The sequence below is a fragment of the Pseudomonas saponiphila genome, from assembly GCF_900105185.1.
In the GTDB taxonomy this organism is placed as follows: Bacteria; Pseudomonadota; Gammaproteobacteria; order Pseudomonadales; family Pseudomonadaceae; genus Aquipseudomonas; species Aquipseudomonas saponiphila.
Genome location: NZ_FNTJ01000001.1, coordinates 1,942,501 through 2,057,843, shown reverse-complemented (window position 1 = coordinate 2,057,843; position 115,343 = coordinate 1,942,501). Strand labels below are relative to the sequence as shown.

The 115,343-nt window shown below is 64.6% G+C and carries 73 protein-coding genes, 2 rRNA genes and 3 pseudogenes (2 of these 78 only partly in view); 30 read left to right on the top strand and 48 right to left on the bottom strand.

All coding sequences use genetic code 11. The features are described 5' to 3' along the window. Positions 1-438, bottom strand: partial view of a sulfite exporter TauE/SafE family protein gene (locus BLV47_RS09610; RefSeq protein ID WP_092312615.1) — the 5' portion only. The gene continues 345 nt to the left of window position 1, outside the view; the window shows 438 of its 783 coding nt (coding positions 1-438); the start codon lies at positions 436-438; its stop codon lies beyond the left edge, outside the window. Positions 439-761: 323 nt separating this feature from the next. Between BLV47_RS09610 and BLV47_RS09605 the strand changes: the two genes are divergently transcribed. Continuing rightward, positions 762-3,389 (top strand): patatin-like phospholipase domain-containing protein, encoded by a 2,628-nt coding sequence (locus BLV47_RS09605; RefSeq protein ID WP_092312612.1) that lies wholly within the window; start codon positions 762-764, stop codon positions 3,387-3,389. A 105-nt stretch (positions 3,390-3,494) separates the two neighbouring features. Here the strand turns inward: BLV47_RS09605 and BLV47_RS09600 are convergent, their stop codons facing one another. The 13 genes and pseudogenes from BLV47_RS09600 to BLV47_RS09555 form a co-directional block, all read right to left on the bottom strand. Beyond that, on the bottom strand, positions 3,495-4,025 hold the full coding sequence (locus tag BLV47_RS09600; protein ID WP_092312609.1) for a DUF3087 domain-containing protein: 531 nt from the start codon (positions 4,023-4,025) through the stop codon (positions 3,495-3,497). 565 nt (positions 4,026-4,590) lie between these two features. Beyond that, positions 4,591-5,124: a hypothetical protein gene (locus tag BLV47_RS35315; RefSeq protein ID WP_143038253.1), complete on the bottom strand. Its 534-nt coding sequence runs from the start codon at positions 5,122-5,124 to the stop codon at positions 4,591-4,593. Between the two features lie 13 nt (positions 5,125-5,137). Continuing rightward, positions 5,138-5,512: a hypothetical protein gene (locus BLV47_RS35310; RefSeq protein ID WP_143038252.1), complete on the bottom strand. Its 375-nt coding sequence runs from the start codon at positions 5,510-5,512 to the stop codon at positions 5,138-5,140. A 94-nt stretch (positions 5,513-5,606) separates the two neighbouring features. Further along, the gene (locus tag BLV47_RS35305) at positions 5,607-6,110 is read right to left on the bottom strand and encodes a hypothetical protein (RefSeq protein ID WP_143038251.1); all 504 of its coding nucleotides are present in this window, start codon (positions 6,108-6,110) and stop codon (positions 5,607-5,609) included. A 1-nt stretch (position 6,111) separates the two neighbouring features. Continuing rightward, positions 6,112-8,748: an N-acetylmuramidase domain-containing protein gene (locus BLV47_RS36390; protein ID WP_208605251.1), complete on the bottom strand. Its 2,637-nt coding sequence runs from the start codon at positions 8,746-8,748 to the stop codon at positions 6,112-6,114. A gap of 37 nt (positions 8,749-8,785) precedes the next feature. Continuing rightward, positions 8,786-10,825, bottom strand: a complete 2,040-nt coding sequence (locus tag BLV47_RS09585; protein ID WP_092312603.1) for a type VI secretion system Vgr family protein — start codon at positions 10,823-10,825, stop codon at positions 8,786-8,788. A 193-nt stretch (positions 10,826-11,018) separates the two neighbouring features. Then, positions 11,019-12,503, bottom strand: coding sequence for a PepSY domain-containing protein (locus BLV47_RS09580; RefSeq protein ID WP_092312600.1), 1,485 nt, complete (start codon positions 12,501-12,503; stop codon positions 11,019-11,021). Positions 12,504-12,589: 86 nt separating this feature from the next. Beyond that, positions 12,590-14,758: a TonB-dependent receptor gene (locus tag BLV47_RS09575; protein ID WP_092312597.1), complete on the bottom strand. Its 2,169-nt coding sequence runs from the start codon at positions 14,756-14,758 to the stop codon at positions 12,590-12,592. A gap of 117 nt (positions 14,759-14,875) precedes the next feature. Beyond that, positions 14,876-15,262, bottom strand: a complete 387-nt coding sequence (locus BLV47_RS09570) for a DUF2946 domain-containing protein (protein WP_092312594.1) — start codon at positions 15,260-15,262, stop codon at positions 14,876-14,878. Positions 15,263-15,963: 701 nt separating this feature from the next. Further along, positions 15,964-16,143: pseudogene (locus tag BLV47_RS36115) on the bottom strand (hypothetical protein); the annotation flags it as partial. A 4-nt stretch (positions 16,144-16,147) separates the two neighbouring features. Beyond that, positions 16,148-17,059 carry a universal stress protein gene (locus BLV47_RS09565; protein WP_092312591.1) on the bottom strand — a complete coding sequence of 304 codons (912 nt, stop codon included), beginning with the start codon at positions 17,057-17,059 and terminating at the stop codon, positions 16,148-16,150. 89 nt (positions 17,060-17,148) lie between these two features. Continuing rightward, positions 17,149-18,222 (bottom strand): NAD(P)-dependent alcohol dehydrogenase, encoded by a 1,074-nt coding sequence (locus BLV47_RS09560; RefSeq protein WP_092312588.1) that lies wholly within the window; start codon positions 18,220-18,222, stop codon positions 17,149-17,151. A gap of 142 nt (positions 18,223-18,364) precedes the next feature. Further along, positions 18,365-19,498, bottom strand: coding sequence for an MFS transporter (locus BLV47_RS09555; protein WP_092312585.1), 1,134 nt, complete (start codon positions 19,496-19,498; stop codon positions 18,365-18,367). Between the two features lie 97 nt (positions 19,499-19,595). Between BLV47_RS09555 and BLV47_RS09550 the strand changes: the two genes are divergently transcribed. Beyond that, complete coding sequence (locus tag BLV47_RS09550) at positions 19,596-20,360, top strand: AraC family transcriptional regulator (RefSeq protein ID WP_092312582.1); 765 nt, start codon at positions 19,596-19,598, stop codon at positions 20,358-20,360. 190 nt (positions 20,361-20,550) lie between these two features. On the opposite strand, the gene BLV47_RS09545 is transcribed toward BLV47_RS09550, so the two are convergent. From BLV47_RS09545 to BLV47_RS09535, 3 genes are all read right to left on the bottom strand, one after another. After that, entirely contained in the window at positions 20,551-21,993 is a 1,443-nt protein-coding gene (locus tag BLV47_RS09545) for a mechanosensitive ion channel family protein (protein WP_092312579.1), read from the bottom strand. Between the two features lie 200 nt (positions 21,994-22,193). After that, the gene (gene ycaC, locus BLV47_RS09540) at positions 22,194-22,820 is read right to left on the bottom strand and encodes an isochorismate family cysteine hydrolase YcaC (RefSeq protein WP_092312576.1); all 627 of its coding nucleotides are present in this window, start codon (positions 22,818-22,820) and stop codon (positions 22,194-22,196) included. Positions 22,821-22,966: 146 nt separating this feature from the next. After that, positions 22,967-23,842 (bottom strand): pirin family protein, encoded by an 876-nt coding sequence (locus tag BLV47_RS09535; RefSeq protein ID WP_092312573.1) that lies wholly within the window; start codon positions 23,840-23,842, stop codon positions 22,967-22,969. Positions 23,843-23,939: 97 nt separating this feature from the next. Here BLV47_RS09535 and BLV47_RS09530 point away from each other — a divergent pair, with 97 nt between their 5' ends. Beyond that, complete coding sequence (locus BLV47_RS09530) at positions 23,940-24,848, top strand: LysR family transcriptional regulator (RefSeq protein WP_092312570.1); 909 nt, start codon at positions 23,940-23,942, stop codon at positions 24,846-24,848. 91 nt (positions 24,849-24,939) lie between these two features. Here the strand turns inward: BLV47_RS09530 and BLV47_RS09525 are convergent, their stop codons facing one another. From BLV47_RS09525 to BLV47_RS36710, 3 genes are all read right to left on the bottom strand, one after another. After that, positions 24,940-25,392: an ANTAR domain-containing protein gene (locus tag BLV47_RS09525; RefSeq protein ID WP_092312567.1), complete on the bottom strand. Its 453-nt coding sequence runs from the start codon at positions 25,390-25,392 to the stop codon at positions 24,940-24,942. Between the two features lie 327 nt (positions 25,393-25,719). Continuing rightward, positions 25,720-26,436: an MgtC/SapB family protein gene (locus BLV47_RS09520; protein WP_092312564.1), complete on the bottom strand. Its 717-nt coding sequence runs from the start codon at positions 26,434-26,436 to the stop codon at positions 25,720-25,722. A 109-nt stretch (positions 26,437-26,545) separates the two neighbouring features. After that, a complete protein-coding gene (locus BLV47_RS36710) occupies positions 26,546-26,677 on the bottom strand; it encodes a hypothetical protein (RefSeq protein WP_279626571.1) in 132 nt (43 codons plus the stop codon). Between the two features lie 119 nt (positions 26,678-26,796). Here BLV47_RS36710 and istA point away from each other — a divergent pair, with 119 nt between their 5' ends. Both istA and istB read left to right on the top strand, forming a co-directional pair. Continuing rightward, positions 26,797-28,296: an IS21 family transposase gene (gene istA, locus BLV47_RS09515; RefSeq protein WP_126543471.1), complete on the top strand. Its 1,500-nt coding sequence runs from the start codon at positions 26,797-26,799 to the stop codon at positions 28,294-28,296. Beyond that, complete coding sequence (istB, locus tag BLV47_RS09510) at positions 28,289-29,092, top strand: IS21-like element ISPst3 family helper ATPase IstB (RefSeq protein ID WP_003117254.1); 804 nt, start codon at positions 28,289-28,291, stop codon at positions 29,090-29,092. The genes istA and istB overlap by 8 nt, the downstream gene beginning before the upstream one ends. A gap of 183 nt (positions 29,093-29,275) precedes the next feature. On the opposite strand, the gene mgtA is transcribed toward istB, so the two are convergent. From mgtA to BLV47_RS09495, 3 genes are all read right to left on the bottom strand, one after another. Then, positions 29,276-31,927: a magnesium-translocating P-type ATPase gene (mgtA, locus tag BLV47_RS09505; protein ID WP_425272144.1), complete on the bottom strand. Its 2,652-nt coding sequence runs from the start codon at positions 31,925-31,927 to the stop codon at positions 29,276-29,278. A 681-nt stretch (positions 31,928-32,608) separates the two neighbouring features. After that, positions 32,609-33,946, bottom strand: a complete 1,338-nt coding sequence (locus BLV47_RS09500) for a lysine N(6)-hydroxylase/L-ornithine N(5)-oxygenase family protein (protein WP_092312561.1) — start codon at positions 33,944-33,946, stop codon at positions 32,609-32,611. Positions 33,947-34,095: 149 nt separating this feature from the next. Further along, positions 34,096-34,575, bottom strand: coding sequence for a sigma-70 family RNA polymerase sigma factor (locus tag BLV47_RS09495; RefSeq protein WP_092312558.1), 480 nt, complete (start codon positions 34,573-34,575; stop codon positions 34,096-34,098). A gap of 317 nt (positions 34,576-34,892) precedes the next feature. Between BLV47_RS09495 and BLV47_RS09490 the strand changes: the two genes are divergently transcribed. From BLV47_RS09490 to BLV47_RS09480, 3 genes are read left to right on the top strand one after another with little or no spacing between them, the layout of a single operon-like run. Next, complete coding sequence (locus BLV47_RS09490; RefSeq protein ID WP_092312555.1) at positions 34,893-36,065, top strand: efflux RND transporter periplasmic adaptor subunit; 1,173 nt, start codon at positions 34,893-34,895, stop codon at positions 36,063-36,065. Beyond that, a complete protein-coding gene (locus tag BLV47_RS09485; protein WP_092312552.1) occupies positions 36,066-38,039 on the top strand; it encodes a MacB family efflux pump subunit in 1,974 nt (657 codons plus the stop codon). Between the two features lie 7 nt (positions 38,040-38,046). Next, entirely contained in the window at positions 38,047-39,456 is a 1,410-nt protein-coding gene (locus tag BLV47_RS09480; RefSeq protein ID WP_092312549.1) for an efflux transporter outer membrane subunit, read from the top strand. Between the two features lie 64 nt (positions 39,457-39,520). Here the strand turns inward: BLV47_RS09480 and BLV47_RS09475 are convergent. Together BLV47_RS09475 and pvdP are read right to left on the bottom strand one after the other, a co-directional pair. Beyond that, positions 39,521-39,781: pseudogene (locus BLV47_RS09475) on the bottom strand (hypothetical protein). 153 nt (positions 39,782-39,934) lie between these two features. Continuing rightward, entirely contained in the window at positions 39,935-41,566 is a 1,632-nt protein-coding gene (pvdP, locus tag BLV47_RS09470; protein WP_092312546.1) for a pyoverdine maturation tyrosinase PvdP, read from the bottom strand. A 173-nt stretch (positions 41,567-41,739) separates the two neighbouring features. Here pvdP and pvdM point away from each other — a divergent pair, with 173 nt between their 5' ends. From pvdM to BLV47_RS09440, 6 genes are all read left to right on the top strand, one after another. Continuing rightward, on the top strand, positions 41,740-43,089 hold the full coding sequence (gene pvdM / locus BLV47_RS09465) for a pyoverdine-tailoring dipeptidase-like protein PvdM (protein ID WP_092312543.1): 1,350 nt from the start codon (positions 41,740-41,742) through the stop codon (positions 43,087-43,089). A 33-nt stretch (positions 43,090-43,122) separates the two neighbouring features. Beyond that, the gene (pvdN, locus tag BLV47_RS09460) at positions 43,123-44,409 is read left to right on the top strand and encodes a pyoverdine-tailoring periplasmic protein PvdN (protein ID WP_092312540.1); all 1,287 of its coding nucleotides are present in this window, start codon (positions 43,123-43,125) and stop codon (positions 44,407-44,409) included. Between the two features lie 47 nt (positions 44,410-44,456). After that, on the top strand, positions 44,457-45,347 hold the full coding sequence (gene pvdO, locus BLV47_RS09455; protein WP_092312537.1) for a dihydropyoverdine dehydrogenase: 891 nt from the start codon (positions 44,457-44,459) through the stop codon (positions 45,345-45,347). Positions 45,348-45,379: 32 nt separating this feature from the next. Further along, entirely contained in the window at positions 45,380-46,399 is a 1,020-nt protein-coding gene (locus tag BLV47_RS09450; RefSeq protein ID WP_092312534.1) for a GNAT family N-acetyltransferase, read from the top strand. 312 nt (positions 46,400-46,711) lie between these two features. Then, complete coding sequence (locus tag BLV47_RS09445) at positions 46,712-48,367, top strand: cyclic peptide export ABC transporter (RefSeq protein ID WP_092312531.1); 1,656 nt, start codon at positions 46,712-46,714, stop codon at positions 48,365-48,367. A 112-nt stretch (positions 48,368-48,479) separates the two neighbouring features. Continuing rightward, the gene (locus tag BLV47_RS09440; protein ID WP_167365632.1) at positions 48,480-50,957 is read left to right on the top strand and encodes a TonB-dependent siderophore receptor; all 2,478 of its coding nucleotides are present in this window, start codon (positions 48,480-48,482) and stop codon (positions 50,955-50,957) included. An 813-nt stretch (positions 50,958-51,770) separates the two neighbouring features. Here BLV47_RS09440 and BLV47_RS09435 read toward each other — a convergent pair. The 4 genes from BLV47_RS09435 to BLV47_RS09420 form a co-directional block, all read right to left on the bottom strand. After that, on the bottom strand, positions 51,771-62,333 hold the full coding sequence (locus tag BLV47_RS09435; protein ID WP_092312526.1) for a non-ribosomal peptide synthetase: 10,563 nt from the start codon (positions 62,331-62,333) through the stop codon (positions 51,771-51,773). Beyond that, positions 62,333-65,404 (bottom strand): non-ribosomal peptide synthetase, encoded by a 3,072-nt coding sequence (locus BLV47_RS09430; protein ID WP_092312523.1) that lies wholly within the window; start codon positions 65,402-65,404, stop codon positions 62,333-62,335. Before BLV47_RS09430 ends, BLV47_RS09435 begins: the two co-directional genes overlap by 1 nt. A gap of 10 nt (positions 65,405-65,414) precedes the next feature. After that, positions 65,415-66,473, bottom strand: coding sequence for a TauD/TfdA family dioxygenase (locus BLV47_RS09425; protein ID WP_092312520.1), 1,059 nt, complete (start codon positions 66,471-66,473; stop codon positions 65,415-65,417). A gap of 69 nt (positions 66,474-66,542) precedes the next feature. Then, positions 66,543-75,830, bottom strand: a complete 9,288-nt coding sequence (locus tag BLV47_RS09420; protein WP_092312517.1) for a non-ribosomal peptide synthetase — start codon at positions 75,828-75,830, stop codon at positions 66,543-66,545. A 175-nt stretch (positions 75,831-76,005) separates the two neighbouring features. Here BLV47_RS09420 and BLV47_RS09415 point away from each other — a divergent pair, with 175 nt between their 5' ends. Next, positions 76,006-76,974 (top strand): siderophore-interacting protein, encoded by a 969-nt coding sequence (locus tag BLV47_RS09415; protein ID WP_092312514.1) that lies wholly within the window; start codon positions 76,006-76,008, stop codon positions 76,972-76,974. A gap of 152 nt (positions 76,975-77,126) precedes the next feature. On the opposite strand, the gene BLV47_RS09410 is transcribed toward BLV47_RS09415, so the two are convergent. Together BLV47_RS09410 and BLV47_RS09405 are read right to left on the bottom strand one after the other, a co-directional pair. Next, a complete protein-coding gene (locus tag BLV47_RS09410; RefSeq protein ID WP_092312511.1) occupies positions 77,127-77,867 on the bottom strand; it encodes a thioesterase II family protein in 741 nt (246 codons plus the stop codon). Positions 77,868-77,938: 71 nt separating this feature from the next. Continuing rightward, positions 77,939-79,111 (bottom strand): MFS transporter, encoded by a 1,173-nt coding sequence (locus BLV47_RS09405; RefSeq protein ID WP_092312508.1) that lies wholly within the window; start codon positions 79,109-79,111, stop codon positions 77,939-77,941. A gap of 132 nt (positions 79,112-79,243) precedes the next feature. Here BLV47_RS09405 and BLV47_RS09400 point away from each other — a divergent pair, with 132 nt between their 5' ends. The 5 genes from BLV47_RS09400 (at position 79,244) to BLV47_RS09380 (ending at position 84,900) form a co-directional block, all read left to right on the top strand. Continuing rightward, positions 79,244-79,849, top strand: a complete 606-nt coding sequence (locus tag BLV47_RS09400) for a TetR/AcrR family transcriptional regulator (protein ID WP_092312505.1) — start codon at positions 79,244-79,246, stop codon at positions 79,847-79,849. Positions 79,850-79,903: 54 nt separating this feature from the next. Then, a complete protein-coding gene (locus BLV47_RS09395; protein ID WP_092312501.1) occupies positions 79,904-80,365 on the top strand; it encodes a cysteine hydrolase family protein in 462 nt (153 codons plus the stop codon). A 150-nt stretch (positions 80,366-80,515) separates the two neighbouring features. Beyond that, positions 80,516-80,989, top strand: coding sequence for a hypothetical protein (locus tag BLV47_RS09390; protein WP_092312498.1), 474 nt, complete (start codon positions 80,516-80,518; stop codon positions 80,987-80,989). 15 nt (positions 80,990-81,004) lie between these two features. Next, positions 81,005-82,447, top strand: a complete 1,443-nt coding sequence (locus BLV47_RS09385) for a TIGR01777 family oxidoreductase (protein WP_092312495.1) — start codon at positions 81,005-81,007, stop codon at positions 82,445-82,447. 14 nt (positions 82,448-82,461) lie between these two features. Beyond that, positions 82,462-84,900: an alpha/beta fold hydrolase gene (locus BLV47_RS09380; protein ID WP_092312492.1), complete on the top strand. Its 2,439-nt coding sequence runs from the start codon at positions 82,462-82,464 to the stop codon at positions 84,898-84,900. 16 nt (positions 84,901-84,916) lie between these two features. Here BLV47_RS09380 and BLV47_RS09375 read toward each other — a convergent pair whose 3' ends face one another. Next, a complete protein-coding gene (locus BLV47_RS09375; protein WP_092312489.1) occupies positions 84,917-85,900 on the bottom strand; it encodes a GlxA family transcriptional regulator in 984 nt (327 codons plus the stop codon). 92 nt (positions 85,901-85,992) lie between these two features. On the opposite strand from BLV47_RS09375, the gene inhA reads away from it, so the two are divergent. Beyond that, the gene (gene inhA / locus BLV47_RS09370) at positions 85,993-86,682 is read left to right on the top strand and encodes an isonitrile hydratase (protein WP_092312486.1); all 690 of its coding nucleotides are present in this window, start codon (positions 85,993-85,995) and stop codon (positions 86,680-86,682) included. Between the two features lies 1 nt (position 86,683). Here the strand turns inward: inhA and BLV47_RS09365 are convergent, their stop codons facing one another. Further along, entirely contained in the window at positions 86,684-87,028 is a 345-nt protein-coding gene (locus tag BLV47_RS09365; protein WP_092312483.1) for an antibiotic biosynthesis monooxygenase family protein, read from the bottom strand. 26 nt (positions 87,029-87,054) lie between these two features. Next, the gene (locus BLV47_RS09360) at positions 87,055-87,687 is read right to left on the bottom strand and encodes a LysE family translocator (RefSeq protein WP_092312480.1); all 633 of its coding nucleotides are present in this window, start codon (positions 87,685-87,687) and stop codon (positions 87,055-87,057) included. 89 nt (positions 87,688-87,776) lie between these two features. Here BLV47_RS09360 and BLV47_RS09355 point away from each other — a divergent pair, with 89 nt between their 5' ends. Beyond that, a complete protein-coding gene (locus BLV47_RS09355; protein ID WP_092312477.1) occupies positions 87,777-89,102 on the top strand; it encodes an aminotransferase-like domain-containing protein in 1,326 nt (441 codons plus the stop codon). Positions 89,103-89,140: 38 nt separating this feature from the next. Here BLV47_RS09355 and BLV47_RS09350 read toward each other — a convergent pair whose 3' ends face one another. The 3 genes from BLV47_RS09350 to BLV47_RS09340 form a co-directional block, all read right to left on the bottom strand. Further along, complete coding sequence (locus BLV47_RS09350; protein ID WP_092312474.1) at positions 89,141-89,458, bottom strand: hypothetical protein; 318 nt, start codon at positions 89,456-89,458, stop codon at positions 89,141-89,143. Between the two features lie 272 nt (positions 89,459-89,730). Further along, complete coding sequence (locus BLV47_RS09345; RefSeq protein WP_092312471.1) at positions 89,731-90,537, bottom strand: aminoglycoside phosphotransferase family protein; 807 nt, start codon at positions 90,535-90,537, stop codon at positions 89,731-89,733. A gap of 119 nt (positions 90,538-90,656) precedes the next feature. Further along, on the bottom strand, positions 90,657-91,118 hold the full coding sequence (locus tag BLV47_RS09340; protein WP_092312468.1) for an SRPBCC family protein: 462 nt from the start codon (positions 91,116-91,118) through the stop codon (positions 90,657-90,659). Between the two features lie 139 nt (positions 91,119-91,257). Here BLV47_RS09340 and BLV47_RS09335 point away from each other — a divergent pair. The 3 genes and pseudogenes from BLV47_RS09335 to BLV47_RS09330 all read left to right on the top strand — a co-directional run. Then, positions 91,258-92,079, top strand: a pseudogene (locus tag BLV47_RS09335) (ADP-ribosylglycohydrolase family protein); the annotation flags it as partial. A 51-nt stretch (positions 92,080-92,130) separates the two neighbouring features. After that, a complete protein-coding gene (locus tag BLV47_RS36495; RefSeq protein WP_341865637.1) occupies positions 92,131-92,580 on the top strand; it encodes a GFA family protein in 450 nt (149 codons plus the stop codon). Between the two features lie 39 nt (positions 92,581-92,619). Further along, entirely contained in the window at positions 92,620-93,021 is a 402-nt protein-coding gene (locus BLV47_RS09330; RefSeq protein WP_092312463.1) for a lysozyme inhibitor LprI family protein, read from the top strand. 108 nt (positions 93,022-93,129) lie between these two features. On the opposite strand, the gene peaD is transcribed toward BLV47_RS09330, so the two are convergent. The 4 genes from peaD to peaA all read right to left on the bottom strand — a co-directional run bounded on the left by peaD (position 93,130) and on the right by peaA (position 97,690). Beyond that, a complete protein-coding gene (gene peaD, locus BLV47_RS09325) occupies positions 93,130-94,248 on the bottom strand; it encodes a quinohemoprotein amine dehydrogenase subunit beta (RefSeq protein ID WP_092317125.1) in 1,119 nt (372 codons plus the stop codon). A 23-nt stretch (positions 94,249-94,271) separates the two neighbouring features. Continuing rightward, positions 94,272-94,595 carry a quinohemoprotein amine dehydrogenase subunit gamma gene (gene qhpC, locus BLV47_RS09320; protein ID WP_060840310.1) on the bottom strand — a complete coding sequence of 108 codons (324 nt, stop codon included), beginning with the start codon at positions 94,593-94,595 and terminating at the stop codon, positions 94,272-94,274. A 1-nt stretch (position 94,596) separates the two neighbouring features. After that, a complete protein-coding gene (gene peaB, locus BLV47_RS09315; RefSeq protein ID WP_092312460.1) occupies positions 94,597-96,030 on the bottom strand; it encodes a quinohemoprotein amine dehydrogenase maturation protein in 1,434 nt (477 codons plus the stop codon). Positions 96,031-96,109: 79 nt separating this feature from the next. Then, positions 96,110-97,690 (bottom strand): quinohemoprotein amine dehydrogenase subunit alpha, encoded by a 1,581-nt coding sequence (peaA, locus tag BLV47_RS09310; protein WP_092312457.1) that lies wholly within the window; start codon positions 97,688-97,690, stop codon positions 96,110-96,112. A gap of 413 nt (positions 97,691-98,103) precedes the next feature. On the opposite strand from peaA, the gene BLV47_RS09305 reads away from it, so the two are divergent. The 5 genes from BLV47_RS09305 to BLV47_RS09285 all read left to right on the top strand — a co-directional run bounded on the left by BLV47_RS09305 (position 98,104) and on the right by BLV47_RS09285 (position 104,506). Further along, positions 98,104-99,756: a WG repeat-containing protein gene (locus tag BLV47_RS09305; RefSeq protein ID WP_092312454.1), complete on the top strand. Its 1,653-nt coding sequence runs from the start codon at positions 98,104-98,106 to the stop codon at positions 99,754-99,756. 102 nt (positions 99,757-99,858) lie between these two features. Further along, positions 99,859-100,524: an HAD family hydrolase gene (locus tag BLV47_RS09300; RefSeq protein WP_092312451.1), complete on the top strand. Its 666-nt coding sequence runs from the start codon at positions 99,859-99,861 to the stop codon at positions 100,522-100,524. A 528-nt stretch (positions 100,525-101,052) separates the two neighbouring features. After that, on the top strand, positions 101,053-101,631 hold the full coding sequence (locus BLV47_RS09295; RefSeq protein ID WP_092312448.1) for a DUF4337 domain-containing protein: 579 nt from the start codon (positions 101,053-101,055) through the stop codon (positions 101,629-101,631). A gap of 200 nt (positions 101,632-101,831) precedes the next feature. Beyond that, complete coding sequence (locus BLV47_RS09290) at positions 101,832-103,322, top strand: aldehyde dehydrogenase family protein (RefSeq protein WP_092312445.1); 1,491 nt, start codon at positions 101,832-101,834, stop codon at positions 103,320-103,322. Between the two features lie 170 nt (positions 103,323-103,492). Then, positions 103,493-104,506 (top strand): amidohydrolase family protein, encoded by a 1,014-nt coding sequence (locus tag BLV47_RS09285; protein WP_244168850.1) that lies wholly within the window; start codon positions 103,493-103,495, stop codon positions 104,504-104,506. Between the two features lie 143 nt (positions 104,507-104,649). On the opposite strand, the gene qhpG is transcribed toward BLV47_RS09285, so the two are convergent. From qhpG to BLV47_RS09250, 7 genes are all read right to left on the bottom strand, one after another. After that, a complete protein-coding gene (qhpG, locus tag BLV47_RS09280; RefSeq protein ID WP_092312439.1) occupies positions 104,650-105,969 on the bottom strand; it encodes a flavin-dependent monooxygenase QhpG in 1,320 nt (439 codons plus the stop codon). Then, entirely contained in the window at positions 105,966-106,637 is a 672-nt protein-coding gene (gene qhpE / locus BLV47_RS09275) for a subtilisin-like serine protease QhpE (RefSeq protein WP_092312436.1), read from the bottom strand. The genes qhpG and qhpE overlap by 4 nt, the downstream gene beginning before the upstream one ends. Beyond that, a complete protein-coding gene (locus BLV47_RS09270; RefSeq protein ID WP_092312433.1) occupies positions 106,627-108,345 on the bottom strand; it encodes an ABC transporter ATP-binding protein in 1,719 nt (572 codons plus the stop codon). The genes qhpE and BLV47_RS09270 overlap by 11 nt, the downstream gene beginning before the upstream one ends. Further along, the gene (locus BLV47_RS09265) at positions 108,345-110,249 is read right to left on the bottom strand and encodes a sigma-54-dependent Fis family transcriptional regulator (RefSeq protein ID WP_092312430.1); all 1,905 of its coding nucleotides are present in this window, start codon (positions 110,247-110,249) and stop codon (positions 108,345-108,347) included. Before BLV47_RS09265 ends, BLV47_RS09270 begins: the two co-directional genes overlap by 1 nt. Before the next feature lie 372 nt (positions 110,250-110,621). Continuing rightward, positions 110,622-112,514, bottom strand: a complete 1,893-nt coding sequence (gene mrdA / locus BLV47_RS09260) for a penicillin-binding protein 2 (protein WP_092312427.1) — start codon at positions 112,512-112,514, stop codon at positions 110,622-110,624. Positions 112,515-112,828: 314 nt separating this feature from the next. Beyond that, positions 112,829-112,944: ribosomal RNA gene (rrf, locus tag BLV47_RS09255) — 5S ribosomal RNA — on the bottom strand. 153 nt (positions 112,945-113,097) lie between these two features. Continuing rightward, a 23S ribosomal RNA gene (locus BLV47_RS09250) occupies positions 113,098-115,343 on the bottom strand; it runs 646 nt beyond the window's last position.

The window sequence follows — 115,343 nt, the reverse complement described above, 5'->3', positions numbered from 1 at the left end:
ATTGAGGCCGCCGGGGCTGGGCTGGTAATCGCTGCCGTGGCGCTGGGCGAAGGCCATGAGCTTCTTCTTGAAGACGATGGCCAGGGCCGTGAGCAACAGGACAAAACCCAGCCCCTGCTTGATCACCGCGTTCAACGCATGGGGATCGGAGTCCAGGTTCTTCAAAAACCACAGGGTGGCCAGCACCGCCGGAACACTGCCCAGGGTCAGCCAGCCGGTGATGCGCCAGTCGATGTTGCGGTTCTTCTGGTGCACCAGCACCCCACCGGATTTGGTGATGGCGGCGTACAGCAGGTCAGTGCCCACCGCCGTGGCCGGATTGATGCCGAACCAAAGCAGGATCGGGGTCATCAGCGAGCCGCCTCCGACCCCGGTCATACCCACGATAAATCCCACTACCAGGCCTGCGATTACAAAACCGAAATTACCCACATCCATCGATAAACAACCCTACAGATCACGCGGCCAGGTCAAAAACTGGCGGCAGCATAGCGGCTAAAGCTTATGTCCATTTATATAAATAAAATCTAACGTTATAACCAATGTCGTTTTTTCCATGCATCCGGCGCATCAAGCGCCCTTTCCACTTGCGACCAGCACAAGCCCGATGCCCCTGGCACCCCGAAGCCGAGCCCCGCGCTGTCGCGCCCGCCCCGAGGCACCCGGCGCTTGCACAGCGGCCCCCGGCATCCGCTATCCTGCCGTGCGCTTGCCGGGGCGCGGCCCGGACCGCAGCCCCTCCGTCCCCCCAAGGAAGGTCCATGACACCCGACGAGAACCCGTACCAGATCGAGCACCAACGCATCCGCTTTCGACGCCTTAGCCTGGGCCAGGAAGCCCCCGGGCAAACCGCAGCCGCCCGTGGCAACTGGGGCCTGGCCCTGTCCGGTGGCGGCATCCGCAGCGCAACCTTCTGCCTGGGCGTGCTGCAAGCCATGGCCCGGGCCCCGGCGCCCAGCGTCAGCAGCCGGCCAGTGCCACCGGCCGACGCCGACGCCGACGCCGACGCCGACGCCGAACACAGCCTGCTGTCGCGCATCGACTACCTGTCCACGGTCAGTGGCGGCGGCTACATCGGCAGCTTCTTTTCCAGCCTGTTTCTCCCCGGGCGCTTGCGCCAGCCAGCGCCCCAAGACCCAGTGGGCCAGGCCGCCCGCGATGCCTACCAGGCCCTGCGCTTCGAACCGCCAGGACGCATCAGCACCGGCATCAACTACAGCACCCGGCCACCGGGCCAGGGCCCCGCGGCCTGGCTGCGGGAAAACGGCCGCTACCTGACGCCCACCGGCTCTGGCGACATGCTCTATGCCCTGGCCATGACCTGGCGCAACTGGCTGTCGCTGCAAGTCATGATCGGTTTGCCGATCGTGCTGCTGCTCAGCCTCTTGAGCCTGTTCCAGGTGCTGAGCCAGGCCAGCCTGCTGCTCTGGCCGCTGATGGCTGGCGTACTCTTCGCCCTGCCCTGCGCCGTGGCGTACTGGCTGATCATTCCCCAGGGCGATCTGGACCAGCCACCGAGCATGGGCAATGCGGCCTACCGCAGCATGCTCGGTGTGGTCGGCGGCCTCTGGCTCAGTGGCGCCCTGGCCTACTGGCTGATGCAGTGGCAAGCGGTGGGCGCCCTGACCCTGGCCGCGGCCCTGGTGGGCACTTGCGCCTTGCTGATCACCCGGCAACTGGTGACCCGCCTGGCCGACAACCGCGACCCGGCCAAGGACAACGCCTGTGCCAACAGCGTGCGCAACTATCGGGTACAGATCACCCGGGCCCTGGGACGGGCCATGGCCGCGGTAGCCGTGCTGGGATTTCTCGCCCTGCTGGTGACCGCCGCCCAGGCGCTGTACCGCTACCTGCATGACCTGCGGGCCCTGGGCAGCCTGCTGTTGCTGATCGGCGCGGTCTGGCTGGTGCGGCGCCTGGCCCTGCTCAAGGATGAAAAGAGCCTGCCGGGCTGGATGCGCAAGCTACCACTCCAGGTGCTCGCGCTGATTGCCGGCGGCCTGCTGCTGAGCCTGCTGTGCCTGTGCTGGGGCTTGCTGGTGCAATGGATCGCCTACGACGGCGGGGTGATTTCCGGCGATCGCGCCGTGGCCTGGCGGCTGGCGGCACTGAGCCTGGTGGCGGCCGTGCTGACCCACCTCAGCGGGCGCTTCATCGGCTTTCTCAATACCTCGTCGCTGCAGGCCTTCTATTCGGCGCGCCTGACCCGCGCCTACCTCGGCGCCTCCAATGGCCGGCGCTTCAACGGCCCGCCGCAGCAGCGCCGCACCTACATGAGCGTGGCCGAGCCCATGTCCAGCGACGACCTGTCGCTGCAGCAGTACTACGCCACCCCCAGCGCCGGCCCGGTGCACCTGATCAACGTCACCATGAACCTCACCGTCGACCCGGCGGAACAGCTGGTGCAGCGCGACCGCAAGGGCAAGCCGCTGTGCATCGCGCCGAACTGGGCGCCCGAGCGCCCGGCTCCAACCAAAGACTGCCCAGCGGAGCGCTACCTCCTCGACGGCCAGGCCTACAGCCGCGACCTCGACCATGGCCCGGCCTCGGAGATCATGAGCCCGCTGACCCTGGGCCAGTGGATCGGCGTTTCCGGTGCCGCCTTCAGCACCGGCCTGGGTCGCGCCAGCAGCCTTGGCATGTCGCTGGTCCTGGGGCTGGCCAACGTGCGCCTGGGCATCTGGTGGCCCAGCCACTTCCTCGACCCTGGGCAAGCACAGTGGGTGCCCCGGGATCTCAAACCCTGGACCCGCTACAGCACCCAGGCCTACCTGTTCTATGAACTGACTGCGCGCTTTCACGGCTACCGCCGCGACTACCAGTACCTGTCCGACGGCGGGCACTTCGAAAACACCGGCGCCTACGAACTGCTGCGCCGCGGGCGCCAGGTGGAATTGATCATCACCTGCGACGCCGGCTGCGACCCCGACTACCAGTTCGACGACCTGGCCAACCTGGTACGCCTGGCGCGCATCGACCAGGCCCTGGAGATTCGCCAAGACCCGGGGGTACTGGAGCACCCGCAGCTGAAGACGGTATTTGCCAGCCTGGAAGAGTTCCGCCAGCCACCGAGCGCCGACAACCGGAAGTGCGCCCTGCTGCTCAATGTCCATGCCCACTCCCCGGGCAGTGACGATGACCTGTGCCAGACACCCCACTGCCGGATCCTGGTGCTCAAGCCGCGGCTGATCGCCGGGCTGACCCCGGACCTGCTGAACTACGCCCGGGCCAACCCGAGCTTTCCCAACCAGAGCACCGTGGACCAGTTCTTCGACGAAGCGCAGTTCGAGAGTTACCGGCAACTGGGCCTGAGCATTGGCCAGCAACTGTTCGGCACCCAGTGCCAGCCCAGCGCGATGGCCCAGGCGTTGTGGCGGTATCTGCAATAGCGCCGAATGGGGCAGCTACGCAGCCCGGCGCGAGCACGCCCGCCACAGGCTACCGGTCGCTCGGGCTATCGCTGAACTTTGCCGCATGAGGTTGCCAAACGGCGCTCAAGGGGTCTTGTGCCGCTTCACCGCTTCCAGCCATGACGCCTCAAGGCGCTCCTGCCGCGGGTCGATACCCTGTTCGGCCAGCAGCGCCAGATGCCGCTCCACCTCGCCCAGCATCTGCCCGTGGGCGCTGGAGTTGGCGTCCAGCTGGTGCATCTGGATCAACCCCAAGTGATAGAAACGCAGCAGCTTGAGCGCCGCCGGATCACCGGCCGCGACCCCGGCGGTGACCTGATGCATGACATTGGTCACTCGCATCAGGCTGCGCTTGAGGCGCCAGCCGTAGACCGCCGCGGCCATCCACGGCTGGGTCCAGAACACACTGCGCAGCAGCGCCGCGCAGATCACCAGGCCGGTGAACACCCCCGCCGCGTTCCACACCAGGTTGTCGCCACCGGGCTGACCGAACAGCGCCACCGCGGCGCTGGAAAACAGCATGGCCAGGGCGACGAACACCAGCGCGATGATCAAAGTGCTGCGACGGGTTTGCCGCCGGTAAGTCTCGGGGTCCTGCGAGGTGATGACGAACATGGGCGCGACGGGCTCCGTTGGCAGTGGGTCAATTTTCAGGCGGGCATTATCACCGCTGGGGGCGGTGCCGGTGGGTAAATTTGCCCTTAGGAAGCAAAAGCATGATCCGGGTCATGGCTCTGGGGGTGAATGAAGTCAGAAAGCATACTGAACGTTAGCAAGACACTGGGTGTTTCTTGTAATACAGGCAAATGTTGACTAGCTGTTGGCCGCGTTCGGTGAAAGCGTGGTAACGCACTGCTTTGGAATGTTGTCTTCATAGCGAGTACTGTTCGGGCTTTTATTTATCAATTATGAGATTGGTAAATTCATCACCACAGCTTGGAAAATCCTCTATGAACACTCCACTTTTAGCGTCATAAATGAATACTCTAAAAATCGCGCAAACTCCTCTCGCCAAGTCTCGCCAGCTCGGCATTCGGTGCGACCAGTCCCAGTTCCGAGTCGGTGTGCATGCTGCGCGTATTGATATTAGCCAAGCTCAGCAAGCTGAACACATTGTCCACCACCACTAGCCTGTGGCTTGATCACATACAACGCCGACAAGGAACGGGCTAGAGTATTTTTACTTGCCGACTGAACCCATAATACCCTGCAGCTCTGATATATCGCCCTCATAGAAAGAGCTGCACTGTGAGACGGCTAAAAATACGCCACCTGAATTACTTATAGAAGTACTACAAACCAAACCCGCCCCTTCCGTCCCATCTGCTTTCCCGTATATGAAATCTTTCATATCCACCAACCGCCATCCTTCTCTAAGCAACTTAAGCCTTGCGTCTTTGGATGCCTCAGCAACGCGAACAATTGAATTGGGATAAGGAAGCTTTATCAGATCGTTATAAGGTAGATGTACTCCTTTGCCGAGCACGCGCAGGACCTCATCAAGCTCTTTTCCCACCACAATAAATGTCGGCAAGTTTTCCAGGTTTGTGTCATAAGCCGGTTGATCCTTAGGAGCCAGCTTGAGTATGGTTATATTACCCTCCTGAAAACAGCCGAAAACCTCAAGCTTGGTCTTTGGCATATTGGGTAAGCATTGCTGTTCGCTAGAGCAAGCCAGCAACGAACAAAAAGCAGCATAAATCAGCGCTAACAATCTAAGTAAAAAATTACACCTCATCATTTAATACACTCCAGATGACTTCAAACGCCTGCCGCCTTTCATTCTCATGACTAGGAATACCATTTGGATTCCCCCTATTAATTATCGCACCCACAACTCTAGAGGTTGCTTGGGTCGAACCTTCATCCGCACGCCTATTGATTCTCTCTCTGACCCAATAGAATCCAGATGCATCACAAGCATTATAATCATCTATAGCAAGCAGGTTCGGATTAGGATCCAGTGTGAAATTTCGAGACCTATACTTTTCATAATTTTTATAGTTTCGTCGCCCAGTAATTTGCAGAAAACCTCGACCGTGAAACCTATCCCCATCTCCTGCCATCCCCCCGGCCAATGAGTTGGCAGCGCCGTTGTCCATGCCAGCAGCCTTTGCTGCTGTTTGATTTGGGCGACTCGCCACAATAGAGTTTTCATATTTTTTATTATGGATTTTTAAAAATGATTATAAAAAATCATCTCTCACACCCTAACGCATCACCTTTATCACAGGCCACATATGGAGCAACCTTTTTAAGATTGTCTATATATATTTTTACACATGACATCTGCACATCTTTCATCTCGGGAGCTTTGGATACAACAACCCCAGCATTTTCTCTGCCTTCCCCAAACGCCTCACCATCGTAGTTGCTATAAATTTCGTACTTGTAATTCCCCACAGAAAAACTCAACTTCGCGTAAGAAACCTGATAACGAAAATAGTGATTAAATGTAAATCCTTCAAAACCAAAACCATTGCTAGGAAAAATCATTTCCTTGTTGTTTTTTTTGCCGAAGCGGTATTGAATTCCCGACAGGTCACCATCAACATATTCAGGGCATAGCGCTAGATTTTTTCCTCCTCGCATCTCGCATTGAAAAATGGCCACTGCGCTTTCGCACATTTTCTCTTGAGCGCCCCATGAACAGAAACTCCAAAGCAATAAAAACATACAAGCACTGATTCGGATCAACATCTCAAATACCCTTAAGCAAATTATAGTTATTCATCATTCTGACATCATATCCATCTTGAGCAGGGCCATTGTATCTAAGTGCAAAACTCAACCAATCCTTTTGCACAATTGCAGAAGACAAGACCGAATCAGCCTTAACGAAATTTACAAATGCTTTCAGATGATTTTTTTCTGAACGACTAAGGTCCTGTACAAACTCCTCAACCGATAAATACCCAGCACTAGAAAAATTCTTGCCCATAATCTGGAAACGCCCCCACGATGCTGATTTCAGAGCTGCGCTTGCACTCAATCGATATGCCCTGATTAATTTCCCATATTGCGCTGAGTACGTACCATATCCGCCCCTACTACTAGACGATATATCAGGATCCGACGAGTCGAACTGACCATTAGTCAACCGATGAAAATAATGCCTTTCAAAAAGTATGGCTGTAACTTCATCATCCCCGGCCTTTGTGAAATAGCTACCTGATGACGCTGTTTCTGTAATGGCGACAGCCTTTACTGCTTCAACTTCACACCCAAGAGCATCCGCTGCTGCAATATAATCATCCTCTTCAATTATCGAGCCGTCATACAATTCTAAAAACTCAAGCTCTACTTTCGCGCCGCCAATAAATATTTCAGGGTGCTGCTTCAAGCTGCGTGCGTTAGAAAAAAGACCTACTGGATGAATATACCAACATCTACCACTCTCACAGCCTCCTTCTCCCCCCATTAACGGCGACCACCAACTCAAACTCTGAATCCGTTTCTTCTCTTCAGCCCAACCTTTATTGGACTCTGACTCACTGTGCCTCATTAGTTTATCCAAGGAGTCCCAGCTTTCCTTTTTGTAGTGCCACTCGCTTTGATACGTCGTAAGCATCTGCGAAACCGGTTGGGAGAACCAAGGTTTGCTGAGTACCTCCCTTACTTCCTTGGGAGGTAGCTTTTTATCACCATCCTTATCAAGAATTTTGTACAGGGACTGTGTGACGGGGCCTGCTCCAGCCTTCACAACTTCAGGCTGATAAGTCGCAAGCTCTTCTTCCGTAAGTTCTTTCTGTGCCTCCAGAAAGGCAGCGTAGTGCTCAACATGGCTGACTGTTTCTTCAATGAAAGTAAAACCCTCCCATTCAAAAGACGAATGTCGCGATAGCCCGATATCCGGTTCAGCAAACCAGCCACTGATGGCGTTACCCGAGGTATCAGCTAGTACGCCCTCAAGGTGCCACCAGTATGTGTAAGTGGTCAGGCCGCCCATGACCACCGGCGCCTTGATCTTCCTCTCAGAGGGTAAAGCCTCCAACACCTGCAACGGGATCACCAGGTCATAACCAATCTGCTGACCTGGGTCGGATGCCTTGGGTGGGGTTGTTGCATTCATACCCGCCACATGGCTGATCAGCTTTGCGCCCTTTGAGACCTTGACCAGGGTCCTGTCCTTTGCAGGCAAGTTGGCCGCTCTGGATCGACTCTGTTGGATAAACGTCTTGACGTCTTCACAGCTAAACACTTCCAGATGCAGCAGATTCTTCGGCGCGGAGTCCGATTGATTCTGATACTTGCCCACATGCCCAAGAAGTTCGCCCGCCTTGACTTCATAAGCCGTTTTCAAAGGGACAACCTTGTCCATATCCTCCGGTGTGCTAGTTGCGTCCAGAAGATCAAGAGAGACATATCCCGAAATCACTCCATCAACATCTGGAACAAGAAGAGGTATGGACTGGCCATTGATAATTTCGAGCAACTTACGGTATTTGCCAGCGTTCTTTTCGTCACTGATTGTGATTTGCGTGCCTACCGGCAGAAAGCCTATTGGCCTTCCCTGGGCAAAAGCATCACGCACAATTGCTCCATTTTTCTGCTCCCGTGGAAGATCCCGGGCCTTGTCCCCCACAAAGTATTGATCTGCAGAAATACGCTGCATTTCTTCCTTGTATACCCAGCCAGTCTGCTCTGCCAGTTCGGCTACCGCCGGTATGACGTCGAGCACTTCCAGCCATTTCTGAGTATCGGGTGCAGGTTTGGTGAACACCGTCGTTCCGCGAGGCAATACCGTCAATATTGGCGTGTTACCACCAGAGGTGCTGCTACGAACCCTAAGCCCGAGCAGTTTGTCGGATGCTGCCGTTTTGACCTTATAGGTGGTTTTCCAGAAGCTGGGGCGCTTGAGTTCTGGACTGGTTTGATAGCCCTGCCAATCCAGCAAATGCATGTACAGACTAAAGAAAATCAGGCTGGGGCCCGCTACCGAGGAAGAAGCTGAGGCCTCTTCTGCAGTGGCAGCTGGCGCGGGCGGTGCAGGGAGCTCAAGGCGGTGTCTGACCAGCACAAAGCCTGTGGAAAATGGCGCTCTCTTCGAACCGTACTCGGATACCGGATAAGTCTTGTCAATTCGATACGCCACCACCTCGCCGTCAGCGATGCAACGAACTTCAGTCTTGTCTGAAACCAGTCCGCTGGCGTCATCGAAATGCACACCACCATGCCAAAGGCCGTTGGCACCTATGGGGTAGAAACCATCTTCGGCCTTGGCCAAGGCCTTGTAATACTGCTGTGGATCTAGCGACCGGGTCGTTCCCACTTTCAGTGGAAATACCCAGTTCTCTACTCTATTGATTGTCTTCTGGTTGCCCGATGCCTCTGTCATGACTTCGTCCTTGCCCCCTGTACCTGGGGAGTCTTCATCAGCCGGAGAAATTGATCAGCCGTTGCAGTTGAGGCTTGATCGGCTCTTGTAATGGATTCACCAAGGCCTTCTCCATCAAGCCCCCCGCCTTATCCTTATCCGCCACGCCGGGCAGCACCGGCGGCTGGACTCCAATGCCCGAGCCAGCACCCGCAGCGCCCCCCGCATTCACCTTGAGCAGCGCCCCATTCACGCTGATGCCGCTGGCGTCGAGCTTGATAAAGCTGCCCCCGGCTTGCACCGTCAGTTCACTGTCCGCTTCGATCACCAGCTTCTGGCCCGCTTGCAGGTGGATCTCGCGGCCGGCCTCTAGCAGTTGTGCGGTGCCTAGCTTGATGTGCTGGTCGTGCGCCACGTTCAAGTGATCGTCGGCCTTGACCTCGACTTTGCGTTCGCCGTGGGTGGTGCGGTGTTCTTCAGCCTTGAATTCGCTGTAACTGTTTTGCTCGACGCTGTCGTGGCGCTCGTGGCCAACGCGAATCTTCTGGTCGTTCTGGATGTTTTCATCCCAGTCGCGCTGGGCGTGGACGAAGATCTGTTCGGCGCCTTGCTTGTCTTCGATGCGCACTTCGTTGAAGCCCGCGCCGCCCGGTGAACTCAGGGTCTTGAAGGTGCTGCGGGTGTTGCTGGCCGGCAGTTCGTAGGGGACGGGGTGTTCCTGGTGATAGAGACAACCGCTGATCAGCGGCTGGTCGGGGTCGCCTTCGAGGAAGTCCACCAGCACTTCCATGCCGATGCGCGGGATGGCGATGGCGCCGTAGCGGTCGCCGGCCCAACTGGAGGCTACCCGCAGCCAGCAACTGGTGCGGTCGTCGCCTTGGCCTTCGCGGTCCCAGTGGAACTGCACCTTGACCCGGCCGTACCGGTCGGTGTGGATCTCCTCTCCTGCCGGGCCGGTGACCACCGCGGTCTGGCTGCCCAGGACCCGTGGTTTGGGATGGTCCAGCGGCGGGCGGAAGAACACGTCCCAGGGGGTGGCGAAAAAGCGGTTGCGGTAGCCCTGCTGGAAGCCGTCTTCAGCCTCGCTGTCGCTGGTGATCGACTCCTCCAGCACCTGGGGCTGCTGGCCTTCGTGGGTGACCTGGGTCAGCAGCCAGAGGTCGTTCCACTCCTGGCGCGGGTGATCGGACAGTTCCAGGAAATGCCCGCTGGCCAGTCGAGGTTCATCGCCCCAGCCTGCGGCTTGCAGGTAGTCGGCGCGATGGCGTTCCAGGGCCCGCTGGCTGAGCAACTTGCCACGCTCACGGTCGGTGAAGCGGCCAGGGTAGTCGTAGTCTTCCAGGTCCGGCTCTGCGCTTTTGGCTTCGGGCTTGTAGGCGGATTCCATTTGCAGACGCGGCTTTTCGAAGTCGTAGTCGCGCCGGGTCACACGGCTGGTGCGCGATTCCAGGCGCACGTTGAAGCCCTTGATCACCGGTTCATCGGCCACCAGCCCGCTGCCGCGCACATAGGCGATGGGCCGGCCAAGCTTGCGGAACACGCTCTGGTTGTCGCTGAACACCAGCAAATGTGCTTCGCGGCTGTGCTGGAAGTGGTAGTGCAGGCCTTCCTCTTCGCACAGGCGCTGGATGAAGTGCAGGTCGCTCTCGTCGTACTGCACGCAGTAGTCGCGCGCAGGGCACAGCTGCTGGATCTGGAACTGGTAGGCATCGCCGAGGATGCCGTGCTCTTCGAGGATCAGGGCGATGATCTGCGGCGCCGAGAGCTGCTGGAAGATCCGCTGGTTGCTGCGATGGCGCAGGTAATCCAGCTGCGGCAGCAGCGACAGGCTGTAGCGGCTCAGACGCTTGCCGGCGTCGCCCTGAGCGATGCGCTGGATCAGCCCGTGGACGCCGTGGCCCTGGGGATCGAAGGCGAGAAAGGCCGGTTGGTGCAGCAGCGGTTCAAGGTCGATGAAGGGGCGTTCGCTGACCAGTTGCAGGTCGAAGCGAAACGGCTGGCTGATGGCTTCGGTGCCCCTGAACGCAAGCACCTGGAAGTCGTGCTGGATGCCTTGGATGTCCAGGCTGAAGTGGGTCTGGTCGGCCGGGCTGAACATGGGTCGCTCCTTGACGTGTTGCGGCTGATTCCATCAACCGAAACGCTCCAAGGCGACGAGAAAATCGTCGACTGTGGAGCGATTGCGCAAAATGGGCCCTGCAACTTAACAAGCAGCGACACATGAGGCTCATAGGACCTATCTGAAATTCCGCTCAGATACATGACCCCCATCAGGCTCCGGGGCCGAGCACTTACCTCCTGCCCCACTTTAGCGAGCGTCCCAATCGCCGCCAGCCCAGCACCATCCCGGTGCCGCTGATCAGCAGGCCACCAGCGCTGAACAGGATCATCCACAGATCCCACAACGGCCGGTTGGCCAGCAGGGGCAGCCAGTCCCAGCTGTGCAGCAGACCGAACAACCAGCGCGAGGCGCGGCGCGGTTGATCCAGTTGGCTGACCACCGCGCCGGTGTGCAGGTCCAGGTGCAGCCAGGTCCGGGCCGGGTCGTCGAAGCGCACCCGCAGCACCGGCAGGCGCTGCTCCAGGTGGCCCATCATGCTGTGGGGTTCGCGGGCGTAGTAATAGAAGTCGTAGGCCGCCAGTTGCTGGACGATCATCGGCCGCTCGGGGCGGATGGCCCAGGCCGCTTGTTGCAGAGTGCCCGGGTTGAACTGGAGCAGTACCCGCCCATCGGCCATGGACAGAATCCGCGTGCGCCCGGCGCTGTCGTAACCGATGACATAGCCCTTGCCGCCGATCATCCGCCACTCCAGTTCCCGGACCCGCAGGCCATCCTCGGCAAAGCGCCGCAGGGCTTCATCGGCCCCGAGGGGAAAGGCCGCCGCGTTCAGCGGGCCGCCCTGGTAGGCCGCCACCGACAGGGGCTGGGCGCTGCTGAAGAGCTTCCACGGGTTCATCGACATCAGGCCGCTGAAGATCCAGGTAATCAGCAGCACGCCGAACAACAGGCCTCCCACATGATGCCAACGGGCAACGCCCTGGTAAGGCGAGTGCGAGCCGCTGCGGTAAGTGCGCGTGAAGCGCCAGCGCAGCAGGCCCACGGCCAGGCCGAGCACGGCCATCAGGGTCGCGGCCAGGGACAGATAGGTCACGATCGGCCCCCAGGCGCCGTCGATGCCGATGCCCCGCAGCGGGTACAGCCAGTGCAGCCAGGCCCCGATCCAGTTCCAGCCGCGCTCGGTGGCGGTGGCGTCGCGCACCACCTCGCCGGTGCTGCCGGAGACATACAACAGGCGCCGCTCGGCATCGGCGATGGCCACCCGGTACAAGGGCCGGTCGGCGTCCAGGGCCCGGGACTGGCTCCACATGTCGCCCTGCACCGCGCCACGATCGCGCACCGCCACACCCGGGGCGAACTGCCGGGCCGCGGCCAGGGCCTCGACCTGATCAGTAGGCAGCGCCTGCAGGCCGCTGTCGGCCTCGATCGCCACCTTGCGCAGCCCCGGGTATTCGAGGATGTAACGCGGCGCACCGGCCACCGTGGTCAGGCGGATGCTCGTCGGCGCCTGTTCGGGATCGGCGGCGTGCAGCACCTGCTCCAGGTCGACGCTCCCCTTCTCCAGGGCCAGCACCGGCAAATGCGCCAGACGCTCGGCGGGGGTCAGCTTGGGGTAGCCGACATACAGCATCACCACCCCGGAAATAAACCACAGGGCCATGAACAGGCAGGCAACAATGCCCAGCCAGCGATGCCAGAGGTACAGATAACGCTTCATCGCAGGCATCTCACAAAAACAGGCATCTCACGGAACAGGCCTCTCACAGAGGCGCGGGGCGCTGTCGGGCGCCCCGCTGGCTCAGGTTAAAAGCGCGTTTGCAGCGCCAGCTCGAAGGTCCGTGGCGCCCCCAGGTACAGCTGGGTTTGCCCCGTGGTGCGGGCGTAGACCTGATCGGTGAGGTTGCGCACCCGGCCGGTGATCCGCGTATCGGCGTTGAGCTGGTAGCCGACGAATGCGCCGAAGATCGTGTAGGCCGGCGCATAGCGGGTGTTGGCCGCATTGGCATACATCGACGACACGTAGCGCGCATCGCCGCCCACCTGCCAGGACGGGGCAATGTCGTAGCTCAGCCACAGGTTGGCCACTTTGTCCGGGGTATTGGTGGGGCTGTTGCCCTTGCGCGACACCGGTCGGCCGCCGACGTTTTCATAGAACTCGTCGTACTGGGCATCGACATAGGCCAGGTTGCCCTCGGCCAACAGCTTGGGCGTGACCCGCAACGAAGCCGCCAGCTCCACACCGCGGGACGATTGCTGGCCCACCGGCTGGCTACTGCCGGGGTTGCTCGGGTCGGCGGTGGACAGGTTCTTGCGTTCGATGCGGTAGGCGGCCAGGGTCGCCGAGCCACGGCCCTCGAGGAAATCCAGCTTGCTGCCGATCTCCCACTGGTTGCCGGTGCTGAGGTCAAAGTCGCGCACCTGACCGTAGCTGGCGGTGGTCAGGATGCCCGACGGCGGGTCGGCGGCGGTGCTGTATTGCACGTAGACGTTGGCCGCCGGAGTCAGCTCGTAGACCAGCCCCAGGCGCCCGGTGGTGGGCCGGTACTTGCGCTGGAAGAACGCCGGGTTGGCCTCGGTGACGGCGCGGTAGTTGGTCACTTGCAGGTCGATCTGGTCATGGCGCAGGCCGCTGAGCAGGGACAGGCGATCGGTCAGTTGCAGGCGGTTTTCCAGGAACATGGCCCAGGTGTCCACCTGGTTGCGGCGGTTCTTCTCGAAACCGCGTTGCATGCCCGGCAAGTCCCAGAAACTGCCCGGATCGAAGTCGCCCGGCGCAACGCCAGGCAGCGTGCCCGATACCGAGCGCGGGTAGTTGCTCATCACGTTGTGGCTGTAGTCGATGCCCGCCGACCACTGGCTGTCGAGGCCGAACAGGCTGTTGTGATGCATCAGCTCGAAACGGTTGCCGTTGAGTTCCTGGGCGTGGCGCTGAAGCAGGATGCCGGAACGCACCACCTGGCTGTTGTCACTCTTGTAGGCGTAGTTTTCCAGGTTGCGGTATTCGCGATCGGCGTTGTAGTGGTACAGGGTGTTGCGCAGCGACGTGCGCTCATCGAGCTGATAATCGATGATCGAGCGCAGCCACTGCACCCGCTGTTCATAGCGGCCGTCGCTGACGTTGTAGTTCTCGAAACGCCGGCTCTTGTCCACCTCCATCTTGCCGCCCAGCGGATTCAGCGCCGGGGTGCCCCAGTAAGGGCTGTCGACGCGTTCGTCCTGGTACTCGTAGGCCAGGGTGTGGGACAGCTGGTCGTTGAAATCCGTCAACAGGGAAAACGCCGTGGTCCAGGCATCGCGCTGCTCGCGGTCGACATAACCGTTGCTGCTGGTGTGGCTGACATCGAAGCGCGCGTAGTGCCGCGGCCCGGCGCCGTCGTTCAGCGCATGGTTGAAGCCAAAGGCGGTTTCGCGGCTGTCGAAGGAGCCATAGCTGACCCGCCCTTCATTGAACGACTCGGTGCGCGATGGCAGCTTGGTGATGTAGTTGATCGAACCGCCCACCGCGCCGGTGCCATAGAGAAAGCTCGACGGCCCGCCCACCGCCTCGACCCGGTCGTAGATCCAGCTGTCCACGGGACGCGCGGCGATGGAGTCGTATTGCACGCTGATGCCGTTGAACAGCTGGGTGATCTGCGGCCCGGAAAACCCGCGATAGGAAACGAACCCCGGAATGCCCGGCGATGAAGCCGCGTTCATCCCCGGCACGCTGGCCAGGATGTCCTGGGTGTTGGCGGCGCCACGCTGCTCGATCTGCTGGCGGTTGACCACATTGACCGTCGCTGGGGTTTCCCGCGGGGTCAGGCCCAGGCGCGAGCCGGTGCTGGTCTGGGTATCGAGTTGCAGGCCGGGTTGCGGCAGCTCGTCGGCGCTGATGCGCATCTGCGGCAATTGCAGCGGAGCATCGGCCAGGACATTGAACGACAGGACGCAGCACAGCGCCGCGCAACTGGAGGAGCGATAGGAGTACTTCATGGACTCGGACTCGAAAAAATCATCGAACAGCCCCCGGCCGCCATCGCCAGCGCGACGGCGGATTCAGGATCGGGAGCAGAAAAAAGGCGCGGCACCCAGGGCCGTCGCCAAGCAGCGCTAGGCGCTCAGAGGGGGAGCTCGAGGATTGAGCGGAGGCCAGGAACAACGCGGCGGCGCCTTGCTGCGCCGCTCGATCTTGAGCCGCGTCCGGCGCCGGTCCAGCAGCAGCCAGGCCAGGCAGAACAACAGCCCCAGGCCCAGGCTCACCGCCGAACACAGGGGACAGACAAAAGCCCCCATGGTGCTGGGGGCGGTCTGGTCGCTGGAGTCGTCACCCAGGGTCGATGCCGATTCGCCCAAGGCGTGACAGAACTGCCCGCCTACACCCGTGATTTCCAGCGCGGCCATCTGTCCATGACCCAGACCGCAGACGAACACGTTGAACAGCACGCAGAAATACAGCGTCCAGGCAATGTGAGGGCGGTGAGTGATGGCAGGGGTCATGGCGGCAAGGTTAACAGTGAAAAAAGCACTGGAAAATCACCAAGGCATGGCGAGCAACATTCAGGGAACCGCCAGCGGTGGGTTGTGGCGAACTTTATAGCCGAGGCCCGAAAGGCGGAGGATCGGACCAGAACTAAAGTGCGGGTGCACACAGATCACGCGCAACGGCGGCCTTGCGGCCGGCCTGCCCCGTAGGAGCTGGCTTGCCAGCGAAGGCGTCAGCCCAGGCGATGCATGCCTTGCGGGCCTCTTCGCCGGCAAGCCGGCTCCTACAGCGAGTGTGTGGCAGTTGGTCCTCCGTAGGAGCTGGCTTGCCAGCGAAGGCGTCAGCCCAGGCGATGCAAGCCTTGCGGACCTCTTCGCCGGCAAGCCGGCTCCTACAGCGAGTGTGTGGCTGTTGGTCCTCCGTAGGAGCTGGCTCGCCAGCGAAGGCGTCAGCCCAGGCGACGCATGCCTTGCGGGCCTCTTCGCCGGCAAGCCGGCTCCTACAGCGAGTGTGTGGCTGTTGGTCCTCCGTAGGAGCTGGCTTGCCAGCGAAGGCGTCAGCCCAGGCGATGCATGCCTTGCGGGCCTCTTCGCCGGCAAGCCGGCTCCTACAGCGAGTGTGTGGCAGTTGGCCCTCCGTAGGAGCTGGCTTGCCAGCGAAGGCGTCGGCCCAGGCGACGCATGCCTTGCGGGCCTCTTCGCCGGCAAGCCGGCTCCTACAACCGGCCGGTCTCCTCCAGCACCGCACGGGCCATCTCCACCGAATGCGCCATGGGCCAGATCAGCCCGCGCTCCAGGCCGCTGCCCTGCTGGGTGATGTCATCGCAGACCTCTTCGGCGCATTTGAGCAGCAGCGCCACATGCACCAATGCCTCTTCGGCGCAGCCACCTCCCCTCTGTTCAGCAAGCTGCGCCGCCTTTCACCGCCAAAATGCTGCCCGGCATCGAGTACAAGGCACGCTCGGTGGTGCTGCCGATCAGCCGGCCAAAACCCGTGCGGTGCACGGTGCCCATGACCACCACGTCCACCAGGTATTCGTCGACGAACTGGGCGATGCCCGGCACCGGCGGGCCCATGATGAAGTGGCGAAATTCCTGGGGCACGTTGTATTCATCGCCCAGGCGTTCGAACTCCTTGTGCAGGGATTCGCGCAGCTCGTCCAGGCAATTGACGCTCCAGGCGGTGGAGGCCACCGGCGCCACGCCGTCGAGCATCGGCATCAGGTCGTAGGCATACAGCAGGTGCAGTTGGGCATCGCATTGCAGGGCCAGGGCGTTGGCGGCCCGGATGATCAGGCCGTTGAGGCCGCTGATCTGGGTGTCGGACTGAGCCGGGTCGACGGCGGCGACGATGCGCCGGGGCAGTTTGTGCGGAGCGTCGTTGACCAGGTGCACCGGCACCGGCGCCTCGCGCAGCAGGTGGCAGTCCAGCGGGGTGACGAAGACCCGCTTGAGGGCCGACTCCAGGGTCACGTCCTTGATCAGCAGGTCGGGCTGGAACTCGTCGATGTAGGCCAGCATGTCCTTGAGCACCTGGGTGCTCCAGATCACCTGGGTGGTGACCTCAACGCCCTGCTCGCGCATCCACTCGGCTTCCACCTGCAACCAGCGCTCATGGCGCTGCAGGTAGGCCTGGCGTTCGCTGTCTTCCAGGTGCTCTTCCCACAGGTAGGTGCGCGCCGGCGGTTCGACGAACACCAGGGCATGCAGCGCGGCGCCACTGGCCTGGGCCAGGGCGGCGGCGCGGCGGGCTGCGGGAGATTGGTGCTGCTGGGGGTCGGCAATCAGCAACAGGCGCTGGTACTGGCTCATGGTGAACCTCCTTGGACGGTAATGAGCAGAGTGTCGAGGCTGACGCGACCGGGCGCCTTGATATGCATCAAGGCCACCCGGTGCGCGGGTCATGGCGTGATGGCGATCTTCATCACGCCGTCGCGCTGGCTGGCGAACAGCTCATAGGCGGCTTCGATGTCATCGAGCTTGAAGCGGTGAGTGACCAGCGGCTTGAGGTCGACCTGGCCGCTGGCGACCACCGCCATCAGCCGGCGCATGCGCTCCTTGCCACCGGGGCACAGGGTGCTGAGGATGCTCAGGTCGCCAAGCCCGGCGGCGTAGGCATCGACGGGGATGCGCAGGTCGCTGGAGTAGACCCCCAGGCTCGACAGCTTGCCCCCCGGACGCAGCACCCGCAGCGCCGATTCGAAGGTGCCCTGGGTGCCCAGGGCCTCGATCGCCACATCAACCCCGCGACCGTCGGTAAGGTCCATGATCTGCTTGACCACGTCGCCCTGCTTGAAGTCCACCACGTGGGTCGCACCCAACCCGCGCGCCACGCTCAGGCGCGCGGCCACGGTGTCGACGCCAATGATGGTGGTGGCGCCCTTGAGCCGGGCCCCGGCCACCGCGCACAGGCCGATGGGCCCCAGGGCGAACACCGCCACGCTGTCGCCGATATTGACCTCGGCGCGCTCGGCCCCGGAGAAACCGGTGGACATGATGTCCGGGCACATCAGCACTGCTTCGTCGCTCAGGCCGTCGGGGATCGGGCACAGGTTGGCCAGGGCGTCCGGCACCCGCACGTATTCGGCCTGGCAACCGTCGATGGTGTTGCCGAACTTCCAGCCGCCGGTGGCACGGAAGCCGTGGCGGGTGTCCGGACCGTCCTGGGAGCCGCAGCCACACAGGCAGGCATAGCTCTGGCCGCTGGGGGTGATGGCCCCGGCGATCACCCGCTGGCCCTCATGGAAACCGCGGACCTGGGAGCCCAGGCGCTCGATCACGCCGACCGGCTCGTGACCGATGGTCAGGCCCTTGGCCACCGGGTATTCACCGCGCAGGATGTGCACGTCGGTGCCGCAGATCGTGGTGGTGGTGATGCGCACCAGGGCGTCCAGCGGGCCGATTTCGGGGATGTCCTTGTCGTCCAGCACGATGCGGTTCTTTTCGACGAAAATCGCTGCTTTCATCTTGGCCATGTTCAAGTCCTCCAGTACCGGGAAAGGTTCTGCGTGGCGGCGCAAATCTTCCGACAGGCTGCGCGGATTGCGCCAACGGAGGCTTGATCATGATCAAGCAATCGGCCATTGACCCGTTCGCGTCCTGCCCTGCCCGACCCTGTCAGCCACGCCCGGCGACGCGCCACAGCACCAGCATCAAGGCCGCGGCACCACATATCGCCAGGCTCGCAGCCAGGGCCTGGGCCCAGGCCACCAGCAGCAGGCCAGCGCCGATCAGCAGGTAGTAAAGCAGTCCGAACCAGGCCCCGGCGCTGCCCAGCCGATCACCGTAGGCGGCCAGCGCCGAACCGAGGATATTCGGTATCGCCAGGCCGAAGCCGAGCACCACGCCGAACATCGGCAACACCAGCCACAGGCTGTGCTGCAAGGCCTGGACCCCGCCCGCGCCCAGCAAAACGCTGAGCGCCGCCACCACCAGCAAGCGCCGCGCGGACCAGCCCCGAGCCAGCAGGCGCCGATTGAGCCAGGCCCCCAGGCCCGCCCCCAGGGCCAGCAGCGCGCCGCTGTAGCCGAACCACTGCACGCCCTGCCCCAGCTCGCGGAACAGGAACGGCCCGAGGCTGTAGTAGCTGAGCAAGGCAATGTTGAACAGCGCCACCAGCAGCGCCGAACGCCAGATGCCCGGGTCGCCGAGCATTTGCCACAGGGTCGCGAACAGGGGCGCCAGGGGCTGGGTCGGCGGGCGGGTTTCCGGCAAGGCCCGGGCGCACCAGCCAAGCAAGGCCAGGGCCAGCAGCAACAAAGCGCCCAGGGCGCCCCGATAACCCCAGGCCTGCACCAGGGCGGAACCACTGAACAGGCCAATGGCCGGGCTCGCCGCCAGCAACATGCCCACCAGGGAAAACACCCGCACCAGCTCGCTGCCGCGAAGCAGGTCGCGCAGCAGGGTCTGGGTCACCACCGAGCCCGCCGCCGCGCCCAGGGCCGCCAGGGCCTGGCACAGCAACAGCGCGCTGAAACTCCGCACCTGCAGCTCCAGCACCAGAGCCAGGGCATACAGCGCCAGCCCCCCCAGCAAGGCCGGGCGCCGGCCCCAGCGATCACTCAGGCGGCCCCACAGCAGCACCCCCGGGGCAAAGCCCAGGACAAACAATGAAAGGCTCTGGGCCGCTTGCCCGGGTGCCACGCCAAAGGCCTGGCCGATATCGCTCAGGGCCGGGCTGTAGAGGGTCTGGGCGATCTGCGGGAACATCAGCAGGGCCAGGGCCAGGGGCAACAGGAAACGGTTATTCATCAGGCAGGGCTCGGCAAAAAAACTGCCGACGATTCTAGGCAGCGACGCCTGGCGTATTATCGCAACCCTGCCAATAACTATCGGAAATGCGTCAACCATGGCCTGGCTAGAACCACAGGCACAGTTCGACCCGGATCGCTTCAGCGCGCCGCTGATCGGCATCGCCGCGACCCTCGGCGATCACGACTCCGGCCTGCACCGGCACCGCCGCGGGCAACTGCTGTACACCCGCCAGGGCTGCACCCGGATCACCCTGGCCGACCGCGTGTGCCTGCTACCGCCGTCGCGGGCGGCGTGGATTCCCGCCGGGGTGACGCACCGTGCACAAATGCAGCAGAGCGTGGATTACCGCTCGCTGTACTTCTGCCCCGAGTTGAGCCCGCAACTGCCCGGGGAGGTGGCGGTGATCGAGGTCAGCCCGCTGCTTCGGGCGGTGCTGGAACCCATGGCCCAGGCCGCCTTCGACTGCGACTGGAGCCAGGGCCGCTACCCGCACCTGCTAGGCCTGTGCATCGAGGAAATCCGCCTGGCCCTGCGCCAGCCGCTGTCGTTGCCCCTGCCCCGGGACAAGCGCCTGCAACCCTTGCTGGCGGACCTGCAGTCACTGCCGCCGCCATTGCACGTGCTGGCCACCCGGGTCGGCGCCAGCAGCCGCACCATCGGCCGAATCTTCCAGCGCGAAACCGGCCTGAGCTATCAGCAATGGCGCCAGCAGTGGCGCCTGATGCGGGCCATCGAGCTGCTCGCCACTGGCCGCAGCATCGGCTACACCGCCTTCGAGCTGGGCTTTGCCAGCGACAGCATTTTCATCGCCTTCTTCAAGGCCATGACCGGCACCACGCCGCGGGCGTATTTGCGCTAGGACCGGGGCGCCTCACTCCGGGGGCGGCTCGATCAGCCTCGGTTGCAAGGGCCATTGGACGATACGACGGCGCGGGCGCCCATGCTTTGCCGGCACCGCGCAAACGCTGAAGCAATCGAAGGCGTTGCGTTCGGCGGTTGTCACGCGGCCTCGGCGGCCCGGCAGCGGATCGCCGAGCGCCGCCAGGGCCTCAGGCGCGGCTGCGCAACCATTGCAGGAAGCCTTTCTTGGCCACCGGCTTGGGGCTCGCCTGGGCCAGGCTCTGCGCGATGTGCCGACGAAAATCCAGAAGGTTCTTCATCGCCTCGTTGATGTCGTGGCGCGCGTCCAGGCAAGGCTTGAGGAACTCATTGTCGATGCGGTACAGGCTGCAGAAGGTCTTGGCGGAAAACTGCGCCACCGTGGCCTGTTCGGCCACCACTCCGGCTTCGCCAATCACTTCGCCCGGGCCCATGCGCCCGGCCTCGAAGGGCTTGCCGTCACGTTGCATGGTCACCGTCACCACGCCGGACTCGATGATGAACAGGTGGTCGCTGACGGCGCCGGTGGCGAGGATGATTTCACCCGCGCGGAAGGTCTGCAGGTGCATGTTCTGGCTGAAGGTGTCCTTTTCTTCCGGGCGCAGGGTGGAAAAGATGCTCGACGCGTCCAGCAGTGCCCGGGGCCGCGACAAGGCCGGCGCCTGGCTGCTCTCGCCCGTGGACAGCAGGCTGATGCCACTGGCCTGCAAATGCCGGAACGCCAGGTCGAACAGCTGGTTACGCACTTCGCGCTTCTGGCCCATGGTGGCGACAAAACCGCTGATCTCGTATTCTGCGCCATCGCTGCCGGAGCTTTTCAAGGCCACGCCGGGGGCCGGGGTGCCGAGCAGGAAACGGCAGCCGAGCATGGCTCGCTCCAGGGCCTCGATGACTTTCTGCGGGCGGGCATGGGGGCTGACCTGGACGCTGATGGATAAACCGTAGATATCGCTGGGGCGGCTGAAGTTGGTGATCTTGGCCTTGGAGGCCAGGGAGTTGGGAATCACCACCATGCTGCCCTGGGAGGTCTGCAGCCGGGTGGCGCGCCAATCGATATCCAGCACCCGCCCCTCGGTGCCGTCGATGGCGATCCAGTCATCGATCTGATAGGGCTTGGTGGTGTTGAGGACAATTCCGGAAAACAGATCGCTGAGGGTGCTCTGCAACGCCAGGCCGACGATGATCGCCAGGGCGCCGGAGGTGGCCAGCACGCCCTTGACCGGCAAGTCCAGGACATAGGCCAGGGCGGCGATGATGGCAATCAGGAAGATCACCGCGCCCATCAGGTCCTGCAACAGCCGCCCGCTATGCCCGACCCGCTGCATCATCAGGGTGCCGAGCAACACCGTCAGGGTCCGGGCGCCGAACAGCCACCAACCGATTTGCAGGCCGGTGGCGGCCAGGTGCAGGGGCACGTCGTCGGGCCAGGGCGCGACCTGCATCGGGTTCATGCTCTGGTTGAACAGCATCAGGCTGTAGAGGGAAAAGATCAGCACCCGCACCGCCAGCTTCCAGTAATCGCCGCGGCTGCCGATCAGGCGCCAGAGCACTACATCCAGCAACAGCAGGAACAGCGCGGCCAACAACGGGTGATCGCTGAACAGGGAAGACATCGGGATACTCCGGCAAGACGGGAACGGCAAGGTCGCACGAATTTGACAGGAGCCAGTATAGGGGGGCGCTTGCGGACGCTGAAGGCCCTGGCCACAAACCTGTCGCCGTTGCCGGTGGCTGCGAAGCGATAGCAGGCACGCAACGCGCACAACGACGCCAAGGCCCCTTCGGGCCTTGGCGCCTGCTGCGGACCGCTCGGTTACTTGCCCTGGGTCAGGGTGTTGTAGCTGGTCATCAGGTTGCGGTAGTCGGGGATGTGGTTGGAGAACAGGGTCGCCAGGCCCTCGACGTCGTTGCGCCAGTCGCGATGCAGCTCGCAGGCCAGGCCGAACCAGGTCATCAGTTGCGCGCCGGCATTGGACATGCGGTTCCAGGCCGAGTCACGGGTCAGGGCATTGAAAGTGCCGGAAGCGTCGGTGACCACAAAGACCTCAAAACCTTCTTCCAGGGCCGAGAGCGCCGGGAATGCCACGCACACCTCGGTCACCACCCCGGCAATGATCAGTTGCTTCTTGCCGGTGGCCTTGATTGCCTTGACGAAGTCTTCGTTGTCCCAGGCATTGATCTGACCAGGGCGGGCAATGTACGGCGCCTCGGGAAACAGCGCCTTGAGCTCCGGCACCAGCGGGCCGTTGGGGCCGGTTTCGAAACTGGTGGTGAGGATGGTCGGCAGCTTGAAGTACTTGGCCAGGTCGGCCAGGGCCAGCACGTTGTTCTTGAAACGATCGGGCTCGATATCGCGGACCAGCGACAGCAGGCCGGCCTGGTGGTCTACCAGCAGAACGGCGGCGTTATCCTTGTCCAGACGCTTGTATGCAGTGGTCATGTGAACTCCTCGCTAATGATCGATGCCGGAAGACCCGGCTTGAATGAAACCCGTGGCACGCCCCACCGGGGTAACGGTGGGCGTCGGGGTGTTGCGCGCAACTGACAAAGCCTAGTTAGCGTTGCCAGCCGCGCCAGCGCAGCCGGTCATTGACCGTTTGCGTCCATCCGGCCGAAGCGTCCGGATTGAAAATCGACGAAGGCCTGATGAATCTCCTCCTCGCTGTTCATCACGAACGGGCCGTGGCCGACGATGGGTTCGTCGATGGGCTCGCCGCTGAGCAACAGCACAATGGCGTCGTTGCCGGCCTCCAGGCTGATCAGGTCGCCGTCGCGCTCCAGCAGCGCCAGTTGTCCTTGCTCCACCCGCTCCCGGCCATTGACCTGCAAGGTGCCGCGCAACACTACCAAGGCCGTGTTACGTCCCGAATGCAGGGGCAGTTCCAGGTGCTTGCCGGCTTGCAGGCGGATGTCCCAGACGTCGATCGGGGTGAAGGTCCGGGCCGGGCCGCGCTGGCCGTCGAACTCGCCAGCGATCAGGCGCAGGCTGCCGGCATTGCCCGGTAGCGGGATCTGCGCAATATCCGCCGCGACGATGGTCTGGTAACCGGGGGCCGCGAGCTTGTCCTTGGCCGGCAGGTTGACCCACAGCTGGACCATTTCCAGGTTGCCGCCACGCCGGGCGAAGTCGGCGGAATGGAACTCTTCGTGGAGGATCCCCGAGGCCGCGGTCATCCACTGCACGTCGCCGGGACCGATCTTGCCGCCGCTGCCGGTGGAGTCGCGGTGTTCCACTTCACCGTCGTAGACGATGGTCACGGTTTCGAAACCGCGATGAGGGTGCTCGCCGACACCACGGCGGGCGCTGGTAGGGCTGAACTGCGCCGGCCCGGCGTGATCCAGCAGCAGGAACGGGCTGATGTGCTGGCCCAGGTTGTCGTAGGAAAACAGGGTGCGAACCGGGAAGCCGTCACCGACCCAATGGGGCCGGGGAGCGGTGTAGATGCCAATGATGTTTTTCATGTCGCCCTCCAGAACTTTCTGATGGGCACACCTTAAAACTCAGACCTTTGCCGCGCTAGACTGCGAAAATCGCCCTTAGCGTTCTATCTGGAGAACGATCTTGGAAGACCTGAACACCCTCTACTACTTCACCCAGGTGGTGGAGCACCGCGGATTCGCCGCCGCCGGACGGGCCCTGGACATGCCCAAGTCCAAGCTCAGCCGGCGGATCGCCCAGTTGGAGGAGCGCCTGGGCGTGCGCCTGATCCAACGCACCAGCCGCCACTGTTCGCTGACCGAAATCGGCCAGGAGTACTACCAGCGCTGCCTGGCCATGCGGGTGGAAGCCGAGGGCGCGGCGGAGGTCATTGAGCGCAACCGCTCCGAACCCCAGGGGCTGGTGCGGGTGGCCTGCCCCACGGCCCTGCTCAATTCCTGGGTCGGGCCGATGCTCACCCGCTTCATGCTCAAGTACCCCCTGGTGGAGCTGTTCATCGAGAGCACCAACCGCCGGGTCGACTTGATCCACGAAGGTTTCGACATTGCCCTGCGGGTGCGTTTCCCGCCCCTGGAAAATACCGACCTGGTGATGAAGGTACTGGGCAACAGCACCCAGTGCCTGGTGGGGCATCCGGATTTTCTCCAGCGTCTGCCGAGCCCGACGACACCGGCCGATCTCAGCGGCCTGCCCAGCCTGCACTGGGGAGCGGCACAACGGGATTACCAATGGCAACTGCTGGGGCCCAACGGCGCCGAGGCGTTGATTCGCCACCGGCCGCGGATGGTCACCGACGATCTGCTGGCGTTGCGGCATGCGGTGCTGGCGGGCATCGGTATCGTCCACCTGCCCAAGGTGGTGGTCCGTGAAGACCTGGACGCCGGACGCCTGCAGGAACTGGTGCCCGGCTGGGCGCCGCGCTGCGGGATCGTGCATGCGATCTTCCCCTCGCGCCGCGGCCTGCTGCCTTCGGTGCGCAGCCTGATCGACTTTCTCGGCGAGGAGTTCAGCCACAGCGACATGGCCTGAACCGACGCCGGCTCCATCGGCGACGCCTTGCCCGCAGCGCAACGTAAAACGGCATCCCTGGGGATGCCGTTTTGCATAGAGCGCGATTCAATCAATTGGCGCTAGCGCGCCAGCCACCGTGCTGCAGTTCCGGCAGCCACTGAATGCCCGACCTGGGGCTCCTGAACACCGGCGGATCGATCTGCTGCATCAGCCGCCGGATCGCCTCGCTGTCCGGCAACTCGGCGCGGCTGGCCTGGATCCGGTGCCGCAGGCTGCTGGGGATGGGTGGAAAGCGCTGGCTGTCATAGATCAGGGCGTGACCGAGCTGGGGATTGTCCAGGCAGAAGTCCAGCAGATCGAAACCGCTGTGGGTCGCCAGGGTGCCGTTGATGATCAGCAGATCAAACGGATCGCAGGAGTACTCCACCAGCGAAAGCAGCTCCTCCAGTGTGTGCACGGGGGCAATGCGGTAGTAATTGAGTTGATTCAAGGTTCGTTCGATCTGCATCCGATGAAAATGTTGATCATCGGCAATGAGTATGCGCAGCGCTCTATTGGACATTTCTGGATCCTGCTTTTGAGACTACGACCGGCGACTGCCGGCCTTTCCTCCTAGATCGGTGGAAGGCTAAGGAAGTGTCGGAGGGTTTTCTCTAGGATTAATCTGAAAACCACACCCAGAATGCGCTTGCCGCCATATTTTTCGGACAAGTCAGCTGTCACACAGATCCGATCGCCATCTCTGAAAAAAGTCGTCCACCACCTTAGATCGCCACCCGTTTTTTTGCAGACGGGCACAGTCTTGTTTTGATGTAAGGCTTTTCCTGGAAACCTGCACACCTCTCTGAGAACCGAGCAAGACCACCCAATCGCCATCAGCGGGCCACGCTCACTCGGTGGTGCTCGGGCTCCAGAACGCCTGCTGCACCAGGGCCGAGGTGGACAGCCGCGCCACCAGCGCATCCAGCTCCTCACCGTCCACCGAGGTGGTGGCCAGGGTCGCCTCGATCTCCACTTCATCGTTGCCAAAAGCGTGCACGTCGACATCGCTGGCCGGGTAGTTGCTGCGTTCCAGCTCGGCTTCCAGCAGGGCGAACACCGCCTTCTGCTTCGAACGCTGGGCAATCACATAGACGATGTTGGTGACCTCGGCGGAGATCACGTCCAGCGGCTGGCGGTTGATGTTGTTGACGATGGGCCGCAGCAGGGTATTGGCGGCCAGCACGAACAGGGTGCCCAACAACGCTTCGAGGATCAGGTCGGCACCGGCGCAGGCACCCACCGCCGCCGAAGCCCAGAGGGTGGCGGCGGTGTTCAGACCGCGGACGTTGCCCTCCTCGCGCATGATCACCCCGGCCCCGAGAAAGCCGATGCCCGACACCACGTAGGCCACCACCCGCACCGCGCCGTCGGCTCCCCCCAGGCGGTTGGCCATGTCGACGAAAATCGCCGCGCCCACCGCCACCAGCACATTGGTGCGCAAGCCCGCAGTGCGCTGGCGGTACTGGCGTTCGAAACCGATCAGGCCACCGAGGATGAAGGCCGCGCTGAGGCTGACCAGGGTGTCGATCAGCGAGTCCAGGTTGATGTTGTGCAGGGCCTGCATGGAAAAGATCCTCTTGGTGACTAGCGGCAAGCTACAAGCAACAAGTTACAAGCAATACGCCGCACACTCGAAACTTGCCGCTTGCCGCTCAAAGCTTGCCACTACTCCGCTATTGCCAGCCGAAGCGGCGCACGTAGAAGCCCTTCACCGCCTGGGTCAGGATCATGTAGGCCAGCAGGATCAACGGCAGGAACACGAAGTACAGCGACGGCAGCGCCTGTAGCTTGAAGTAGTGCGCCAAAGGGTGTTGCCGCTGACCGAAAACTGACCCAGTAGAGGCTGTTCTGCCGATCGAAAACTGACCCAGGTGCTCAACTGCTCCTGCTCAATTTATGAGCAGGAGAACACAGGGTGATCAGTATGGAAATGATGGGCAAAATTCGGCGGATGTATTTCCGCGACAAGCTGTCGTTGCATGAGATAGCCAAGCGCACCGGATTGGCGCGCAACACCATTCGCAAGTGGGTCAGAGCGCCGGAAGCCAAGCAGCCGGTGTACCTGCGCCGGGCCATTTTCAACAAGCTGAGTCCGTTTCACGGCACGCTGGAGCAGGCGCTTAAAGCCGACTCGCTGCGTCCCAAGCAACAACGGCGCAGTGCCAAGGCGCTGCTGGCACAAATCAAAGCCGAGGGTTATGACGGTGGCTACAGCCAGCTCACCGCGTTTGTCCGTGCCTGGCGCGGGGATCAGGGCAAGGCAGCGCACGCCTTTGTGCCGTTGACCTTTGCCCTTGGCGAGGCGTTTCAGTTTGACTGGAGCGAGGAAGGCTTGCTGATCGGCGGCATTTACCGGCGCATGCAGGTGTCGCACCTGAAGCTGTGCGCGAGCCGTGCCTTCTGGCTGGTGGCTTATCCGAGCCAAGGTCACGAGATGCTGTTCGACGCGCATACGCGCTCGTTCAGCGCCTTAGGCGGCGTGCCACGCCGAGGCATTTACGACAACATGAAGACGGCCGTCGACAAGGTCAACAAGGGCAAAGGCCGCACGGTGAATGCGCGCTTCGCGGTGATGTGCGCGCACTACCTGTTCGATCCGGATTTCTGCAACGTTGCCTCAGGTTGGGAAAAGGGCATCGTCGAAAAGAACGTGCAGGACAGTCGCAGGCGTATCTGGCTGGACGCCCAAGACCGTCAATTCCACTCCTTCGAGGAACTCAATGCCTGGCTCGGGCAGCGCTGCCGCGCACTCTGGAGCGAGCTTCCGCACCCGCAATACAGCGGGCTGAGCGTGGCTGAGGTGTTGGAGTTGGAGCGGGCCGAAATGATGCCCATGCCCGCGCCCTTCGACGGTTACGTCGAGCGTGCGGCGCGGGTTTCCAGCACCTGCCTGGTCAGCATGGGACGAAACCGCTACTCGGTACCCTGTGAGTACGCCGGCAAGTGGCTCAGTTGCCGCCTGTATCCGACGCGGATCGAGGTGGTAGCTGATGACGTATTGATTGCCAGCCACGCGCGCTTGCTGGATCGCGACCAGGTCAACTATGACTGGCAGCACTACATCCCGCTGATCGAGCGCAAGCCGGGCGCACTGCGCAATGGCGCTCCTTTTGCGGATCTACCAACACCACTGCGGCAACTCAAACACGGCCTGACACGTCATGCCGGCGGTGACCGGATCATGGCGCAAGTCCTGGCTGCCGTACCCGTCGCCGGACTCGATGCCGTATTGGTGGCCGTTGAACTGGTACTCGAAGCCGGCACCCTGAGCGCCGAACACGTCTTGAATGTCGTGGCGCGGCTGACAGCGACCGAGCCACCGCCCTCCGTCGAGACTCACTTGCAGCTCAAGGAAGCGCCTGTCGCGAACACGGCGCGCTACGACCGTTTACGCGGCAGCGTCGAGGAGATCCGTCATGCGTGATCTCATGGCAGAACTCAAAGAGCTGCGCCTGCACGGCATGGCCAATGCTTGGGCGGACTTGACGGCGCAGGGTGAGTCGGCCCTAGCCTCCTCGAAATGGTTGCTCGAACACCTGCTGCAACAGGAGCATGCGGATCGCGCCATGCGCTCGGTGAGCCATCAAATGAACATGGCCAAGCTGCCCATGCACCGTGACCTGGCTGGCTTCGACTTCAGCGCCTCCAGCGCCGACGCACGGCTGATCAGGGAACTGGCCAGCCTGGCCTTCACCGACACGGCACAGAACGTGGTACTCATCGGCGGGCCGGGCACCGGCAAGACCCACCTGGCCACCGCGCTAGCCGTGTCCGGCATCACTCTGCACGGCAAGCGCGTGCGCTTCTACTCCACGGTTGACCTGGTCAATCTGCTGGAGCGCGAGAAGCATGACGGTAAAGCCGGGCGCATCGCCCAAGCACTGCTGCGCATGGACTTGGTCATCCTCGATGAGCTGGGTTACTTGCCATTCAGTCAGGCTGGCGGTGCTCTGCTTTTTCACCTGCTGTCCAAGCTGTACGAGCACACCAGCGTCGTGATCACGACCAACCTGAGCTTCGCAGAATGGTCGCGCGTGCTCGGCGACGCCAAGATGACCACCGCCCTGCTGGATCGGCTTACGCACCACTGCCACATCGTCGAAACGGGCAACGAGTCCTACCGCCTGCAACACAGCAGCTTGGCGGCTCAGGCAAAGATCAAATCACGGGAGCGAAAACGCAAGGACGATCAGAAGCCGGTGGACGACGAACCGTTTTGATTTTAGGGAAAGGATGGCCTGCTGCATGACGACATGTGGCAGGTCTTCAGTCGCCACTTGGGGCGATCGAAAGGAAGGGATTTTAAAGCAGCTGCGCTGATAGACTTATCCACAGTTGCTGATATAGAAATCAGCAATCCGCCCTGGGTCAAATTTCAATCGGCAGGGTGGGTCAATTTTCCATCAGCACCAACACGCCAAAGGGCCCATCGGCAGGAAAATCCCCACCGCCATGATGATCCCGGTCATCACCAGCAACGGCGTGGCCGCGCGGCTCTGCAGGAACGGAATCTTCGGCGTGCGGATCATGTGCACGATCAGGGTCTGGGTCAGCAGCCCCACCACGAACCAGCCGGACTGGAACAGGGTCTGGTGGTCCGGGGTGTTGGCGTCGAACACGTACCACATCAAGGCAAAGGTGGTGATGTCGAAGATCGAGCTGATCGGCCCGAAGAACACCATGAAGCGCCCGACATCCGCCGGCTGCCAGCGCTGGGGTTGCTTGAGCATGTCCTCGTCGACGTTGTCGAAAGGGATGGCGATCTGCGAAATGTCATAGAGCAGGTTCTGTACCAGCAGGTGCATGGGCAGCATCGGCAGGAACGGGATGAAGGCGCTGGCCACCAGTACCGAGAACACGTTGCCGAAGTTCGAGCTGGCGGTCATCTTGATGTACTTGAGCATGTTGGCGAAGGTGCGGCGCCCTTCCAGCACGCCCTCTTCCAGTACCATCAGGCTCTTTTCCAGCAGGATGATGTCCGCCGCTTCCTTGGCGATGTCCACCGCGCTGTCCACCGAAATGCCGATGTCGGCGGTGCGCAGCGCCGGCGCGTCGTTGATCCCGTCGCCCATGAAGCCCACCACGTGGCCGTTGGCCTTGAGCAGGCGGACAATCCGCTCCTTGTGGGTCGGGGTCAGCTTGGCGAAGACGTTGGTGGTTTCCACCGCCTTGGCCAGTTGCTCGTCGCTCATGCGCTCGATGTCGTTGCCCATCAGCAGGCCCTGCTGCTCCAGGCCCACTTCGCGGCAGATCTTGGCCGTCACCAGCTCGTTGTCGCCGGTCAGCACCTTGACCGCCACGCCATGCTCGGCCAGGGCCTTGAGGGCCGGCGCGGTGCTTTCCTTGGGCGGATCGAGGAACGCCACGTAGCCGATCAGGGTCAGCTCGCGCTCGTCCGCCAGGCTGTAGGTGTCGCGCCCTTCGAGCATTGGCCGGGCCGCCACCGCCACCACCCGCAGGCCCTCCTCGTTGAGGTCGGCGGTGACCTGGCGAATCCGCGCCAGCAGGCTGTCGGTCAAGGCTTCCTCAGCCTCGCCATGACGCACGTTGCGGCATACCGCCAGCACTTCTTCCACCGCCCCCTTGCAGATCAGCAGGTGCGGCCGATCCTGTTCCGCCACCACCACCGACATGCGCCGCCGGGTGAAGTCGAAGGGAATTTCATCGACCTTCTGGAACGCCGTCGCCACCTTGAGTTCGCGGTGCACCTCGACGTGCTCCAGCACCGCCACGTCCAGCAGGTTCTTCAGCCCGGTCTGGTAGTAGCTGTTGAGGTAGGCCATTTCCAGCACGTCGTCGGAGTCCTCGCCCCAGACGTCCACGTGCCGCGAGAGGAAGATCTTGTCCTGGGTCAGGGTGCCGGTCTTGTCGGTGCACAGCACGTCCATGGCACCGAAGTTCTGGATCGCGTCCAGGCGCTTGACGATGACCTTCTTGCGCGAGAGGAACACCGCGCCCTTGGCCAGGGTCGAGGTGACGATCATCGGCAGCATTTCCGGGGTCAGGCCGACGGCGATCGACAGCGCGAACAGCAGCGCCTCCATCCAGTCGCCCTTGGTGAAGCCGTTGATGAACAGCACCAGCGGCGCCATGACGAACATGAAGCGGATCAGCAGCCAGCTGACCTTGTTGACCCCGTTCTGGAACGAAGTCGGGGCGCGGTCGGTGGCGCTGACCCGCAGGGCCAGGGCACCGAAATAGGTGCTGTTGCCGGTGGTCAGGATCACCGCGGTGGCCGAGCCCGAGACTACGTTGGTGCCCATGAACAGGATGTTGTCCAGATCCAGGGGGTTGCTGGTGTCGGCGTCCTGCTGGCGCGGGAACTTCTCCACCGGCATGGATTCACCGGTCATCGCCGCCTGGCTGACGAACAGGTCCTTGGCGCTGAGCACCCGGCAGTCGGCAGGAATCATGTCGCCGGCCGAGAGCACGATCAGGTCGCCGGGCACCAGTTGCTTGATCGGCAATTCGATGCGCTGGGCACCCGTGGCCTCGGCAGCGGCCCCCAGCAAACGCCCGAGCATCGGCGCCGCCTGGGGCGCCGAGCCGGGACGCATCACCGTGGCGGTGTTGCTGACCATGGCCTTGAGGGCATCGGCGGCCTTGTTCGACTTGGCCTCCTGCCAGAAACGCAGCAGGGTCGAGAGCACCACCATGGAGAAAATCACCGTGGCCGCCTTCATGTCCTCGGTCAGCCAGGAGATCACCGCCAGCAGGGTCAGCAGCAGGTTGAAGGGGTTCTTGTAGCAGTGCCACAGGTGGGTCCACCAGGGCAGCGCCTGCTCGTGCTCCACCTCGTTGAGGCCATAGCGCTCACGCTGGGCTTCGGCCTCCTCGGTGCTCAGGCCATCGGTGTGGCTGCCAAGCTGGTCCAGCAGTTGCGCGGCGTCGCTGTTGGCCGCGGCCACCAGGGTCTGCCCCAGGGTCGGCGGCACCTCGCGGCTGACGCTGGCGTCGCGGATACTGTCGAGCAGCGCCAGGCGGCGAAAATGCCGGGAAAAGTGCCGGGTACGGAGAAATCCGGCGAAAAATTCTTTCAACAGGCTGAGCTTCATGGTGATGACTCCTGCACAGACGTCCGGCCAGCGGCACGGGGGCGTCAGTGATGCAACTGAACAGTCAGGGTAGTAGGCAAAGGCACGGGACAGGGCTCACGCCCGGGGCAATCGCACCGAGAGTGAAGGACGATGTTGCTGGCGATGTTGACGCTGGCTGATGTAACCCATGACGGCTCCCCCGCAAGGACGACACAGGACAACCACAGGCAGGTACGGCCGGACCTGGCGGAGCGCTTCGAGCACCCACGCACAGCTGGCCCGCAGGTCGCAGGACCCACGCGTCGATGCCACCACCCTGCGGCGCAAGGCCGGGCCGGGGGCAAAACAGAGTCATCAGGAAGGGACGTCGGGAAGCGAGCCACAAAGGGACCGCAATCGGGATGCCGCTTCTCGCTGTACGGCGAGACAGCGGCAGGAAAAAGGCTGCGCGCTATCTTGCCGGGACTGCGCCGGCACTCAAGACCGGCCGACTCCTGTCACTCGAACAAGTACCCACACTGGGCCTCCAATGGTTGAAAACGCGCGCAGCTTACGCCGCGCCCTATGCAGAGTAAACCGGGGAAAAACCCTGGCTCGGGGAATTGAAAAGTTCTTCAGCCAAGGTTCAGGAACAGGCAGAAAATGACGTTTTTGTGACCGCGGCCGCCACTGCCGCAACGCGGCGGCAGTGGCGCGCCATCAGCTGGCGGTAGCCAGCAGCATGTCCCGTAGCGAACGGCTGTGGCCGCGGCTCTTGCCGTGTTCGTACAGCGAGTCGGCGATCTCCTGGGCACGGATCGGCAGCACCGACAGCAGGGTATCGCTCAGGCCGTGGCTGGCCTGGCTGAAGCCCTGCATATAGATGCCGGCCTGGCAGCGTTCGTCGGTGATCAGTCGATAGTTGCGGTCCACTTCGAAGTCGCCCAGGTATTCCTGCAGCGGTGCCAGCAGTTGGCGATGCATCTGCCGCTCGTAGCCGGTCGCCAGGACCACGGCATCGTAATGCCGCACTTCGCGCTCGCCGGTGGCGTTGTTGCGCAGGATCAGCTCGATGCCCAGGTCCGTGGCCGTGGCCTTCTCCACCGTGGTCATGGTGCGCAAGCTGTGGCGCGCAACGCCGGAGACTTTCTGCCGGTAGAAAATGCCGTAGATGCGCTCGATCAGGTCGATGTCCACCACCGAGTAATTGGTGTTGTGGTACTCGTTGACCAGACGCTCGCGCTCGTCGCGAGTCTGCTGGAATACCAGGTCGGTGAAGGCCGGGGCGAACACTTCGTTGACGAACGGACTGTCATCTGCCGGCTTGAGGGCCGAGCCACGCATGATGATGTCGGCCTGCGCCGAGGGAAAACTGTCATTGAGGTCGATGAAGGCTTCCGCCGCGCTCTGCCCGCCGCCAATGATCGCGATGCTCATCGGCTGGCCATTGACACAGGGCTGGCTGGCCATGCGCTGCAGATACTGGGAATGGTGGAACACCCGCGCGTCGTCCTTGAGCCCCTTGAAGGTTTCTGGAACCCGCGCCGTGCCGCCAGCGCTGACCACTACCGAACGACTGGTGCGCACCAGCTCGGCGCCCTGGGCATCCCGGGAGATCACCCGCAACGCCTCGACCTGCTGGTTGTGCAACACCGGCTCGATGGCCAGCACCTCTTCACCGTAGCGGCTGTGCTCCTGGAAGTGGCCGGCGACCCAGCGCAGGTAGTCGTTGAACTCCATGCGGCACGGATAGAAGGTGCCCAGGTTGATGAAGTCCACCAGGCGCCCGTGATGCTTGAGGTAGTTGACGAAGGAATAGGGGCTGGTGGGATTGCGCAGGGTCACCAGGTCCTTGAGGAAGGAAATCTGCAGTTCGCTCTGGGTCACCAGGGTGTTGCCATGCCAGCGATAGTCCGCCTGCTTGTCGAGAAACAGCGCATCCAGCGGACCGTGCTCCTGCCCGCGCTCTTCCAGCGCAATGGCCAGCGCCAGGTTCGAGGGGCCGAAACCGATACCGATCAAATCATGAACGTGGGCCGATGCAATTGCCTGTGTCATTTCCAGTGTCCTCTGGATAAACCGCCTCAACGCGGGAGATAAAGTGTCACGGTGACCCGACTGGCCCATGCAGGACAGCGGATCGTCTGTTGAGTAGGGACGAGGACAATGAAAAAAAATTTAACTAAATGCGTCTCAGCGGCAACGCCTCAATGGCCATCCCACTGCCGCAACCGCACCCGGCAATGCTTCATGGCATTGACGATGTGCTTCTCCACCAGACTGCGGGAAATCCCCAACTGCTCGGCGATCTGCGGATGGGACAAGCCTTCGAGCTTGCGCAACAGAAAACTCTCGCGACACAGCCGCGGCAGTTCCGCCAGGGCTCGCTGCAGCATCTCCAGGCGCTGGCCGTGGTCGAGGCTGGTCTGCGGTGAAGGGTTGAAATAGCGCTCCTCGTTGTCCAGCACTTCCAGGGGCTCGGACTGGCGCAGGGCATTGCGCCGATGGCCGTCGATCACCAGGTTCAGCGCCGTGCGATAGAGAAACGCCCGCGGCTGCTCGATGGGCGTATCGCTGGAGCGCTCCAGGACCCGCACATAAGCGTCGTGCACCACGTCCTCGGCCACCTGGCGATTGCCCAGCTTGGCGTTGAGGAAGCACATCAGCTCGCGATAGTAGTTTTCCAACTGGGCTCCCGACCGCCCACGGGGGCGATTCTGTCCTTGAACAAGGCCGGCAATGGCCACTTGCACCCGGGCATGGGTGATGGCTGTTTAGCGGCAGCGTAATTTATAGTAATTCTCATATAGATTTAAAGTGGCGCGCGCCACAGCGGTTCATTTATCAGCCTGGCATCAGCTGTAACTCCATGTGTCGGCAGTTAAATTCACCCTGTGGCCGCTCGTTTACCTGACAGCTCCCCGTCTTCGCCGTTCCCGCGGTGGTCGCCAGCCCCGCGGCCGGCTGCTGTGACGGGCCGATTCCCCCCTGGCCGGAACCCTGCATGAAACGTCCCCGACATACCCGGCGCGCCCTGCTGGCAGCGCTGTGCTTGATTCCCGTTGTCGCCATCAGCGCCTGGAGCTTCATTCCCCCCGGACGCGACCAGCTCGCCACGGTGCAAGTCAGCCGGGGCGACATAGAGAGCAGCGTCACCGCCCTGGGCACCCTGCAACCGCGGCGCTATGTGGATGTCGGCGCCCAGGCCTCCGGGCAGATCCGCAAGATCCACGTCGAAGCCGGCGACACGGTCAAGGAAGGCCAGTTGCTGGTGGAGATCGACCCCGCCACCCAGCAGGCCAAGCTCGACGCCAGCCGTTTTTCCATCGAGAACCTGCAGGCGCAGTTGCAGGAGCAATACGCGCAGAACCAGTTGGCCCGACAGAAATACCAGCGCCAGCAGCATCTCAACGCCGGTGGCGCCACCCGCGAAGAAGACGTGCAGACCGCCCAGGCCGAACTCAAGGCCACCCAGGCGCGGATCGACATGTACAAGGCGCAGATCCGCCAGGCCCAGGCCAGCCTGCGCAGCGACCAAGCCGAGCTGGGCTATACGCGCATCTACGCACCGATGTCCGGCACCGTGGTGGCGGTGGACGCCCGCGAAGGCCAGACCCTCAACGCCCAGCAGCAGACGCCGCTGATCCTGCGCATCGCCAAGCTCTCGCCGATGACCGTCTGGGCCGAAGTCTCGGAGGCCGACATCGGCCACGTCAAACCCGGCATGCAGGCCTACTTCACCACCTTGAGCGGCGGCAACCGGCGCTGGACCAGCACCGTGCGCCAGATCCTGCCGATCCCGCCCAAGCCGCTCAACGAAACCAGCCAGGGCGGTGGCAGCCCCGCCAGCACCAGCAAGAGCGGCAGCGGCCGGGTGGTGCTGTACACCGTGCTGCTGGACGTGGACAACGCCGACAACGCGCTGATGGCGGAAATGACCACCCAAGTGTTCTTCGTCGCCAGCCAGGCAAAAAATGTCCTCACCGCGCCCATCGCCGCCCTGCAGGGCAGCAGCGAGCCGGACCGGCAGATTGCCCGGGTGGTGGCCAAGAACGGCTCGATCGACGAGCGCAAGGTCCGGGTCGGCATCAGCGACCGCCTGCGCATCCAGGTCCTGGATGGCTTGAACGAGGGCGAGCACCTGCTGATCGGCCCGGCCAACAGCAGCGGGGGTTGAATGCAAACGCCGCTGATCGACCTCAGAGACATCCGCAAATCCTACGGTGGCGGCGACAGCCCGCAAGTCGACGTGCTGCGCGGCATCGACCTGTCGATCCACGCCGGGGAATTCGTCGCCATCGTCGGCGCCTCGGGCTCCGGCAAATCGACCCTGATGAACATCCTCGGCTGCCTGGACCGCCCCACCTCCGGCGAGTACCGGTTCGCCGGCGAGAACGTCGCCCAGCTCGACAGCGACGAACTGGCCTGGCTGCGCCGCGAAGCCTTTGGCTTCGTGTTCCAGGGCTACCACCTGATCCCCTCGGCCTCAGCCCAGGAAAACGTCGAGATGCCGGCCATCTATGCCGGCACCCCGGGCGCCGCACGCCACACCCGCGCCGCCGCCCTGCTGCAGCGCCTGGGCCTGGCCAGCCGCAGCGGCAACCGCCCGCATCAATTGTCCGGCGGCCAGCAGCAACGGGTGTCCATCGCCCGCGCACTGATGAACGGTGGGCACATCATCCTCGCCGACGAACCCACCGGCGCCCTGGACAGCCACAGTGGCGCCGAAGTCATGACCCTGCTGGACGAACTGGCCAGCCAGGGTCACGTGGTGATCCTCATCACCCACGACCGCGAAGTGGCGGCCCGGGCCAAGCGCATCATCGAAATCCGCGACGGCGAAATCATCAGCGACACCGCCCAGCAGGACCCGTCGGTACAGACCAGCACCAACCCCGGCGCCCTGCAAGCGGTGGACCTGCGCCAGCGCCTGGCCGACGGCGGCGACGCCAGCGGCGCCTGGAAAGGCGAACTGCTGGATGCGGTGCAGGCCGCCTGGCGCGTGATGTGGATCAACCGCTTCCGCACCGCCCTGACCCTGCTGGGGATCGTCATCGGCGTAGCCTCGGTGGTGGTGATGCTGGCCGTGGGTGAAGGCAGCAAGCGCCAGGTGATGGCGCAGATGGGAGCGTTCGGGTCGAACATCATTTACCTCAGTGGCCGCACCCCCAACCCCCGCGCGCCCCTGGGCGTCATCACCCTGGATGACGTGGCCGCCCTGGCCACCCTGCCCCAGGTCAAGCGCATCATGGCGGTCAATGGCGCCGAAGCCGGGGTGCGCTTCGGCAACGTCGACCACATGAGCTATGTGGGCGGCAACGACACCAACTTCCCGCACATCTTCAACTGGCCGGTGGTCGAAGGCAGCTATTTCAGTGAAGCGGACGAGCATGCCGGCGCGGCCGTCGCAGTGATCGGCAAGAAGGTCCGGGAAAAGCTGCTCAAGGACGTGGCCAACCCTATCGGCCAATACATCCTGATCGAGAACGTGCCCTTCCAGGTGGTCGGGGTACTGGCCGGCAAGGGTGCGCCCTCCGGGGACCAGGACAGCGACGACCGTATCGCCATACCCTACTCCGCCGCCAGCACCCGCCTGTTCGGCAGTCGCAACCCGGAATACGTGGCGATTGCCGCCGCCGATGCGCGCAAGGTCAAGGAGGCCGAACAAGCCATCAACGAGCTGATGCTGCGCCTGCACCACGGCAAGCACGATTTCGAACTGACCAACAACGCTGCGATGATCCAGGCCGAGGCCCGCACCCAGAACACCCTGTCATTGATGCTTGGCGCGATTGCCGCGATCTCACTGCTGGTGGGCGGCATCGGGGTGATGAACATCATGCTCATGACCGTGCGCGAACGCACCCGGGAGATCGGTATCCGCATGGCCACTGGCGCTCGCCAGCGCGACATCCTGCGCCAGTTCCTCACCGAGGCGGTGATGCTCTCGGTGGTCGGCGGCCTGACCGGCATCGCCCTGGCCCTGCTGATCGGTGGCGTACTGATCCTCAGTGAAGTGGCGGTTGCCTTCTCCCTGATCGCCGTTCTCGGGGCCTTCGGCTGCGCCCTGGTCACCGGCGTCATCTTCGGCTTCATGCCGGCCCGCAAAGCTGCCCGGCTCGACCCGGTCACGGCCCTTACCAGTGAATGATCGATCGATGAAAACACCCTTGAGCCTTCTTGCCGCCTGCATCCTGCTGGCCGCCTGCAGCAGCCCCGCACCGCGCCCGGACAGCGGCCTGCAAGCCCCTGCCACCTGGCAAACAGCCGACACCCCCACCGCCCAGGCCGACCACCGGCGATGGTGGAGCCAGTTCGCCAGCCCGGAGCTGGACCGCCTGATCGCCCAGGCCCGCGAGGGCAGCTTCGACCTCGCTGCGGCCATGGCACGGGTACGCCAGGCCCAGGCCAGCGCAGTAATCGCCGGCGCGCCGCTGCTGCCAGAGCTCAAGGGCGGGCTCAACGCCAACCGGCAGAAACTGCTGCGTGGCAAGGGCTACAGCCAACTGAACGCCACCCGCGACAACCAGGCCGTGGACTATTTCGACGCCAGCCTCAGCGCCAGCTACGAAATCGACTTCTGGGGCGGCCGCCACGCCGCCCGCGACAGCGCCCTGCTGGGGGTCAAGGCCAGCGAGTTCGACCGCGCCACCGTGGAGCTGACCCTGCTCAGCGGCGTCGCCAACAGCTACACCCAGGCCCTGGCGCTGAACGAACAAAGCCGCATCGCCCAACTGAACCTAGACAACGCCCTGAACGTGCTCAAGCTGGTGCAGACCCGCTACGACTCGGGCTCGGCCACGGCCCTGGAACTGGCCCAACAACGCAGCCTGGTGGCCGCCCAGCAACGCCAGTTGCCACTGCTGCAGCAACAGGCCGAGGAAGCGCGGATCAGCCTGGCTGCCCTCCTCGGGCAACCGCTGCAGGCGCTCAGCCTGGGCCACCAGGACTTCGCCCAACTGCAATGGCCGAGCATCAATGCCGGCGTCCCCAGCGAACTGCTGACCCGCCGCCCGGACATCGCCAGCGCCGAAGCCCGGCTGGCCGCAGCCCAGGCCGACGTCAAGGTGGCGCGGGCGGCCATGTTGCCCAGCGTGACCCTGAGCGCCAGCCTCGGCTCAGGCGCCAGCCACGCCCCGGACCTGCTGCGCAGCCCCTTCTACAACCTCGGTGCCGGCCTGGTAGCGCCAATCTTCAATGCCGGACGCCTGAGCGCCGAACGGGACAAGGCCACGGCCCGACAGGAAGAACTGCTGGAAAGCTATCGCGCAGCGATCATCAATGGTTTTGCCGATGTGGAAAAAGCCCTCAACAGCATTCGCGGCCTGGACCAGCAACGCCAGTGGCAGAGCGAGGAGTTGAATCAGGCGCAACGGGCCTTCGAGATTGCCCAGAGCCGCTACCAGGCCGGCGCCGAAGACCTGCTGACCGTGCTGGAAACCCAGCGCACCCTGTACGCCGCTCAGGATCAGAACGTGCAACTACGACTGGCGCGGCTGCAGTCGAGCATTGCCCTGTACAAGGCCTTGGGTGGTGGCTGGCAGGCGTCCGCGCCAACGCTTCGCTGACCGCCGATTCATGCACGGCCGGTTCACTTGCAGAAAGTGAACCGGCCTTTTCAGTACCCCGCGCTTAAGCCTCCAGATACCACTGCAACGCATCCAGGGCATCGCAGCCGTCTTGCAGCAGCAAGTGAGCGGCGTTGACGAAGTGACTCAGATCGCGTTCGTTGACGCCTTCGAGGCGCAGGCAGTTGAGGCTGTGCATCAGGTCGCGAGAAGCCTTGATGCGCTATACCGCGCCGCCGTGCAAGTCTGCCGCTGGGGCGTTGCGGTCGAGGTGGAAGACAGGGTTAGGGGTGAGATTGCTGTGTAGCGGGATGAAATCCGTCATGGGTGAAACTCCATAAGCTGCTTGAAGAACAACCATAGAGCTGCTTTCCGACCGGCTAAGATCAGCCGCCGATGCTTCGGCGACCGGGCAACTATGGTGTCCACTGGCAGCGGGAACAACCGCCAATGTATTGCCAGTGCCTACAGGACGCCGCTACAACAGCCGCTGCCTGACCTTCAAATGCCGCGCATACCAGGGTCGGCGTGGCACCTTGCGAAACAGGTCGGCCAGTTGTTTCTCGTCATCGATAAAGGTGATGCGCAGAGCCAGCTTCATGGTTTCCGGATCCATCTCCACGGTCTTGCCGCTCTGCAATCCAGGGATGGTGCTGCAACCGTGGGTCACCGGCCCCAGCCAGGGGTCGCCGGCCTCGACCCAGCGCCCCGGGGCGAACCAGGGCACGCCATTGACTTCCAGGCGCTTGAGCTCGCCGGGATGGAAACGCTCGTGGGCGCGGAACCAGTCCTCCAGGCGGTCGTCGATCCAGCCATGGAAGCGCCAGAACACCGGGCTGACATGGGATGAAAACGGATCGCCGAGAAAGTCGTTTTCCGGCTGGTACCAGCGCGGGGAAAAATCCGCCGGATCGCGGGCCATGGGCACCGGCGCACCACTGGAGGGATCGCGCGGCACCGAGGCCCAGCGCATGTGCAGCCAGTCGTGCAGGCCCAGTTCGATTTCCGAACCGAACTGGCCCAGGGTCAGCTTTGCCAAGTAGCGCAGGTCGCGGTATTGCGACTCCCAGACCTGGAAGTTGCTGTGGTAGGTCTCACCCGCCTTGATGTCGCTGACCCACTGGCTGTAGTCGTCATCGTCATCGGCCAGCCACGCCGGCGGCAGGGAACCGCCGTCATGGTTGTCGAAATAGCGGGCGAACCCCAGGCGATCACGCAGCAGTTCCGGCTGCGGCAGGGGGAAATGCCGCCAGGACGGCAAGTCCTGCATGGAACGCGCCGTACCCAGCATGTGCCGGTGCATGAAAAAGAAATCGATGCCCGAGCCGTTGCGATCCTTCTTCGGACCGCGCGCATCACGCTCCTGCCCCCGCGGGCCAGGCTGCCAGCCGATGCCGCGCAGGGCGTCACGCTTCTCTTCGGAAAGCCGGTGCCACTTGTCCCGGGTGGCGTGCCACAGCTGGTGGAACAACCGATGCTCAGGCGACACCAGCCAGGCCAGCAGCGTCGGGTTCAAGCCGATACGCTGGCGGGCTTCGGGAAACATCTGCTTGGTGGCGACAAAGCGGTTGTCCAGGGCGGGCAGCGCCAGGGGCCGGTCCAGACGCTCGACACGGCCGCTGAGGGTGCCGCTGCCAGCATTGGCGAAACCGGCCCAGACCTCATCCAGGCTCATCTTGAATTCATAGGTGGCAGCACCGTCCACCGCGCTGGCCGGGATCAGCCGCCAGTACAGTTCAGCCGGCTGCGGGTTCACCAGGTCGCCGACGATCCGATAGCGCGGCTCGGCCTCGGCACGTAGCGCCTCGGCGCTATCCAGGTAGCCGCACAGGCCGCGGCCGCGCTGGGCGATGTCGAGGAACAACTCCAGCTCCTGGCGGGGCAAGCCGTCGAGCCCGGCATCGGCACCTTCGAAGCGGATGCTCCAGACGCCCCGCAGTTGGTCCGCCAAGCGTTGCCCGGCAGTGTCCGCCAGGTCCACCGTAGCTTCGCCCGGGGTGACGGGAAACTCTTCCTCGCGCGTCAACTCGCGATGCACATAAAACGCTGCCGGCACGGCAGCGCCAGTCAGCGCCAAGCCCGCCATGAACCCTCGTCGAGAAATCGTCATTGCCCTACCTGTGTCAGCCCTGATGCAGGCCTTATCCAAGCAAGGACGTTTGTTGCCCGAGGAAATTTAGCCTGTGCAAAGGGCACTTAAATTTCCTCGTCACTGGCTCGTTCTTCCCAGATAGCAAAGGCCCCTGTGCCTGCACCTTGACGGCGAATCCGACTGAGATGGCAATGACAAAACCACGTTCGAAGAAGGCTCTTTACATCGGCCTGCCGCTGGCCCTGGCGATAAGCGCCGGCGCCGCATTCCTGGCCTGGGACTCCTGGCTGCGGGACAACCCCGGCTACCCGGTCAAGGTCATGAAACAGGCCGAAGAACTGCAGGAACGCATCCTTTCCTTCGACAGCCACATCACCGTGCCCCTGGATTTCGGCAGCGCCGGCAACGAAGCCGACAAGGACGGCAGCGGCCAGTTCGACCTGGCCAAGGCCGGGCGCGGACGCCTGTCCGGCGCGGCCCTGACGATCTTTGGCTGGCCGGAAATCTGGAACGGGCCCAATGCCCCCCATCGCCCCACGGCGGGCTTTGTCGACGCCGCGCGCAACGAGCAGGAAGCGCGCTACAAGATCCTCACCGGCATGGTCCGCGACTTCCCCCATCAGGTGGCCATTGCCCACACCCCGGAAGAGTTCCGCCGCCTCAATGGTGAAGGCAAGTTCGCGGTGTTCCTCAGCATGCTCAACGCCTACCCCCTGGGCACCGATCTCGACCAGCTCGATCACTGGGCGGCCCGGGGCATGCGCATGTTCGGTTTCAGCTACGTGGGCAACAACGCCTGGGCCGACTCCTCGCGCCCGCTGCCGTTCTTCAACGACACCCCGGACGCCCTCGGCGGCTTGTCCGAACTGGGCCAGCAGGCGGTGCGGCGGCTCAACGACCTGGGGGTGATCATCGACGTCTCGCAGATGTCGACCAAGGCCCTGGAGCAGGTCAGCCAACTCAGCCGCGCGCCCTTCGTCGCCTCGCACTCGGCGCCCCGGGCCCTGGTGGATATCCCGCGCAACCTCAGCGACAGGGAAATGCAACTGATCAAGGACAGCGGCGGCGTGGTACAGATCGTCGGCTTCCCCACCTACCTGCGGCCCCTGAGCCAAGCGACCCGGGACAAGCTCAACGCCCTGCGCGCGCGTTTCGACCTGCAGCCCTTGACCGGCCTGGAAATGGCCCTGATGCCCGGCGACGCCATCATCACCGTGTGGCCCGAACAACGTTTCGGCGAATACGCCGGCGAGCTGTACGCCATCCTTGAAACGGAGCCCAAGGCCAGCCTCAAGGACTTCGGCGACGCCATCGACTACGCCGTGAAGAAGATCGGTATCGACCACGTCGGCATCAGTTCGGACTTCAACGACGGCGGCGGCCTGGACGGCTGGAAGGATGTCAGCGAGGGCCGCAACGTCACCGCCGAACTGCTGCAGCGCGGCTACAGCGAAGCGGACATCGCCAAGCTCTGGGGCGGCAATTTCCTGCGGGTCTGGGCACAGGTGCAGCAGTCCGCCAAGCCTGTGGCCAATCGTTGATTTCTCCCATTTGCCAACCAGTGAAATGAGCTCATGACCGATCGCCGTACATTTCTCAAACAGGCCGGCATCCTCGCCGCCGGCCTGCCTCTGGGCGCCAGTGCCCTGGCTGCATCCGACTCCGGCGCCAGCACCCTGGGCCCCACGCCCAACGACAAATGGGCGCAACTGCGCCTGCTGTTCGACCAGGACCCGGATTACCTGCACTTCTCCAACTTCCTGGTGACCTCGCACCCCAGGCCCGTGCGTGAAGCCATCGCGCGCCATCGCGCGAACATCGACCGCAACCCGGGCCTGGCCATGGACTGGGACCTGCAGGAAACCTGGAAACGCGAGGCCGAGGTGCGTCAATGGGCAGGTCGCTACCTGCACGCCAAGCCCGGGCAGATCGCCCTCACCGGCAGCACCAGCGAAGGCCTGGCGATGATCTATGGCGGCATTCACGTGCGGCCCGATCAGGAGATCCTGACCACGGTGCACGAGCACTACGCCACCGAGTACAGCCTGGAGTACCGGGTGCGCAAACAAGGCACCCAGGTGCGCAAGATCAGCCTGTTCAAGGACCCGCACCAAGTCTCCAGCGATGAAGTCCTGGACTCCATCAGACGCAGCATTCGCCCCAACACCCGTGTGCTTGGCATGACTTGGGTGCAGTCGGGCAGTGGCGTGAAACTGCCCATCGGCGAAATCGGCAAGCTGGTGGAGGAACTCAACCGTCAGCGTGACGAATCCCGGCAGATTCTCTACGTGGTCGATGGCGTCCACGGGTTTGGCGTGGAAGACCTGAGCTTTCCCGACATGCATTGCGATTTCTTCATCGCCGGCACCCACAAATGGATGTTCGGCCCTCGCGGCACCGGGATCATCTGCGCCCGCTCCGAGGAACTGAAGAACGTCACCCCCAGCGTGCCGACCTTTTCCGAGGACAACAATTTCGGCACCAGCATGACACCCGGTGGCTACCACGCCTTCGAACACCGCTGGGCCCTGGATGAAGCCTTCAAGCTGCACCTGCAGTTGGGCAAGGCCGAGGTCCAGGCACGCATCCACGCTCTCAACAGCTACCTCAAGCAGCGCCTGCAGGAGCTGCCCCAGGTGGAACTGGTCACCCCCTTGAGCCCCGAGCTGTCGTCGGGTTTCACCTTCTTCCGGATCCGGCAACAGGATTGCGACAAGGTCGCCGCCTACCTGATGGCCAACCGGGTGGTAGTCGATGCCGTGGACCGGGACGTCGGCCCGGTGGTGCGTACCGCTCCCGGGCTGCTCAACGACGAGCGACAGATCGACCGCCTTGTAGAACTGCTGCGCAAGAGGGTTTGACCCCCTGCGACCCGGCGCCCTGCATCATTTTTTAGAAGAGAGTCACGATGAAACCGCACCCATCGAACACCAGCCACCGCTCGCCCCTGGCCAACCTCTCCCTGGCCCTGCTGCTGAGTCTGTTCCTGCCGGCCGCCGCCCAGGCCGCCGCCTCGCCCCAACCAGGCAAGGTCTTCAAGGACTGCAAGGACTGCCCGGAAATGGTGGTGCTGCCGGCAGGCACCTTCACCATGGGCACCCCCGATGACGAGGTTGGCCGCCAGGAGGACGAAGGTCCGATGCACGAAGTGACCTTCGCCAAACCGTTCGCCATCGGGCGCTTCCAGGTCCTGGCCGGCGAGTGGGCAACCTACCTGAAGGAAACCGGCTACCAGATGCCCGACGGCGACACCCGCCCCGGTCGCGAATGCAAGGCCGGCAAACCCCGTTACCCGGTAGGTCCACGCCAGCCGGCGGTGTGCATGGACTTCAACGAAGCCCAGGCCTACACCGCCTGGCTGTCCAAGCGCACCGGCCAGCATTACTACATCGTCAGCGAAGCCATGCGCGAATACGCAGCCCGCGCCGGCAGCACCGGCCCCTTCCCCTTCCCTTTCGACGAGGGCAAGGAGTACAGCATCGCCAAGCACGCCAACACCTACGGTCCGGAAGACGGCTTCAGCTTCACTTCACCGGCCGGATCCTTCCCCCCCAACGCCTTCGGCGTCTACGACATGCACGGCAATGTCTACGAATTCACCCCCGACTGCTGGCATGAGAACTATGTCGGCGCCCCCTCCGATGGCAGCGCCTGGACCGAGCCCAACTGCAGCGTCCTGCAGATGCGTGGCAACGACTGGACCGAAGCGCCGATTTTTTCCCGCTCAGGCAACCGCAACAACATCTACCCCACTGATCGTGGCGACTGGCTGGGGTTCCGGGTTGCCCGCGACCTTTGACCCTCCCCCACATCGCCTGACGGAGACACACCATGAAAGCAGCTTTGTTTACCCTGTCGCTGAACGACGGTTCCACCGCCAGCGTGCATGAGGCCGAAGAGAACCAGGGCAGCCTGCACACCGAGGGCTTCGCAGCGCTGAACTTTCGCAGCGATGGCGAGCTGATCGAGATCCTCGGCGAAGTGCCGCCCAACTACCCCGCCAGCGCGCTGCTGGCGGTGCTGGGCGGGCATTTCTGCCACCGGAAAAAGTCCGCCCAGGTGCGGGTTCGCCTGCGGGCCGGCCGCGACTTTGCGGTCTTGGCCATTCGCCTGGGGGTCTTCGACACCCTGCTCGCCGCCGACGCCCATCAGGTGGAACTGCAGTGCCGGCGCAGCACCTTCTGGCAGCACCCGCTGCCCTGGCTCAGCGCGCCGGCCAGTGCCCACACCGCGCCCTTCTACCAGTTCAGCGGCGAGAAACGTCACCCGCAACGCCCGCCACTGCCCCAGGGCGAGGTGTACCGCCGCCGACTACCGGGGCTGAATACCGAATTCAGCCTGCGCACCATCGACCCGGACCGTGACCTGCAGGCCTTCAACCGCTGGATGAACCTGGAACAAGTGGCGTTCTTCTGGGAGCAGGCCGGCAGCCTTGACGAGCACGCCGCCTACCTGCAGGACATGCTCGCCGACCCACGGGTCCACCCATTGATCGGTTGCTACGACGACGAGCCTTTCGCCTACTTCGAAGTCTACTGGTGCAAGGAAGACCGCATCGCCCCCTACTACGACGTACAGGACCATGACCGCGGCTGGCACGTGGTGGTGGGCGAGAACAAGCATCAGGGCATCGGCAAGCTCAAGGGCTGGTTCAATTCGCTGATGCACTACATGTTTCTGGATGACCCGCGCACCCAGCGCATCCTCGGCGAACCGCGGATCGACCATGATCGGCAGATCGACTTTCTCAAGTCCCAGGGCTTCGGTCACTTGAAGGACATCCAACTGGCCCACAAGAAAGCCGCCCTGCTGCGCCTGGAGCGCGAGTTCTTCTTCGATCGGCCGTTGTGAGCTGATCCACCGGTCGCTGCCGCCCTCCGGCGGCGGCCGGCACCCGGGCCAACGCCAGGCCCGCGCTAAATCCCTCCTGCCTCATTTCGTCTTCTCTGCAACGGTCTTGAGCCCGGCTCCGTCCCGAGCGCGACAGCCTGCTCAGGCCCGGCACTGCAGCGGACGGCGCGGCGCGCCCCGGAACATTGCCCGTATATCGATTCACTCCAGAGGAAATGCCCCAGATGAACCCGACGGTTGCACCTCCGCCCCCCTGCAGCACCGCATACCGCCCCTCACCCGCCCCTATTCGCGCTTGAACCAGGAGTCATCATGAACAGCCCTCCGCGTAGCCGCAGCGCCATCCGAGACCTGCTGGGCCTGCTCAAACCTTTCTGGCCCACCGTGGCCCTCTCGATCGTGCTGGGCATCATCGGCGGCCTGAGCATCACCGTCCTGCTGGCCACCATCAACCAGGCCCTGAACGGCGCCGACGGGCTCAGCCGCGGCGTGGTCCTGACCTTCGCCGGGCTGTGCCTGCTGGCGCTGCTGTGCTCGATCCTGTCGGACATCGGCAGCAACTACGTCGGCCAGCACATCATCAGCAAGCTGCGCAAAGACCTGGGGGAAAAAGTCCTCAGCGCCCCCATCGAGCAGATCGAACGCTATCGCAGCCATCGCCTGATCCCGGTATTGACCCACGACATCGACACCATCAGCGACTTCGCCTTCGCCTTCGCGCCCCTGGCCATTTCCCTGACCGTGACCCTGGGCTGCCTGGGTTACCTGGCCCTGCTCTCCTGGCCGATGTTCCTGCTGATGCTGGTGGCCATCGTGATTGGCTGCAGCGTGCAATTCGTCGCCCAGACCAAGGGCATCAAGGGCTTCATGGACGCCCGGGATGAAGAGGACAACCTGCAAAAGCACTACAACGCCATTGCCGATGGCGCCAAGGAACTGCGCATCCACCGGCCACGCCGCAACCGCATGTTCAACCAGCGGATCAAGCACAGCGCCGAGCACATCTGCAACAAACAGATCGAGTCGGTGAACATATTCATTGTCGCCAAGACCTTCGGCTCGATGCTGTTCTTCGTGGTCATCGGCCTGGCCCTGGCCCTGCAGTCCTTCTGGCCCGACAACGACCGCGCGGTGATGAGCGGTTTCGTCCTGGTGCTGCTGTACATGAAGGGCCCCCTGGAACTGCTGATCGGCAACCTGCCGATCGTCAGCCGCGCCCAGGTAGCCTTCCGCCGTATCGCCGAACTGTCCGAGCGCTTCTCCTCGCCCGAGCCGCACCTGCTGCTCAGCGACACCACGACCCAACCCCAGGCGGTGCATAGCCTGGAACTGCGGGATGTGCGTTACGCCTTCCCAGCCATTGAAGGCAGCGCACCCTTTGCCCTGGGCCCGGTGAACCTGCGGATCAAGCAGGGCGACATCGTCTTCATCGTGGGCGAGAACGGCTGCGGCAAGACCACCCTGATCAAGCTGCTGCTGGGCCTGTACCGGCCCCAGCAAGGCGAGATCCGCCTCAACGGCCAAGCGGTCACCGCCCAGACCCGCGACGACTATCGGCAACTGTTCACCACCATCTTTGCCGACTACTACCTGTTCGACGACCTGGTCCAGGGCGGCGAACAACTGCCCGCGGATGCCGAACAGTACCTGCGGCGCCTGGAGATCGGACACAAGGTGAGCATCCGCGACGGGGCCTTCACCACCACCGATCTGTCCACCGGGCAACGCAAGCGCCTGGCGCTGGTCAACGCCTGGATCGAGGAACGCCCGGTGCTGGTGTTCGATGAATGGGCCGCCGACCAGGACCCGACCTTCCGGCGCATTTTCTACACCGAGCTGCTGCCGGACCTCAAGCGCATGGGCAAGACCATCATCGTCATCTCCCACGACGATCGCTATTTCGACATCGCCGACCAGTTGGTCCGGATGGAAGCGGGCAAGGTCAGCTGCGAACTCGAACCGGCCTGATTTTTACCTATCGGCTTTCCGGTTTTCGGCAAGTCGAACGTCTCATAACAAGTTTGAGAAACATTAGCATTTAGAACGAATTCCCATTGCCGCTTTATAAGAGCAAATGAACATGCCAGCACCTCTAGGACTCACCCCCCTGAAAACAGCCCTGCTCATGCGCCATGCGCTGCGGCCGAGCTTGCGTCCCTATCTGCTTGGGGCCGTATTGGCGCTGCCTTGTGCCGCCCAGGTACAGGCCCAGCAAGCCAATTTCGATATTCCTGCGCAGTCCCTGGGCAACGCCTTGCAGACGTTCGGCCAGCAAGCCGACCTGCAAGTGCTCTATAACCAGGACAGCGTCCAGGGCAAGCGCAGCACGGCGATCAAGGGTTCCTTGCAACCCGACCAGGCCCTGTCGCAACTGCTGCGCGGGACCGGGGTGAGTTATCAGCGCCAAGGCAACACCGTGACCCTGCTACAAAGCACTGGTGCGGTGGAATTGGGGGCCACGAACATTTCCACTCAGGAGCTGGGGAGCACCACTGAGGGGACCGGTTCCTACACCACCGGGCAAAGCAACTCGGCCACCCGCATGGACCTGTCCCTGCGTGAAACGCCGCAGTCGGTCAGCGTCATCACCCGCCAGCAGATGGATGACCAAGGGTTGACCGAACTGGCGCACGTCATGCAGCAGACCCCCGGGATCACGGTCAACCGCGAGAGCTCCGAAGGCTACGTGTATTACTCGCGCGGCTTTGAAATACAGAACTTCCAATACGACGGCGTTCCCAGCCTGGGCACCGACGGCGGTAACATCCGCGACAACTACAGCATCGGCAACACCCTGATCTACGACCGCATCGAAGTACTCAAGGGCGCCACCGGCCTGGTCAACGGAGTCGGCTATCCGTCAGGGGTGATCAACATGGTGCGCAAGCGCCCGACCCGGGAATTCCAGGGCCACGTCGCCGCCGGCGCCGGCTCCTGGGACCGCTACACCAGTGAAGTGGACGTTTCCGGCCCGCTGGTGGAAGGCGGCGCGATACGCGGGCGGATGGTGGCCGGCACCGGCAAGCGCCACAGCTTCATCGACTACCAGAAAGGTGAGCAGAACGTCTTCTACGGCATTCTCGAAGGCGACCTGAGCGACGCCACCACCCTCAGCGTCGGCTACGACTTCCAGAAGAACAACGACGACGCCACGACCAACACCAGCTTGCCGGTGTTCTACAAGAACGGTGATCGGATCAAGTTCTCCCGCTCCACCAACCCGGCGGACAAGTTCGCCTACCGCAACCAGGAAACCCAGCACGCCTTCGTCGGCCTCGATCACCAGTTCGACAACGACTGGACCTTCAAGGCGACGGTCAATACACGCAAGTACACCTCGCGGGAAATCATCGCCGGCATGTCCAGCGAGCACGTCAATCTCGACAACAGCCAGGACTATGGCTACCTGCCGCCGGGCGGCGTGGCCAACTTCGGCTCCAACAGCGACGAGAAGTCCTTCGATGCGTATGCCAAGGGCCCGTTCTCACTGTTTGGGCGCACCCATGAACTGGTGCTGGGCTACAACTATTCCCATGCCACCACCCGCTCCAAGCGTATCGACGGCACCACCACCAAAGTCATCGACGACGTGCTGAACTGGAACAACAGCATGCCCTACCCGACCGACTGGGCCTGGTGGTCGACCTTCGATGTGAAGAGCACCCAGAAGGTTTCCTACGCAGCGGTGATCCTCAAGCCTACCGACGCCCTGAACTTCATTCTTGGCGCCCGGGTCAACGACTACGACTGGCAAATCGATCGGGTCAACGCCCTGCGCCAACTGCCGCGCATCTCCACCACCAACTCCGGGGAAGTCATTCCCTATGCCGGCGTCACCTATGACCTGGACGACCACCACACGGTCTATGCCAGCTACACCGACATCTTCAAGCCACAGCCCTACAGCCTGGACGTCAGCGGCAAGTCCCTGGAACCGCTGACCGGGCAGAGCTACGAAGTGGGGCTCAAGGGTGAGTACTTCGACCGTCGCCTGAATGCCAGCCTGGCGCTGTTCCAGCTCAAGCAGGACAACCTTGGCGAGAATACAGGCGTGATTGGTGTTGACGGCTTCGAGGCCATGCGCGCGATCAAGGGCGCCACCACCAATGGCATCGAGCTGGAAATGGCCGGTGAAGTGCTGCCGGACTGGAACGTCAACGCCGGCTACGTCTACCAGGAGTCCTACGACGCCAAGAACAAACGCGTGGCCACCACCCAGCCACAGCACCTGTTCAAGGTAGCCACCACCTACCGCCTGCCCGCCGAGCTGAACAAGGTCACCGTGGGTGGCAACATGCAATGGCAGAGCGCGACTTCCTTCGTCGACAGCACCTTCGCCGATGCCTCCAACAACCCGCTGCCCAGCCACAAGTTCACCCGTTCCAGCTACGCCGTGGTGGGCCTGATGAGCAGCTATGACTTCAACCAGAACCTCAAGGCCACGGTCAACCTGAACAACGTCTTTGACCGGACCTACTACAGCGGTATCGGCACCTACAACTCGATCTATTACGGTGACCCGCGCAACGTCATGTTCAACGTCAAGTACAGCTTCTGATTTCCCCTGGTTGAACCCCACCCTGCTCCGGTCTCCGGGGCGGGGATTTTTTTGTCCGCGGCGCCAGCATCGACCTGATGTTGTGTCCTCGGTCTTCGGCATTCTTATTGGATTTTCGTAGGAGCCGGCTTGCCGGCGAAAAAGCTCGCAGCCATGCAGTGGATGGGCCGACGCCTTCGCTGGCAAGCCAGCTCCTACGGAGGCACCACTACCGCATCTCGCTGTAGGAGCCGGCTTGCCGGCGAAGAGGCCCGTAAGTCACGCAGCGCACGGGCTGACGCCTTCGCTGGCAAGCCAGCTCCGACGAAGGTCCCATTACCGCATCTCGCTGTAGGAGCCGGCTTGCCGGCGAAGAGGCCCGTAAGTCACGCAGCGCCCAGGCTGACGCCTTCGCTGGCAAGCCAGCTCCTACGGAGGTCCCACTACCGCATCTCGCTGTAGGAGCCGGCTTGCCGGCGAAGAGGCCCGTAAGTCACGCAGCGCCCAGGCCGACGCCTTCGCTGGCAAGCCAGCTCCTACGGAGGCACCACTACCGCATCTCGCTGTAGGAGCCGGCTTGCCGGCGAAGAGACCCGTAAGTCACGCAGCGCCCAGACCGACGCTTTCGCTGGCAAGCCAGTTCCTGCACGGGGGGACTTCAGGCCGCCGTCGCGCTCTTGCTCTTGATCTGAACGCCCCGTTGACCACGATGGCCAGAGTAAGGGCGAAACCACCACCCGCCACACCCGCAGCACCGGATATGCCCCCAACCGCCCCAAAAAAAACGGGAGAACAGTCACCTGCCCTCCCGCCCTTAACGTCAATTTCCTGTGCCTAAGCCTCCACCCGCACCTCCCGCTGAACCCGCGCCTCACCCAGCTGCGCAAGCACCTGCGCCAGCGAGCGCGTTGGCGAACCTTGTGCCAACACCCCAAGCAACTGCACCAGTTGCAGGTTCAACCCCTGCACCGCCGCCTCGCTGAAGGCCTCAAGCCGATGGTCATAGTGGAACTGCAACTGCCCCTTGAGCTCGACATACAAGGTCAGCGCCGAACTGGTCTGCTCGAAACTGTGCATGCTCTCCAAACGCAAATCACCGAGATCAGCACCGGCCGACGCGGCACTGACCGGATAGTTCTCGAACACGATCACCGTGTCGCTCAACTCCCCGCCCGGCAACCCGGCCCAGTCCTGGATATCGCTCAAGGCGCTGTAGCCATGCTCGCGCATCTGCACATTGCGCCCCTGCAACGCTTGCAGCCAGTCACCCACGCGCTGCCCCGGCTCGATAGTGGCCACCAGCGGCACATCGTTGATGTACAGCCCCAACTGCTGCTCGATGCCCTTGAGCTGGGGCGGGCGCCCGGCGATGGTGGCGCCGCAGGCCACCGTGGACTGAGCGCAATGCACATGCAGGAGCAATAGCCAGGCCGCTTGCACCAGGGTGTTGGCGGTGATCTTCTGCTGCCGGGCAAAAACGGTCAGTTGCTCGGTCTGGGCCTCGTCGAAGTCGAAGTAATGCTGACGATGCCCACCACGCTGCCGATCGCCCTGGGCCATCGCACAGGCACTGAGCAAGGTCGGTGCCTTCAGCGCCTTGAGCTGCTCACGCCAGAAGCGCTCGTCGGCCTGATGGTCCCGGGCCTGCAGCCAGGCAATGTAGTCACGGTAGCCAGCCGGCCGGTGACTGATGGCATGGCCGGTGTAGGCCGCCAGCACATCGTTGAACAGCTGGAACCCACTCCAGCCGTCCAGCAGGATGTGATGGTTGGTACAGATCAACCGGTAGCGGTTTTCCCCCAGCCTGATGGCCTGCAGACGCAGCATCGGCGCCTGGGCCAGATCGAACCCCTTGAGTCGTTCGGCCTGGGCCAGGCGCTCCAGGGCATCGCGGTCCAGGTCCGTGCCGTCGAGTATCTGGAACGGCACCTCGACCTGCTTGTGCACCACCTGCAGCGGCTGCGCCAGGGCCGGCCCCCAGACAAAACGGCTGCGCAGGATCTCATGGGTATCCATCGCCTGCTGCCAGGCCTGACGCAGGCGCAGCGGGTCGACGCCTTGCACATCCATGCACATCTGGTTGACGAAATCCCCCGCCTCATGGGCCTGCAACTCATGCTGCAACAAGGCCTGCTGCATCGGTGCCAAGGGGTAGATGTCCTCGACCTGAGACGGCACCAGCGCCAGGGCATCCAGCTGTTCCTGGGTCAGTCGCGCCAGCGGGAAGTCCGACGGCGTGACCCCGCCGCGGGCCTGGCAGCAGTGCTCCACCAACGCCTGCAGGGCCTGGATATAGTCCCGGGCCAGCGCCTCGATCTGCGCGCTGTCGAACATGCGCTGGCTGAAACTCCAGTCCAGGCGCAGTTGACCGTCGTACACCTTGCCGCTGATGGACAGCCAGTTGCCCAGGGGCGCATCGCTGCTGGTATCCGCGCCATGGGCCTCGGGCGCCGGAACGAACAGCGCCTGGGGATCGTCGAAAGTGCCATCGAACTGCCCCAGGTAGTTGAAGGTGACTCGGGGTTGCGCGAGCCCCTGCAACGCTTCGCGACTGGCCGTATCCCCCAGGTAGCGCAGGGCGCCATAGCCGATCCCCTTGTGGGGGATCGCCCGCAGTTGTTCCTTGATCCGCTTGATCGTGGCCTCGGCGCTGTCCGCGGCGCTCAGGCGCACCGGGAAGACCGAGGTGAACCAGCCCACGGTGCGACTCAGGTCAAGGTCCTCGAAGAGCGGCTCACGACCGTGCCCTTCCAGCTGGATCAGGGTCGAAGCCTGACCGGTCCACTGCCCCATGACCTGGGCCAGGGCCGCCAGCAGCAGGTCGTTGACCTGGGTCCGGTAGGCGGCCGGAGCACGCTGCAGCAAGCGTTGCGTGATCGCGGCATCGAGTTGTACCTGCACACTGCCAGCGTCGCGGCTCAAGGCCTGGGTGCCGGGTTCAACCCCAGGCAACGATGCCTGTGCGCCCGCAAGTTGCGCGTGCCAGTAGGCCAGCTCGGCCCGGGCCTCGGGTCCATTGGCATACGCTTGCAGGCGGCGGCCAAAGGCCTGATAAGAACTGCTCTTGGCGGGCAACTGCACCGCCTGCCCGGCCAGCGCCTGGGTGTAGGCGCTTTGCAGGTCCTCGAACAGCAGGCGCCAGGACACGCCATCCACCACCAGGTGATGGGCCACCAGCAACAGGCGCTGGGTGGAGTCCGCCAGGGTCACCAGCAGCGCCCGCAACAAAGGTCCGCGCTCCAGATCAAGGCTGCCCTGGACCTTCTCGCAGAGCTGTTCCAGCTCGCCGGCATCGACCGCATCGGCCTGCCATAGCAAGTCCGGGCCGGGCTCGGTCTGATCCAGCGGGCCATGGCTGGCACTCCAGCCTGCGGTCCCCTGCTGGAATTGCAGGCGCAAGCCGTCGTGATGCTCGAACAAAGCCCGCAAGCCCCGCTCCAGCGCGTGGGGGTCCAATGGCGTGGCCGGAATCAGCAACACCGACTGGTTGAAATGGTGCCGCTGGGGAATCGGCTCGGCAAAGAACAGGCGCTGGATCGGCAGCAGCGGCATGTCGCCGCTCACCGGTGCCTGGTCGATGTCATCCTGCGTCCCGCACTGCGCTACCGCGGCCAGCCCCTGGATGGTCTGTTGCTCGAACAGGTCCTTGGGGGTGAAGCGGATCGAGGCCTGACGCGCACGGCTGACCAGTTGCAGGGAGATGATCGAGTCACCACCCAGCTCAAAGAAGTTGTCGCTCACACCAACCTGCGCCACTTTCAGCACGTCTTGCCAGATCAGCGCCAGACGCTTCTCCAGATCGCTGCGCGGAGCCACGTAGGCGTGGCTGGCCTGGGCCGTTTCCGGCACGGGCAGCGCCTGGCGATCCAGCTTGCCATTGGGCGACAGCGGCAAGCGGTCGAGAAACAACCAATGGGACGGCACCATGTAGTCGGGCAGGCTCGCCTTGAGGTCCTGGCGCAGCGCCTCGCGCAGCGGCTCCTGGCCCGGCTCGTCGTCAAGACGTGCGGTGTTCATCACCAGATAGGCCACCAGCCGCCGGCCATGGGCGGTGTCCCGGGCCAGAACCACAGCCTCGCTGATCTGTTCATGGGCCATCAGGCGCGCTTCGATTTCCCCCAGCTCGATGCGGAATCCACGGATCTTCACCTGATTGTCGATGCGCCCCAGGTACTCGAACACACCGTCAATGCCCTGGCGCACCACGTCGCCAGTGCGATACAGGCGTCCCCCCAGAGGGCTGTAGGGGTCGGGAACAAAGCGCTCGGCCGTCTGTGCGAAACGGTTCAGGTAGCCTCGCGCCAGACCATTGCCGCCGATGTACAACTCCCCGGCGACCCCTACCGGCAGCGGATTGAGATCGGCGTCCAGGACATAGGCGCTGCGCTCGCCGACGCACTCACCGATGGGCGCATAGGCAGCCGTGCAAGGTTCACCGGCGGTGGTTTTCCACACCAGTGGCGTAACCACGGTTTCCGTGGGCCCGTAGCCGTTGATCATGTACTGGGGACGCAACACTTGCTGGACCAGTTCGAAGCTCGCCTGGGGCATGGCATCGCCGCCGAAGCTGTAGAGGCGCATGGGCGGCGGATTGCCGACCCGCTGCACATGTTCGGCCAACTGATGCAGGTAGGCCGGCGGGAAACCGGCCATGGTCACGCCATGGCTGCGAATCGCTTCACAGGTCTGCTCCGCGGTCCACAAGCTGTCATCACGCAGCAGCAGGCTGGCGCCGCAGACAAAGGCGGTCAGCCAACGCTCATGGGCGCCGTCGAAGGAAAACGACAGGAAGTGCAGTTCACAGTCCTCGGGCGTCATGCCGTAGCGTTCGCCGGTGGTGCGACAGTGCATCGCCAGCGGGCCATGGGCCACGGTCACGCCCTTGGGCTGGCCGGTGGAACCCGAGGTGTAGATCACATACGCCAGGCTTTGCGGGGACACCGTCACCGCAGGTGCGGTGAGAGGATGCTGCCCGACCTCCAGACACGACAGATCAAGCACCGCCAGGCCGGCGGCCGAGGGCAGGCGCTGCAGCGACTCGGTGTCACTGAGCAACAGGGCCATGCCCGAGTCCGCCATGAGGTAGGCCAGGCGCTCGGCCGGGTAGCTCAGGTCCAGCGGCACGAAGGCACCGCCGGCCTTGAGCACCGCCAGCAAGGCCACCAGCAGACCCTCGCTGCGCGGCAGCGCCACGCCGACCCGGACCTCCTGGCCGACCCCGCGGGCCACCAGTTCATGGGCCAGGCGGTTGGCCCGGCGGTCCAGTTCTCCGTAGGTGAAGCGCTGCCCGGCAAACAGCACCGCCTGACGCTCCGGCCAGCGTTGAGCGAGGGCACCGATGCTCTCGTGCACCGCCGGCTCAATCTCCGGTGCGACAGGCGCCACGCATTGGCTGGCCGTCTCGGCGGCGGTCAACAGTTCGATGGCGCCCAGTTGCACCTGAGGGTGGTCGATCATCTGCGCCAGCAGGTGCAGCAGGTGGCCGTTGAGGCGCTCGATCACCGCCGCGCTGAAGGCCTCCCGGGCATAGCCGTAGCTGATGCTCAGACGCTGCTCCAGCGCCACCGCCACCGACAGCGGATAGTTGGTGCGCTCACGACTGTGCACGGCGCCGAAACGCACGCTGCAAGCGTCATCCTGCTCCAGGGCCTGGGCCACCGGATAGTTGTCGAACACCAGCAGGGTGTCGAACAGCGCTTCACCGCTGCTGCCGGCCCAGCGCTGGATATCGTTGAGCGGCGTGTGTTCGTATTCACGCAGTTGCAGGTTGTGCGCCTGAACCTGTTGCAGCCACTGCGCCACGCTCATCTGCGCTTCGGGGGTGCCGATCACTGGCAGGGTGTTGATGAACAGGCCGATCTGCCGCTCGATCCCCGGCAATTCCGAGGGACGCCCGGCCACCGTCGCACCGAAGGCCACAGTGCGCTGTCCGGTGTAGCGCTGCAATAGCAGGAGCCAGGCCGCCTGCAACAGGGTATTGGCGGTGATTTTCTGTTGCCGGGCGAAGGCCACCAGACGCTCGGTCCACTGCGCCGTCCAATCATGGTGGAACTCGCCATGGCCAGACTCTGCCCGCGGGGTTTCAAGGGCAATGCTGCCCGCCAGACGGGTCGGGCTCGCCAAATGCCCCAGTCGCTCGCGCCAGAAGCCTTCGCAGGCGTTCAGGTCCTGGCGCTGCAGCCACTGGATGTAGTCGCGATAACGCCCCGGCGCCTGTGGCGGCACGAACCCGGCGTAGCGTTGCAGCACCTCGCTCATCAGCTGCGAGCTGCTCCAGCCATCCATCAGGATGTGATGGTTGGTGTAGATCAGTTGGTATTGCTGCACCGCGGTCTGCACCAGGCACAGACGCAACAGCGGCGCCCGATCGAAGTGCGCACACAGGCTGCGCTCTTCCCCGGCCAGGGCGTCGAGGGCCGCCTCGCTGGCCTGGCCGTCCGACCAGTCGAGCACCCGGAACGGCAACGCCAGCTGACGCTGGACAATCTGCACTGGCAGTTCAAGCCCGGCCTGCCAGTGGAACGAAGTGCGCAAAATGTCATGGGCTTGCAAGGCGTCCTGCCAGGCCTGGCAGAAACGTTGTGGATCCAGACCCTGGACCGGCACCCGCAGCTGATTCACGTAATCGTCGCTGGCCTGCTCGTAGAGGGTGTGGAACAGCATGCCCTGCTGCATCGGTGACAAGGGGTACAGGTCGACGATGCTCCGCGCGGCCACCGGCAGCGCATCCAGCTGGGCCTGGTTCAGCCCGGCCAGGGGGAAGTCCGACGGCGAGACGCCGGCCGAAGTGTCCAAGGTGCAATGCTCGATCAGCGCCTGCAGTTCCAGCAGGTACTCATCGGCCAGGCGTTGAACGGTCTGAGGCTTGAACAGCCGATGGCTGAAGCTCCAGCTCAGGGAAAGCTCTCCCCCATAGACCTGGCTGTTGACGGTCAACCAGTTCCCCAGCGGCGCCTCGGCATGGCGCTCATCGCCAGCCGCTTCGGCCGCCGGGGCAAACAGCGACTGCGAATCGAAGCTCTGATCGAACTGCCCCAGATAGTTGAACGTGATCCGCGGCTGCGCCAGCCCTTGCAGGCGTTCGCGCACGCTGATGTCGCCCAGATAGCGCAAGGCGCCATAGCCCAGGCCGTTGGCCGGAACCCGACGCAGGTCTTCCTTGACCGCCTTGATCGAGTCCGGAAGCGGTCCGACGGGGGTCAGGCACAGCGGATAAAGGCTGGTGAACCAGCCCACCGAACGTGACAGGTCGACATCGGCGAACAGCTCCTCGCGGCCGTGGCCTTCCAGTTGCACCAGCATCTGCGCGTGTCCGGTCCAACGGCAGATCACTCGCGCCAGGGCGGTCAGCAGCAGGTCGTTGATCTGGGTGCGGTAGGCCTTGGGTGCCTCCTGCAACAGTTGGCTGGTCAGCTCGCGAGACAACCGGGCATTGATCGATGTGCCATGGCACGCCAGGTTCTCCCCGGCGGCATAGTCCAAGGGCAGATCCCGGGGCGCCTGTTCCAGCTGCCGGCACCAGTAGTCCAGCTCGCCGGTGTGCCCCAGGTCCTGCGCCCACTCTTGCAGATGCTCGGCCCAATCCTGGAAGGCACTGGTCTTGGGCGGCAGGGCCAGGGCGGCCCCCTCGGCCAGTTGGCGGTAGAGGCTCTGCAGGTCTTCCAGCAGAATCCGCCAGGACACCCCGTCCACCACCAGATGATGAATGACCAGCAGCAAGCGCTGGCTGCCGTCGTCCAGGTCCATCAGCACCGCACGCAACAATGGTCCCTGCGCCAGGTCGAGGCTGCTCTGGGCCTGTTGCCCAAGGGCCTGGATCGCTGCGGCATCCGTTACCCGCCGCTGCCAGACGCTCACCGGTTCAGCTTGATCCAGGTGTTCGGCCTGCCACAGGCCGGCGTGCTGCCGATACCTCAGGCGCAAGGCATCGTGCTGCACCAGCAACTGGTTCAGGGCACGCTCCAGCCACTGCACCTTCAGTGGTTCGCGGGGACGCAACAGCAACGATTGGTTCCAGTGTTCGCGATGGGGAATGTCGCTGGCAAAGAAGACCTGCTGGATCGGTGTCAGCGGCATCTGGCCACGCACCGGTCCCTGGTCGATGTGCAAGGCCGCGCCCTGCGTGGCCACCGCCGCCAGTTCGAGAATGCTCTGGCAGCGGAATACGTCCCTGGAGGAAATCTGCAACCCGGCCTGCCGCGCCCGACTGACCATCTGGATGGCAATGATCGAATCACCACCCAACTCGAAGAAGTTGTCGTTGATGCCGATCTGTGGCTGGTTCAGCACCTCTTGCCAGATCTGCACCAGGGTCTGCTGCAGCGGGTTCTGCGGGGCCCGGTAGAGGTCCTGCGGGCGCCCCTGCTCGGGGCGCGGCAGAGCCTGGCGATCGAGCTTGCCATTGGGGCTCAGGGGCAGCGCCGGCAGCAACAGCAGGTGGCTGGGCACCTGATGGGCCGACAGGTGCGCATTCAGGTGCTGCTTGAGCCCTTCCTTGCACTGATCCGAGTCGAGCCCGGGCTGGCACACCAGATAGGCCACCAACTGCTTGCCCTGGGGTCCATCCAGGGCCAGTACCGCGCACTCGCGCACCCAGGGATGGCTGTGCAGGCAGGCCTGGATTTCTCCCGGCTCGACCCGGAAGCCACGAATCTTGATCTGCTGGTCGATGCGCCCGCAGAACTCGATGCTGCCGTCGCGGCGGTAGCGCACCTGATCGCCGGTACGGTACAGCCGGCCACCGCCTTGCGGGTCGAAAGGATCGGGGATGAAGCTGGCGGCGGTCAGCTCAGGACGTCGATGGTAACCGCGGGCCAGCCCGGCACCAGCCAGATACAGTTCGCCCAGGCTCCCGATGGCCGCCGGTTGGCCTGCGCTGTCCAGCACATAGGCGCGGACATTGGTCAGCGGCCGGCCCATGGGAATCGAGGCGGCCTGGGACCAGTCGCCCTCCACGGACTGGGTCAGGGCGCCCACGGTGCTTTCGGTCGGCCCATAGTGGTTGACGATGCGGCACTGCGGCGCCAGGCGCTGGATGCGTTGCACCAGGCTCACCGGGCAGGCTTCGCCGCCCAGCACCAGGCATTGGCGTGGCAATACCGCGCTGTTGTCCTCACCCAGCAAAGCCGCCAGGTGCGAGGGAACGATCTTCAGCACATCGATCTGCTGGCGTTGCAGGTACTGGCCCAGGCCCGCACCGTCAACCGCCAGATCGGCGCCGATCACGTGCAGTGCCTGGCCGCCGCACAGGGCACCGAACAGCACCGTGTGGCCCAGGTCCGCTGCCGGCGTGGACACCAGCGCCATGCTACGGGCCGTTGCCAGCGGCAGGCGCTGGTGAATCGCCGCCACGTAGTTGGCCAGGGCGCCGTGGCTGATGGTCACGCCCTTGGCCCGCCCCGTGGAGCCGGACGTGAAGATCACGTACGCCAGGTGCCCCGGAGCCGTCAGGGGTTCGAGATTGTCGTCACTCAGGGCCTGACGCGCCGGCGAATCCTCAAGGGGCTCGATACAGAGCCCCGGCAGGTCGGCAAAGCGCGCAATCAACGGTTGCTGGGCCAGCAACTGGGTAATGCCGCTGTCCTCGATCATGCCGTTGAGGCGCTCCTGAGGGTATTCCGGGTCCAGCGGTACGTAGGCGCCACCCGCCTTGAGCACCGCCAGCAGGCCAACGATCATCTCGATCGAACGTGGCGCGGCGATGCCCACCAACACATCCGGCCCCACGCCACGCTCACGCAGCTGGCGGGCCAGGCGGTTGGCCTGGGCATTGAGCTGTCGATACGTCAGTTGCCGCTCGGCGCAGACCACCGCCAGCGCATCAGGGCTGCGCGCCGCATGGGCCTCGACGCAGGCCGGCACCGACAGGGGTGGACGCTCAAAGGCGCTGCCGAGGTTCCACTGCTCAACCATCTGTGCGCGCTCTGCCGCTTCCAGCATGGGCAGTTCACCCAGACGCCGTTGCGGTTCGCGCACCACGGCCCGCAACAGATTGAGCCAATGCCGGGCCATCTGCTCGATGGTCTGCGGGTCGAACAAGTCGCTGGCGTAGACCAGGGCCGCGTGCAGGCGCCCGCCTTCTTCATGGGTGTTAAAGGTCAGGTCGAACCGCACGGATTCGCTGTCGCTGGTCAGGGCCTCGATCTTCAGCCCGGGAATCTCCACCCGGGCCCCTTCGTTGTCTCCCGCCAGGTGGTTGTAGAGCACCTGGAACAGCGGGCTCTGGTTCAAGCTGCGCTCGGGCTGCAGGGCATCGACCAGTTGTTCGAACGGCAGGTCCTGGTGAGCCTGGGCCTCCAACACCCGGGTCTTGACCTGGGCCAGCAAGGTGCTGAACGACTGCTGCGGATCGACCTCGGCCTGCAACACCTGGGTGTTGACGAAAAAGCCGATCAGCCCCTCGACTTCGGCCCGGGTGCGGTTGGCCACCGGCGTACCCACGCGGATGCTCCGGGCACCGCTGTAACGCTGCAGCAGCACCTGCAGGGACGCCAGCAACAGCATGAACAGGGTGCAGCCGGTGCTCGCGGCCAGCTCCCGTAAACCACGGTCCAGCTCCTGATCGAAGACCAGGGCGTGGCGCCCGCCCCGGGCGCTGCGCACCGCCGGCCGCGGCCGATCCAGGGGCAGTTCCAGGGTCAGCGGCTCGGTGCCCAGGCGCTCGCGCCAGTACTGCAACTGGCGCTCGGCTTCGCCGGCTTCCAGCCACAGGCGCTGCCAGACGGCAAAGTCCGCGTACTGCACCGCCAGAGGGGGCAACTGCGGAGCGCTCTGGTGCTGGCGCCAATGCTCATAGGCGCGGGTCACCTCGCCCACCAGGATCGGCAAAGACCAGGCATCACTGATGATGTGGTGGGTGCAGAACAGCAGCACATGCTCCTGCTCGCCAAGCTTGATCAGGGTCGCCCGCAGCAGTAGGTCATGCTCCAGGTCGAAGGGACGCTCGCCCTGCTCCGCCGCCTGTGCGGCCACCTGTTGGCCGGCATCGGCAAGCTGGCTGTAGTCCAGGCGTTGCAGGAGGAATTCGCGCCGAGGGTGAATCACCTGCATCACCTGTTGGCCGTGCAGGCTGAAGGTGCTGCGCAGCACTTCATGCCGGTCAATCAGGTACTGGATGCTGCGTTGCAGGTCGGCGTCCCGCAGGTCGCCCTGCAGGCGCAGTACCGCCAATTGGTTGTAGGCGCTGGAGGCGGGCTCCAACTGCCAGAGAAACCACAGGCGCTGCTGTGCATAGGACGCGCACATCAGCGCCTGTGGCTCGCTGCGCCCGGGGATCGGCAACAGGTCCAGGGACAGCCCCTGCTCGATCATCTTGCGCTGCAAGGCGCTACGCTCCTGGGGGCTGAAGGCGGCGAACCGCTTGGACAGCGCCAGCATGCGCTCGGGTAACGGATTCATCACTCCTGGGCCTCCGCAAACAGGGCTTCCAAGGCATCGACCTTGTCCCCTGTCACCTCGGAATCTCGGTGCAGCTCGACCTGACGGGCCAGCAGTTCCACGGTCTCGCCTTCGAAGAACACCCGCAGCGGCAAGGACAGGTTGAGCTCGCTCTGAACCTTGGAACGGATGCGTGTGGCCAGCAGCGAGTGCCCGCCCAAAGCGAAGAAATTGTCGTGAACACCGACCCGCTCCAGCTGCAGCGCTTCCTGCCAGATGGCGGCCAGGGTGGCCTCCAGCTCGTTTCGCGGCGCCACATAGGCACTGCCTTGCAGCTCCAGGGCGCTCAGGGCGTTACGGTCCAGCTTGCCGTTGGGGGTCAGGGGGAAACGCTCCAAGACACTGATGAACGCCGGCACCATGTACTCGGGCAACTGCTCTCGCAGTTGGGCCAGCAGGACCTGTTCCTGGGCCTCGCGGTCCTCGGCCCGGGCCAGCACCACATAGGCCACCAGCTGCTTGCCGGCAACCGTGTCACGAGCCACCACCGCGGCTTCGCGCACATTGGCGGCCTGCCCGAGCAGGCTCACGATCTCGCCCAGCTCGATGCGGAAGCCACGGATCTTCAGCTGGAAATCGATCCGGCCGAGGTAGTCGAGCCTACCCTGGGGCAAGCTGCTGACCCGGTCCCCGGTGCGATACAGACGTGCGCCCGGCGTGGTGGCGAACGGGTCGGGAAGGAAGCGGCTGGCAGTCAGCCCCGGACGCTTGAGGTAGCCACGGGCCAGGCCTGGACCACCGATGAACAATTCGCCCTCACGACCGATGCCGGCCAGTTCGGCTTCTTCGTCCAGCACCCGCAGGCGCGTACCGGCGATGGCGCCACCAATGGCCACACGTTCATCCACAGGCGCCTGCGTCACGGCGAAAGCCGAACACCAGACCGCACTTTCCGAAGGGCCGTATTCATTGACCAGCAAGGTCTCGGGCAGCAGCTCCCGGTGCCGCACGGCCAGCTCCACCGGACAGGCTTCACCGGCCACGATCACGCAGCGCAGTTGCGGCTGCTGCAAGGCTTCGAGGATCTGCGCGTAGAACGACGGCAGGGCCAGGAAGTGGGAGATGCGCTGCGCCTCGATCAGCCCGGCGACCTGTTGCGGGTCCTTGTGCTGCTCTTCGCTGGGCAGGTACAAGGTCGCGCCCTGGCTCAGGGTCCAGAAGATCCCCGCTACGGAGCTGTCGAAGGAGAACGAGGACAGCATCAGGAAACGCTCCAGGGGCGCCTGGTAGAACGCCCCCCGGGCCAGGGTCGAGGTACTGGCATTGGCGTGGGAAACCATCACGCCCTTGGGCCTGCCGGTGGAGCCGGAGGTGTAGATGACGTACGCCAGGTTGTCAGCCGTGCTGTTGCTCGCCGGTGCCTGGGCATCGCCACTCAACAGCTGCGGGTCCAGGGTGATAAGCGGCAGGTCGGCCGCCAGGACGAGGTCCGGGTGCAAGGGCTGCAGGCTGATCAGGCAGCGCACCGCCGAGTCTTCGAGCATGAAGGACAGGCGTTCGCTGGGATAGGCCGGGTCCAGCGGCAGGTAGGCGCCACCGGCCTTGAGAATGCCCAACAGGGCCACCACGATCTCGATGGATCGCGCGCCATACACGCCAACGATGGCGTCGCTGTCGACCCCTTGCTCGCGCAGTCTGTGGGCCAGCTGATTGGCCTGACGATTGAGCTCGGCGTAGGTGACCTCCAGGCCATCGACATGGATCGCGGCACGCTGGGGAAAGGCCCGGGCCGCCTCTTCGAACAACTGGTGCAGCAGTGGTGCATCGGCGGCGCTCAGGTCCGCGCTGCGATCAAAATCCTGTAACAGGCGCCGCGCCTGATCACCGCTGACCAACGGCAATTGCTCAAGACTCAAGCTGCTGTCCGCGGCGGCCGCTTTGAGCCACTGGGCGAACTGTTCCAGCCAGGCTTCAGGCAGGCCTTCAGGCAGCAGCCGCGGTTGCCAGCTCAGTTGCAGCGACAGCCGGTCGGCATCGGCCCGGGCCCAGAGGTGCAGCTTCTCGAAGCAGGCCTGATCAAGGAACAGTTCCTGCGCCTCGCTGCCCTCGATGTAGGAGCACCCCAGGTCCAGGGGGCGAGGCTGCTCGGCACCGAACACGTCCAGCTCGTTCAGGCAATCCTGCCAGGAACGGCTCAGGTCAAGTTGGTGACGGAATGCCTGCAGGTTGTCCTGCAGCGTGGCCTGGGGTTGCAGGGCGACGGCCACCGGCAGGCGCCGGCTGAAATGCCCCAGGGTCTGCTGCAGCTGGTCACTGCGGCCGTCGACGGTCAGGGCCACCAGCAGCGAATCCTGCTGGCTCAACCCGGCAAGAAAACCGGCCCAGAGGAACAGCAGGCTGTCCTCGACACTCAGCTGGGCCGCACCGGCCAGTTGGCGCAGTGTCGGTGCCAGCTCGGTGTCCAGGCGGCATTCCTGCAACTGCGGGGCGAAATCCAGGCGCCGCTCGAAAGGCAGGCGCACCCCCGCCTGCCGTTCGGCGTACAAGGTGCGCCAGAACTGCAGGCCCTCGCGGCCGATGGCCTGCTCACTCAGCTCACCCTGCCAGGCGGCGTAATCGGCGTACTGCAGGCCGTCGAACGGTTGCAACTGCCCTCCCGCGCAGAGTTGCTGCAGTTCGGCCATCAGTTGCGCCAGCGACTGGCGGTCACAGCTGGCCAGGGCCACGCTGACCAGCAACTGGCGATCCAGCAACGAGGCCACCAGGGGCACTTCGGCCAGGGCCAGGCGATCCTCGGCACGGGCCTGTTGCACACTTCGCCCCGGTTCCAGAATCAGGCGCAGACGCACCTGGGCCGCAATGTCCTGCACCGGCTGCTTGAACCCGGGCATCTGCCGGTAGGTGGTGCGCAGGATTTCGTGGCGCTGGCACAGCTCGTTCAGCGCGGCCTGCAGCACAGCACGCTCGGGCGGCGTGTCGAAGGACAGGAGCGCCTGCGCCGCCAGCGGCTGGCCCAGGTACTGCTGCTGGGAAAGAATTGCGGCCTGCTGGGCCGAAATCTGAAACGTCTCTGCTGGGGTAAAGTCGGTCATGCTGATGTCCTTAACCAATGGCCACGTCGGTGCTTTTCAGCGGGACGGCCATGGCTGTGAGTATTTTGCGCGGGCCTGAATATTCATTGCGGGCGTGCAGGGTGAGGATGTTGTCGAGCATCACGACGTCGCCCTTCTCCCAGGGAAACTCCACCATCACCTCGCGATAGAGCTGTTGCAGATGGGTGATGTAGTCATCGGGGATCGGGCTGCCGTCGCCGAAGAAGGTGTTTTGCGGCAGGTCCTCGGGCGCGAACTCCGCCAGCAGGCTGTCGCGGATGCTCTCCGGCAGGGTCAGGGCGTTGAAGAAGGTCGCGTGGTTGAACCACACGCTTTCGCCGGTACGCGGATGCCGGACCATGGCCGGGCCCTGCTGCCGGGTGCGCAGGCGATTGCCGGATTTCCATTCCGGGGTCACGCCGATCTTCGCGCAATAGGCCTCGACCTCGGCGTGGTTGTCGGTCTGGAACACGGTCTGCCAGGGCAGCCCCATGCCGTCGCCATAGTTGCGCACGTAGAGCACGCGCTTGCGCTGGAACTCTTCGCGCACCTGCGGATCGATCCGTGCCAGCAAATGCCGGGTATCGCCGAACGGCGTCTCGCCACCGGTGGTCGACGGCACGTCGCAGTAGAAATACAGGTGCAGCGGAAACACCGGGGAATAGGAGTGCTCGTTGTGAGGAAAGATCTTTTCCGCGGCCGGGTAGTCGGTGGAGCTGTAGACATTGAGCTTCTTGGTGATCTGGGTCCGCGGCGAGGCTCGGAACAGGTACTCCAGGGCGCCACCGGAAATCGCATCGACGCATTGGTTGAACTCATTGATGTCCTGTACCGCGAAGCCGCGGAACAACAGCGTCGCGTGCCGGTCGAGCTTTTCCTGGAGCAGCTCGCGGTTTTCCCCGGCCCACTGCGCCAGACCCACGCCGGGAACGTTCGGCGTACACAGCAGAGGAATCGAGCTGTTTTCGAACAGCGGCGTGAACGTCACCAGACTGGACTGGTCCAGGCTCAAGCTCTTGCGCCGTCCTTTGCCCAATGCCGGTATGGCTTGAGACTCGAATTTCGACATGACCCACCTCCGATTCGCGGTATCAGGCGCGGCGATCGCACGCGCCTGCATGATTCTTCAATAACGGCTTCACTCGACCGGCACGCGTCCTGGACGACGTCGCTGAATCGGGTGCTGTTGCTTGAGCAGGGCCTGACGCTGCTGCAGCTGGTCCCGCTCGCACAGGTACTGAATGTCCCGGGCCTTGCTCAGCAACCCCGCCAGCGGCGCTCGGGTGTCGGCCAGCATCAGCTCGAACACGGCCTGCAACTGCTCGAACAGGCACGCCATGTCAGCGGCGGTGTAGAGCCCTGCATCGCACTTCAAGCCGAGGTAGATGCCCTGTGGCGCATTGACGAACTCGGCCACCAGGTCCAGCTCCGCGGCAGCCCTGCCGGCCGCTACCGGCTGCACGTCCAGGCCGTCGATCGACAACGGCTGATCAAGGCTCTCCTGATAGATGAACTTGATGCTGAACAAGGGCGAACGACCGGCACGCCGAGCTACCCGGAGCGCTTCCACCAGACGCTCGAAAGGCAGATCCTGGTGATCCGAGGCACCGATGACCGCGCTCCGTGTCACCTGCAGCAAGTCGCCCACGCACTGTTGTTCCTCGACACTTATCTGCAACACCAGTTGGTTAACGAAGAAGCCCACCAGATCTTCAACGCCGGCGTGATTGCGGTTGGCGATATCGGTGCCCAGACGCACCCGCGGGCTGTCGCTGCGCTGCCCCACCACCAGGGCGAACCCGGCCAGCAGCAGCATGTACAGGGTCACCCCCTGGGCACTGGCAAAGGCACGCAGCGCCTCGCTCTGGGCCGCCGGGAAGTGGAACTCATGGAGGTCGCACAAGGGTGACGGCTCCTGCCCGGGCGGCACCGTGGCACTGGCGGGCAAGCGCGTGAGGTGGTGGTCGTCACCCAGCACAGCACGCCAGTAGTCCAGTTGCCGCTGCAGTTCGCCGCCTTCGAGCCATTGCCGCTGCCAGACCGCGAAGTCCACATACTGCAGGGCCGGCTCCGGCAACGGGCTGGCCGTGGCGGTGCGATGGGCGTGATACAGGACCACGAACTCGGCCGGCAGGATGCCGAACGACCAGTGGTCGGCGACGATGTGGTGCAGGGTCATGAGCAGCAGGTGCCGTTGTGGCGCCAGCCGCAGCAAGCGCACCCGCATCGGCGGGCCGGAGATCAGGTCGAAGGGTTCCCCGGCCTGTTGCTGCACCTGCTGCCGGGCCATGGCCTCGCGCTCGGCCAATGGCAAGGCGCACAGGTCAACGAAAGCGAAGGACAACGGCAGCTGGCGATGGACGTGCTGCCAGCTCTCGCCCTCGACCTCGCTGTAGGTGGTACGCAGCACCGAATGACGCTGCATCAGCGATTCGAAGGCTTGCCGCACCGCATCGATGTCCAGCTCGCCATGCAGCTCCAGGGCCCGGGCAATGTTGTACATCGAGCTCTGCGGCTCCAGTTGCCAGAGGAACCACAAGCGCTGCTGGGCAAAGGACAACGGCTGTGGCCGCGAGTCATCCACACGCTGCAGGGCCGGGACCGAGGCAGGCGCATCGGCGGCGTCCAGGGCAGCGACGAAGGCCTGCAGGTCCGGCGCATCGAACAGGGTCCGCAGCGCGGCCTGCAAGCCCTGTTCATGCCGCACTCGGCTGATGACCTGAGTGGCCAGCAACGAGTGCCCGCCCAGGGCGAAGAAGTTGTCCTGCAAACCGACCCGGTCAACCTCCAGCACGCTCTGCCAGATCGCCGCCACCTGCCGCTGCAGCGCCGTGTGCGGGGCCACATGAGCGGCCTGCGAGGCACTCAGGTCAGGCTTGGGCAAGGCCTTGCGGTCCAGCTTGCCGTTGGGGTTGAGGGGCAGGCGCGGCAACAGCAGCACGTGGTTGGGCAACATGTAGTCCGGCAGCTGTTCCTTGAGCCCGGCCTTGATCAGCACGCCACGTTCGGCTTGCGCCTGCGCGTCGCCCAGGCCCTCGCCGACCTCCCCGGGCACCACATAGGCCACCAGTTGCATGCCGTTGCCGGCCGGCACCGCCAGCACCACGGCCTCGCGTACATCAGGGCGAGCCAGCAGGCGGGCCTCGATCTCCCCCAGTTCGATGCGAAAACCGCGGATCTTCACCTGATGATCGATGCGCCCCAGGTATTCGAGCGCCCCCTGAGGGTTGTAGCGCGCCAGGTCGCCGCTGCGATACAGACGCGCACCAGGCCGGCTGGCAAAGGGATCGGGAATGAAGCGCTCGGCGGTCAGCCCGGGTCGGTCGAAATAGCCCTGGGCCAGGCTCGACGCAGAACCGATGCACAGCTCCCCGGCGGCGCCCTCGGGCAGCAGATTGAGGTCACCATCGATGATCCGCAGGTCGCGGCCGATGATCGGCTGACCAATGGGAATGCCATAGACCTCGCTGGCGTCCTGCTCCCGGCAGTCGTGGACACTGGAGACCACAGTGGCTTCGGTGGGGCCGTAGGTGTTGACCAGGCGCACAGCACCGAGCCCAGCGCCATGCCACAGACGCAAGCCCTCCACCGACATCGCCTCGCCACCGACATGCACCTGGCGCAGGCGCCCCAGGCTGCGGATACCGTCCGCCATGCATTGCTTGGCCAACAAGTGCCAGTACGCCGCCGGCAGGTCCGCCAGGGTCACGCCCTGACTGACGATCACCGCCGCCAACTGCTCCACGGCCCAGGGCTCGTCGCCGCGCATCACCAGCGTCGCGCCGAGACACAAGGCCGGGTAACACTGCTCGACGAAACCATCGAAGCTGAAGGTCGCGAACTGCAGCACCCGGTCGCTCGCGGTGAGCGCCGAATAATCCGCCGCCGCCTCGCAGAACGCCGACAAGGCGCGATGATCGATCGCCACCCCCTTGGGCACACCGGTGGAGCCCGAGGTGTAGATCACATAGGCCAGGTCCTGCGCGCGGGCCCGGTTCTGCGGGTCGGTGCTGGAGTACTGGCTCAGGCGTGGCGCCAGGCTCGGCAGGTCCCAGTGCGGCACGTTGTCGGGCAGCAGGTTCTCGGTCCACGAGCCGGTATCGCTGAGCAGCAGGCTCAGGCGGCTGTCGGCGATCATGAAGGCCAGACGCTCCTGCGGGTATTGCGGGTCCAGCGGCACATAGGCCGCACCACTCTTGAGCACCGCCAGCAGGCTGACGATCAACTGCGGCCCGCGCTTGAGCGCCAGGCCGACCCGATCACCCGGGCCGATGCCCTGGGCTTGCAGGCAGTGGGCCAGGCGGTTGGCCTGGGCGTTCAACTGGCCATAGTCCAGGCGTTCGGTGTCGACCAGCAGGGCCAGTGCCTCGGGGGTGGCCGCGGCCTGCGCCGCGATCCGCTGGTGCACCAGCCGTGCCTGGGGCTGCACCCGCTCGGCCATTTGGCCGCGCTGCAACAAACCCTGGCGGGCCGGTGCGGTCAGCAACTGCAAGGCCCCCAGAGCTGTGTCGGGATCGGCCATGAATTGTTCCAGCAGGTGCCGTAGCTGGGCGCTGAAGCCCTGGACCTGTTCCGCGCTGAAACGACTGCGCGCATAACTGAAGTCCAGACTCAGTTGCTCCCCTAGCTCGATGCCCAGGGTCAGTGGGTAGCTGGTCTGCTCGTGGTTGGCCAGCCCGCCGAACCGCAGCCCTGCCGGGGCCCCCTCCTTGAGCGCCTGGGCAACGGGGAAGTTCTCGAACACCAGCAGGCTGTCGAACAACGGCGTGCCCTGGTGCCCGGCCCAGCCTTGGACCTCGTAGAGCGGCACGTGCTCGTGCTCGCGCAGGCTCAGATTGAGTTCCTGCATCTGCTCCAGCCACTGCCCCACTCTCAGCTGCGAACGGGGCTGGCAGATGATCGGCAAGGTGTTGATGAATAGACCCAACTGCTGCTCGATGCCCGGCAGCGGTGCCGAGCGCCCGGCCACGGTGGCCCCGAAGATCACGCACTGCTGCGCCGAATAACGCTGCAGCAGCAAGGCCCAGGCTGCCTGCAACAAGGTGTTGAGGGTGACTTTCTGCTGCCGGGCGAAACGCCCCAGGCGTTGCGTCAGGGTGGTGTCGAAACTGTCCAGGTGCTGCCCATGGCCACTGCCCGACGCCGGCCGGCGGACCCCGTCGGCCAACAGGGTCGGCGCCTCCATGGCTTGCAGGCGCTGGCTCCAGAACTGCTGTGCAGCCTGGGCCGGCTGCTCCTGCAACCAGCCCAGGTAGTCGCGATAGCGGCCCAGGGGGGCGGGCAAGGGGGCACCCGCGTACAACTGGATCACTTGCGCCAGCAGGCTGGCATTGCTCCAGCCATCGAGCAGCAGGTGGTGGCAGGTGTAGATCAAGTGCCAGTGGTTGTCCGCTATCGGCACCAGCAGCAGGCGCAGCAAGGGCGCCCGGTCCAGTTCGAACCCCTGGCGGCGCTGTTGCTCGGCCAGTTGGTCGAGGTCCGCCGGCGCCGAGGGCAATACCTGCAACGGCAGCTTGACCTGGCTGCGGACCAGCTGATGAGCGCTGTCCAGGCCTTCCCAGTGCACGCTGCTGCGCAGGATCGGGTGACGTTCCAGTGCGCTCTGCCAGGCCTCGGCGAAGCGCTGCGGGTCCAGGCCGTGGATGTCCAGCCGCAACTGGTTGATGTACGCCTGCTCCTGGGGCTCGTAGAGGGTATGGAACAGCATGCCCTGCTGCATCGGCGTCAGTGGGTACAGGTCCTCGATGACGGCCGCCGGAACCGGCAGCGCGTCGAGCTGTTGCTGGGAGATCCGCGCCAGCGGGAAGTCCGAAGGCGTGGCCTGGGGCTGTTGCAGGCTGCAGCAGTGCTCGATCAGCAGGCACAGCTCGGCCAGGTAGTCATCGGCCAGTCGCTGGACGCTGGCCTCACTGAACATTTCCTGGCTGTAGCCCCACTGCAGGGCCAGTTCGCCGCCATAGACCTGCCCTTCCAGGGTCAGCCAGTTGGCCAGGGGAGCCTGAGGATCCTGGGCCTGCCCGCTGCTCTGGCTGGCCGGTGCCCACAGCGCCTGTTCATCGAACTGGCGATCGAACTGCCCCAGGTAGTTGAAGGTGACCCGAGGCTGCGGCGCCGACGCCAGGGCCTGACGCTGAGCCGGGCTGCCCAGGTAGCGTAGCAGGCCGTAGCCCAGGCCCTTGCTGGGGATCGCGCGCAGTTGTTCCTTGATGCCCTTGATCGCCGCCCCGGCCTGCTCCGCGGGCTGCAAGCGCACCGGGTACAGGCTGGTGAACCAGCCCAGGGTGCGGGTCAGGTCCAGGTCGTCGAACAGGTCCTCGCGGCCATGTCCTTCGAGCTGGATCAGCGCCGACGCCTGCCCGCTCCAGCGGCACAGCACGCGAGCCAGCGCGGTCAACAGCAGGTCATTGACCTGAGTGCGGTAGGCACTCGAGGCCTGCTGCAGCAGTTGCCGGGTCAGGCCCGTCGGCAATCGCGACTCGATCTTGCGCCCATGCCGATTCTGCAACCCGCCCGCCGGGTTGTCGCAGGGCAGGTCGACCGCCCCGGCCTGCTGCGCCAGCCAGTACGGCAGCTCGTCCTCACACCGTGGCGCATGTTCCTGCAGGCGCCGGGCCCAGGCCTGATAGGCACTGGTCTTGGGCGGCAACTGCAAGGGTTGCGCCGCCGCCAGTTGCCGGTAGGCCAGCTGCAAGTCTTCCAGCAGCACCCGCCAGGACACCCCGTCCACCACCAGGTGGTGGATCACCAGCAACAGCTGCTGGCGACCGGCTCCGCGCTCCACCAGGACCGCGCGCACCAGGGGGCCGGCCTGCAGGTCCAGGCTGCGCTGGGCCTCATCGCACAACGCCGCCAGGTCCTGATCATGTTCCGCCCGGCACTGCCACAGGTCGACGTGGCTGGCCGGCTCGGCATAGGCCTGCTGCCAGCCCCGCCCTGCGTCAACGAAACGCAGGCGCAGGGCATCGTGATGATTGATCAGTTGCACCAGCGACGCCTGCAACAGCTGCGGTTGCAGGTGCTGGCGCGGATCGAGCAGCAACGACTGGTTCCAGTGCCCCCGCCGAGGTACTTCCTGGCCCAGGAACCAATGCTGTACCGGGGTCAACGGCACCTCGCCGGTCACCGGCCCCTGGTCGATCTGTGGCTGATCGTCAAGGACCGCAACCTGGGCCAGGTGGCGCACGCTCTGGTACTGGAACAGGTCCCGGGGGGCCAGGCGGATGCCAGCCTGACGGGCTCGACTGACCACCTGAATCGAGATGATCGAATCACCGCCCAGTTCGAAGAAGTTGTCGTCAAGACCCACCCGCTCCAGCCCCAGGACATCGCACCAGATGCCCGCCAGGGCCTTCTGCATGGTGTTCTCCGGGGCCACGTAGGCCAGTTGCGGCGCCGCGTCGGGCAGCGGCAGGGCCCGACGGTCGAGCTTGCCGTTGGCGGTCACCGGTAGGCGCTCCAGGGCCAGCCAGTGATGGGGCACCATGTACTCCGGCAGGCTGCCGGCCAGCCAGGCCCTGAGTTCATCGCGCCAGTCCCCGGCCAGGGCCGTTTCCTGCAACACCAGGTACGCCACCAGGTGCTTGGCGTTCTGCACCAGCACCACCGCCTCACGCACGCCCGGATGCTCCATCAGCCGCGCCTCGATCTCCCCCAACTCGATGCGCAGGCCGCGTAATTTCACCTGATGATCCAGGCGCCCCAGGTACTCGATCACGCCATCGGCGCGCTGCCGTACCCGGTCGCCGGTGCGATACAGCCGCGCGCCCGCCTGGAACGGGCAAGGCACGAAACGCTCGGCAGTCAGCGCCGGGCGCCGGTGGTAGCTGCGCGCCAGGCCGGCGCCGCCCAGGTACAGCTCGCCGGCCACACCGGCCGGCACCGGTAGCAATTGCGCATCCAGCACATGGGTGCGCAGGTTGGCGATCGGCCGGCCGATGGGCACGCTGCTCGCGCCTTCATCGACACAGGTCCAGTGGGTGACGTCGATCGCCGCTTCGGTCGGGCCGTACAGGTTGTACAGGGCCGCGCCCGGCAGCCGGGCGAAGACCTGCTGCTGGGCTTCCAGGGGCAGGGCCTCGCCACTGCAGACGATGCGCGTGAGGCTGACGCAGGCGGATGCGCCGCTGTCGTGGATAAAGGCCTGGAGCATCGACGGCACAAAGTGCAGGGTACTGATCTGCTGTTCGGTAATGATGCGGATCAGCCGCGCCGGCTCCCGGTGGGCGCCCGGGTCCGCCATCACCAGACGCGCGCCGGTCATCAGCGGCCAGAAGAATTCCCAGACCGAGACGTCGAAGCTGAACGGGGTTTTCTGCAGCACCGCGTCGCGGGCGTCCAGGCCATAGGCCTGTTGCATCCAGTGCAGGCGGTTGACCAGCGCTGCATGGCTGTTGCCAGCGCCCTTGGGTTTGCCGGTGGAACCCGAGGTGTAGATCACGTAGGCCAGGTTCAGCGGGTCGAGGGGCAGTTGCAGCGGGCTGTCGCTGTAGGCATCCAGCCAGTCCCGTTGCTGGTCCAGGGCCATGATCCTGAGCAGAGGCGCCGCCGCGCCGGGAACCGGCAGCGACGGCAGCAGCGCGCTCTGGGTCAGCAACAGGCGGATGCCGCTGTCTTCGATCATGTAGCTCAGGCGTTCCGGCGGATACTCCGGATCCAGCGGCACATAGGCGCCACCGGCCTTGTGGATCGCCAGCAGGCCCAGGACCATTTCGACGGAGCGCTCGATGCAGATCCCCACCAGCACGTCCGGCCCCACGCCCTGTTCGCGCAGCAGGCGCGCCAGCCGGTTGGCCCGGGCATCCAGTTCGGCGTAGCTCAAGCGCTGCTCACCGAACACCAGGGCACAGGCCTCGGGGGTGCGCCGGACTTGGGCTTCGATCAACTGATGCATGCACAGCCCGCTGGGGTAAGCCACCTGGGTGGCGTTCCAGTCGTGCACCAGGGTCTGCTGCTCGCGGGCATCGAGCATCGGCAACTCGCCAATCCGCTGCTCGGCATCCCCCAGCATGGCCTGCAGCAGGCTGAGCCAGTGGCGCGCCATGCGGGCAATGGTGGCGGCCTCGAACAGATCGTCGGCGTAAGTCAGGGCGGCGTGCAGCGTGCCGGACTTCTCGTAGGTGTCCAGGGTCAGGTCGAACTGGGTGGTGCGACTCTGCCACTGCACCAGACTCAGCTCCAGGCCGGACGCGGTCTGCACCGTGCTGATGTCCGCCACTTGCGGCTGGTGGTTGTACATCACCTGGAACAGCGGTGTGTGGCTCAGGTTGCGCTCCAGCTTGAGCGCCTCGACCAGTTGCTCGAACGGCAGGTCCTGGTGGGCCTGAGCCCCCAGCGCCGCGTCCTTGACCGCCTGCAGCAGCTCACCGACCCGGGTCTGGCCCGTGAGCCGGGTCCGCAGCACTTGGGTGTTGACGAAGAAACCGATCAGCCCCTCGACTTCGGCGCGGTTGCGGTTGGCGATGGGCACGCCGACACGGATATCGTCCTGGCCGGTGTAGCGCTGCAGCAGCACATTGAAGGCGCCGAGCAACAGCATGAACAGGGTGACGTTGTGCTGCCTGGCCAGGGTCCGCAGCTGTTCGGCCAGCTCTGGCGCCACGGCAAAGTCATAGCGGGTGCCACGGTAACTGGGCACCGCCGGCCGCGGATGATCGGTGGGCAGCTCCAGCACCGGATGCTCGTCACCCAACTGCGCCTGCCAGTACTCCAACTGCCGCGCCTGCTCCCCCGCTTCCAGCCAGCGGCGCTGCCACAGGGCGTAGTCGCTGTACTGGATCGGCAGCGGCGGCAGTTGCGGCGCCTCGCCCCGCTCGAAGGCGTCGTAGCAGCGGATGAACTCGTCGATCAGCACATTCATCGACCAGCCGTCGGAGACGATGTGGTGCAGGGTCAGCAGCAGCACGTGCTCCTGCTCGGCGAGTTGCAGCAGCTTGACCCGCAGCAGCGGACCATTGCCCAGGTCGAACGGCAGCAGCGACTGGCGCTGGGCTTCGGCCGCCACCGCCTGCTCGCGCCCGGGGGCGTCGATGGTGCTCAGATCGAGAAACTCCACCGACAGCGAGCCTGTCGCCGGTGCCTGTTCCAGGCGGTCGTCGGCATGGCGCTTGAACACCGTGCGCAGGGTTTCGTGGCGCGCCACCAGGGCGGCGAACGCCTGCTCCAGCGCCTGGCGATCCAGCGCTCCGTTCAGGCGCACCGCGCCCGGCAAGTTGTAGGCACCGCTCTGCGGGTCCAACTGCCAGAGGAACCACATGCGCCGCTGGGCGTAGGACAGCTCCTGACGGTCCTCGACGGCCACCTCGGCCGGAATGGGAAACAGCGAAAAGTCGATGTTTTCCGCTCGCAGGCTATCGAGGAATAACCGGCGCTTCTCTAGCGGCAGCTCGATAAACCGGCGTGCGAGTTTCAGGGACTTTTCAGCGTTCATCGGGGGTTCATCCGTACATGTTGGGTATCGAGCAATGGCTCGGCTATCCCTACGAAACGGATGGCCCAGGAGAAAAATTAACCCCGCCCACGGCGGACGCAGGGGCATCGCCACGGTAAATTGCACAGGCCGCGGCTCGTCAAATCAGGACCTTCTCCTTAACAAGGTCGCGATCATGTCCTCAGCCACTTCTCTGGCCAGTGCCCTGGCCCAGGGCCTGCGCAAACTGGTAGGTGTCGGAGCCCAGCCACCTCGGGGCTACCGCCTGATCAACGTCGAGCTCAAGCAGCGCATCGAGCTCAGCCCGTCCATGCTGCGCCTGGTGTTCAGCGGCGAAGACATCGCCCAGGCGCGCACCCTGGCGCCGGACCAGCGCATCAAGCTGCTGTTTCCCGGGGCCGACGGCACGCCGCCGCAACTGCCGGCGCAAGGGGACTGGCAGGCGGCCCGGCGCCAGTTGCCGGCCGAACAGCAGCCGCCGATGCGTACCTACACCATCCGCGCGCTGCGCTTGCATCCGGCGGAGCTGGATGTGGATTTCGTCCTGCATGGGGTCAATGGCCCGGCCTCGGCCTGGGCCACCCATGCCCGGCCCGGCGACTGTCTGCAGATGGTGGTGCCGAACAAGGCCTACAGCGGCGACCCCGGCGGTTACGAATGGCTGCCCCCAGCAGGCATTGGCAAGGTGCTGCTGATGGGCGATGAAACCGCGCTGCCGGCCATCGCCGGGATTCTCGAAGAGTTGCAGGACTATCCGGACTACCCGGATGTGCAGGTGTTCATCGAGGTGCCCCATGAGAGCGACTGCATCGACCTGCAGTGCCATCCGCAGACCCGGCTCAGTTGGCTGCCCCGGGACGTGCTGGGGGCGCAACATGGCGAACCTCTGATCCATGCCGCCCGGGAGCTGGCCGAGCTGCCGCCGGCCAGCGCCGGGCGCCGGCCGCTCAAGGTGGCCGAAGGCGACCCTGAACAACGCCCCTGGGAAACCGCCAAGCCGGCGGACAACCGCTTCTACGCCTGGGTGGCCGGCGAGTCGGCCACGGTGATGAGCATCCGCCGCCACCTGATCAACGAGCGCGGCCAGGAGCGTCGCAACCTGACCCTGATGGGCTACTGGCGCCTGGGCGGTTCCCTGGGTTGAGCCCGCGCCGCTAGCCGCTGCCGCGCCCGCGAAGCGACGCAAAGGCCCGCCGGGCTTTGCCTGGCGAGCAACCGTCAACTCCGGCGTGGGGCGCTTCCTGTGTCCCTGCGGGACGTTGGCGGCCTGCGTCGGCGCTGCAACCCGACGCGCCTTCAGACAACCATGGCCGCCGGTTGCAGGTGACGGCGGCGCTGCACCTCAAGGTGGCCCTTGATCAGGCTCAGCACCCGGGCTTCGTGTTCATGAATGAAGAAGTGCCCGCCCGCCAGCATGTCCACCGAGAAGCTGCCATGGGTCTCCTTGCTCCAGCCGATCAGTTGCTCGCCGGTGGCGCGGTCGGCCTTGCCGCCCAGGACGTGCACCGGGCAGTTGAGCAAGGGCCGCTGCAACGGTCGATAGCCTCCGCACAGGAGGAAATCGGCCCGCAGGATCGGCAGGGTCAGGCTCATCAGTTCCTGATTGGCCAGCACCTCTTCGCTGGTGCCGTTGAGGGTGCGCAGTTGCTCGATCAACTGGGCGTCAGTCTTGGGCTCGGCAAACCCCCGGTCATATTCACTGCGCAGGGTCGGCGCGGCGGTGCCCGAGGCGAACAGCGCCAGCGGTTCCGGGCAGCCGAGGGCGCGCAGGGCGTGGGCCAGCTCGCAGGCCAGCAAGGCCCCCAGGCTGTGGCCGAACAAGGCGTAGGGGCTGTTCAGGGCGGGGCGCAGTTCCTGGGCCAGCTGCCGCGCCAGTTCACGCAGGTCGGTGTGCAGGGGCTCGGCGTAGCGGCTGCCACGCCCCGGCAACTCCACCGGTTGCAGGTGCAGCCACGACGGCAACTGGCGGCGCCAGCGGCTGTAGACCATGGCGCTGGCACCGGAGTACGGCAGGCACAGCAGGTTCAACTGGGTCACGGTTATTCCCTCGACGAATGGACTGTTAAGAGAACGCGGCGTGGGGCGGACAAATTAGTCCGCCGCAGCTTTCAGCGCAGCCGTCGATAGCTCTGCAACGCCGCCCCCAGTACCACGGCGCCACCGGCCAGGGCCAGCCAGAAACCGCTGCGGGCGCCGAACTGATCCACCAGCGCCCCGGAACCGGCGGCTCCCAGGGCCACGCCGATGCTCAAGCCGGTGACCAGCCAGGTCAGGCCCTCGGTAAGCTTGGCCGGCGGTACGCTGCGCTCCACCAGGGCCATGGCGACGATCAGGGTCGGGGAGAAAAACAGCCCGGCGACGAACACCGCCAGGGACAGGCCGAGGATGTTGCTCGCCCACAGCAGCGGCACAGTGGCCAGGGCCGTGGCGATGCCGCCATACATGAACAAGCGGGGCAAGGGCGTGGCCAGTTTCAGCGCCCCGAAGGCAATGCCCGCCAGGCACGAGCCGATGGCGTACACCGAAAGCACGATGCTCGCCGCCGCCGGCTGCCCCTGCTGCTGGGCGAAGGCCACGCTGACCACGTCCACCACCCCGACGATGGTGCCCATGGCGGTCATCAGCAGCATCAGCAGGCGGATCTCCCCGGAACGAATGATCGAGCCGCCCTGCCCCTGCTCATGGGGATGCACGGGGGGCTCGGTGCTTTTCTGCATGACGAACACGCCCACCCCCAGGGCCAGCGCCAGCAGCGCGCCCAGTGGCCCGGCCTCGGGAAACAGGCCCACGCACAGGCCCACCGACAACGGCGGACCGATGATGAAGCAGACTTCGTCGAGCACCGACTCCAGGGCGTAAGCGGTCTGCAACTGCGGCTGGCCACGGTACAGCTCGGTCCAGCGGGCACGGACCATGGCCGACATGCTGGGCATGCACCCGGCCAGGGCCGCGCACAGGTACAGGGTCCAGTGCGGGGCCTGCAGGCGCGTACACAGCAGCAGGGCCAGCAGTGCACCACCCCCCAGGGTCGCCGCCAGTGGCAGCACCCGTCCCTGGCCGAAACGGTCCACCAGGCGCGAAACCTGGGGTGCGCAAAACGCCGTGGCCAGAGCGAAGGTCGCCGCCACCGAGCCGGCCAGGGCATAGCCGCCGTGCAACTGGGCCAGCATGGTGATCAGACCGATGCCGGTCATGGAAATCGGCATGCGCGCCAGCATCCCGGCCAGGACGAAGGCACGGCTGCCCGGGGCCTTGAACAATTCGCGGTAGGGGTTTGCCATTGAAACGACTCCTTGGGGGCTGCAACTTGCCATAAGTGGCCGGGCAGTAGAAATACATACGCCTCGTATGTTAAAAAGCATGAGAACATACGCCGCGTATGTCAACCCGCCATTTATTGGAGAAGCGTCTTCATGAGCAGCCGCCCTCGCGCCGAGATGATCGAGGAAACCCGCGCCAAGCTGATTGCCAGTGCCCGTCAGGCCTTTGCCCGGCTGGGCTATGCCCGGACCTCGATGGACGACCTGACCGCCGAAGCCGGCCTGACCCGGGGCGCGCTGTATCACCACTTCGGTGACAAGCAAGGGCTGCTGGCGGCGGTGGTGGAGCAGATCGACAGTGAAATGGATGAGCGCCTGGAGGCCGTCTCCGCTCAGATCGCCAATCCCTGGGAGGCTTTCCATGAGCGTTGCCGGGCCTATCTGCACATGGCCCTGGAACCGGAAATCCAGCGCATCGTCCTGCAGGATGCCCGGGCAGTGCTGGGGGAGCGGCTGCCGGCGCAGGAGCATTGCATCGACACCCTGAGCGCCCTGCTGGAGCAACTGCTTCAGGACCAAGTGATTGCAGCGGTGGCACCCAGGGCCCTGGCGCGCTTGATCAACGGCAGCCTGGTGGAGGCTGCCTTGTGGATCGCCGCCGAGCCCCAGCCACAGCAGCGGCTGAGCGAGGCCCTTAACGCCTTGCAACTGCTGCTGCGCGGACTGCGAGCCAACCAACCGCACAGCCCCCTGGCCTGAGAGCAAACCGCCGGGACCATGAACCGCACAGCCCACAGGCACAAGGAGCCACATATGCACCAGGCACTGCTGATCATCGACGTACAACCCTGCTTCAACCCGCCGCCCTGGCTGGTGGAGGGCATCAACCGCCTGCTCGGGCGCATGCCCTCGGTGGCCACGGTGGAACACCATGATGAAAGCCGCACGCCCTTTGCCCGGCAACTGGGCTGGCAACCGGCGGCGGACGACCAGAGTCTGGTGGCGGCCGACAAGATCTTCATCAAGCACGGTTACGGACCGACGCCAGAGATTCTCGACTATCTGAAAAGCCTCGGCCCCGAGCGGGTGCTGGTGTGCGGCATCCAGACCGATACCTGTGTCCTGGCCGCCGGCTTTGCCCTGTTCGATGCCGGCCTGCAGCCGACCCTGCTCACCGACCTGACCGTGGGTTCCTCCCTGGACCGCAGCGGCGGCCTGGGCATCGACCTGTGGCGGCACCATTTCAAGCACCTGGCCCGCAGTACCGAGCTGTAGGAGCCGGCTTGCCGGCGAAGGCGATCTGGCGGGCCCTTTCGCTGGCAAGCCAGCTCCTACGGAAGCAGCTGCACTCCGGGCACAAGCCGAGCACTCGACTCCAGGAAAAATCGGTACACTTCGCGCCTTTGATCCCCCACAGGACATGGAATGTTACCCGCCGCGACTTCTCCCCGACCCGGCCTGCGCCGGGCCCTGGTGCTCTGGCTCTACGCCGTCGGCGCCGGCCATTTGCTGGCCGGGCTGCTGCTGACCTGGGCCGGCCACAGCGGCCTGTTCAACGACTACCTCGGCAGCATCGAACAGGCCTTCTGGGGCGCCGCCGCGCCGACACCGGCCCGGGCCCAGCAGATCTGGTGGCTGGGCCTGTTCGGCGCCACCCTGCAAAGCTACTCGCTGTACCTGCTGGGCCTGGTGCACCTGGGCAACCGCCTGCGCGCGCCGGCGGCCTGGGCCTGGCTGATGGCCGGGATTGTGCTGTGGGCGCCCCAGGACATGTGGCTGTCCTGGCAGATGAACATGACCGCGCACCTGTGGATCGACAGTTTCGCCCTCTTGGTGCTGCTGCCGCCGCTGCTGTGGCTGCAACGCCACGACGCCCGCCATTCCCGTCTTCCCTCGTAAAAGGACTTCACCATCGTGGCTGATTTGCCAATCCTGCAGTGGGCCATCGCCCTGTTGCTCGCCCAGGGCGTGCTCGGCGCCCTGGATACGATCTACCATCACGAACTCACCGTGGCCCTGCCGCAACGCCATGGCGCGCGCAAGGAGCTGGCGATCCATGCCTTGCGCTCGTGCTTCTACGGCGTGCTGTTCATGGGCATCGCCCACCTGGCGTTCCAGGGCATCTGGGCGCTGGTGATCGCGGTGCTGTTCGCTCTGGAAATCGGCCTGACCCTGTGGGACTTCGTGGTCGAGGACCGCAGCCGCAAGCTGCCGGCCATCGAACGCATCATGCATACGGTGCTGGCGATCAACGCCGGGGCGTTCTTCGCTCTGTATGGCCTGCAACTGCTGGAATGGTCGCGCCTGCCCAGTGCCTTGAGCCCCATCGACCTGGGTTGGCAAGGCTGGGCCCTGAGCCTGTTTGCCGTCGGTGTGACAGCCTCGGGAATTCGCGACGGCCTGGCCGCCTGGCGCCTGCAACACCAGGGCCTGGGCAGCAACCCGTTCACGGGGGGGCCCGGCAAGCGGGTGCTGGTCACCGGCGGCACCGGTTTTATCGGTGAAACCCTGGTCAACCAACTGCTGGATGCCGGGCACACGGTCAGTGTGCTGGCCCGCGATCCGCTGCGCGCCGCCTACCTGTTCGACGGCCGCGCCCGCTGCCTGCGCTCGCTGGACAAGCTCGGCCACGGCGAAGCCTTCGACGTGATCATCAACCTGGCCGGCGCTCCGGTGGCCGGGCCACGCTGGTCGGCCAAGCGCCAGGCGCAACTCTTGGCCAGTCGGGTCGGCACCACCGAAGCCCTGCTCAACTGGCTGCAACACGCCCGGCACAAGCCGCAGCTGTGGATCCAGGCTTCGGCCATCGGCTTCTACGGGGTGCGCGACGCCAGCCAGAGCCTGGATGAAAACGCCGAGCGCGGCGAAGGCTTCATGGCCGACCTGTGCGCGCGCTGGGAGTCCTCGGCGGAACCGGCGACCCGCTTCGGCGTGCGTCAGGTGGTGCTGCGCCTAGGCATAGTGTTCGGTCCCGGCGGCGCCCTGAAGCCGCTGCTGCTGCCCTTCCATTTCGGCTTTGGCGGACGCATGGGCGATGGCCAACAGATCATGAGCTGGGTACACCGCGACGACGTGTTGCAGGTGATGGCCCGGGCGATCAACGACACGTCGCTGTCCGGCACCTACAACATGGTGGCGCCGGACGCGGTAAGCCAGGGCACCTTCGCCGCCACGGTCGGCAAGATCCTCAAGCGCCCGGTGTGGCTGCATGTGCCGGCAGCGCCGGTACGGGCCCTGGCCGGGGAAATGGCCGAGTTGTTCTTCGACGGCCAGAAGGTGGTGCCCGCGCGCCTGCTGCAGGCCGGCTACCGCTTCCGTTATCCGACCCTGGACGCGGCCCTGCGCGACCTGACCTGAGCTGAGGAATGCCCATGAGCAAGCCCCTGTTGTACCTGCTGGCGGGCAATGGCAGCGCCGCCGACTGGTGGGACGATGCCCTGCCGCACTTCCAGCGCTATCAGGTACAGCCCCTGGAGCTGCCGGGGTTTGGCGCCAACCCGCTGCCGCCCTGCCGGGACCTGGGGGAGTACGCCGAGGCCCTGCTGGGCATGACGGCGCCGGGCAACGCGATTGTCGCGGTGGGGGTCAGCGCGCTGATCGTGCTGCACGCCCTGCAACGCCGGCCCGGGCATTTCTGCCGCAGCGTGCTGCTGTCGCCGGTGGGGGCGTTTCTCTGGCAACGGCGCTTGCCGGCGCTGATGTCGCCGCTGCCGGCGCGGTTGCTGATTCATGGCCTGCTGAGCCATAAACCGACCCTGTTCGCCGGCAAGTTCTCGCGCCAGCCATGGACCCAGGAGCAGTACCGGCGCATGGGCTCGGGCTATGCCCGCTGCCGAGCGTTCGTGCCGCTGTGGGAGCAACTGCGGGCCGACACCGCGCTGCCATTGCTGGAGTGGATCAAGGACCCGGTGCACCTGGTCTGGGGTGATCAGGACCGGCTGCTGGGCATGGCCCAGGCCGCGGCCTGGTCGGCGATCCTGGCCCGGGCCGACTTGCGGGTCAGCCTCAAGCCCGGCTGGGGCCATTACCCGTGGATCGATGCGCCGGCCGAGTTCGTCGCCTGGCTGGAGTCCGGCGACAGCGGTTTTGTCGCCCACACCAAGGGCGGCCGCCTGCACCTGGCACAACTGGCCGGCCAGCCGGTGCCCAGTGCCCTGTCCCTGGACAACGCCGGCGATCCGCGCCTGCCAGCCCTGCTCGCCAGACAGCCCGAGGCACTGTGGGCGGTGCGCTCCTCCAGCTACGGCGAGGATCAGGCCGACTCGGCCAATGCCGGGCTGAGCACCACTTACCTGCGGGTCGCCCGCGCGGACGTGCCCGGGCGCATCAGCGAGCTGCGCGAGGCCGGGGTCGAGGAAGTGGTGGTGCAGCGCTTTATCCAGCCGACGCTGTCGGGGATCGCCTTCGTGCGCCATCTCTCGGTGGAACTGGAATGGGTCGAGGGCCACCTGGAAAGCCTCGCCGATGGCCAGGTCAGCCCCCAGCGGGCGATTCTTTCGCGCCTGGGCCCGGCCTGGGAGAGCGGCGCCTTCGCCAACACCCAGGGCCTGAGCGCCAGCGCCTTGTGGGACTTCCTGCAAGGGGTGCTGAAGACCTTTCACTACGTGCCCGGCGATGTCGAATGGGCCTGGGACGGCCAGCAACTGTGGCTGTTGCAGTACCGCCCGATCAGCGACTACGGCTGGCGCCGGCACCTGACCGCGGCCAACATCGCCGAGATCCTGCCGCCGCAGCCCAGCCGTTTCGTCGAGTACGGCCAGCGCCGCGCGGCGGCGAGCATTCCGGCAATCATGGCCCGCTGGGACACCCGGGTGCTGCAGGACAACGAGCCGTTCACCGCAGTGTTTGGCGGTGCGTCCTACATCAACAACGACCTGTTCCTGGCGCGGCTGGCCGATTGGGGCCTGCCCTCCTCCAGCTACGCCGGCGAAGTCGGCGGCGCCACCCCGCAGTTACCGTTGCGCCCGCTGCGGCTATTGCGCTCGCTGCCGCGCTTCCTGCGCATGCAGCACATCGCCCGTGGCCACTTGCTGACCCTGGAAGCGGGCTTGCGGCGCTTTGACCGGGAACTGGCGCAGCTGCAAGGCGCCGGGGCCGACGGCCAGCAACTGGCGGACTGGTTCAGCCGCTTCTACGTGTTCGTGGTGCAGGGCAACCTGTGCATCGCCACCGCCCTGGCCAGCAGCGGCGGCGCGCTGCTGGGGCGCCCGCCCACCGCCTACGACAACCTGGACCACAGCCCCCATCGCCTGCCCTGGGAAACCGACCCCGGCACCCCGCGCCCGGCCTGCGCCGAGCTGCCGCTGCAGGCCTTCCCGCAGTGGCGCCCGGCCATTGTCCTGGCCCACCGCCTGGGCCTGCCGGGCATGCGCGGCTATTACCTGCAAGTGCGCGAGTGGTATCGGGACAACCTGATGCGGATCTTTTTCCGCCTGCACCACGCCATGCCCGAGGCCGATCGCGACTACTGGTTTGCTCCCCATGAAACGCCGCGCAGCCGTGGCGGCAGCTTCTGGCAGGACGGCCGTGAAGGCAGCGAGCAGGCCGCGGGCTTCATGATCTATCCGGGGCAGGTCCAGGGCGTCTTGGGGGTCGACATTCTCCTGGAAGACACCCTCGACCCCGGGCGCCATGCCCATTACCAACAGGCCCGGGCGGTGATCGCGCGCATGGGCGGGCGCCTGTCCCATGGCTCGACCCTGCTGCGCGAGCTGCGCAAGCCCTCAGCGGTACTGCCCCAGGTGGACCCGGCCTGGGTCGGCCGCGAGGTGCTGTATGCCGACGGCCAACTGAGCCTGGTCGAAGGCTGAACCCCGCGTCTCGGACTCAGGCCGGTTCGGTGGCGGCGAAACGTTCGCGGTAGGCCTGGGGCGTGACCCCCAGGGCCCGCAGTAGGCTGCGGCGCAGGGTTTCCTCACTGCCAAAACCGCACTGCGCGGCGATGCGCTTGATCGGCGGGCCGGTGTCGGCCAGCAGGCGCCGCGCGGTTTCCACCCGGATCTGCTCGATCGCCCGGGCCGGGGTCTGGCCGGTGTCGGCGCGGTAGTGACGGACGAAGCTGCGCTCGCTCATGCCCGCCTGCCGGGCCAGGGTCGGCAGCGTCAGTTCGCGACTGAGATTCTCGGCGATCCAGGCGTGCAGCCCATCGAAACGCCCGCCCTTGTTTTGCAGCGACAGGGTCACGCTGAACTGCGACTGGCCGCCCGGGCGCTTGAGAAACACCACCAGTTGCCGGGCCACATCCAATGCCGCCTCGCGCCCCAGGTCGGCCTCCACCAGGGCCAGGGCCAGGTCGATGCCGGCGGTGACCCCGGCCGAGGTCCACACCGGGCCGTCGTTGATGAAGATCGGATTGGGCTCCACCTGCAACTGCGGGTACTGCTCGGCCAGTTGCTCGCAGCGGGTCCAGTGGGTGACCACCCGGCGCCCGTCCAGCCAGCCACTGGCCGCCAGCAGAAAGGCCCCGGTGCAGACCGAGGCCACGCGCCGCGAGGTTGCCGCGCGCTGGGCGACCCAGGCCACCAGTTGCGGGTCCCGAGCCGCCTCGTAGACGCCCCAACCGCCGGCAATGATCAAGGTGTCGCAGGCCACTTCCAGCGCCGGCAAGGCCTCGGCCAGCAGCGCCAGCCCCGATGAACTCGGGGTCGCCCCACCCGGGCTGGCGATCACCCGCGGGTGGTAGGGCAAGGGCAGGCCCAGGCCGCGGGCCCGGTCATTGGCCGAGGCGAACACCTGCAACGGCCCGGTGACATCCAGCAACTGGTGATTGGCAAAAGCCAGGACAAATACGTTTTTCGGCGCAGTGGACATGATTGGCGTAAATCGAGGGCAGGTTGGCGAGTACGCCAAAGCCTAGAGCGCTAGAGTCAGGCCGTCCACTTCATCGACACAAGGAACAGGCCATGGCGTTACAAATAGGTTTTCTGTTGTTTCCCCAGGTCCAGCAGTTGGACCTGACCGGTCCCCACGACGTGCTGGCCTCGCTGCCGGATGTGCAGGTGCAGCTGATCTGGAAGGAACCGGGGCCGGTGGTTGCCAGCTCCGGGCTGGTGCTGCAGGCCACCACCGGCTTTGCCGACTGCCCGCCGCTGGATGTGCTGTGCATCCCCGGTGGCGCCGGGGTCGGAGCGCTGATGGAAGACCCGCAGACTCTGGACTTCATCCGCCAACAGGCCGCCCAAGCGCGCTACCTGACCTCGGTGTGCACCGGCTCCCTGGTGCTGGGCGCCGCCGGTCTGCTGCAGGGCAAACGCGCCACCACCCACTGGGCCTATCACGAACTGCTGGCGCCGCTGGGGGCGACTCCGGTACGGGAACGGGTGGTGCGCGACGGTAACCTGCTGACCGGCGGCGGCATCACCGCCGGCATCGACTTCGCCCTGACCCTGGCCGCCGAACTGTTCGACGCCGCCACCGCGCAGCTGGTGCAACTGCAACTGGAATACGCCCCGGCGCCGCCGTTCGAGGCCGGCAGCCCGGACACCGCGCCGGCCAGCGTGGTGCAGCTCGCCCGCCAGCGCACCACCGACTCGCTGCACAAGCGCCGGGAAATCACCCTGCGCGCGGCCGCCCGGCTGACACAGCAGGCATAGCTCAGGCGCGCAGCACCGGGCCCTGGCGGGCATTGCCGAGCAACTGGGCAATGGCGCCATCGCCATAGGTGCGCTCGACCTTGGAAATCACCACCTGATAACCGGCGTACCAGCGCCGGTACTGGCGCTTGGCCTCGATGTGCCTGGGGTGGCGGGCAAAGGCCTGGATCGAGGCTTCGTCCTCCCAGTAATAGCTGGCGTTGATCAGCCCCTGATCGGCGCTGGTCCAGGATTGGACGCCGACGAAGCCCGGCAAGCTGGTGGCGATTTCGTCGATCAGCGCACTGAGGCGGTAGAACTCCTCGTCGCGCTGGCCCGGCTGGTAGATAAAGGCCGCGATGTACATGGGCAAACTCCGTTGGGTGGAATGAATCAGACCGGGCGCGTCAGCAGCGCCAGGCGCAGGGCCAGGGCCAGCAGCACCGCCGCCAGCAGCCAGGACTGCCAGCGGGCCAGCCGCGAATCGCCACAGGGCAGGCCACGGCCCAGGGCCGCGCCGAAGATCCCCAGGCCGGTGTGAAAGACCCCGCTGACCAGGGTCAGCAGCAAGCCCAGGACCACCAGTTGCACGGCGATGCTGCCGCGCTCGGGGTGCACGAACTGCGGCAGGAAGACCATGAAGAACAGCAGCGCCTTGGGGTTCAGCAGACTGTTGCACAGGGCCCGGACAAACACCGTGGACAGCGGCACCCGCGCCGGGTCGGCCAGGTGCAGGGCGCCGCGCTTGCCCAGGGCCTTGCAGGCCAGCCATAGCAGGTAGGCGACCCCGGCATAGCGGATCAGCTCGAACGCTGGCGGCCAGTTGGCCACCACCGCGGTCACCCCGGTGGCCGTGAGCAGGGTCAGGCCGATATCCGCAGCGCCGATGCCCAGCCCCGAAGCCACGCCACCGCGCCAGCCATAGGCCACGCCGTGGCTGATGACAAACGCCATGTTCGGGCCCGGCGACAGCAGCAACAGCAGCACCGCGCCCAGGAAGATCGACAGGGTGGTCAGGTCCGGCATGCCAGTGTGCTCCTGCGCAAAAGTCGCTAGATTAGAGCCCCTATCTGATACAAACAAAAAAGTGTTCTAGATACATAAGGTGGTCGAACGTGCGCCGTACCCGCTACAAAACCATCGTCGACCACTTCGCCCAGCGCATCCGCAGCGGCCAGCTATGCCCCGGCACCCAACTGCCCACGGTGCGCGCGCTGATGGCCAGCGAGCAGGTGGCCCTGGCCACGGCGCTGCGGGTCTATCACGAGCTGGAAGCCATCGGCCTGGTGGTCGGCGAGCCCGGGCGCGGCACCTTTGTCCGCGACACCAGCCTGCCCCGGGGCATGGGCCTGGAGCAGCACCCGGCCAGCGCCACCTCGGTGGATCTGGCGTTCAACTACCCGTCCCTGCCCGGCCAGGCGGAAAGCCTGCGCGAGGGACTGCGGGCGCTTGCCGCCTCCGGCGACCTGGATGCGCTGCTGCATTCGGCGCCCCAGGGCGGCCGCCCCCATGAACGGCAGACCGCGGCGCGCCACCTGCGCAACCGCGAGATCCGGGTCACGGGCGAACAGGTGCTGATCGTCAACGGCGCCCAGCAAGGGCTGGCGGTGAGCCTGCTGGCGCTGCTCCAGCCCGGGGACATCCTGGCGGTGGACGCCCTGACCTACCCCGGGCTCAAGGCCCTGGCCCAGGTCCAGCGCCTGGACCTGGAACCACTGCCACAGCACAACGGGCAGATGGATCTCGACGCCCTGCAGGCCCTGTGCCGCCGGCGCCCGGTGCGAGCGCTGTACTGCATGCCGACCCTGCACAATCCGCTGGGCACGGTGATGCCCCTGGCCGAGCGCCGACGCCTGGTGCAGTTGGCTCGCGAACACGACCTGCTACTGATCGAGGACGGCGCCTATGCCTTCCTCGCCGAACCGGCACCGGTGCCGCTGCAGACCCTGGCCCCGGAGCGCACGCTGTACATTTCCGGGCTGTCGAAAAGCGTCGCCTCGGGCTTGCGCCTGGGGTTTGTCGTCGCGCCACTGGAGATGATCCCGGCGCTGGAGCGGGCGATTCGCGTGTCCACCTGGAGCACCCCGTCGCTGACCGTGACCCTGGGCTGCCGCTGGATCGAGTCGGGGCTGGTGGACAGTCTGGAAGAGCAGAAGCGCAACGACGCCCGACGCCGCCAGCAACTGGCCGCGCGGGTGCTCAAGGGCTGTGACTATCAGGCCTACCCCTCAGCGTATTTTCTCTGGCTGAAACTGCCGGAAGGGCTGCGGGCCGACGCCGTGGTGACGGCCCTGGAACATCAGGGGATAACGGTGACCTCGGCCGAGCCCTTCGCCACCACCGCCCACGTGCCCCAGGCCCTGCGCCTGGCCCTGGGCTCCATCGGCCTGCCGCTGCTGCAGCAGGCGCTGGAGAAGGTCCGCAACGAAATCACCCTGTAGGAGCCGGCTTGCCGGCGAAGAGCGCACGCTCACCGGCGTCAATGACCGCAGGCATCATCCGGGACGGGCCGTTCGCCAGCCTCACCGCCCTTCGGATCACGCCAGCGCCGCCAGACCGACTTGATCTTCCGGCCGATCATCCACAGCGCGCCAAGGATATTGGCCAGGACAAAAGCCCCCAGGAAAAATGCCAGCATCGTCAGGATGCCGGGGCAATCCGGCCCTTGGCACGACATTCCCCCCCAGCTCAAGGTGGGCAGCAGCGCCGCCCCCAGTACAACGACCTGCCGCAACCACGGCCATTTGCACAGAAGCCCGCGCTTAGCGTCGGGCTGAAAAAAAACGGTCACGTTCATGTTCCACTGCGTGAAGTATCAAAGCGGCCATCGCCCCCCGGCAGCAGGCACAAATGGCCGGACGAAAAAAAACCCGCCGAAGCGGGTTTTTTCCAAGACCATTATGACTTCCTGTCTGCAGCATCCGTGCTAATGGTCGACCTTCCTTGATCCTGAGCGCTTCCTGCGCTGCAGTTGTGGGAAAGAAGATTAAACACAAAGCCGGGTGCGCAGAAGGCGCATTGAATTACAGCGCGTGTAGGAAATTCGCTATAGCGTACCTACGCAAACCCCTAGCTCCCCCCTTCCTGGGCCTGGGCGGCCAACGCCGCGAGCGTGAGCTGGTGCTGCGCCCCGGGCTGATGATCGTCCTGGAGAAACCAGGCGGCGGACAAACCACTGAAGGCCAGCACCCATTGCACCAGTCGCCGCGGCTCCAGTTGCGCCGCCCGGGCAATGACCTGCACCTGGCGGGTAAAGCGCCCGGGGTCGGTGGCGCTGGGCAAGTCCGGGTTGCAGATCAGGTTGGCAAAATCGAACGTGCGTTCGCCGTACACCCGCTTGGGGTCGATCACCCGCCAGCCACCTTCGGCGAAATCCAGCACATTGTCGTGGTGCACATCTCCGTGCAGCACCACCGGCTCCCGGGGCGTGGCCAGCAGTTGTTCGGCTTGCGCCAGGCAGCGCAGAAACATCCCACCCTGCTGCGCCGCCTTGCGCAGGTCGGCAAACCAGCGATCCAGCGACACCAGCGACGGCTGGGGCTGCGCCCGTGGCCGGTGCAGCTTGTGCAAGGTGGCGCAGACGATCTGGCTGACCTCATCGTGCTGGCCGGCCAGGGCCATGCCCATCAATGACTTCGTGCCCATGGCGCGCTCCATCAACAGCGCATGGTCCTCCTGGGCATGGACCCACGCCGCGCCCTCACCGGCCCACCAGGCCATCAACCGGTTGCCGGCCTGCTCATCTTCGTCCAGGGCAATCTTCAACATGGCCGGCGTACCGTCTTGCAGACGCACCGGCAACAGCCGGCTGCCCGGGGTGACGATAGGATCGCCATCCGCCGTCAGGCGCCAACGGTCTACATAGGTTTCAAACAAGGAAGCAGCTCCAGCCAATGAGCGACAAGTTTCAATCTGCATAAACTGCTCCGCAACCCGCCGCTTGCAGCTTGCAGCTCGCGGCTCGCGGCTCGCGGCTCGCGGCTTATCGCTGCCCCTCACCACTCCTGCTGCAAGTAGTTCTCGATGTTGCTCATCTGTTCATCCCAGCCCCGGCTGTTCATGCGAAAGGCCTTGAGCCGGCGCTCGGCGGGGATGCCGTCGAAGCCCGTTTCGGTGACCCGCAGCAAGGTGCCGCCGGCGTGCTCTTGCAGGTCGAACCGCACCAGGGTGGTGGGTTCGGCCGAGTAATCATGGGTCGGGTCGATGGCGTAAGGGTGCCAGCGGAAGGAGAACAACTCCTCGGGCAGCATCTGTTCGACCTGCACATCCCAGGTCAGGTGTTCATAGCCTGGGTAAGTGACGGCACCGCGGACACGCTGGCCGGGGATGAAATGCTGGCCCTGCAGGGCCACGCCGAACCAGCGGCCAAATTGCTCGGCCTCGCTCAGCGCCGCCCACACTTGCGCCGGACGGGCCTGCAGCAGGATCTTGCGTTCAATGCGATCTGAAGCGTTCATAGGTCACCTCCAGTGATGAACACTAGACCGCTGTACTTGGAGCGCAACCTTTACCCGGCCGAAGGCACGACTGATCGCACGCCATGAAAAATGCTACTGTCGCCGGCGCAACTGCACCTCTCTTCGCAAAGGATCTGCCATGCCCCTCTCTCTTATCGACCGCTACCGCGGCAGCCTGCTGGGCCTGGCCTGTGGTGACGCCGTCGGCACCAGCGTCGAATTCAAGCCCCGTGGCAGCTTCGCGCCGCTCACCGACCTGCTGGGTGGCGGGCCGTTCAACCTCAAGCCCGGGCAGTGGACCGACGACACCTCCATGGCCTTGTGCCTGGGTGAGAGCCTGCTGCACAAGAACGGCTTCGACCCGGCCGACCAGATGGGCCGCTACCTCAACTGGTGGCAATGGGGCTACCTGAGCGCCACCGGCGAGTGCTTCGACATCGGCATGACCGTGCGTCAGGCCCTGACAGACTTTCAGGAGCACGGCCGACCCTTCGCCGGTTCCACCGACCCGCAGACCGCAGGCAATGGTTCGTTGATGCGCCTGGCGCCGGTGGTGCTGTTTTACTACCCGGATCTGGCCAGGGTCCGCGAGTTCGCCGGCGCCAGTTCGCGCACCACTCACGGCGCCGCCGAAGCCGTCGAATGCTGCCAGGTGCTGGCCGGGTTGATCGCCAAGGCCCTGGGCGGGGCCAGCAAGCTGGAACTGCAACGGCTCGATACCACGGGGTTGAGCCAGAGCAAGGTCGTGGCCCTGGCCCAGGGCGGTTATCTGCACAAGACCCGTGAGCAGATCCGTGGCAACGGTTATTGCGTCGACTCCCTGGAAGCGGCGCTGTGGTGCTTCCAGCACAGCGACAGCTTCGCCGCCGCCGTGCTCGCCGCCGCCAACCTGGGGGACGACGCCGACACCACCGCGGCCATCGTCGGCCAGTTGGCCGGGGCCTTCTACGGGGTCCAGAGCATACCGCCGCACTGGCTGGCCTGCCTGCACATGGCCGAGGAGATCCGGACCATGGCCGATCAATTGCTGCAGGCCGCCCAGCGCCAACAACCGGCCCGGCCCCTCAACGGCAGTTGCCTGTGCCGGGGCGTGCAATACCAGGTCGAACGCCTGGACATGCCCATCGGCCACTGTCACTGCCAGACCTGCCGCAAGGCCCATGCCGCGGCCTTCGCCTCTACCGCCGGGGTCATGCGCGAACATTTTCGCTGGACCCGGGGCCAGGAGCTGCTGCGTGCGTTCGAATCGTCGCCGGGCAAGCTGCGGCACTTCTGCTCGGTGTGCGGTTCTCATCTGCTGGCCGAGCGACCGTGCCAGCCCCACGTGATCCTGCGGGTGGCGACCCTGGACGATGATCCGGGGCAGACCCCGCAGGTGCATATCTGGACCGCCCACGATGTGCCCTGGCTGGCCCACGAGGCGCTGGAGCGCTGGCCGCAATGGCAACCCAGCCGCAGTTAGGCGGTCTTTCCAACTCTTGACCCGATAGCGAGATGTTCCATGCGTCCGATCCTGATCCTGGCCCTTGTGCCGCTGCTGCTCGCCCCCTTGGCCCAGGCTGACGAGTGCGACAGTGCCACCACCCAGAGCGACATGAATCAGTGTGCCGGCCGGCAATTCCAGGCGGCTGACAAGCAACTGAACAACCTCTACCAGCAGATCAACCTGCGCCTGAAAGACCAGCCACAGGCCAAAAAGCTGCTGGTCAGTGCACAACGGGCCTGGGTGGCGTTCCGCGATGCCGAGTGCGAATTCTCGTCCTCGGGGGTCGAAGGTGGCAGCGTTTATCCACTGGTCTACAGCAACTGCACCACGGCCTTGACCAAGGCCCGGGTAGAAAATTTCAAGACCTACCTCAAGTGTCAGGAAGGCGACCTGAGCTGCCCAGTACCGGGCCTGTAGGAACGGGCTTGCCCGCGAAGGCGTCGGTGGGGCGTTGCACGGCTTGCCGGCCTGTTCGCCGGCAAGCCGGCTCCTACATGAGGAGCCGGGCGGGCCGATGGAGGCTGGTCAGCGGATGAAGATCTGCGTGGTGGTCGCCGCCATGTCGCCACCGGGCAAGGTGATCTTGCCCACCTGCTTGAGGCTGTCGGCGTCGAAGATCGCCACGTCGTTGAAGGTCCCGGTCAGGTAGATCTTGCTCCCGGCCTGGTTGAACGACAGGCAGTAGTAGGAATGGTCCAAGGTCGCGGCCTGGAGCAGTTTCTTCTGCTTGATGTCGTACTTGGCCAGGCGGTTGAGCACGCCGAACATCAGGTTCGGATCCTTGGGCGAGCGCATGCCGCTGAAGTAGATCTCGGTCAGGGGGCCGAAGTCGGTGGTTTCCGTCTTGCCGGTCTTCAAGTCAATGCTGAACAGCCCGTACAGCGGCTCGGCGGTGGCCGGGTCCTGCTGCTTGTCCTTGAATTTCGCCGCGGTGTAGAGCAGCGAGAAGTCGTGGCGGTAGGTCTGCTGGTTCCAGATGTAGAGCACATCCGGGGCGCTGTAGTTGGGGCGTTTCCAGTGCCGGCTGGGGATCAGCACGTCGAACTTGCCGGTCTGCACGTTGACCTTGTAGAGGTCCGGCCCGGCCACGTACAAGGTGCCGTCGTCGCCGCTCTGCATGATGGTCAGCTGGCGCGGCGCGGGGAAGCTGCGCAGCGGCTTGGCGTCGAGCCCGGCATCGGTGGCGTAGACATCCAGCCGCGGCTCCTTGACCTCGTAGCGATCATTGAGCAGCAGGGTCGGGTTGGCCACGGTGTACAGCTCCTTGCCGTCGTGGCTGACGGTGAAGGCGAACATCGAGCGCGCCTTCTCCCCCGGGTGCTGGGTGATGCTGGCGTGGAACACCTGTTTGCAGCTGTCGAGCTCGACGCCGTAGACATCCGCGTAGTGGTTGTTGAGCACATAGGCGACCTTGCGGTCCGGCGACAGTTGCACGGTGCCGGGGCCGAAGGCGTCGGGCATCTTGCAGGTCTTGTACAGGCTGTCGCTGGCCAGATCGATGACGTGCAGGTTGTTCGGGTAGTTGGTGGTCACCAGGTACTCGTGGCCACTGTTGAGGGCCCGGCCCTCATCGGCCAGAACGCTGAACGAGCAGGCGCCGAGAACCGCGAGTGCGACCAGGCCGCAGGCTTTGATGCTGTGCATGCTGGAATCCTTCTTGTTGTTCATCACTTGTCTTTGGGGAAGACAGTGCCGAGGTTGCGCCAGTTGTCGTTGGAGGCCTGGGCGTCCTTGTTCCAGTCGGGGTAGGTGCTCATCATGTCGGGCACCTGGGCCGGCCACCAGCACGGGTCGGAGCAGCCGTAGAGGTCGGCCTCCATCGGCTGGCACAGCGACGAGACTCCGCCAAAGGCGTCGATTTCCCAGCCCGGGTCGGTGGTCGAGGCGCAGCCGGCCACGGAGTTCATCGCCAGCACTTCTTCGATCCGGTCCTCGGCGGCCGCCGCGGTCAGTTTCTGAGCTTTGTTGTTGATTGGCTTGAGATGTTTCATGTCAGTGAGCCTTGCGCGGAGTGATGTAACTGCTGATGAACGCAGGGTTGCGGGCCATGATCCGGCTGTAGACTTCGATGCCGAAATCCACCCAGTCACGCATCAGTTCGCAATAGTGATAGGTCGGGTGCGCCGGGTCGCCGTAGCGGGCGTAGCTCTCGTGGTAGCAGCCTCCGGAACACAGGTTGCGGATGCGGCAGCTGTCACAGCCGGTGTCGGTGCGATCCAGGCGCTGGGACAGGAAGTCGTTGAGCTGCACCTGCTTGACCCCGCCGTCATGCACGTTGCCGAAGGTCGGCAAGCTTGAGCCGGTAAAGCGGTGGCACAGGTTCAGCTCGCCCTTGTGGTCCACCGCCAGCATCTTCAGCCCGGCGCCGCAGGGCAGCGCTTTCTTGTGGCCTTCGTGGATGTCGGTGATCAGCTGGTGCAGGTTGGAGAAGCCGATGTTGCGGTGCTCCAGGGCAGCTTCCAGGTAACGCCGTCCCAGGCGCTTCATGCTGGCGAAGACTTCGATCAACTCCTCGCCGCTGAGGTTGAAGCTGCTGATGTCCCCGGAGGTCACCGGGGCGAACCCGACCTCGGCAAACCCCAGCTCGTTGAACAGATGATCCCAGATGGTTTCAAGGTCGGTGACCCCGGTGGTCAGGGTCACTCGCGCGCCCACCGGCCGGCTGTCGTAGCGTTCCAGGAGCATCTGCGCCTTGCGCCGCACCACGTCATAGGTGCCCTGCCCGCCCACGGTGATGCGGTTGCGGTCGTGCACGGTCTTGGGCCCGTCGATACTCACCGACAGCCCGAATCGGTGGGCATTGAGGTAGTCGACTATTTCTTCGGTGAGCAAGGTGGCGTTGGTGGTCATGACGAACTCGACGAACTTGCCGGCAGCGGCAAAGCGCTGTTCGCAGTAGTCCACCATGGCTTCGATCAGCGGCCGGTTGCTCAGCGGCTCGCCGCCGAAGAACACCACGGTGTAGCGCTCTTCGTCGGGGGATTCCTGGAGCAGCATCTCCACCGAGGCGATGGCCGTGTCCAGGCCCATCTTCTTGCCCGCCGAGGGCTTGTCCAGGTCTTCCTTGTAGCAGTAGGTGCAGCTCAGGTTGCAGCCGGTATTGACGTTGAGCACCACGGTATTGATCGCCGTGCGCTCGACGCGCTTGACGCCGATTTCCAGGGTCAGGGGCGAGCCGTCGCTGACCAGCTCAAGGGCGATCAGCTCGCGCAGGGTGTCGCTGACTTCGGCGCTGTCATAGGCGCCGGCCAATTGTTGGATCAAATCTTCCGGGGTACGGCCCGGGCCGCGCAGGGCATCGATGATGCTGCCGGTCAAGGCATCGCTGGCGAACAGCGAACTGCTGGGGATATGGAACAGCATGCGGTCGGCGTCGACCTGCACTTCATGCAGGTTGCGCTCCACCAGATTGAGAATTGCGCCCATTACAACCTCCTGTGCACACCCCGCTGTCGGGGCCTGCGGTCATTGCCTGAAAGTGTCTGTCGCGGTTGCTCGACGGCCCTCAGGGAATGGGTGGATTGTTCCAGCGTTGCACGGTAACGATCAGCTGGCCTTCGCCGGTCAGGGCCTTGCCCGCGTCATCCACGGCGGCGATCACCTTGAGGTTGCCGGCGTTGTTGGTGGACATCTTGCGCTGCGGGTTGGGCCCGGCGTCGCCCGGGGTGAATACGCCGCTGTCGGCCTGCATGCTGCCGGCGTACTTGACGTCTTCATCCTTGGCCGCCTGCTCGTCGAAGGCCTCGACCTTCCATTGCGCCGGCATCACGCCGATGCGATAGGCCTTGCCGTCGGCGCCCTGGCCCCAGGCTTCGGCATCGAAGCGGCCCTGGACCTTGGGCGTCGAACCGCCGCCGTCGCCGATGCGCGCCACCGAGAACGCCGGCACCACCTTGACCTCAGCGATGCGCTGGTACACCGCCAGCGACGCGCCCTTGAGGCTGCCGACACTGACTTCGCGCAGCCCCGGCTGGGCGCTGGCCGCCGCCTTGAGCTTGAGCCGGATGCGCTCCGGCGTCCGCTCCAGCACCTGCACCACTTCGACGCCCGGGCCGAAACTCGGGGTGCCTGCAAGACCGGCGCCCACCAGGGTCACTTCGGCCTCTGCGCCGGCCTTCAGGTAACCCGGCTGTACCGCCAGCAGGCGCTGGCTGCCTTGTTTGGCGGCGATGAAATCCAGGCCGCGCTCATCGTGCTCGGCCTCGAACATCCGCCCTTGCAGCGCATTGCCCTGGGCCGCCAGCACCTGACGCATGACCACGCCGTCGACCGTGACATTGCCGCGCCATTCATAGCCGTTGTAGAGAATTGCGCTGCCCTGGCCATTGAACGGGCTGCCATCGGCGTACTGGCCCTTGACGCTGACCTTGAACTGATCGCCCTCGCCGGCGCTGACGCTCATCACCCCGGCCAGTTCGCCCTTGCCCGGCAGGTGGCCGCTGAAGCTCCAGTTGCCGGCCAGTGCCTCCGCTTGCGGACGGGACTGCTGCCAGGCTTTCCAGGCCGGGTTGTCCAGGGGGTAGCGCTGGGCCAGCAGCGGCACCATGTCCTTGAGTGCGGTGGGCAGCCATTCCCGGTCCCGGGACAGCGCCTGGTACTCCAGGGACGGCCATTGCCCGAGGTGGAAATTCACCAGCCGCTGCCACTCCTGGGCCGGGCGGCGCTGCAGGGCGATCCGCGCGCCGGAGTGGCAACGGGCGCACATCTGGGTGGTCTGCTCATCGAAGTGCTCGACGGTGTTCAAGCGCCGCTCCAGGGCATAGCGCACGCCGTCAGTCTCGCTGGGGGCCAGGCCCTGGGTATCGGCCAGGTACTTGACCAGGGTGCGGCGGTCCTCATCGCTGATCTTCAAGCCGTGCATGGTCTGCATGCGGGCAATGCTCATCAGCCAGCCTTCCGGGGTCTTGCGCTGGTGGCTGATGCGGCTCAGGGCGTCCCCGGCTTCGGGGGTGTGGCAGCCCTGGCAGGTTTCCTTGAGGATGCTCTGGGCATCCCGTGCGGCGAAACTCGATGGCGCGTGCAAGGCGGTACAGGTGGCGATGGCCAGCAGGCTGGCGCTGAGCCTCAGGCGGAGTTTTCTCTTCATCAGGGTCGAACCTCCCTCGGTGCTTTCTTATTGTTAGCGAGTCGTTTTTATGGTTTCTGCCATGCCCGGCGATCCCGGGCATGGAGGCAGTAGAAACGTCTGAGGGTAAGCAATACACGGAGCGTGCCAGCTTGTTAAAAGACGCCGAATCAACGGCTTAGGTGAAAACCTCGGGCATTGGCCGGCGCCAGGGTGTTACCCGACGTTCAATTTCGCGACAGGCGTCTCAGTCTGAGACATCCCGGCGCGGGGCGCAGATCGCCGCACTGGCGCCCGAACCACCTGTACTGGTGGTTTTCTTTGCAATTGGACCTTGCATTTATCCGGCGCCGCCGCAAAATCACCCGCGCTTTGCCCGCCCCGCTGTGCGGGGCGCTCTGCACTCCCCCCTCTTTACAAGGAACCTGAAGTTCATGGATAGAAGCGCCTGTGCCCGTCTCGGCTCGCTGATCCTCTCGTTGTCTGCCCTGACCCTGGTCGGTTGCAAGGAAGAAACCAGCCCCAAGACGGCCGCCATTGCACCGGCCCCGGCGCCTGCGGCCATGATCATGCCGATCTGCGCCAACGGCGAATGCGCCGTGCTGGACCAGGACGGCAAGGTGCTGGTCAGCGCCGACAACGATTACGACGCCGTGGTCGCGCTGCCCCTGGACAAGACCTTCCTGTTCGCCAAGGACGGCACCTGGAACCTCGCCAGCGCCGACGGCAAGCAGATCCTCAAGGCCGCCTTCACCGACGACCTGCGCCTCTTGACCCCGGGCTATTTCGGCTTCGGCCAGGACGGCAAGCTGGGCATCATCGACCAGAGCGGCAAGCAGATTCAGCCCCCGCGCTTCGACGACCTGTATGTCGGCGGCAATGATGACTTCATCGTCTACGAGATCGGCGGCAAGCGCGGCATTCTCAGCGCCAAGGGCGAAGTGATCACCGAAGCGGTGTATGACAGCAGCGTGGTGCGCGACGACTTCGCCAAGCGCGGCGGCTGGATGGGCGCCGAGCGCGGCGATCAGAAGTGGGCGCTCAACCTCAAGACCGGCGAACAGAAGAAGGTCGAGTTCGACAGCATCGATTACTTCGCCAACCAGCATCTGGTGGTCAACACCGAACAGGGCAAGGCCCTGGCCGATGCCAATGCGCAGTTGATCAGCGCCGCCACCTACAACTGGATGGGCGAGCCGGGAGACGGCCTGGTGGCCTTCCGCGAAAAATATGACAGCCCCTGCGGCTACATGGACTTCCAGGGCAAGACGGTGATCCAGGCCCAGTTCAGCGCCTGCCAGGTGTTCGGCAAGCAGGGCGCGCTGGTTACCGCCAAGAATGCCGACGGCAGCTCCGGCAAGGCCGGGTTCATTGACCGCCAGGGCCAATGGAAGGTGCAACCGACCTATGACTCGGCGGACCCGGCAGGCTTCAGCCCCCTGGGGATGTTCAAGCAGGTATCGGGGCTGAACCAGGTCGCGGTGCTGCAGAACGTGTTCAGCGCCACCTTCGGCATCTTCGATGTGGACAAGGGCGTGGAACTGTTCAAGCCGACCTACACCCAGATCGGCGCGCTCAACGCCGACCTGTTCGTGTTCAGCACCGCCAACAGCCCGACCAAGCAGGCCACCCTGTTCGGCCAGGCCACGCAGATGCACACCGTGGGCCTGATGGACGCCAGCGGCAAGGTGCTGCTGGAGCCGGGCCAGTACGTCGACATTCGCCTGGATGCCAGCGGCCACTACCTGCTGGCCACTGACGACACTTCGCCCCTGGCCACTTCGGCGCTGTATGACCTCAAGGGCAAGCGCCTGATTGCCAGCAAGTGGCAGGAACTGGTGGTGGACCCAACCCGTGGCGCGATCTTCGGCTACGCCGTGGAAGGCGTCGGCGACGATCAGTCCCGCAGCCTCAAGGCGGTGTACCGCCTGGACGGCACCCCGAGCTTCCAGGTCAGCCAGGTGGAATGTGGCGCCGAGCAGGTGCGTGACGGCCAGGACAAGGTGCTGTGGCCGGCCAACCCGCAGGACCACTGCCCGCAACCGGACGAAGAAGACCAGGGCGAAGGCGACAACGCACAGGGCTAAGGCCCTGGGGCGAACCGCTCACGGTTGGGATCAAGCCTGCTAGGATGCGGGCTTGATCGATTCAGCCAACCGGCCCGGATGGGGCCCGACAGGAACTGTCCCATGCTCAACGCTCTGCTTTTCGACCTTGACGGCACCCTGACCGACACCGATGCCCTGCACCTTTTGGCCCTGCAACAACTGTTGTGGGAAGAAGACCGCCGAACCTTCACCGAGGCAGAGTTCGCCGCTCACGTCAGTGGCCAGGCCAACGCCAACATGTGCCGCTACCTGTTTCCGGAACGCAGCGTGGCCGAACATGTCGCCTTTGCCGAACGCAAGGAACAGCGTTTTCGCCAACTCTCCCCGCAACTCAAGCCCCTGCCCGGCCTGCCGCGCCTGCTGGACTTTGCCGCCGAGCACGGCATCGGCGTGTGCGTGGTGACCAACGCGCCACGGGCCAACGCCGAGCACATGCTCAAGGTGCTGGGCTTGCAGGAGCGCTTCCAGGCGGTGTTGGTGGCCGAGGAGTTGCCCCGGGCCAAGCCCGATCCCCTGCCCTACCTCAGTGGCCTGGAATGCCTGCAAGCCACGCCCGAACAGGCCCTGGCCTTCGAGGATTCAGTGCCCGGGCTGACCGCCGCGGTCAAGGCCGGTATCAGTACCTTCGGCCTGGCCACCAGCCAGCCACCGCAAACCCTGCTCGATGCCGGCGCCCATCGGGTGATCCGCGACTTCGACGACCCGCAACTGTGGGCCGAGATCCAGCGCCGGCTCGGACGAGCCTGAAGACTGGTAGACGGCCGCGAATCCGCCGGTGCACTGAGCACTGAGCATCGATGCAGCCTGAGTTGAAAGGAATGTCGCTGGCGATTGCAGCGGGACGGTGGGTGGGAACCTCACCGGGAGAAAACAGCAGAAGGGAAAAAGTGCTCGCCCATCACTTCGGCAGTGGCACCTAAGCCGAAGTACCCCCTTTGGCTGGGCGAGCAGGAGGAAATATACGTGGCTGCCGAGGGCGGTCCTATCGGACAGATCCTAAAAGCCAGTGCGATTAGGACAAATACCTTTGCGCTTTTTCCTCAGGAACACCTTTTTTTCACAGGTCTTTCACCTCGCGCCCCTTAGATTGAGAGTCACTCCTGAACGAATCCCATTTGGCCCGCCTTGTTGCGGGCTTTTTTTTGCCAGAGCAAGCCCCTCGCAGGGGCACGAGCCCCAGGCTGTCGGCCAGCTGAACGAAGTCGCGCCAGCCCTGGCGCCGCCCATGGCCACAGATACAATTTGAAACCTTTACCCCTTCTCCAGATCGACACCATGACTGAAGACTTCGAAGTGCCCAGCCCCCACGAAAAGCACCTGGAACACGTGACCGAACACGCCCACAGCCGCAATGACAACTTCGCCAGCAAGATCGCGGTGATGACCGCGATCATGGCCACCCTGGGGGCGCTCCTGAGCTATCAGGCCGGCTCCACCGAGAGCCAGGCGGCGATGGACAAGAACAACGCGGCGATGAAGAAGACCGAAGCCGCCAACCAGTGGAGCTACTACCAGGCCAAGTCCAGCCGACAGAACCTGGCGGAGCTGGCGACCCATATTCCCGGGGTCGATGCCGGGCACTACAGCATCGAAGCCCAGCGCTACCAGAAAGAGAAGGAAGCCGTGCGCCTGAAAGCCGAAGCCCTGGAGGCCGAGGCCCGGGACTGGGACGAACAGTCCGAAGTCGAGCTGCACCAGCACCATCGCTGGGCCCAGGCGATGATGGCGATCCAGATTGCCATCTCGATGGCCGCCATCACCCTGCTGACCCGCAAGGAATGGCTGAAGAAACTCGCCTACGGCGCTGCCGGCGGCAGCGTGCTGCTGGGCACCCTGGCCTGGCTGCATATCTAGCCCCCTGCGCAGCCACCCGCAGCGCCGTGCGTCGCAGCGTCCGCGGATTCTCACCGGCTGTCGCAGTTTGCGAAACTGCGCGGCCCGGTTGATGCCGCAAGCAGCGCCCAGAGCCCCGGTTCCCGGGGCTGCGCGACTTCTGCAGATCTGGCACAGCCATTGCGAAAGCCCCTGCCTCATCGACAACAAGAGGCTTCGCCATGGCTATTGCCCCCCTGCTCGCCGCTACCACGGCGTTTATCCAGCGCGCCCCGCGCATGCTGATCGGCGCCCACTGGGTCGAGGCCGCCGACGGCCAGACCATGCCCCTGCACAACCCCGCCACCGGCGAACCGCTGTGCCTGGTGCCCCGGGCCACGGTGGATGACGTCGACCGCGCGGTGCTGGCGGCGCGCCAGGCGTTCGATGACTCACCCTGGACCCGCACCCGCCCCCGGGAGCGGCAGAACCTGCTGTGGAAGCTCGCCGACCTGATGCAGCGCGACGCCGCGCTGCTGGCCCAGCTGGAATGCCTGAACAACGGCAAGAGCGCCGCTGTGGCCCAGGCCATGGACGTGCAGTTGTCCATCGACTACCTGCGCTACATGGCCGGCTGGGCGACCAAGATCGAAGGCGCCAGCGTCGAGGTGTCGCTGCCGCTGATGCCCAACGATCAGTTCCACAGTTTCATCCGCCGCGAGGCGGTGGGTGTGGTCGGCGCCATCGTCGCCTGGAACTTCCCCCTGCTGCTGGCCTGCTGGAAGCTCGGCCCGGCCCTGGCCAGCGGCTGCACCCTGGTGCTCAAGCCGGCCGACGAAACCCCGCTCAGCGCCCTGAAGCTCGCGGAGCTGGTGCAGGAAGCCGGCTACCCCGACGGTGTGTTCAACGTGGTCACCGGCACCGGCATCACCGCAGGCAGCGCCCTGACCCGCAACCCCCTGGTGGACAAGCTGACCTTCACCGGCTCCACCGCCGTGGGCAAGGAAATCGGCAAGATCGCCATGGACTCCATGACCCGGGTGACCCTGGAACTGGGGGGCAAGTCGCCGACCATCGTCATGGCCGACGCTGACCTGGCCAGCGCCGCTGCCGGGGCCGCCAGCGCGATCTTCTTCAACCAGGGCCAGGTGTGCTGCGCCGGCTCGCGGCTGTATGTGCAGCGCAAGCATTTTGACAATGTGGTGGCCGACATTGCCGGCATCGCCAACGCCATGAAGCTGGGCAACGGCCTGGACAGCAGCGTCGACATGGGCCCGCTGATTTCCGCGCGCCAGCAGGAGCGGGTCTATCGCTACATCGAGATGGGCCGCGACAGCGGCGCCACCATCGCCTGTGGCGGCGAACAGTTCGGCCCTGGGTATTTCGTCCAGCCGACGGTGATCGCCGATGTCGACCAGCGGCATGCCCTGGTTCAGGAAGAGATCTTCGGCCCGGTGCTGGTGGCGATTCCCTTCGACGATGAAGCCGACGCCCTGCGCCTGGCCAACGACAGCCCCTACGGCCTTGGCGCGAGCATCTGGTCCAACGACCTGGCGGCGGTGCACCGAATGATTCCGCGCATCAAGTCCGGCTCGGTGTGGGTCAACTGCCACAGCGCCCTGGACCCGGCGCTGCCGTTTGGCGGCTACAAGATGTCCGGGGTCGGCCGGGAGATGGGCCATGCCGCCATCGAGCACTACACCGAGCTGAAATCGGTGCTGATCAAGCTCTGAAACGCGCCAGAACAGCCTCTTCCCTCCGGACGATCGCCGTCCTCGCCAGGGGCGCCAGGTTTTTTCGGCGCCCCCCGGCCTCTGCTTGAAGTGCTGCTACGCTCAGCGCGGGCCTGCTCGATTTCAACACCGCCACGCAACGCGGAATTACCCTACTGTATGACGCGATGATGGACCCCATCTCGAGACTGGTGCTGGACGCCTACTTCCTGAGCCACCCGAGGAACCTGCGGATCGGTTACGCCGCCGCCTGCGACGGTTCCGCCAAAAGTCTGCAAAGCCTGCCACCCTATCGACCCGCCACTCGCGATGAAGCCAAGCGCATCTACCAGGGCTCGGTAAAGCTGGTATCGGATGGCTCCAACCAGGGCCTGACCGGCTACCAGAGCGTGGACTACTGCTGTGAAACCACCCCCCGCCGGGGCAATTTCAATGTCTGCGACGACCAGCAGCCGGAGCCGAAAACCCTCCCCGTGGCCTACCAGACCCTGGTCAGCAGCGCCGTCGAAACCGGCTGGCCCTTGATGATTCATGCCAACGGCGACCGAGCCATCGACTTCACCCTGCAAGCCTGCGCGGGGACCTTCAAGGGCGGCAACGGCCTGGAAAAGCGCCATCGCATCGAACACTGCTCGCTGCTGGACGAGGACAGTATCAAGCGCATGAGCCACCTGGGCCTGTCACCGAGCTTCCTGATCGGACATGTCGGTTACTGGGGCTACTCCTTCCAACAGGCGATTTTCGAGCAGCGGGCCGAGACCATGCTCGACCTGTACAAATCGGCCCTCAAGCACAACCTGCGCATTTCCCTGCACAGCGACTGCACGGTCACACCGCTGGGCCCGCTGCGCTCCATGGAGCAGGCGGTGACCCGCAAGATGGAGGGCATCCGCAGCACACAAGCACCATATCCGGTCCTGCAGAACCCTGATGACTACCCGGTGCTCAACGCTGGCCAATGCCTGACCCGCCAAGAGGCGCTGAAAGCCATCACCTACGACGCCGCCTGGCAGTGTCACGCCGAGGCTTGGACCGGGTCGCTGCAGGACGGGAATTTCGCCGACTTGGTGATCCTCGATCAGAACCCGTTGGACGAGAAGGTCCCGGCCACCCAGATTCGCGACATCAAGATCCGCGAAACCTGGAAAGGCGGCCAACGGGTGTACCTCAACGCGGGAGACTGACTGCGGCCAATGCAAGCCGGGGGTTGTTCGAGCCCCCGGTGCACGTTGTAGGAGCCGGCTTGCCGGCGAAAAGGGCCGGATGTCGTGGATGGCCGCTGCGCGGTTCGCGAGCAAGCTCGCTCCTACTGTTCCCGTGGGGGCAGTTAGGGTCGGTATCCCTGGGTCAGCAACCAGCTGCGGATCTGCCGATCCTGCTCCGGGCCGAGCACAGCCAGCGCCTGGGCCGCGCCCTGGCTGCGCAAACGCCGCAGCAGCGGCGCCAGTTCCACGCCCTGCACATGCCAGATGCCCAGGGGCTGGTCCGGGGTGATCACGACGTCGGCTTCATCCACCAGGCCATCGCGCAACACCGGGGCGCGCTCGATGCGCAAGGCGGCAAAGTCCGCAGCCGCGTGGGCTGGCTGCGGGTCCGGCCAGCCTCGACGAGCCTGCCAGAACGCCTGCTCGGGCCAGCGCTGCTCAGCGGCGTAGAAGTCCCGGCCAATGCGCGCAAAACGCAGGAACAGCTGCTCCACCCGCTGCCCATGGAAGCGCTGCGCCAGCGCTGCACGCTGGGGCCGCTGCAACAGCGTGTTGATCACCGCCGGGGCCTGCAGGGCCGAGGACAGGGACTGGAAAATGCCGTTGCCGGACAAGGGGTCCACCGCCATCGCCGCATCGCCGACCCGCAGCCAGTTGGCGCCACACACCTGGGGGCTGAGAATCGCCGTGCTGCTGCGGGCATGCAGCTGCAGTTGCTGTTCCTCGCCACCGGCAAAGAACTCCCGGGCCAGGGCCGACGCCTGGCGACGCTGGCGACAGTAGGCCAGCAACCGCGACTTGTCCGGTAGACGGGCGCTGGCCACATCCAGGGTCAGTTGCCAGTAGCACTGGCCGTCGGCACGCCGGGCCATCCAGGCCCAGCCGTCCTCCAGGCTGTACACCGCGCTGGCGGCTGTGCCGCCGGGGCCCTGCCAGCGGTTGAGCAGGCTGACGGTTTCCGGACCGCGCAGGCCTGCAGCCAGCCCCCGGCGCAACGCCTTGTCCAGCGCCGGCGCCTGACGCCCACGGGCCTCGACCAGAAATGAGGCGGCCAACGCCTCGGCGCCCTCGACTTGAACCCGGTGCCCGAGCACCGTGGACTGCACAGCCCGGACCCGCCCCTCGATCAGCGTTACCCCCGCCTCGTGCAAGGCATCGCGCAGGCCACGGTCGAACGCCGGGCGGTCCAGCAGATACTCGACGTTCTGCGCATGCTCCTCGCCGTTCCACGCCACTTGCCGCTGCGAGGGGTGCAGTGCCTGCGCCAGTGCCGACTCCAGGCCGGCGCCGCGCAAGGCCTCCAGCACCCGCTGCGAGACACCTTCCAGGGCCGCAAAGCGCCGCCAGTCGCTGACCAGGGTCACCGGGTAGCCGAGGCGTCGTAGCCCCAGGGCCACGGCCGCGCCGGCCGGGCCGGCTCCCAGAATGACGATGGGCTTCATGCTTTGTGTCGCCGTTCGGGGCCATGGTAAGCGGCGTGCGCTTGCAGCCACTGGCGTACCTGCAGATCGCTGGCCTGGGGCTGGACACGCAGGTAAGCGCCGATGTGCCCGCTCAAGGCCGCGCACCCCAGGCTGGCCCCGGATGGCCCCGAAGGGCCGTCACGCACGCAGGCGCCGAAGTCCGCTTGGGCGGTGTTCAACCAGGACCAGTGTTCAGCGCTGCAACGCGCATCGCCGGTCACCCGCAGCACACCGGGGTAGCTGGCGGGAAACACCGGCTCGCCCTGGGCCGGGCTGGACGCGCAGAGCATGACCCCGGCCGCCACGGCTTCGGCGCAGGCGGCGCGCAGGGCGGGCCGGTCCTGACGCAGGCCGAGGCTGAGGTTGATCAGCCGCACCTTCTGCTCCAGCAACCAGTACAGGGCCGCACTGACTTGCGCGGCGCTGGTGACCCCGCGCTGGTCGAACACCTGGGCCAGGTAAAGCCGGGCGCTCGGCGTGCGCTGGCCGATGGCCTCGATGATCGCGCTGCCATGGCCGAGCGCATCCTCCTGCAACGGACCTTCGCCGATGCCTTCGGGGTGCAGGAAGAATCGTCGCCCGCCGGCGATCCGCTGATGGGCGGCATGGCCGCTGTCGATCACGCCAATGCGCAGTTCAGGCTTCATGGGTTGCCTCCAGCACGTGCAGCACGCCCTCGCGCAATTCGAAACGCAACTCGGCATTGGCCAGGGTCGAAGGCCGGTGGCTGATGAGGATGCGCGTGCGCCCGGCGAACAGCCGGTCGATGGCCTCGATCACCTCGCGCTCGGTGGCTTCGTCCACCGCCGAGGTGGCTTCGTCCAGCACCAGGATCATCGGGTCCTGAAGCAGGGCCCGGGCGATGGCGATGCGTTGTTTCTGCCCGCCGGACAATTGCTGGCCGCGCTCGCCCAGGGGGCTGTCCAGGCCTTCGGGCAGGGACTCGATCAGGCTCTGCAATTGCGCCAGCCGCGCCACTTCGGCCACCGCCTCGCGGCTGGCGTCGGGCACGCTGTAGGCCAGGTTGTCCGCCAGGCTGCCGCGAAACAGCACGATGTCCTGGCTGACCACCGCCACCCGCCGCCGCAGTTGCATCAGGTCCAGCTGGCGCAGGTCGACGCCACCCAGCAGCACCTGCCCGGATTGCGGGTCGTGGTGGCGCTGCAACAGGTCGATCAGGGTGCTCTTGCCCGCCCCCGAACTGCCGCTGAGCGCCACTTTGCGGCCGTAGGGAATCCGCGCTTCGACGCCCTGCAAGGTCATCCCGCGCCCCGGGTGGCAAAAGTGCACGGCATGGAAATGCAGCTCGCCCTGCTCCGGCACCGGCAGCGGTGCCTCGGGGTGGGTGATCGCCGGCTCCTCGCCGCGCAACTCCATGACCCGGCCCAGGCTCACGGTCATGCGCTGGATCGCCACGTACAGCCCGAGCAGGCTCTGCACCGGGCCCACCGCCATGCCCAGGTAAGTGGAAAAGGCGATCAGCGCCCCCAGTTGCCAGGTGCCCTGCACCACCCAATAACCGCCGATCAAGAAGGCGCAGGCCCGGGACAATGAGGTCAGGGTGCCGGGCACCGCCTGGGTGAAGAACTCGGTGACTTGCAGCTTGAGCAGCTGGTTCATGTAGCCCTGGCCGAGGCCGTTCAGGCGCTGCGCTTCGCGTTGCTGCTGGCCGGCGCTCTGGATGAATTTCATCACCGGCAGGGTTTCCACCAGGAACGCGGACATGTCCGCCGAACGCTCGCGCAACTGGCGCACATCGCGCTCGACCTTGCGCCGCATCCAGCGCAGCCAGAGCACGTCCAGGGGAATCAGCAGCAGGGCCAAAAGCGAGAGTTGCCAGGACAGGGTCAGCAGCATGGCCAGGGCCACCACCAGGCCAATTACGCTGGACACCGCGGAGAACAACGAGTCGACGGCAAAGCGCTGGATCTCCGCGACATCGCCGTCCAGGCGCGACATCAGGTCGCCGATCCGCCGCTGCCCGTAGAAGCCCGGCGACAGGCGCTGCAAGTGCCGGTAGAGGTCGTCGCGCAGGGCGAACAGAATGCGCCCGGACAAGCGCGTGTGCAGGTAACGGTTGACCCCGGAGAGCACGGTGCCCAGCAGCCCGGCGCCGATCATCAGGCCGGCGATCAGCACCAGCCGGGGAAAGTCGCGGGCCAGCAGGCCGTCGTCGATCAGCAGTTTGGTCAGCCAGGGTTGCACCAGCACCAGCAAGGATGCGCACACCGACAGCCCCAGCAGCCCGCCGATGGCCAGCCGCTGCGGCCGGACGAAACCGTAGAGCCAGCCCAGGGCCGCGCTCAGCGCCTGGGGATCGCGGCTGTCCACCAGCCGGGTGATCAGGCGCCGCATCAGGCGCGCAACTGCTTGAGCTTGCGGTACAGGGTCGCGCGGCTGATGCCCAGGGCCTCCGCCGCCGCCGAGACATTGCCCCGGTGGTTGTCCAGGGCGCTGCGGATCAACTCCAGTTCGTTCTCGCGGATGCTCCCGGTCGACGGCCGGGCATGGGCGTTGAGGTCGTCGAGCATGCTGTCGGGCAGGTGTTCCAGGCCGACCTGCTGTTCGCCCTCTTCGCGCAGGGCCAGGGCGGTGCGCAGGACCATCTCCAGCTGGCGGATATTGCCCGGCCAGTGGTAGTCCGCCAGCAACCGGCGCAGCTCGCCGCTAAGGCTCACGTCGGCGCCGCCGAGCCTGGCCAGCAGGCTGTCCACCAGGGATTGCAGGTCTTCACGTTCGCGCAGCGCCGGCAGCCGTACGCTGATGCCGTTGACCCGGTAGAACAGGTCTTCGCGAAAGGCCTTGTCCTGCACTTGCTGCTTGAGGTCGCGGTGGGTGGCGCAGATCAGCGCGATGTCTATGTCCTGTTCTTCGCCGGCCCCCAGAGGCGCCACCTTGCGGTCTTGCAAGACCCGTAGCAACCGGGCTTGCAGGGCCAGGGGCATGTCGCCGATCTCATCGAGGAACAGGGTGCCGCCATGGGCCTGTTGCAGGCGCCCGATCATGCCGCCGCGACGTGAGCCGGTGAAGGCGCCCTCGCGGTAGCCGAACAGTTCCGACTCGATCAGGCCTTCGGGAATGGCCGCGCAGTTGACTGCGACAAAGGGTTTCTCGGCACGGCTGCCGGCGCGGTGCAGGGCCCGGGCCAGGACTTCCTTGCCGGTGCCAGTCTCGCCCAGCAGCAACACCGGCAAGCCATTGGCCAGGCCCTGGCGGGCCATGCGCAAGGTGCGGGCGTAGCGGCTGTTGCCGCCGGCCAGGGCCTCCAGGTCCTGGGGCAGCGGCGCGGCCTTGGCGGCGCTGCGTGGCGCGCGGTGCAGGTTCAGCGACGGCTGCGGCGCCCGCAGGGCCTTGTAGAACAGCTCGCCCTTGGCGGTCTGCAAGCTACCCACCGCCCCTTGTTGCATGCGCGCCAGCAACTGCAAGCCATCGAGTCCGAGGAACTCTTCGCAACGCCGCCCCACCAGGGCCGCGCGCGGGGTGCTGAGCAACTGGCAGGCCTGGCCGCTGACCGCGAGGATCTGCCCGCCCAGGCTCAGGGCCAGCAGCCCCTGCCACGGCGATTCGAGGTACTGCCGGCGGCTGTGGAAGGCCAGGACGATCTGCTCCGGGTAGGAGGCGTGGAACACCCGTGCCTCGATCTGGCTGACCGCCATGGACAACAGCGCGGTGCTGTCCTGGGCCCGGCCGAGGGGGCCTTCGCGGGTCAGGTCGAGCACCCCGATCATTTCGCCCTGGGGGCACTGGATCGGCACCGAGGTGCAGGAGAAATGGCTGAGGCGGTCCAGGTAATGCTCGCCGCAATCGATCAGGGTTGGCCGGGCTTCCACCAGGGCCGTACCCAGGGCGTTGGTGCCACGGGTGGCTTCGCTCCAGCAGGCGCCGAGGGTGATGTCCTGCACGCCGCTATCCTTGAGCCGGTCGGCGCGGCCCTCTATGGCCAGGATGGTGGCGTCGGCATTGGCCAGGATGATCAGGCCGTCTTGGCCTTGATGCTGGTTCAGGTAATCGATGGCCGGGGTCGCAGCATCCAGCAACAGACGATTGCTGGCCAGCAGCACGTCGAGGCTGGCGCCGGATTCCAGGGTCAGTTGATGCTGGCTGCCAAAGTGCACGCCATGGCTCAGGCTGCGCCGCCATGACGCATCGATTTCCGCACGCAGGACCCCGTCGGGGATCTCGCCTTCCAGGTGCAGCCGCTCCCGGGCCAGCCGGGCTTCGTGTTGCTGCTCACCCTTTATTGTTTTTATAAGAGTCATCAAGCGCTCCGAATCGGTCCGCCCGCAGTACCCGCTCCACTCCCTTGGATTGCGCGAGGCACGCAAGCCGTGGTCAATGTCTACACCGGGTCCAGGGGGCAGTAAAGGGCTCTGACCCGGATCAGTGGGTCGCCCTGCATTGCTTTGCCTTTCCTTGAAGATCAAGCAAGACCTGCGCCAGCCGGCGCTGACGCTCGGGCATCTTGACGTTTACGTCAAGCAAATGGCAAGTGCCACATGAGGCCGGTACGCCGCCAATGGGAAGCTGGCTTGCCAACGAACAGGGCCTTTTGTGGGTGCAAGACCTGGGGGGCTCTTCGTCGGCAAGCCGGCTCCTGCATCGGGATATCGACAGCCCGATGGTGAAATGACTCAGACGTGGGGATCGCCGGGGGCCTTGGCCGGAGCGGCGTATTGCGGCTTGAGGTGGCCGTTCTGGTCCAGTAGCCAGGCATCCATGATCTGTCGCACCACGGGGCCGGCGACCCGACCGCCGGCTTCGCCGTTCTCGATCATCACCGAGATCACGATCTGCGGGTGCTCGGCCGGGGCGAAGCCGACGAACAGGGCGTTGTCGCGGTTGCGCTCGCGGGTCTTGAGGCGGTCGTAGCGTTCGCCCTGCTTGATCGCCACCACCTGGGCGGTGCCACTCTTGCCGGCAATGCGGTATTGCGCTCCGGCGGCCGCGGCGCGGGCAATGCCTCGCGGGTCGTGCATGACCATTTGCATGCCGTGGTTGACCTGATCCCAGTCATGGGGATTCTTCAGCAGGATGTTGGGCATCGGGTGCTCATCCACCGGGGCCACGCCGTCGATGGTCTTGGCTAGGTGCGGGCGGTTCCACACGCCCTTGTTGGCAATCAGCGCGGTGGCCTGGGCCAGTTGCAGCGGGGTGACCTGCATGTAGCCCTGACCGATGCCGAGGATCACTGTTTCCCCCGGGAACCAGGGCTGGCGGCGAGTGGCGCGCTTCCAGGCCTGGGACGGCATCAGGCCGGGGGATTCTTCGAACATGTCCAGGGAGACTTTTTCGCCGAGGCCGAACATCGCCATGTAGTCGTGCAGGCGGTCGATGCCGAGCTTGTGCGCCAGGTCGTAGAAGTAGGTGTCGTTGGAGCGCATGATCGCGGCGTCCATGTCCACCCAGCCATCACCGCTGTGGTTCCAGTTGCGGTATTTGTGGTCGAAGTCCGGCAGTTGGTAGTAGCCCGGGTCGAAGACGCGGGTCGACGCGGTGACTACGCCGGTATCGAGGCCGGCAATCGCCACTTCCGGCTTGATGGTGGAGCCTGGGGCATAGAGGCCGCGTAGCACCCGGTTGAACAATGGGCGGTCGATGGAGTCGTGCAGCGCTGCGTATTCCTTGAAGCTGATGCCGGTGACGAACAGGTTGGGGTCGAAGCTGGGCTTGCTGACCATGGCCAGCACTTCACCGGTGGCCGGGTCCAGGGCGACCACGGAGCCACGGCGATCCCCCAGGGCTTCTTCGGCGGCTTCCTGGAGCTTGATGTCCAGGCTCAGGACGATGTTCTTGCCGGGGATCGGATCGGTGTGCTTGAGCACCCGCATCACCCGGCCCTGGGCGTTGGTTTCAACTTCTTCGTAGCCCACGTGGCCGTGCAGTTCGGACTCGTAGAACTTCTCGATCCCGGTCTTGCCGATGGATTGAGTACCACGGTACTCCACCGAATCCAGGGTCTTGGCTTCCTTTTCGTTGATCCGCCCGACATAGCCAATGGAGTGTGCAAAGTGCGCGCCCATGGGGTAGTGGCGAACGAACTGGGCTTCGACATCCAGGCCCGGCAGGCGGTATTCGTTGACCGCCAGTATGGCGATCTGCTCCTCGGTGAGTTCGTAGAACAGGGTCACGGGTACGAAGGGGTGACGGGCCTGCTTCATCTCCTTGTCGAACAGGGTGCGGTCTTCTGGCGGCAGGTGCAGCAGGTCGACCACGGTGTCCAGCTCGCCCTTGAGGTCGGTGGTGCGTTCGCGGGTGATGGTCAGGTTGAAGCTGGGGCGGTTGTCGGCCAGGAGCACGCCATTGCGGTCATAGATCAGTCCTCGGGTCGGGGTGATCGGCAGCACGTGGACGCGGTTGTTTTCCGAGATGGTGGCGTGATAGTCGAACTCCACCACCTGGAGGAAATACATGCGCCCTACCAGGGCACAGGTGATGGCCACCACCAGCACAGCACAGGCCAGCAGGCGCTTGTTGACCAGGCGGTTTTCTTTTTCGTGGTCCTTGATCGGAATCGCTTCGGGCATTGCTACAGCTTCTCGTTGAATAGAGGTCGACGCTGATCCGTGCGGATGAACTCAAGTCCCTAAAAAAGAGCTGCACCATACCAAAAACTGCTCATCGATTTTGAGGGGATTTCTATCGTCACTGATCAGTGGTGTCGGTCCTCTGTGTCAGTGGAAGCAGGACCCGCCAAAGCGGGAATGGGCCACCCCCTGGCAGTGTCGCGTGGCGCTGGCAGCCGTAAGCACACGAGCGTGGCCAGCCCCAGCAGCGCAACTTTTCTGCAGCACAAAAACAAAACCCCAACTGCTTTCGCAATTGGGGTTTCGGAATTTAATCTTGACGATGACCTACTCTCACATGGGGAAACCCCACACTACCATCGGCGATGCATCGTTTCACTTCTGAGTTCGGGATGGGATCAGGTGGTTCCAACGCTCTATGGTCGTCAAGAAATTCGGTAGCCAGTCCGTTGCTCGTGCAACGTGCCAGCGAATGGGTATGTAATAGAGTTGGTGTTTTGTGAGCCTGCAAACTTTCGGTTTGTTTCGTCTTCACACACCGCAATCTGGCCTCTTTCGAGTTCGCAAATTGCTTGGGTGTTATATGGTCAAGCCTCACGGGCAATTAGTATTGGTTAGCTCAACGCCTCACAGCGCTTACACACCCAACCTATCAACGTCGTAGTCTTCGACGGCCCTTTAGGGGATTCAAGATCCCAGTGAGATCTCATCTTGAGGCAAGTTTCCCGCTTAGATGCTTTCAGCGGTTATCTTTTCCGAACATAGCTACCCGGCAATGCCACTGGCGTGACAACCGGAACACCAGAGGTTCGTCCACTCCGGTCCTCTCGTACTAGGAGCAGCCCCTCTCAAATCTCAAACGTCCACGGCAGATAGGGACCGAACTGTCTCACGACGTTCTAAACCCAGCTCGCGTACCACTTTAAATGGCGAACAGCCATACCCTTGGGACCGGCTTCAGCCCCAGGATGTGATGAGCCGACATCGAGGTGCCAAACACCGCCGTCGATATGAACTCTTGGGCGGTATCAGCCTGTTATCCCCGGAGTACCTTTTATCCGTTGAGCGATGGCCCTTCCATACAGAACCACCGGATCACTAAGACCTACTTTCGTACCTGCTCGACGTGTCTGTCTCGCAGTCAAGCGCGCTTTTGCCTTTATACTCTACGACCGATTTCCGACCGGTCTGAGCGCACCTTCGTACTCCTCCGTTACTCTTTAGGAGGAGACCGCCCCAGTCAAACTACCCACCATACACTGTCCTCGATCCGGATAACGGACCTGAGTTAGAACCTCAAAGTTGCCAGGGTGGTATTTCAAGGATGGCTCCACGCAGACTGGCGTCCACGCTTCAAAGCCTCCCACCTATCCTACACAAGCAAATTCAAAGTCCAGTGCAAAGCTATAGTAAAGGTTCACGGGGTCTTTCCGTCTAGCCGCGGATACACTGCATCTTCACAGCGATTTCAATTTCACTGAGTCTCGGGTGGAGACAGCGCCGCCATCGTTACGCCATTCGTGCAGGTCGGAACTTACCCGACAAGGAATTTCGCTACCTTAGGACCGTTATAGTTACGGCCGCCGTTTACCGGGGCTTCGATCAAGAGCTTCGCGTTAGCTAACCCCATCAATTAACCTTCCGGCACCGGGCAGGCGTCACACCCTATACGTCCACTTTCGTGTTTGCAGAGTGCTGTGTTTTTAATAAACAGTCGCAGCGGCCTGGTATCTTCGACCGGCATGAGCTTACGGAGCAAGTCCTTCACCCTCACCGGCGCACCTTCTCCCGAAGTTACGGTGCCATTTTGCCTAGTTCCTTCACCCGAGTTCTCTCAAGCGCCTTGGTATTCTCTACCCAACCACCTGTGTCGGTTTGGGGTACGGTTCCTAGTTATCTGAAGCTTAGAAGCTTTTCTTGGAAGCATGGCATCAACCACTTCGTCACCTAAAAGGTAACTCGTCATCAGCTCTCGGCCTTGAAACCCCGGATTTACCTAAGATTTCAGCCTACCACCTTAAACTTGGACAACCAACGCCAAGCTGGCCTAGCCTTCTCCGTCCCTCCATCGCAATAACTAGAAGTACAGGAATATTAACCTGTTTTCCATCGACTACGCTTTTCAGCCTCGCCTTAGGGACCGACTAACCCTGCGTCGATTAACGTTGCGCAGGAAACCTTGGTCTTTCGGCGTGGGTGTTTTTCACACCCATTGTCGTTACTCATGTCAGCATTCGCACTTCTGATACCTCCAGCAAGCTTCTCAACTCACCTTCACAGGCTTACAGAACGCTCCTCTACCGCATCACTTACGTGATACCCGTAGCTTCGGTGTATGGTTTGAGCCCCGTTACATCTTCCGCGCAGGCCGACTCGACTAGTGAGCTATTACGCTTTCTTTAAAGGGTGGCTGCTTCTAAGCCAACCTCCTAGCTGTCTAAGCCTTCCCACATCGTTTCCCACTTAACCATAACTTTGGGACCTTAGCTGACGGTCTGGGTTGTTTCCCTTTTCACGACGGACGTTAGCACCCGCCGTGTGTCTCCCATGCTCGGCACTTGTAGGTATTCGGAGTTTGCATCGGTTTGGTAAGTCGGGATGACCCCCTAGCCGAAACAGTGCTCTACCCCCTACAGTGATACATGAGGCGCTACCTAAATAGCTTTCGAGGAGAACCAGCTATCTCCGAGCTTGATTAGCCTTTCACTCCGATCCACAGGTCATCCGCTAACTTTTCAACGGTAGTCGGTTCGGTCCTCCAGTCAGTGTTACCTAACCTTCAACCTGCCCATGGATAGATCGCCCGGTTTCGGGTCTATTCCCAGCGAC

Bases quoted from the DNA above. Each gene is read 5' to 3' on its own strand.
- BLV47_RS09605 (WP_092312612.1), top strand. From the start codon at position 762: ATGACACCCGACGAGAACCCGTACCAGATCGAGCACCAACGCATCCGC.
- BLV47_RS09600 (WP_092312609.1), bottom strand. From the start codon at position 4,025: ATGTTCGTCATCACCTCGCAGGACCCCGAGACTTACCGGCGGCAAACC.
- BLV47_RS35310 (WP_143038252.1), bottom strand. From the start codon at position 5,512: ATGGACAACGGCGCTGCCAACTCATTGGCCGGGGGGATGGCAGGAGAT.
- BLV47_RS35305 (WP_143038251.1), bottom strand. From the start codon at position 6,110: ATGTTGATCCGAATCAGTGCTTGTATGTTTTTATTGCTTTGGAGTTTC.
- BLV47_RS36390 (WP_208605251.1), bottom strand. From the start codon at position 8,748: ATGACAGAGGCATCGGGCAACCAGAAGACAATCAATAGAGTAGAGAAC.
- BLV47_RS09585 (WP_092312603.1), bottom strand. From the start codon at position 10,825: ATGTTCAGCCCGGCCGACCAGACCCACTTCAGCCTGGACATCCAAGGC.
- BLV47_RS09580 (WP_092312600.1), bottom strand. From the start codon at position 12,503: ATGAAGCGTTATCTGTACCTCTGGCATCGCTGGCTGGGCATTGTTGCC.
- BLV47_RS09575 (WP_092312597.1), bottom strand. From the start codon at position 14,758: ATGAAGTACTCCTATCGCTCCTCCAGTTGCGCGGCGCTGTGCTGCGTC.
- BLV47_RS09570 (WP_092312594.1), bottom strand. From the start codon at position 15,262: ATGACCCCTGCCATCACTCACCGCCCTCACATTGCCTGGACGCTGTAT.
- BLV47_RS09565 (WP_092312591.1), bottom strand. From the start codon at position 17,059: ATGAGCCAGTACCAGCGCCTGTTGCTGATTGCCGACCCCCAGCAGCAC.
- BLV47_RS09560 (WP_092312588.1), bottom strand. From the start codon at position 18,222: ATGGCCAAGATGAAAGCAGCGATTTTCGTCGAAAAGAACCGCATCGTG.
- BLV47_RS09555 (WP_092312585.1), bottom strand. From the start codon at position 19,498: ATGAATAACCGTTTCCTGTTGCCCCTGGCCCTGGCCCTGCTGATGTTC.
- BLV47_RS09550 (WP_092312582.1), top strand. From the start codon at position 19,596: ATGGCCTGGCTAGAACCACAGGCACAGTTCGACCCGGATCGCTTCAGC.
- BLV47_RS09545 (WP_092312579.1), bottom strand. From the start codon at position 21,993: ATGTCTTCCCTGTTCAGCGATCACCCGTTGTTGGCCGCGCTGTTCCTG.
- ycaC (WP_092312576.1), bottom strand. From the start codon at position 22,820: ATGACCACTGCATACAAGCGTCTGGACAAGGATAACGCCGCCGTTCTG.
- BLV47_RS09535 (WP_092312573.1), bottom strand. From the start codon at position 23,842: ATGAAAAACATCATTGGCATCTACACCGCTCCCCGGCCCCATTGGGTC.
- BLV47_RS09525 (WP_092312567.1), bottom strand. From the start codon at position 25,392: ATGTCCAATAGAGCGCTGCGCATACTCATTGCCGATGATCAACATTTT.
- BLV47_RS09520 (WP_092312564.1), bottom strand. From the start codon at position 26,436: ATGCAGGCCCTGCACAACATCAACCTGGACTCGCTGATCGACACCCTG.
- istA (WP_126543471.1), top strand. From the start codon at position 26,797: ATGGAAATGATGGGCAAAATTCGGCGGATGTATTTCCGCGACAAGCTG.
- istB (WP_003117254.1), top strand. From the start codon at position 28,289: ATGCGTGATCTCATGGCAGAACTCAAAGAGCTGCGCCTGCACGGCATG.
- mgtA (WP_425272144.1), bottom strand. From the start codon at position 31,927: ATGAAGCTCAGCCTGTTGAAAGAATTTTTCGCCGGATTTCTCCGTACC.
- BLV47_RS09500 (WP_092312561.1), bottom strand. From the start codon at position 33,946: ATGACACAGGCAATTGCATCGGCCCACGTTCATGATTTGATCGGTATC.
- BLV47_RS09490 (WP_092312555.1), top strand. From the start codon at position 34,893: ATGAAACGTCCCCGACATACCCGGCGCGCCCTGCTGGCAGCGCTGTGC.
- BLV47_RS09485 (WP_092312552.1), top strand. From the start codon at position 36,066: ATGCAAACGCCGCTGATCGACCTCAGAGACATCCGCAAATCCTACGGT.
- BLV47_RS09480 (WP_092312549.1), top strand. From the start codon at position 38,047: ATGAAAACACCCTTGAGCCTTCTTGCCGCCTGCATCCTGCTGGCCGCC.
- pvdP (WP_092312546.1), bottom strand. From the start codon at position 41,566: ATGACGATTTCTCGACGAGGGTTCATGGCGGGCTTGGCGCTGACTGGC.
- pvdM (WP_092312543.1), top strand. From the start codon at position 41,740: ATGACAAAACCACGTTCGAAGAAGGCTCTTTACATCGGCCTGCCGCTG.
- pvdN (WP_092312540.1), top strand. From the start codon at position 43,123: ATGACCGATCGCCGTACATTTCTCAAACAGGCCGGCATCCTCGCCGCC.
- pvdO (WP_092312537.1), top strand. From the start codon at position 44,457: ATGAAACCGCACCCATCGAACACCAGCCACCGCTCGCCCCTGGCCAAC.
- BLV47_RS09450 (WP_092312534.1), top strand. From the start codon at position 45,380: ATGAAAGCAGCTTTGTTTACCCTGTCGCTGAACGACGGTTCCACCGCC.
- BLV47_RS09445 (WP_092312531.1), top strand. From the start codon at position 46,712: ATGAACAGCCCTCCGCGTAGCCGCAGCGCCATCCGAGACCTGCTGGGC.
- BLV47_RS09440 (WP_167365632.1), top strand. From the start codon at position 48,480: ATGCCAGCACCTCTAGGACTCACCCCCCTGAAAACAGCCCTGCTCATG.
- BLV47_RS09435 (WP_092312526.1), bottom strand. From the start codon at position 62,333: ATGAATCCGTTACCCGAGCGCATGCTGGCGCTGTCCAAGCGGTTCGCC.
- BLV47_RS09430 (WP_092312523.1), bottom strand. From the start codon at position 65,404: ATGACCGACTTTACCCCAGCAGAGACGTTTCAGATTTCGGCCCAGCAG.
- BLV47_RS09425 (WP_092312520.1), bottom strand. From the start codon at position 66,473: ATGTCGAAATTCGAGTCTCAAGCCATACCGGCATTGGGCAAAGGACGG.
- BLV47_RS09420 (WP_092312517.1), bottom strand. From the start codon at position 75,830: ATGAACGCTGAAAAGTCCCTGAAACTCGCACGCCGGTTTATCGAGCTG.
- BLV47_RS09415 (WP_092312514.1), top strand. From the start codon at position 76,006: ATGTCCTCAGCCACTTCTCTGGCCAGTGCCCTGGCCCAGGGCCTGCGC.
- BLV47_RS09405 (WP_092312508.1), bottom strand. From the start codon at position 79,111: ATGGCAAACCCCTACCGCGAATTGTTCAAGGCCCCGGGCAGCCGTGCC.
- BLV47_RS09400 (WP_092312505.1), top strand. From the start codon at position 79,244: ATGAGCAGCCGCCCTCGCGCCGAGATGATCGAGGAAACCCGCGCCAAG.
- BLV47_RS09395 (WP_092312501.1), top strand. From the start codon at position 79,904: ATGCACCAGGCACTGCTGATCATCGACGTACAACCCTGCTTCAACCCG.
- BLV47_RS09390 (WP_092312498.1), top strand. From the start codon at position 80,516: ATGTTACCCGCCGCGACTTCTCCCCGACCCGGCCTGCGCCGGGCCCTG.
- BLV47_RS09380 (WP_092312492.1), top strand. From the start codon at position 82,462: ATGAGCAAGCCCCTGTTGTACCTGCTGGCGGGCAATGGCAGCGCCGCC.
- BLV47_RS09375 (WP_092312489.1), bottom strand. From the start codon at position 85,900: ATGTCCACTGCGCCGAAAAACGTATTTGTCCTGGCTTTTGCCAATCAC.
- inhA (WP_092312486.1), top strand. From the start codon at position 85,993: ATGGCGTTACAAATAGGTTTTCTGTTGTTTCCCCAGGTCCAGCAGTTG.
- BLV47_RS09365 (WP_092312483.1), bottom strand. From the start codon at position 87,028: ATGTACATCGCGGCCTTTATCTACCAGCCGGGCCAGCGCGACGAGGAG.
- BLV47_RS09360 (WP_092312480.1), bottom strand. From the start codon at position 87,687: ATGCCGGACCTGACCACCCTGTCGATCTTCCTGGGCGCGGTGCTGCTG.
- BLV47_RS09350 (WP_092312474.1), bottom strand. From the start codon at position 89,458: ATGAACGTGACCGTTTTTTTTCAGCCCGACGCTAAGCGCGGGCTTCTG.
- BLV47_RS09340 (WP_092312468.1), bottom strand. From the start codon at position 91,118: ATGAACGCTTCAGATCGCATTGAACGCAAGATCCTGCTGCAGGCCCGT.
- BLV47_RS36495 (WP_341865637.1), top strand. From the start codon at position 92,131: ATGGCCGATCAATTGCTGCAGGCCGCCCAGCGCCAACAACCGGCCCGG.
- BLV47_RS09330 (WP_092312463.1), top strand. From the start codon at position 92,620: ATGCGTCCGATCCTGATCCTGGCCCTTGTGCCGCTGCTGCTCGCCCCC.
- peaD (WP_092317125.1), bottom strand. From the start codon at position 94,248: ATGCACAGCATCAAAGCCTGCGGCCTGGTCGCACTCGCGGTTCTCGGC.
- qhpC (WP_060840310.1), bottom strand. From the start codon at position 94,595: ATGAAACATCTCAAGCCAATCAACAACAAAGCTCAGAAACTGACCGCG.
- peaB (WP_092312460.1), bottom strand. From the start codon at position 96,030: ATGGGCGCAATTCTCAATCTGGTGGAGCGCAACCTGCATGAAGTGCAG.
- peaA (WP_092312457.1), bottom strand. From the start codon at position 97,690: ATGAAGAGAAAACTCCGCCTGAGGCTCAGCGCCAGCCTGCTGGCCATC.
- BLV47_RS09305 (WP_092312454.1), top strand. From the start codon at position 98,104: ATGGATAGAAGCGCCTGTGCCCGTCTCGGCTCGCTGATCCTCTCGTTG.
- BLV47_RS09300 (WP_092312451.1), top strand. From the start codon at position 99,859: ATGCTCAACGCTCTGCTTTTCGACCTTGACGGCACCCTGACCGACACC.
- BLV47_RS09295 (WP_092312448.1), top strand. From the start codon at position 101,053: ATGACTGAAGACTTCGAAGTGCCCAGCCCCCACGAAAAGCACCTGGAA.
- BLV47_RS09290 (WP_092312445.1), top strand. From the start codon at position 101,832: ATGGCTATTGCCCCCCTGCTCGCCGCTACCACGGCGTTTATCCAGCGC.
- BLV47_RS09285 (WP_244168850.1), top strand. From the start codon at position 103,493: ATGGACCCCATCTCGAGACTGGTGCTGGACGCCTACTTCCTGAGCCAC.
- qhpG (WP_092312439.1), bottom strand. From the start codon at position 105,969: ATGAAGCCCATCGTCATTCTGGGAGCCGGCCCGGCCGGCGCGGCCGTG.
- qhpE (WP_092312436.1), bottom strand. From the start codon at position 106,637: ATGAAGCCTGAACTGCGCATTGGCGTGATCGACAGCGGCCATGCCGCC.
- BLV47_RS09270 (WP_092312433.1), bottom strand. From the start codon at position 108,345: ATGCGGCGCCTGATCACCCGGCTGGTGGACAGCCGCGATCCCCAGGCG.
- BLV47_RS09265 (WP_092312430.1), bottom strand. From the start codon at position 110,249: ATGACTCTTATAAAAACAATAAAGGGTGAGCAGCAACACGAAGCCCGG.
- mrdA (WP_092312427.1), bottom strand. From the start codon at position 112,514: ATGCCCGAAGCGATTCCGATCAAGGACCACGAAAAAGAAAACCGCCTG.